89 protein-coding genes and 1 tRNA gene (2 of these 90 running past the window's edge) are annotated in these 115,343 nt (G+C 58.7%); 28 read left to right on the forward strand and 62 right to left on the reverse strand.

The genetic code is table 11. From position 1 onward, the window contains the following. From VGL38_15220 to VGL38_15240, 5 genes are all read left to right on the forward strand, one after another. A protein-coding gene (locus VGL38_15220; GenBank protein HEY3296781.1) for a tetratricopeptide repeat protein crosses the window boundary here: on the forward strand, positions 1 to 2,400 show its 3' portion. The gene continues 450 nt to the left of window position 1, outside the view; only the last 2,400 of its 2,850 coding nucleotides appear in the window; its start codon lies beyond the left edge, outside the window; it ends in the stop codon at positions 2,398 to 2,400. 44 nt (positions 2,401 to 2,444) lie between these two features. After that, entirely contained in the window at positions 2,445 to 3,905 is a 1,461-nt protein-coding gene (locus tag VGL38_15225) for a glutamine synthetase beta-grasp domain-containing protein (protein ID HEY3296782.1), read from the forward strand. 63 nt (positions 3,906 to 3,968) lie between these two features. Next, positions 3,969 to 6,275 (forward strand): OPT family oligopeptide transporter, encoded by a 2,307-nt coding sequence (locus VGL38_15230; GenBank protein HEY3296783.1) that lies wholly within the window; start codon positions 3,969 to 3,971, stop codon positions 6,273 to 6,275. 45 nt (positions 6,276 to 6,320) lie between these two features. After that, positions 6,321 to 6,875 (forward strand): ferritin family protein, encoded by a 555-nt coding sequence (locus tag VGL38_15235; protein ID HEY3296784.1) that lies wholly within the window; start codon positions 6,321 to 6,323, stop codon positions 6,873 to 6,875. A 273-nt stretch (positions 6,876 to 7,148) separates the two neighbouring features. After that, a complete protein-coding gene (locus VGL38_15240; protein HEY3296785.1) occupies positions 7,149 to 7,622 on the forward strand; it encodes a superoxide dismutase family protein in 474 nt (157 codons plus the stop codon). Positions 7,623 to 7,731: 109 nt separating this feature from the next. Here VGL38_15240 and VGL38_15245 read toward each other — a convergent pair whose 3' ends face one another. Both VGL38_15245 and VGL38_15250 read right to left on the reverse strand, forming a co-directional pair. Next, positions 7,732 to 8,331 (reverse strand): hypothetical protein, encoded by a 600-nt coding sequence (locus VGL38_15245; GenBank protein HEY3296786.1) that lies wholly within the window; start codon positions 8,329 to 8,331, stop codon positions 7,732 to 7,734. Between the two features lie 273 nt (positions 8,332 to 8,604). Beyond that, entirely contained in the window at positions 8,605 to 9,513 is a 909-nt protein-coding gene (locus VGL38_15250; GenBank protein HEY3296787.1) for a hypothetical protein, read from the reverse strand. A gap of 289 nt (positions 9,514 to 9,802) precedes the next feature. On the opposite strand from VGL38_15250, the gene VGL38_15255 reads away from it, so the two are divergent. The 7 genes from VGL38_15255 to VGL38_15285 are packed head-to-tail and all read left to right on the forward strand — an operon-like array spanning position 9,803 to position 16,715. Further along, complete coding sequence (locus tag VGL38_15255; protein HEY3296788.1) at positions 9,803 to 10,525, forward strand: TetR family transcriptional regulator; 723 nt, start codon at positions 9,803 to 9,805, stop codon at positions 10,523 to 10,525. Then, the gene (locus tag VGL38_15260; GenBank protein HEY3296789.1) at positions 10,525 to 11,844 is read left to right on the forward strand and encodes a TolC family protein; all 1,320 of its coding nucleotides are present in this window, start codon (positions 10,525 to 10,527) and stop codon (positions 11,842 to 11,844) included. Before VGL38_15255 ends, VGL38_15260 begins: the two co-directional genes overlap by 1 nt. A 44-nt stretch (positions 11,845 to 11,888) precedes the next feature. Then, positions 11,889 to 12,764 carry an efflux RND transporter periplasmic adaptor subunit gene (locus VGL38_15265; protein HEY3296790.1) on the forward strand — a complete coding sequence of 292 codons (876 nt, stop codon included), beginning with the start codon at positions 11,889 to 11,891 and terminating at the stop codon, positions 12,762 to 12,764. Continuing rightward, positions 12,765 to 13,712 (forward strand): ABC transporter ATP-binding protein, encoded by a 948-nt coding sequence (locus tag VGL38_15270; protein ID HEY3296791.1) that lies wholly within the window; start codon positions 12,765 to 12,767, stop codon positions 13,710 to 13,712. Beyond that, the gene (locus VGL38_15275; GenBank protein HEY3296792.1) at positions 13,709 to 14,467 is read left to right on the forward strand and encodes an ATP-binding cassette domain-containing protein; all 759 of its coding nucleotides are present in this window, start codon (positions 13,709 to 13,711) and stop codon (positions 14,465 to 14,467) included. Before VGL38_15270 ends, VGL38_15275 begins: the two co-directional genes overlap by 4 nt. Then, entirely contained in the window at positions 14,464 to 15,570 is a 1,107-nt protein-coding gene (locus tag VGL38_15280) for an ABC transporter permease (GenBank protein ID HEY3296793.1), read from the forward strand. The genes VGL38_15275 and VGL38_15280 overlap by 4 nt, the downstream gene beginning before the upstream one ends. After that, on the forward strand, positions 15,570 to 16,715 hold the full coding sequence (locus VGL38_15285) for an ABC transporter permease (GenBank protein HEY3296794.1): 1,146 nt from the start codon (positions 15,570 to 15,572) through the stop codon (positions 16,713 to 16,715). Before VGL38_15280 ends, VGL38_15285 begins: the two co-directional genes overlap by 1 nt. A gap of 88 nt (positions 16,716 to 16,803) precedes the next feature. Here the strand turns inward: VGL38_15285 and VGL38_15290 are convergent, their stop codons facing one another. Together VGL38_15290 and VGL38_15295 are read right to left on the reverse strand one after the other, a co-directional pair. Next, positions 16,804 to 17,499, reverse strand: coding sequence for a response regulator transcription factor (locus VGL38_15290; protein ID HEY3296795.1), 696 nt, complete (start codon positions 17,497 to 17,499; stop codon positions 16,804 to 16,806). Then, positions 17,471 to 19,231 carry a HAMP domain-containing sensor histidine kinase gene (locus VGL38_15295; GenBank protein ID HEY3296796.1) on the reverse strand — a complete coding sequence of 587 codons (1,761 nt, stop codon included), beginning with the start codon at positions 19,229 to 19,231 and terminating at the stop codon, positions 17,471 to 17,473. Before VGL38_15295 ends, VGL38_15290 begins: the two co-directional genes overlap by 29 nt. A gap of 222 nt (positions 19,232 to 19,453) precedes the next feature. Here VGL38_15295 and VGL38_15300 point away from each other — a divergent pair, with 222 nt between their 5' ends. Together VGL38_15300 and VGL38_15305 are read left to right on the forward strand one after the other, a co-directional pair. After that, positions 19,454 to 20,803: an MFS transporter gene (locus VGL38_15300; GenBank protein ID HEY3296797.1), complete on the forward strand. Its 1,350-nt coding sequence runs from the start codon at positions 19,454 to 19,456 to the stop codon at positions 20,801 to 20,803. After that, complete coding sequence (locus VGL38_15305) at positions 20,800 to 21,702, forward strand: EamA family transporter (protein HEY3296798.1); 903 nt, start codon at positions 20,800 to 20,802, stop codon at positions 21,700 to 21,702. Before VGL38_15300 ends, VGL38_15305 begins: the two co-directional genes overlap by 4 nt. 56 nt (positions 21,703 to 21,758) lie before the next feature. On the opposite strand, the gene VGL38_15310 is transcribed toward VGL38_15305, so the two are convergent. Further along, positions 21,759 to 22,484, reverse strand: coding sequence for a hemerythrin domain-containing protein (locus tag VGL38_15310; protein ID HEY3296799.1), 726 nt, complete (start codon positions 22,482 to 22,484; stop codon positions 21,759 to 21,761). Positions 22,485 to 23,275: 791 nt separating this feature from the next. Here VGL38_15310 and VGL38_15315 point away from each other — a divergent pair. Beyond that, on the forward strand, positions 23,276 to 23,554 hold the full coding sequence (locus VGL38_15315; GenBank protein HEY3296800.1) for an RNA-binding protein: 279 nt from the start codon (positions 23,276 to 23,278) through the stop codon (positions 23,552 to 23,554). Positions 23,555 to 23,647: 93 nt separating this feature from the next. On the opposite strand, the gene VGL38_15320 is transcribed toward VGL38_15315, so the two are convergent. Then, entirely contained in the window at positions 23,648 to 25,009 is a 1,362-nt protein-coding gene (locus VGL38_15320) for an 8-oxoguanine deaminase (GenBank protein HEY3296801.1), read from the reverse strand. 178 nt (positions 25,010 to 25,187) lie between these two features. Here VGL38_15320 and VGL38_15325 point away from each other — a divergent pair. Together VGL38_15325 and VGL38_15330 are read left to right on the forward strand one after the other, a co-directional pair. Then, positions 25,188 to 25,260, forward strand: a tRNA-Phe gene (locus VGL38_15325). 307 nt (positions 25,261 to 25,567) lie between these two features. Continuing rightward, complete coding sequence (locus tag VGL38_15330; protein HEY3296802.1) at positions 25,568 to 27,571, forward strand: T9SS type A sorting domain-containing protein; 2,004 nt, start codon at positions 25,568 to 25,570, stop codon at positions 27,569 to 27,571. A 278-nt stretch (positions 27,572 to 27,849) separates the two neighbouring features. Here the strand turns inward: VGL38_15330 and VGL38_15335 are convergent, their stop codons facing one another. Continuing rightward, positions 27,850 to 29,055 (reverse strand): hypothetical protein, encoded by a 1,206-nt coding sequence (locus VGL38_15335; GenBank protein HEY3296803.1) that lies wholly within the window; start codon positions 29,053 to 29,055, stop codon positions 27,850 to 27,852. A 239-nt stretch (positions 29,056 to 29,294) separates the two neighbouring features. Between VGL38_15335 and VGL38_15340 the strand changes: the two genes are divergently transcribed. From VGL38_15340 to VGL38_15350, 3 genes are all read left to right on the forward strand, one after another. Next, positions 29,295 to 29,738, forward strand: coding sequence for an archease (locus VGL38_15340; GenBank protein ID HEY3296804.1), 444 nt, complete (start codon positions 29,295 to 29,297; stop codon positions 29,736 to 29,738). 12 nt (positions 29,739 to 29,750) lie between these two features. Further along, entirely contained in the window at positions 29,751 to 31,205 is a 1,455-nt protein-coding gene (locus VGL38_15345) for an RtcB family protein (GenBank protein HEY3296805.1), read from the forward strand. Between the two features lie 311 nt (positions 31,206 to 31,516). Next, on the forward strand, positions 31,517 to 31,912 hold the full coding sequence (locus VGL38_15350) for a response regulator (GenBank protein ID HEY3296806.1): 396 nt from the start codon (positions 31,517 to 31,519) through the stop codon (positions 31,910 to 31,912). Between the two features lie 89 nt (positions 31,913 to 32,001). Here the strand turns inward: VGL38_15350 and VGL38_15355 are convergent, their stop codons facing one another. Then, positions 32,002 to 35,040, reverse strand: a complete 3,039-nt coding sequence (locus tag VGL38_15355; protein HEY3296807.1) for a S8 family serine peptidase — start codon at positions 35,038 to 35,040, stop codon at positions 32,002 to 32,004. A gap of 127 nt (positions 35,041 to 35,167) precedes the next feature. On the opposite strand from VGL38_15355, the gene VGL38_15360 reads away from it, so the two are divergent. Then, positions 35,168 to 37,087, forward strand: a complete 1,920-nt coding sequence (locus VGL38_15360; protein HEY3296808.1) for a glycosyltransferase family 39 protein — start codon at positions 35,168 to 35,170, stop codon at positions 37,085 to 37,087. Here the strand turns inward: VGL38_15360 and VGL38_15365 are convergent. From VGL38_15365 to icd, 7 genes are all read right to left on the reverse strand, one after another. Continuing rightward, entirely contained in the window at positions 37,029 to 38,906 is a 1,878-nt protein-coding gene (locus VGL38_15365; protein HEY3296809.1) for a hypothetical protein, read from the reverse strand. The genes VGL38_15360 and VGL38_15365 overlap by 59 nt on opposite strands. A 100-nt stretch (positions 38,907 to 39,006) precedes the next feature. Continuing rightward, positions 39,007 to 41,220, reverse strand: coding sequence for a hypothetical protein (locus tag VGL38_15370; GenBank protein ID HEY3296810.1), 2,214 nt, complete (start codon positions 41,218 to 41,220; stop codon positions 39,007 to 39,009). 70 nt (positions 41,221 to 41,290) lie between these two features. Next, positions 41,291 to 42,376, reverse strand: a complete 1,086-nt coding sequence (locus VGL38_15375) for a PorV/PorQ family protein (GenBank protein ID HEY3296811.1) — start codon at positions 42,374 to 42,376, stop codon at positions 41,291 to 41,293. 36 nt (positions 42,377 to 42,412) lie between these two features. Then, a complete protein-coding gene (locus VGL38_15380; GenBank protein HEY3296812.1) occupies positions 42,413 to 45,370 on the reverse strand; it encodes a hypothetical protein in 2,958 nt (985 codons plus the stop codon). Between the two features lie 62 nt (positions 45,371 to 45,432). Further along, the gene (locus tag VGL38_15385; protein ID HEY3296813.1) at positions 45,433 to 47,472 is read right to left on the reverse strand and encodes a right-handed parallel beta-helix repeat-containing protein; all 2,040 of its coding nucleotides are present in this window, start codon (positions 47,470 to 47,472) and stop codon (positions 45,433 to 45,435) included. Positions 47,473 to 47,535: 63 nt separating this feature from the next. Beyond that, on the reverse strand, positions 47,536 to 51,306 hold the full coding sequence (locus tag VGL38_15390) for an outer membrane beta-barrel protein (protein ID HEY3296814.1): 3,771 nt from the start codon (positions 51,304 to 51,306) through the stop codon (positions 47,536 to 47,538). A gap of 136 nt (positions 51,307 to 51,442) precedes the next feature. Next, positions 51,443 to 52,690, reverse strand: coding sequence for an isocitrate dehydrogenase (NADP(+)) (icd, locus tag VGL38_15395; GenBank protein ID HEY3296815.1), 1,248 nt, complete (start codon positions 52,688 to 52,690; stop codon positions 51,443 to 51,445). A gap of 1,061 nt (positions 52,691 to 53,751) precedes the next feature. On the opposite strand from icd, the gene VGL38_15400 reads away from it, so the two are divergent. The 3 genes from VGL38_15400 to VGL38_15410 all read left to right on the forward strand — a co-directional run bounded on the left by VGL38_15400 (position 53,752) and on the right by VGL38_15410 (position 56,013). After that, a complete protein-coding gene (locus VGL38_15400) occupies positions 53,752 to 54,405 on the forward strand; it encodes a fasciclin domain-containing protein (GenBank protein HEY3296816.1) in 654 nt (217 codons plus the stop codon). Between the two features lie 358 nt (positions 54,406 to 54,763). Further along, positions 54,764 to 55,339, forward strand: coding sequence for a fasciclin domain-containing protein (locus VGL38_15405; GenBank protein HEY3296817.1), 576 nt, complete (start codon positions 54,764 to 54,766; stop codon positions 55,337 to 55,339). Positions 55,340 to 55,443: 104 nt separating this feature from the next. Next, positions 55,444 to 56,013: a fasciclin domain-containing protein gene (locus tag VGL38_15410; GenBank protein ID HEY3296818.1), complete on the forward strand. Its 570-nt coding sequence runs from the start codon at positions 55,444 to 55,446 to the stop codon at positions 56,011 to 56,013. A gap of 521 nt (positions 56,014 to 56,534) precedes the next feature. Here VGL38_15410 and VGL38_15415 read toward each other — a convergent pair. From VGL38_15415 to dapA, 11 genes are all read right to left on the reverse strand, one after another. Further along, a complete protein-coding gene (locus VGL38_15415; GenBank protein ID HEY3296819.1) occupies positions 56,535 to 57,323 on the reverse strand; it encodes an abortive infection family protein in 789 nt (262 codons plus the stop codon). Between the two features lie 119 nt (positions 57,324 to 57,442). After that, complete coding sequence (locus VGL38_15420; protein HEY3296820.1) at positions 57,443 to 58,162, reverse strand: hypothetical protein; 720 nt, start codon at positions 58,160 to 58,162, stop codon at positions 57,443 to 57,445. A gap of 1,087 nt (positions 58,163 to 59,249) precedes the next feature. Beyond that, positions 59,250 to 60,233, reverse strand: a complete 984-nt coding sequence (hpaD, locus tag VGL38_15425) for a 3,4-dihydroxyphenylacetate 2,3-dioxygenase (protein HEY3296821.1) — start codon at positions 60,231 to 60,233, stop codon at positions 59,250 to 59,252. A gap of 91 nt (positions 60,234 to 60,324) precedes the next feature. Next, entirely contained in the window at positions 60,325 to 60,885 is a 561-nt protein-coding gene (locus tag VGL38_15430) for a flavin reductase family protein (protein ID HEY3296822.1), read from the reverse strand. Next, positions 60,882 to 62,396: a 4-hydroxyphenylacetate 3-monooxygenase, oxygenase component gene (hpaB, locus tag VGL38_15435; GenBank protein ID HEY3296823.1), complete on the reverse strand. Its 1,515-nt coding sequence runs from the start codon at positions 62,394 to 62,396 to the stop codon at positions 60,882 to 60,884. Before hpaB ends, VGL38_15430 begins: the two co-directional genes overlap by 4 nt. Before the next feature lie 576 nt (positions 62,397 to 62,972). Further along, positions 62,973 to 63,416, reverse strand: a complete 444-nt coding sequence (locus VGL38_15440) for a hypothetical protein (GenBank protein ID HEY3296824.1) — start codon at positions 63,414 to 63,416, stop codon at positions 62,973 to 62,975. A gap of 35 nt (positions 63,417 to 63,451) precedes the next feature. Continuing rightward, positions 63,452 to 64,948, reverse strand: coding sequence for a 5-carboxymethyl-2-hydroxymuconate semialdehyde dehydrogenase (hpaE, locus tag VGL38_15445; protein ID HEY3296825.1), 1,497 nt, complete (start codon positions 64,946 to 64,948; stop codon positions 63,452 to 63,454). 11 nt (positions 64,949 to 64,959) lie between these two features. Next, complete coding sequence (locus VGL38_15450; protein HEY3296826.1) at positions 64,960 to 65,733, reverse strand: fumarylacetoacetate hydrolase family protein; 774 nt, start codon at positions 65,731 to 65,733, stop codon at positions 64,960 to 64,962. A 50-nt stretch (positions 65,734 to 65,783) separates the two neighbouring features. After that, positions 65,784 to 66,323 carry a T9SS type A sorting domain-containing protein gene (locus VGL38_15455; GenBank protein HEY3296827.1) on the reverse strand — a complete coding sequence of 180 codons (540 nt, stop codon included), beginning with the start codon at positions 66,321 to 66,323 and terminating at the stop codon, positions 65,784 to 65,786. Between the two features lie 11 nt (positions 66,324 to 66,334). Continuing rightward, a complete protein-coding gene (locus VGL38_15460) occupies positions 66,335 to 67,177 on the reverse strand; it encodes a hypothetical protein (GenBank protein HEY3296828.1) in 843 nt (280 codons plus the stop codon). Between the two features lie 50 nt (positions 67,178 to 67,227). Further along, positions 67,228 to 68,136 (reverse strand): 4-hydroxy-tetrahydrodipicolinate synthase, encoded by a 909-nt coding sequence (gene dapA / locus VGL38_15465; protein ID HEY3296829.1) that lies wholly within the window; start codon positions 68,134 to 68,136, stop codon positions 67,228 to 67,230. 298 nt (positions 68,137 to 68,434) lie between these two features. Here dapA and VGL38_15470 point away from each other — a divergent pair, with 298 nt between their 5' ends. Both VGL38_15470 and nrfH read left to right on the forward strand, forming a co-directional pair. Beyond that, positions 68,435 to 69,808, forward strand: coding sequence for an ammonia-forming cytochrome c nitrite reductase subunit c552 (locus tag VGL38_15470; protein HEY3296830.1), 1,374 nt, complete (start codon positions 68,435 to 68,437; stop codon positions 69,806 to 69,808). Positions 69,809 to 69,821: 13 nt separating this feature from the next. Then, the gene (gene nrfH, locus VGL38_15475) at positions 69,822 to 70,262 is read left to right on the forward strand and encodes a cytochrome c nitrite reductase small subunit (protein HEY3296831.1); all 441 of its coding nucleotides are present in this window, start codon (positions 69,822 to 69,824) and stop codon (positions 70,260 to 70,262) included. A gap of 135 nt (positions 70,263 to 70,397) precedes the next feature. Here the strand turns inward: nrfH and VGL38_15480 are convergent, their stop codons facing one another. From VGL38_15480 to nifJ, 25 genes are all read right to left on the reverse strand, one after another. Further along, on the reverse strand, positions 70,398 to 71,288 hold the full coding sequence (locus VGL38_15480; protein ID HEY3296832.1) for a metal ABC transporter permease: 891 nt from the start codon (positions 71,286 to 71,288) through the stop codon (positions 70,398 to 70,400). 3 nt (positions 71,289 to 71,291) lie between these two features. Continuing rightward, positions 71,292 to 72,170 (reverse strand): metal ABC transporter substrate-binding protein, encoded by an 879-nt coding sequence (locus VGL38_15485; GenBank protein ID HEY3296833.1) that lies wholly within the window; start codon positions 72,168 to 72,170, stop codon positions 71,292 to 71,294. A gap of 14 nt (positions 72,171 to 72,184) precedes the next feature. After that, positions 72,185 to 73,246 carry a hypothetical protein gene (locus tag VGL38_15490; GenBank protein HEY3296834.1) on the reverse strand — a complete coding sequence of 354 codons (1,062 nt, stop codon included), beginning with the start codon at positions 73,244 to 73,246 and terminating at the stop codon, positions 72,185 to 72,187. A 96-nt stretch (positions 73,247 to 73,342) separates the two neighbouring features. Next, positions 73,343 to 73,636, reverse strand: coding sequence for a hypothetical protein (locus VGL38_15495; GenBank protein ID HEY3296835.1), 294 nt, complete (start codon positions 73,634 to 73,636; stop codon positions 73,343 to 73,345). Between the two features lie 127 nt (positions 73,637 to 73,763). Then, positions 73,764 to 75,239, reverse strand: coding sequence for an NADH-quinone oxidoreductase subunit N (locus tag VGL38_15500; GenBank protein HEY3296836.1), 1,476 nt, complete (start codon positions 75,237 to 75,239; stop codon positions 73,764 to 73,766). Continuing rightward, on the reverse strand, positions 75,236 to 76,792 hold the full coding sequence (locus tag VGL38_15505) for an NADH-quinone oxidoreductase subunit M (GenBank protein ID HEY3296837.1): 1,557 nt from the start codon (positions 76,790 to 76,792) through the stop codon (positions 75,236 to 75,238). The genes VGL38_15500 and VGL38_15505 overlap by 4 nt, the downstream gene beginning before the upstream one ends. Before the next feature lie 53 nt (positions 76,793 to 76,845). Continuing rightward, positions 76,846 to 79,035 (reverse strand): NADH-quinone oxidoreductase subunit L, encoded by a 2,190-nt coding sequence (nuoL, locus tag VGL38_15510; GenBank protein HEY3296838.1) that lies wholly within the window; start codon positions 79,033 to 79,035, stop codon positions 76,846 to 76,848. 10 nt (positions 79,036 to 79,045) lie between these two features. After that, on the reverse strand, positions 79,046 to 79,351 hold the full coding sequence (gene nuoK, locus VGL38_15515; GenBank protein ID HEY3296839.1) for an NADH-quinone oxidoreductase subunit NuoK: 306 nt from the start codon (positions 79,349 to 79,351) through the stop codon (positions 79,046 to 79,048). Next, positions 79,348 to 79,890, reverse strand: coding sequence for an NADH-quinone oxidoreductase subunit J (locus VGL38_15520; protein HEY3296840.1), 543 nt, complete (start codon positions 79,888 to 79,890; stop codon positions 79,348 to 79,350). The genes nuoK and VGL38_15520 overlap by 4 nt, the downstream gene beginning before the upstream one ends. A gap of 2 nt (positions 79,891 to 79,892) precedes the next feature. Beyond that, on the reverse strand, positions 79,893 to 80,495 hold the full coding sequence (locus VGL38_15525) for a 4Fe-4S binding protein (GenBank protein ID HEY3296841.1): 603 nt from the start codon (positions 80,493 to 80,495) through the stop codon (positions 79,893 to 79,895). Between the two features lie 26 nt (positions 80,496 to 80,521). Continuing rightward, entirely contained in the window at positions 80,522 to 81,556 is a 1,035-nt protein-coding gene (gene nuoH, locus VGL38_15530) for an NADH-quinone oxidoreductase subunit NuoH (protein ID HEY3296842.1), read from the reverse strand. Continuing rightward, positions 81,553 to 82,755, reverse strand: a complete 1,203-nt coding sequence (locus tag VGL38_15535; protein ID HEY3296843.1) for an NADH-quinone oxidoreductase subunit D — start codon at positions 82,753 to 82,755, stop codon at positions 81,553 to 81,555. Before VGL38_15535 ends, nuoH begins: the two co-directional genes overlap by 4 nt. After that, entirely contained in the window at positions 82,752 to 83,246 is a 495-nt protein-coding gene (locus tag VGL38_15540) for an NADH-quinone oxidoreductase subunit C (protein ID HEY3296844.1), read from the reverse strand. Before VGL38_15540 ends, VGL38_15535 begins: the two co-directional genes overlap by 4 nt. Before the next feature lie 11 nt (positions 83,247 to 83,257). Continuing rightward, positions 83,258 to 83,746, reverse strand: coding sequence for an NADH-quinone oxidoreductase subunit B family protein (locus VGL38_15545; GenBank protein HEY3296845.1), 489 nt, complete (start codon positions 83,744 to 83,746; stop codon positions 83,258 to 83,260). A 1-nt stretch (position 83,747) separates the two neighbouring features. Further along, entirely contained in the window at positions 83,748 to 84,191 is a 444-nt protein-coding gene (locus tag VGL38_15550; protein HEY3296846.1) for an NADH-quinone oxidoreductase subunit A, read from the reverse strand. A 282-nt stretch (positions 84,192 to 84,473) separates the two neighbouring features. Beyond that, a complete protein-coding gene (locus VGL38_15555) occupies positions 84,474 to 84,941 on the reverse strand; it encodes a PaaI family thioesterase (protein HEY3296847.1) in 468 nt (155 codons plus the stop codon). A 142-nt stretch (positions 84,942 to 85,083) separates the two neighbouring features. Beyond that, complete coding sequence (gene gltA / locus VGL38_15560; GenBank protein ID HEY3296848.1) at positions 85,084 to 86,511, reverse strand: NADPH-dependent glutamate synthase; 1,428 nt, start codon at positions 86,509 to 86,511, stop codon at positions 85,084 to 85,086. After that, complete coding sequence (locus VGL38_15565) at positions 86,504 to 87,382, reverse strand: sulfide/dihydroorotate dehydrogenase-like FAD/NAD-binding protein (protein HEY3296849.1); 879 nt, start codon at positions 87,380 to 87,382, stop codon at positions 86,504 to 86,506. The genes gltA and VGL38_15565 overlap by 8 nt, the downstream gene beginning before the upstream one ends. Positions 87,383 to 87,557: 175 nt before the next feature. Next, positions 87,558 to 88,157 carry a 2-oxoacid:acceptor oxidoreductase family protein gene (locus VGL38_15570; protein ID HEY3296850.1) on the reverse strand — a complete coding sequence of 200 codons (600 nt, stop codon included), beginning with the start codon at positions 88,155 to 88,157 and terminating at the stop codon, positions 87,558 to 87,560. Further along, a complete protein-coding gene (locus tag VGL38_15575) occupies positions 88,147 to 89,049 on the reverse strand; it encodes a thiamine pyrophosphate-dependent enzyme (protein HEY3296851.1) in 903 nt (300 codons plus the stop codon). The genes VGL38_15570 and VGL38_15575 overlap by 11 nt, the downstream gene beginning before the upstream one ends. Continuing rightward, positions 89,039 to 90,166 (reverse strand): 2-oxoacid:acceptor oxidoreductase subunit alpha, encoded by a 1,128-nt coding sequence (locus VGL38_15580; protein HEY3296852.1) that lies wholly within the window; start codon positions 90,164 to 90,166, stop codon positions 89,039 to 89,041. The genes VGL38_15575 and VGL38_15580 overlap by 11 nt, the downstream gene beginning before the upstream one ends. Next, on the reverse strand, positions 90,163 to 90,438 hold the full coding sequence (locus VGL38_15585) for a 4Fe-4S binding protein (GenBank protein ID HEY3296853.1): 276 nt from the start codon (positions 90,436 to 90,438) through the stop codon (positions 90,163 to 90,165). Before VGL38_15585 ends, VGL38_15580 begins: the two co-directional genes overlap by 4 nt. 530 nt (positions 90,439 to 90,968) lie before the next feature. Beyond that, positions 90,969 to 91,154, reverse strand: a complete 186-nt coding sequence (locus VGL38_15590) for a 4Fe-4S binding protein (protein HEY3296854.1) — start codon at positions 91,152 to 91,154, stop codon at positions 90,969 to 90,971. A 201-nt stretch (positions 91,155 to 91,355) separates the two neighbouring features. Continuing rightward, positions 91,356 to 92,357 carry a dihydroorotate dehydrogenase-like protein gene (locus tag VGL38_15595; protein HEY3296855.1) on the reverse strand — a complete coding sequence of 334 codons (1,002 nt, stop codon included), beginning with the start codon at positions 92,355 to 92,357 and terminating at the stop codon, positions 91,356 to 91,358. Positions 92,358 to 92,359: 2 nt separating this feature from the next. Beyond that, positions 92,360 to 95,947 (reverse strand): pyruvate:ferredoxin (flavodoxin) oxidoreductase, encoded by a 3,588-nt coding sequence (gene nifJ / locus VGL38_15600; protein HEY3296856.1) that lies wholly within the window; start codon positions 95,945 to 95,947, stop codon positions 92,360 to 92,362. Positions 95,948 to 96,900: 953 nt separating this feature from the next. Here nifJ and VGL38_15605 point away from each other — a divergent pair. Continuing rightward, positions 96,901 to 97,824 (forward strand): class I SAM-dependent methyltransferase, encoded by a 924-nt coding sequence (locus VGL38_15605; protein ID HEY3296857.1) that lies wholly within the window; start codon positions 96,901 to 96,903, stop codon positions 97,822 to 97,824. A gap of 275 nt (positions 97,825 to 98,099) precedes the next feature. Continuing rightward, positions 98,100 to 100,748, forward strand: a complete 2,649-nt coding sequence (locus tag VGL38_15610; protein ID HEY3296858.1) for a T9SS type A sorting domain-containing protein — start codon at positions 98,100 to 98,102, stop codon at positions 100,746 to 100,748. A 79-nt stretch (positions 100,749 to 100,827) separates the two neighbouring features. On the opposite strand, the gene VGL38_15615 is transcribed toward VGL38_15610, so the two are convergent. From VGL38_15615 to VGL38_15665, 11 genes are all read right to left on the reverse strand, one after another. Then, positions 100,828 to 102,438, reverse strand: a complete 1,611-nt coding sequence (locus VGL38_15615; protein ID HEY3296859.1) for a methyl-accepting chemotaxis protein — start codon at positions 102,436 to 102,438, stop codon at positions 100,828 to 100,830. A gap of 74 nt (positions 102,439 to 102,512) precedes the next feature. Continuing rightward, positions 102,513 to 103,010 (reverse strand): chemotaxis protein CheW, encoded by a 498-nt coding sequence (locus VGL38_15620; GenBank protein ID HEY3296860.1) that lies wholly within the window; start codon positions 103,008 to 103,010, stop codon positions 102,513 to 102,515. A 30-nt stretch (positions 103,011 to 103,040) separates the two neighbouring features. Next, a complete protein-coding gene (locus VGL38_15625) occupies positions 103,041 to 105,152 on the reverse strand; it encodes a Cache 3/Cache 2 fusion domain-containing protein (protein HEY3296861.1) in 2,112 nt (703 codons plus the stop codon). Between the two features lie 125 nt (positions 105,153 to 105,277). Next, the gene (locus tag VGL38_15630) at positions 105,278 to 105,403 is read right to left on the reverse strand and encodes a hypothetical protein (protein ID HEY3296862.1); all 126 of its coding nucleotides are present in this window, start codon (positions 105,401 to 105,403) and stop codon (positions 105,278 to 105,280) included. A 436-nt stretch (positions 105,404 to 105,839) separates the two neighbouring features. Beyond that, entirely contained in the window at positions 105,840 to 107,456 is a 1,617-nt protein-coding gene (locus VGL38_15635; protein HEY3296863.1) for a methyl-accepting chemotaxis protein, read from the reverse strand. Positions 107,457 to 107,530: 74 nt separating this feature from the next. Further along, complete coding sequence (locus VGL38_15640) at positions 107,531 to 108,028, reverse strand: chemotaxis protein CheW (protein HEY3296864.1); 498 nt, start codon at positions 108,026 to 108,028, stop codon at positions 107,531 to 107,533. A gap of 397 nt (positions 108,029 to 108,425) precedes the next feature. Next, entirely contained in the window at positions 108,426 to 110,033 is a 1,608-nt protein-coding gene (locus VGL38_15645; GenBank protein HEY3296865.1) for a methyl-accepting chemotaxis protein, read from the reverse strand. 87 nt (positions 110,034 to 110,120) lie between these two features. Next, on the reverse strand, positions 110,121 to 110,615 hold the full coding sequence (locus VGL38_15650) for a chemotaxis protein CheW (GenBank protein ID HEY3296866.1): 495 nt from the start codon (positions 110,613 to 110,615) through the stop codon (positions 110,121 to 110,123). Positions 110,616 to 110,874: 259 nt separating this feature from the next. Further along, on the reverse strand, positions 110,875 to 111,624 hold the full coding sequence (locus tag VGL38_15655; GenBank protein ID HEY3296867.1) for a response regulator: 750 nt from the start codon (positions 111,622 to 111,624) through the stop codon (positions 110,875 to 110,877). Between the two features lie 340 nt (positions 111,625 to 111,964). Continuing rightward, on the reverse strand, positions 111,965 to 113,596 hold the full coding sequence (locus tag VGL38_15660; GenBank protein ID HEY3296868.1) for a methyl-accepting chemotaxis protein: 1,632 nt from the start codon (positions 113,594 to 113,596) through the stop codon (positions 111,965 to 111,967). A gap of 443 nt (positions 113,597 to 114,039) precedes the next feature. After that, positions 114,040 to 115,343, reverse strand: the 3' portion of a protein-coding gene (locus tag VGL38_15665) for a methyl-accepting chemotaxis protein (GenBank protein HEY3296869.1). Its footprint extends 322 nt past the window's final position; 1,304 of the gene's 1,626 nt are visible here — the last part of the coding sequence; its start codon lies off the right edge, out of view — the gene reads right to left on this strand; its stop codon occupies positions 114,040 to 114,042.

Raw genomic sequence — 115,343 nt, forward strand, 5'->3', positions numbered from 1 at the left:
AAGACTCTGGCGAAGGATTCGTTGAATCTTCCCGCCCTGACGGCGCGGACCGAACTGCTGCTGCGCTTGCTGCGGTTCGAAGAAGCGACGGCCCTGGCCCAGCGCGCCCGGTCTCTTGCGCAGACCCCAGAGTGGCGCACCCGCACCACTCTGGAAATAGCCAAGGTGCTTTACAAACAGGACCGCTATCAGCCGGCCTTCGATACGCTGAGTTCGTTGCTGAACTCCACCACCCTCGATGACGAGGTGCTGGTGAATACGGGCATTGTGCTGGTGGGCCTCAGCCGCATCAATGAAGCTATCAGCCTGTTCGAAGAAGCGGTGCGCTGGAATTCGCTGAACGAGATGGCCCATTACTACCTTGGCAACGGCTATGCGCGGCTGGATTACAGCCAGCTTGCCAAGGCCAACGGCAACCGGCTGTGTCTGGCTGAAGGTGACCCGGCACGGCAACTCTCATTTGCCCTCGACGCGTTTGGACGCGGCGCGCCGGACAGCGCGCAGGTTATCGCGCGGCGCGTGGCAGAAGAGTTTCCGCGAGTCGTGGAACCGTGGGTGCTGCTGGGCTCGGTGGCGTGGAGCGAAGGCCGCTTCGCCACGGCGGAAAACTATTTTCTCGAAGCGCTGAACCGCCTTCCGGCCTATGGCCGCGCCCACAACGGACTGGCCAAGTCCCTTGAAGGGCTGCGCATGAGCCAGAATGTGCATCGCGCGGATGATTCGACCGCCTTTGCCAAACTGGCCATGCCCAATGTACCGCGCATCGCGGACTTTGTGCTGAACTGGAAAAGTCTCTCGCCCCGGCACCAGAAGCAGGTGGCACTGGCGATTGCCCCGTGGAAGCTCTATATTCCGGTGCTGGTGGAATGCGGCAGCCACTATTACATCAAGCCGCTGCATGAGCGGCTGTCCGATTGTCCCGGCCTGGCATCCATGCGCGATACACGGATCGACTACGATTCGCGGCTGTGGGATGACGTGCGCGGCTGCGGCGGGTTTACCACCGTGACGGGTGTCGAGGATGTGGAACGCAGCATCTTCGCCAACTACAACACGGTGCTGCACGAACTGACACATCAGGTGCATGGCCTGTTTCCGCCGGAAGACGCCGAACGCGTACGCGCCGCGTTTCGCGCGGCACGGGATGCCGAGGATCACGGCAAGAGCGCGTTCATGAGCCGCTACCAGCAGTCCAGCGTGTGGGAATATTTCGCCGAAGGCGCCAACGCCTACTATTCCCCGCGGCGCGACGCGTATGACACGCGGGAGATCGTGCGCGAACGCCTGCTGGCCAAGGATACCACGCTGGTATCGCTCGTCGAGTATTACGTCAAGGGACCGAACATCCGCGAGTGTTACGCCGTCGGTTTCGTCAATGCGGCGGAAAATGCGATTGAAAACCAGCGCATGCCGGAGGCCCTCGCCGCCGCGAGCAAAGCCTACGCGCGCTCCCCGCACAGCGAGAATGTGCTGTCCGAACTGTCGCGCATCTATTCGTATCAGGGAAACGATTCGCTGGCCGTCGCCTACGCCGACAGCCTCGTATCCTTCTTTCCCCGCAAGGGCGATTCCTACGTCGAAAAATCCAGCGCGCTCTTCTTCCGGCACGGCAACGATACGCTTTCGGTGGATATTCTGACACGCGCCCTGACCGTGGTGGATTCGACGGAACGCAATGCCATCCGCCAGGCGCTGGGCAATGCTCTCTTGTACGTGGGACGGTATGCCGAGGCCGCGACGCAGTACCGCGCCATTCTGGCCGAGGTCAGTGATGATCCGAATGCTCTGTGGGGGCTCGGCATTGCGCTGGGCGATGCCGGGGACTTTGCCAAAGCGGACAGCGCCTTCGGTCAGGCTCTCGGGCGGCGCAGCGGTATTATCGAACTGCGGCTGGATTATGCCCGCATGCTGCTGAGAGCCGGGAAGCTGGACGAGGCGGGAAAACAGATCGAAGAGGCGCAGATTCTCAGTCCCGGCGACGCGCAGGTGCTGACGATGAAGGGCTGGTACATGGCGCAGCGCGAAGAGTGGACGCTGGCGCTGGGGATGCTGGATCGCGCCGCGGAAATCGCCCCGGATTTGCGCCTCGCCGCCGTGCTGCGCATTCATGTCTTGCAGAAAATGCCGCCGCCGCGCCGCAAGCCGCCGGTGGTCAAACACTTTACGGCCGGACTGGAAGCGGCACTGATGGCGGAAGCGGAACGCACCGACAAGCCGCAGTGGCTGTTCCTGCCGCGCAAAGCCGGGTACATCGCCGCGCGCATCTGGCCGAAATTCCAACGGGATTTATTGAATCAATATGTGTCGGAAATTGGCGCGCTGCCCGCGCTTTCCGACACCGCCAAGGCCAAAGAGCCGCCCAAGTCGCTGCCCAAAAAGCGGCGCGGTCGGCACCGGTAACCGGCGGACACACCAACCTTGAACTGTGAAACCAGAACCTGAACATGAACACTTCAACAGATTCGCAATTCGTAACCGGCACCAGAACCAACGGTGAGCATGCCGTGACAATCGACCCGCCCGCGCTGCCCGCCAGCAAATTAGCCCGCCTGACCGGCAAGCCCAACGGAACATGGACCGTGGACGATCTCGTCACGCTGGTGCGGGAAGAAGGCATCCGCCTGATCAGTCTGATGCACGTCGGCGGCGACGGCTGGCTGAAAACCCTTGACTTTGCGCCGCGCGACGAATCACACTTGCGCGATATCCTGACCGGCGGTGAGCGCTGCGACGGCTCCAGCATTTTCGGCATGATGGGCATCAACGCCGGCGCGTCCGACATTATTCTGCGCCCGCGCGTCGAAAGCGCGTTTCTTGATCCGTTTGCCGACGAACCCGTGCTGGTGCTGCTGTGCGGGCATTGTGGCCGCGACGGCAAACCGCTGGTGGAATCTCCCGATACCATCGTGCGCCTCGCCGTGGAACGTCTCAAGCGCGAAACGGGCATTGAACTGCAGGCGCTGGGCGAAGTCGAGTATTTCCTCGGCAAACGCCCGAGCGATGAAGACGTCTACGGCTCCGATGACCGCGGCTATCATGCCAGTTCGCCCTTTGTGTTCGGCGAGGATTTGCGCCGCGCCGCTCTTGCTATATTGGCTGAGATGGGAGTTCCCATCAAGTACGGCCACAGCGAAGTGGGCTACATTCCGGCGGGCGAAAAAGAGAACCGCATTTGGGAGCAGCACGAGATCGAAATGCACCTGCAGCCATTGCCGCAGGCGGCGGATGCCGTGGTGCTGACGCAATGGGTGCTGCGCAACCTCGCGCACGCTCAGGGTATGCGTGTGAGTTTCGAGCCGGTGGTCCGGCAGGGACATGCGGGCAACGGTCTGCACTTCCACTGCTCGCCCACCGTGAACGGCCAGAACCTCTCGTTAGGCAAGACCAACGAGCAGATGCCTGCCGCAGCCAAGTGGCTGATCGGCGGCCTGGTGCGCTACGGCGGCGTGCTGATGGCTTTCGGCAACCGCGAAGGCAGTTCCTTCCTGCGGCTGTCGCAGGCGAAGGAAGCCCCGAGTGCGGTGACCTGGGGCCGCTACAACCGCAAAGCTCTGGTCCGCATTCCCATCGTGGCGACCGACGAGCATGGCCGGCAGGTCAGTCCGGAAACGATTGAGTTCCGTCTGTCCGACGGCTCGGCTCATCCCCATCTGCTGCTGGCCGGCATCGCGCAGGTGATGACTGCGGGCAAGAGCATTCCCGACATCGACAAATGGCTGTATGATACCGAAGCCGGGCAGACGCAAGGTGCCGATCACGGCGCCACCATTCCCAAGGGTTTCGACGACGTGGCCGTGGCGCTGCGCAGCGCCCGCGCGGTGTTCGAAGCCGGACAGGTCTTCCCTGCCCATGTTCTGGACCGCACGATTGAAGGCCTGGAGCGGCAGAAGGCGCTCATTCTCTAAACCATATGACGACAGTGTTCCCGCATCCGTGTCTTCCCACCCCCTAAAGGAGCGATCTGATTCATGGCGGTAGTGTCCGAACCTAATAAGAAGATGACAGCCGAGGAACTCGAGCGCGAATGGTTTGAAAACGTGTACCGCGGCGACGACATGCCGCAGCTCACATGGCGCGCGGTCATCATGGGCTCATTCCTCGGGGCGTTTCTCTCGCTCCAAAATTTGTACGTCGGTCTGCTTACGGGCTGGGGACTGGGCGTGGCCATCACCTCGTGCGTGCTCAGTTTTACGATCTGGAAGAGCCTGCGCAAGATCATGCCGCGCATTTTCAAGACGGATATGTCGATCCTCGAGAACAACGCCATGCAATCCACGGCGTCGTCGGCGGGGTATTCGACGGGCGGCACCATTGTTTCGGCCATCAGCGCCTATCTGATGCTGAACGGCCATCATATCGGCTACGGCCTGCTTTCGGCGTGGGTGTTCTTCCTTGCCGTGCTGGGCGTGTGCATGGCGATTCCCATGAAGCGGCAGATGATCAATGTCGAGCGGCTGAAGTTCCCCTCGGGCATCGCCGCCGCGGAGACCTTGAAGAGTCTGCACGGCATGGGGCACGACGGGGGCGAGAGCAAGACGGCGAAGACGCTGTTCATGTGGGGCGGCATCGGCGTGCTGGTGGCGACCATCCGCGATTGGATCGGCCAACTCGGAGCCTTTGCGTCGCTGGCGGGCAACTACTTCCCGTCGCAGTTGAATCTCTTCGGGCAACGGCTGGGAATTTACACGATTCAGTTCGATATGAGCCTTGTGCTGGTGGCCGCGGGCGCGATTACCGGCATCAAGGTCTGCACCAGTTTGCTCATCGGCGCCATTCTCAACTGGGGTATTCTGGCTCCCGCGATGATGGAGAAACACGTCATCACCCATCCGGCGCCGCATATTCTCACCGAACAGAAGCTCCAGTTTCCACTGTCTGTACCTGCCGGAAGCGAACTGAGCATGGTGCTGATTTCGGCGACCAATGGGCTCACCTATGATCACGGCAGCGATACCACCGCGATGCGGTTCGTGTGGCCCGCCGCCGCCACCTACGCCAGCCTGCCGGAACTGGAATCCGCGCTGAATGATCCGATGCTGCCCGATGGTTCGGCGCCCAATCCGTTCCACGGCAAACTCACGTTCACCGAACCTGCGCAGACGTTCCAGAAGGGAATGATCGAGGTTGCCGCTCCCGCGCTGATCTACAATCAGGCCCAGCTCGTGATTCCGGAGTCGCAGAATCCGCAGATCGTTTCCGCCGCACCGCTGCTGAACTTCGCACCGGGCAGTGAGAATGAGCAGATTCCGGGCGGCTACCGTAACATCGTATCGTGGAGTCTGTGGGGCGGAGCCGCTTGCATGGTCACCAGCGGCTTGCTGGCCTTTCTCTTCGAATGGCGTACCGCCTTGCGCGCTTTTTCCGGTCTGAAGTCCATCTTCTCGCGGAAGAAGACCGGCGTGGCGGAAGATCCGATGGAACGCATCGAGGTCCCCGGTTCCTGGTTTGCCGGCGGCATGATTTTCGGGACCATCGGCATCGTCATCCTCGGCGCGCTTTATTTCGAGATCCCCTGGTACATGGGAATCCTTGCGGTGGTGCTCTCGTTCTTCCTTGCGCTCGTCGCGTGCCGCGCCTGCGGTGAGACGGATACCACGCCGGTCGGCGCGATGGGCAAGATCACGCAGTTGACCTTCGGCGCGCTGGCGCCGAAGCGGATGAACACCAACCTCATGACCGCATGCATTACGGCGGGTGTGGCCGATTCCGCGTCGGACCTGCTCACCGATCTGAAAAGCGGCTACGTGCTGGGTGCCAATGCCCGTAAGCAGTTTCTGGCGCAGTTCGCCGGCATCTTCATCGGCACGGCCATCACCGTACCGACCTTCTTCCTCGTCGTTCCCGATGTCAGCATTCTCGGCGGCACCCGCTTCCCTGCGCCGTCCGCTCAGGTGTGGGCGTCGGTCGCGCGGCTGCTCTCCAACGGGTTCGAGTCTTTGCATCCTACGGCGCGGCTGGCGCTGTTTATCGGCGGCGTGATCGGATTGCTGATTCCGATGGCGGAGCGCATGTTCCCCAAGTACAGCAAGTTCATCCCTTCGGCGATGGGTTTGGGTCTGGCCGTGGTGCTTCCCTTCTACAATTCGCTGTCGATGTTTATCGGCGGCCTTCTCGCGTATATCTTCATGAAGATGAAGCCTGCCACGGCAGAGCAGTATACCATCGCCTCGGCTTCGGGCATTATCGCCGGAGAGAGCCTGATGGGCATTTTCATCATGATGCTGCACGCTCTTCGAGACAAACTTCCGGCCTTCCTCGGCAGTTTCCTGCCGTAACCCGGCAGATTACCATCCGCAGACGCGGAGAAAGCAGGTTTAAGTATGGCACAAGAAATAACGACGACCACGCTTGATAATTTGATGGCAGCCTTCAACGGCGAGAGCAACGCTCGCGCCCGCTACATCGAGTTTGCCAAGGCCGCCGACGCCGAAGGGTACACGCAGGTCGCAAGCCTGTTCCGCGCCGCAGCCCGCGCGGAAGAGATTCACGCCAACAACCACGCGGTGGTGATTCGCCGCATGGGCGGCACTCCCGCTGCCGACATCCAGGCCCCCACGGTAAAATCCACTGCCGAGAATCTCAAGGCGGCGATTGCCGGCGAGACCTATGAACGCGACGTAATGTACCCGCAGTTCATCGCGCAGGCGCGCGCGGAGAATGACAAGGCGGCCGTGCGTACGTTCGACTACGCGCTGCATGCCGAAACCGAACATGCCGCGCTCTATGCGGACGCCTTGCAACACCTCGACGCCTGGAAGGGGGGGCCGAAGACCTTCTATGTTTGTCCGGTCTGCGGCAAGACGGTTACCGAGAAGAGCTTCGACAAGTGCGACGTCTGCGGCGCTCTGCAGGAGAAGTTCGAGACCATCAACTGAGTACATCTTTAGCACTCATGTATACTATGAAAAAGCCCGGACACACTCCGGGCCTTTTCATATGCGGCATTCACGAACGGTAGAAACCACACGCTGTGTCAAACCGTGTAACAAACGAAATAGTGAACGAACAAAATATCCGACACCCTTACAACAATTAAGAAAGGGATAGTAATGGTTACTGCAAAGAGGGTTTTTCCGTTTGTTCTGCTGATGCTGATCGCGTTTGCGCTCAGAGGTACCTCTCAGACACCTGACCCGCAAACGCACCCCATGGACATGCAGATGGGCATGATGTCCATCACTAGGGCTGTAGCCGTGCTGAATCCTGCCAGTGGCAGCCAGGTTCATGGAACCGTGACTTTTGAGAAGGTATCGGATGGTATAAAAGTGACGGCGGACGTGCAGGGACTGGCTCCCGGGCAACATGGGATTCATGTTCATCAGTTCGGCGATTGCAGCAGCATGGATGCCACCTCTGCCGGAGACCATTTCAATCCCAGCCACATGTCCCACGGCGCGCCCACGGACAAGAGCCGCCACGAAGGCGACATGGGCAATCTTACGGCGGGATCCGACGGGCATGCGCATTTGGAGTGGACCGATCCCATGATGTCCTTCATGGGGCCGCAGTCCATCATTGGCCATTCAGTCATCATTCATGCCAATGCCGATGACATGAAGACGCAGCCTTCGGGCAACGCCGGTCCGCGCATTGCCTGCGGTGTTATCGGCATCGCGAAGTAAGCATCTGCACCGGCGGATATGAGAAGCGGGACGCACATTGCGTCCCGCTTCCGTTTGCACACCGTCGCTCGTCAGGTCATGCTGCGATTTGACCTGAGTAGTTGCGTCGTCACTTCGTCTCGGGGGTCTTGGCGTCCGCCGGCTTCACCTCGGGCGTGGTCGCAGTCTTTTCCGCTTCCTTGGCCGGGTGAAGCTTGCTCAGAAACTTCTCGGGGTCTTTATTGAACTGGCCGATGCAGCCGTTGCAGCAAAGGCGCACAAGCTGATTGTTGTAGACGTAATCCACGGCCTTCATCTGGCCGCCGTCGAGCTTCTCGCCGCTGACCACGCAGGTGGTCAGGGGATACGATGCCCGCTGGGCGTCGGCGATGCCATTGTCGATCTTCTCGAAATACGCCGCCTTGTCCTTCTCGAACTTGCTGACGCAACCGTTGCAGCAGAACTTCACTTCGCGGCCATCATAGACCTTCACCACCGGATCGCCCATGCCACCCAGCTTCTCGCCGCTGACAATGCACTTGTCCAGCACATAGGGAACCGTCGCGGTCGATGCCTTGGCATCCTTCGCGCCATGCTGGCCTGCTGCCATGCAGGAGCCCTTGCCCGAACAACCGCCCTTGCCCTTGCCGCAGCCTTCCCCGGCGAACGCCGCGGAAATCAAACTCAGGCTGACCACCACCATGAGAGCCATGAGAATGCTCTTCTTCATCGAAGTCCCTTTCCTTGTTCTGCTGTCTGCAGGAAAACTATGTTGATTTCGTGTCAAATCGACGCCATGAGTGCCTCGGGCACTGATTCTCCCCATTGCAAGCCTTATGCCGAACACTAAGTCTCGCATTTGCAATGCAATAGAGTGTAAATCCTACTTGAACATGATAAGGATTTTTCAGCAAAGATGAAAGCTCTTTTCAATGGCCGCACAGCCGGGTACAAAAAGGCCCCCGAGTGACCGGAGGCCTTTTGCGTGCGGTCAAGCTGCGAATTATTGAGCCGCGACAACTCGGTAAGGAATAGCCCAGCTACCGGCATCGTAAGCGCCGTCAGAAGTGTAAAGGGTGGCGCGGCTGAGAAGATCCGGTGCCGTCATATGCACCCCAAGGCGCTGTCCAACATCAAAAGTGGCCCAATAGGTGTTGCTGCTGTCTGTGGCCCGCCCCATCGGTTGCCGGTGCATCCGCGCTTCCCGCCAGACGTGCGGATGCAGGAATGCCGCCACGGTATCGGTAACATTCGGAGTCACACTGACTTCGAGTACTCCGCCTTGCCGGATTTCCGGCAAGCTATCCCGACGGAACCAGGTGTTCAGCGGGTCCGTGATGTCGGCAATCAATGTGGGCACAAATTCGCCCGCGGAGTAGAACTGGACATGCACGGGGCGCACCGTATTGGAATTCGGTGCCGAGGACAGCAGCACTTCCGGCGTGACTTCGTAAATTCTCCAGTTCTCACGCGGGCGGTTGCCGTGGCCGACGCGCCGGGCGTGAGCCTTGCGGGTCAACGTATTCGCCATGGGCTTGCTGATCACGGTGCGCACGCCTCCGGCGGTGTCAATTACCACGCGGATGGTGCCGTTATAAGTAGCCGTGCGGGTAATCGTTGCCAGCGTATCACCTTGAATATCTACCGTGACGTTGGCCCGTGACCGGCGCCCGGTGCGGAACCAGTTGATCGGCGTTACGGCACTGTCCAGTGGACTCGGGCCGCCATCGCCGTCATCACCCGCCCAGGAATTCACCGCTTCCAGATCGGAATCGTCGGTCATCAGAGCGGAGAGCGCCGATTGATCGGTATCATTGGATGACGCCGGGTTAGACTCATCTTTGGAGCATCCTGCCAGCACCAACATCCCCAGTGCCACCCCCACCGCGAGAACCGTCCATGCTTTCTTCATGATCCCGCTCCTCCTTCACTTCCGTTTATTGGACAGATTCGTGATCAATTCAAGTTCCCTCCTTTGACACCGTGTATGGGAGAAGGTTTAATATCCGAGGGCATTGTCCCAATCGTGGAATCCAGCACGCTCCGGCGTGCTGGATTCCGCATACGCACCACGCGGAGCGGGGTGCCTAGTGTTGAACAGCGCCGACAGTGCGAGCAGCCCAAATCATTCTGACCCACTTGACTTTCCCATGTGGCGGTATTATATTGTCGACTGATTTAATCAATCGTTTGACTTTACTATGCCCACACCGAAAGACCACCCACACCCCGACTCAGAGGCATCGGCCTTTGCCTCTCTCCGCGAGGCGGCGAATTCCGTGCCCCCGGAGGATTTACGGCCACCGGACCCGGACAGCCCTCGGGGCCGCATTCTAAGCGCCGCCCGGGACCTGTTTGCCGCCCACGGTTTTGACGGAACCAGTACCCGCGCGGTTTCGGAGGCGGCGGGGGTCAACCTTGCCATGATCCACTACTACTTCGGCAGCAAGGAACAGCTTTATGAACGCGTGCTGGCCGGGGCAATTATCGAACTGAGGCAGGGTACGGTCACCGCCCTCCCGGAGGGAGTATCGCCTGCCGAGGCGCTGATCACCCTCCCCATTCGGATGATGAGCACGCTGCGCGCCGACCCCGTGCGCGCGGCGCTGATCCGCCGGGAAATCGCCACGGGAGGCACCTATGCGATCAAGGCGATTCAGGCGCTGGGCGAGCACGGTCCGCTGCGGCTGGTGGAGATATTTCGCAGCACCTACGGCAATGCCGCGCAGCATGGCCTTGTGCGGGATCTTCCACCGAAGGCCGTACACGAGTGTTTGATGAGCATTGCCTTCAGCGCCCTGCTTTTCGGCCCGGTGCTCTCGGCGGTTGCCGGGCGGGACTTTACCGATGATACGGCATGGGAAGAATGGAAAGAAACCTGGTCCACCCTGCTGCGGCAGGGATTGCTATTGGAGAAGCCGTAATGCACTTCACTTCGCGCAGGATGGGATGGCTCGTCGCCGCGCTGCTGGCCTTTGAAGCCGCCGCCTTTGCACAGGACAGCACGGCCTGGTCCCTGCAGAAATGTCTCGATACCGCCGTGCGCAATTCGCCGCGCCTGCAGGCCAGCCGCAGCGTTGCCACCGGCGCACAGGCCGCCGCAAAGGAATCGGGAGCGGCGCGTCTCCCAAGTCTCGGCGTCAGCGGCGCGTACTCTTACACCAACAAGGTGCAGGAGATCAATGTTCCGCTGAACCTGCCGATTCCCGGCTTTGTGCCGCCGCATATTGCCTTCGGCAACGGCAATGTCTATGATCTGGCGGCAACCGTCCGCGCGCCCATCTTTTCCGGAGGATCGCTGCTCGCCACCGAGCGCGCCAATGCCGCCGCGGCGCAGGCGACCCGCTATGATCTGGCCACGGACAGCCTCGGACTGATTTACAATGTGCGCCGCGCCTATTACAATGCTCTGGGAGCTGAATCCCGTTTGAGTGCCGCGCGCAACAGCACGGCGCGGATTCAGCGGAATCTGCAAACCATTATCGACGCGCAGAAGGTTGGGGCCAACAGTGAAGAAAACCGCATCACGGCGCTCTCCCGCCTGCGGCAGACCGAAGAGCTGGTAATCAGTTCGGAAAATCAGGCGCGCGCCGCACGACTGCTGCTGGGAAGTCTCGTGCTGCAGCCCGGTGTGGAAATCGCTCCCGCCGGAGAACTGGACAGCGCGCTCATCGATACGACCGTATTGTCCGCCCTGCCTTACGAAACCCGCACCGAGGTTTCCTCGGCGAACGCGCGCATTGCCCAGAGCAGCCACCTCGCCCGCGCCGCATCGGGAAGCCTCTTGCCCTCCGTGAGTGGAAACGCGGCGTATCATTACGCCAAGCCCGGCCTCGATGTCACCGCTAACCAGTGGATGGACTACTACACTGTCGGTGTAACCGCGTCGTGGACACTCTGGGATTGGAACGCGCGCGGCTACCGCGTTCAGCAGGCGCGCGCCAATCGCAGCGCGCTGGAATCCCGTAAGCAGGATCTGCTCACATCACTTCAGAACCGCTATCAGACTAATAGTGAAGCCTTGAGGGCGGCGCGCGCCGTGCGGGACAAAGCAGCGGAGCACGCCGATCTGGAGCGGCAGCGGCTGGCGATGGTGGAAGGCCGTTTGAAACTGGGTGCAGCTACCGAAACCGAGTTTCTCGACGCGCAGGATGACTTGACCACCGCGGAAACCGATCTGGCTGCCACCATTGCCGCGCTAAGAATGGCCGAGGCGGATGTCTTGAATGCGGCGGGGTATTGACCATGACACGAACCTTTCACTCACACGGAACAGATATGCAGATCATGACGCGCATCGCTTTCGTACTGCTCGTAGCCGCGCTCGTTGCAGGATGCGGCGGCGGATCGCGAGGCACCAATCCGTCGGGCACGCTGGAAACCACCGAGGTGGATCTGGCGTCGGTACTCTCCGGGCGTGTGCTGCAAGTGCGCCCCCGGCTTGGCGACCATGTCAAGTCCGGTGACACGCTGGTGGTGCTGGATACCGACCTGCTGCACTTGCAGCGCGAGCAAAACTCTACCAACCGCCAGAGCAACGAAGCCCAGCAATTGGTTGGCACGGACGCTCTGCGCCAGGCAAAACGCAATCTTGATCTCGCCGAGAGCACGCTCACACGAATCAAGGCGCTCTTTGCCCAGGGGTCCGCCACTCAACAGCAGGTGGACGAAGCCCAGACCAAACGCGATGTTGCCGCCGATGCCGTATCCTCCGCACAGCATCAGATCGACCTGCTGCGCTCCCAACGCAATGCGCTCGATGATTTGATTGCCCTCAACGACCGGCAGATCAAGGATGGCGTCATCGTCTCGCCCTTGGGCGGCACGGTGATTCTGCGTAATTCCGAACCGGGAGAAATTGCCTCGCCCGGCTCGGTATTGCTGCGCGTGGCGAATCTGGATACTCTCGAATTGCGCGTCTATCTTGCCGAGACAGATCTGGCCAAGGTGAAGATCGGGCAGCAGCTTCCGGTGCTGGTGGACGCGCTGAAAGGGCAAACCTTGAATGGCACCGTGACGTGGATCAGCAGTGAGGCGGAGTTCACTCCCAAGAATGCCCAGACACGGCAGGCGCGGACACAGCTCGTGTATGCGATCAAGCTCAGCGTGCCCAATCCCAGCGGCAATTTGCACATCGGAATGCCCGCCGAGGTCAAGCTGTAAGTGGATACTCCGCGTTTCGACAGCACACAGCCCCGGCTGGTCTTTGAGGACCTCCGCAAGACTTACGGTGACACCGTGGCGCTTGAAGGACTCTCCCTTGACGTGCATTCGGGTGAGATCTTCGGCCTGATCGGTCCCGACGGCGCGGGAAAGACCACAGCCATGCGGATCGCCTGCGGGATTTTGCTCCCCGGCGGAGGCAGCGCGCACATCATGGGGCTGGATGTGGTGAAACAGCCGATGAAGGTCAAAGAGCACATCGGCTACATGCCGCAGCGATTCAGCCTCTATCCCGATTTGACCGTCGCCGAGAACCTCCGTTTCTTCGCCGATCTGTACGGTGTGCCGCGAGCCGAGAGACTTGAACGCGAGCAGCGGCTGATGCAGTTCAGCCGCCTCGAGCCGTTCCGCAAGCGCCGCGCCGCGCAACTTTCCGGCGGCATGAAACAAAAACTCGCGCTCTCCTGCACGCTGATTCACACTCCCGATGTGCTGATTCTCGATGAACCCACCACCGGCGTGGATCCGCTCAGCCGCCAGGAGTTTTGGGGCATCTTGCGGGAACTGGCTTCCACGGGGCAGGCGCTGCTGGTCAGCACTCCCTATATGGATGAAGCCCTGCTCTGCAATCGTGTGGCCCTCATGCATCGCGGACGCGTGCTGGCCCTGGGAACACCGCAAGAGGTTACGGCACGGTTCAACCGCAAACTGCTGGAGATTACCGGACCCGGATTGAACGACGCCCGCCGCATTCTGAATCAGGATGGAATCGCCGGCATTTCCGTCGCGCGTTTTGGAGACAGGCTGCATGTCGTGTATGACACCGTCGGGCAGGAGCAGGCCATCGGGCAGCGAATTGCTCAGGCCAACGTCGAGCACCGCGCGGTGGAGCCGACGATTGAGGACACCTTTGTGGCCCTGATGGACGAGGGAAGGGCGGCCTCATGACGCGAACCCCGCAACCCTCTCCGGAATCACACGCCGATCACGCAGTCTTTGCCCGTGGACTGACACGGCGCTTTGGCAGCTTTGTGGCAGTGGACAACGTGGATCTGGCCGTCAAGCCACAGGAGATTTTCGGCTTCCTCGGCGCCAACGGCGCGGGCAAGACCACCACAATCCGCATGCTCTGTGGCCTCCTCGGACCCAGCGGCGGCGAAGCGTGGGTGGATGGCTTGGCCATTTCCACGCAATCCGATCAGATCAAGCGCCGCATCGGGTACATGAGCCAGAAGTTCTCCCTGTACAACGACCTGACGATCGCGGAAAATCTTGAATTTTACGGCGGCGTGTACGGTCTGAGCGCGTCCGAGATTACCGAGCGCACCAACCAGCTTGCCACACGGCTCGGCCTGATGAGCTATTTGAAAAAACTCCCCTCCGCCCTGCCGCTGGGCTACAAGCAGCGGTTGGCGCTGGGCTGCGCGGTGCTGCACCGGCCCAAGATTCTCTTTTTGGATGAACCCACAGGTGGCGTGGATCCCGCCGCGCGCCGCACCTTCTGGGATCTGATTTATGAACTGGCGGACAGCGGCACCACCATCTTTGTCACCACTCACTATATGGATGAGGCCGAGTACTGCGGGCGGGTTTCCATTATGGACAAGGGCCGGATTGTGGCGCTGGGTTCGCCCGATGAACTCAAGCGGCAGTATGACGCGGCGACCATGCAGGCCGTCTTTCTGAAGGTGGTGACGCCATGAGACGCATCTGGGCCGTCGCCGCCAAAGAGTTTCTGCACATTCTGCGGGATCCCCGCAGCCTGATGCTCGCCATCCTGCAGCCGCTGATCATGATTCTGCTCTACGGTTATGCGATCGACATGGACATTAAGCGGCTGCGGGTGGGCATTCTCGATCTGGATCACACCCAGCAGAGCGCCGATTTCGTGCGCCGCATGACCTCCAGCAATTTCATTCTCGATGCCGGACGCGTGGCCTCGCGCGAGGAGGTCGAAACCGACTTCCGCCGCTCGCGCTTCCACGCGGTGGTTGTCATCCCCTACGGCTATGCCCGTTCTCTGACCTCGGAACAGACCACGCCGGTGCAGGTGCTGGTGGATGGCGCGGACGGCACCACCGCGTCCGCCGCCGGAAATTATCTGAATGCGGTCATTGCGCTGCTTAGCCGCGACATTATGACCGAACAGTTCGGCACATTCAAGCCTCCGGTGGAAGCCCGCACGCGGGTGCTCTACAATCCCGAACTGATCAGCGCGCGCTTTATTGTGCCCGGCCTGGTGGCCGTGGTGATGATTATGGTCTGCGCGCTCTTGACCAGCGTGGCCATCACGCGGGAAAAGGAGTCCGGCACGCTCGAGCAGATTCTCACTACTCCGATCCGCCCGGCGCAGGTCATTATCGGCAAAGTGATTCCCTTCGTGGGCATCGGCGTGCTGGATACCGCAATGGTTCTGGCTGCGGGACGTTTTGTCTTCGGGGTGCCGATGGAAGGCTCGTGGCTGGTGCTAACGGGCTACAGCCTGATCTACCTTGTGATCTCGCTGGGCCTCGGGCTGCTGATTTCGGCCATCACCAAGACGCAGCAGATTGCCATGATGATGGCGCAGCTTCTGACCATTCTGCCTTCGATGATGCTCTCGGGTTTTATCTTTCCCGTCACCAGCATGCCGCGCGCGCTGCAATGGTTCGCCCATATCATTCCGGCAACGTACTATCTGCGCGTCATCCGCGGGGTGATGCTGCAAGGGGAATCGTGGTTCCCCTTCGAGGGCGGGATCATGATCCTGATGGCGGCGATTCTGCTGGGGCTGGCGGCCAAACGATTCCGCGTGAGGCTCGACTGATGAAATTCCTCCAATGGTTCCACGCGGTGCGTTATCTGATCCAGAAGGAATTCCGGCAGGTGTTCCGGGATCCGGCCATGCTGCGGATTATCTTCATCGCGCCGCTGATTCAGCTTTTCATTCTGAGCTACGCCGCCACCACAGATGTCCGGAATATCCGTCTGGCGATTCTCGATCAGGACAACACCAGCCAGAGCCGGCTGCTCGCTCAGTCCTTTTATCAGAACAATATCTTTATTCCGGTCACCCCTGCCGCCAATCCTTCCGAACTGATGGCCGACTTGCAGCAGCGGCGGGCGGATATTGCGGTGTGGATTCCTCTCGATTACGCGAAGAATATTGCCGCCGGGCAGCAGGCCACCATTTCGATTACCATCAATGGCCAGAACTCCAGTGTGGCGGCGCGGGCCCAGGGGTACGCCGAAACGATTGTACGGCAGGAAGCCAACCGGATTTTCGACGACGCCAGTCTGAAGAATCCCGCGATGAAGAACCGCATCCACCGCATCGAAGCCGCTACGCGTTTCTTCTATAATCCGGAACTGGAAAGCCGCTATTACATGATTCCGGCGATTCTGGTCATTCTGATGACATTGATCGCCGGCATGCTGACCGGGATGGCCGTGGTGCGTGAAAAGGAGATCGGCACGCTGGAGCAGCTCATGGTCACGCCGCTCACGCCCAGTCAGCTCATCGCCGGAAAGGTCATCCCCTTCACCCTGCTCACCTATTTCGAGCTGACCTTTGCCACCACCATAGCGGTGCTCTGGTTCGGACTTCCGCTGCTCGGTTCCATTCCGCTGCTGATGCTCTGTGCGCTGGCCTACCTGCTGGTGAGTCTTGCGGTGGGTCTGCTGGCATCCGAGATTTCCAGCACGCAGCAACAGGCCATGTTCACGATGTGGTTCTACATGATCTTCGGCATCATGACCAGCGGCTTCTTCTACCCCATCGAGAATATGCCCGCCGGCATTTATTACCTGACCTTCATCAATCCCCTGCGCTATATCGTCGCCATCAATCGCGGGGTGTTCCTGAAGGGCGCGGGGCTTACGGACGTTTGGCACAATCTCTGGCCGTTGGTGCTGATGGGCACCGTGCTCTTTACGACCGCCGTGTTCCGCTTCCGCAAGCGACTCGAGTGACGCGGCTAATGCCATGCACACAAAATGACACAGGCTCCCCGGTTGGGGAGCCTGTTGTGCCTCGGACCTGCGGTAAAGGAGCGACTCGTTACTCGCAGTTTCGGGAATCGGTCGTCCAGCGGTAGCCTACCTTGTAAACGGTGTGAATCCACACGGGGGCTTCGGGATTGGCTTCGATCTTCCTTCGCAGACTGGCGATGTGGCTGTCCACCGTGCGGTCGGTCACATCCGATTCATCACCCCAGACCTCGTCGAGAAGAGCCATCCGCGAGAGCGCCTGATTGGGATGGGCCGCCAGGGTGTAGAGCAGATCGAATTCCTTCGGCGTCAACGCGACGGCCTGCCCGTCGTGCGTCACCACCCGCGCGCCCGGATCAATCATAAAGCCGCAGGAGTGCAGGATCGAGGGAATCTCCCGCAGACCTGCCCGACGCAGCACGGCTCGCACCCGGGCAAGCAGTTCCATCAGCGAGAAGGGCTTCACCATATAGTCATCGCAGCCGGCGCGGAATCCCTCCAGCCGCTGCGTCTCCTTGCCCTTTGCCGTCAGAATAATCACCGGCACCGGATTGAGATGACGCCGCAGGGCTTTCAGGATATGCATGCCGTCGAGATAGGGCAGCATCAGATCCAGCAGAATCAGATCCGCCACCTCGGCGGTCGCCGCTTCCAGTCCACTGCGCCCATCGGTCTTCCAACTGACGCGGTAGCCTTCCAGTTCGAGGTTCTTCTTGAGGCGGGACCCGAGGTCGGGATCATCCTCGACGATCAGAATGTGCGCCACTCGTGCTCCTGATGTGAATCGCGGTTCCTTCCAGCGGCAAGATCACGGTGAACCGCGCACCGCCCAGTTCGCTGTCGCCTACCGAGACGCTGCCACCGTGCGCCTCGGCAATATCCTTAACGAGCGCCAATCCCAGACCCAGTCCCGAGGCTCCGGTGAGCGCCGGATCCGAGCCGCGTTCAAAGCGGAGGAAGATTCTCGGACGGTCCTGCGGCGGCACGCCGCCATCGCTGTCGTCTACGGTGAGGACCGCCGTTCCGTCGGTGGTGCGTAACGCCACAGCCACGGTCTGCGGCTTGCCCGTACTCTTCTGCAACTGAATCCGCGTGTACCGCAGTGCGTTGTCCAAAAGATTATCCAGCATTGTGACGATCATCTCGCCGTCGAATTGCCCCGGCATTGCCCGCAGAGTGGACGGCACTTGCAGCGCAACACCCGTTGAGTGAAATGTGGATTTCCACGGATTCAGTGCATCGCCGATAATCTGCGAAAGATCGTCCGGCCTGCGTTCCAGCGTCTGTCCGTTTCCGTTCAGACTTATGGCGGCATTTTGCACCGCCCGCTCGATCCGCCCGCACTCATTGCCGATGGCTTGCACCACCTCCCGTTCTTCTTCGGGCGAAACGGCGCGCTTCTCCTGTAGCGTGTCCACCTCCAGTCGCAGCCGTGCCACCGGCGTGCGGATGGAATGCGCCAAATGCGTGAGCGCGGTTTGCCTTGCCAGCCACTGCCTGCGCACCAGTACCAGCATCCACACCAGCAGCAGCGCGAGCCCACCGGCAATCACGTCCACGATAACGAGCATGATGTACGGCTGGCGCTGATAGGCTGCCCACCTTTTCCACTCCGCGGGATCCTCGCGATAGACGGCGGAGAATGAAAGCCACGGCATAGCCGGCCCTGTTAACGCCGGGAATACATATCCCACATCCGCCGATTTGAGGCCCTGCCACCAGACCGTGTCCCCAAGGAAGATCACTCCCAGGCCATCCAGCCACGTCTGCGTGGTATCAATTGGAGAAGGTGACCAAAGCACGAAACTCATGCGGCTGTAGAACACGTCCTGCATTCGCTGGGCTACTGCCTGCCGAATCCACTGCGGATCCACATCGAGTGCGATCACATAGGCAATCAGAGACGGATCCGTTGCCGCCACGCGCAGAAACGGAACGACGCACCCTGAGGAGTCGAATCCGGCAAGGATCATCCGTATAGTATCCCCTTGCACGGGCATGTCTACAAAACGGGCCCGGTTCTCCATACGGTTGGCAATCTTCGGAACGTAATGCGTCGCGCCCACCGGGTACTTCTCGAAAATCTTCCGGCAATCGGTCAAACCATCGGCCAGACCGGCGGGAGCAGGCTCGTTGCCCCACAACACAGTGGCTCTGTTTGCCAGACAGTAGGCATGCCGCACTCCGGGAAGCATTTCGAACCGCCGCAGCAGAGCCAGCATGGAGTCTGAGGCAACTTGCTCTCCAAGCCGTGTCTCGTTCAAAGCGTTCACGTGAGGAGCAAAGACGTCATAGGTGTAGTCCCGCGCCGCCACAGCCACGTCGAAACAGGACTTCCATCGGTCATATTCTCGGCCTGATTCAAACGACGCCTTCAGCCGTTTCACCGCGGTCCATTGGAAAAGGCCGATTCCGGCCACAATCAAGAGCATTACTGCAGCCAGCGCAATGCCGAAGCGACGGCGCGATTTCATCACGGAAAGAAGATTGAGTTTCATAAGGGCTCCAAGAATTAAGCTTGGCCCAATATACGCGAGCGCACCGGCTCTGTTGTGAAGAAGTTGTGAAGAACGTCACACGCTCTCAAGCAACGAATTTCCCCGGACTAAATCAACTGCTGACCATTTGTTCAAATGTAAACCCTTTGCATCTGGCCTTGGGTTTGATATATTGTGGCTTATCTGATTTTTGAACTCTCTATCTGACTCTCTAACAACGCTATGACTCAGCCCGCATCAACCGCTGAAACTCCCACCCCGTCGCCCGCGCCGGAAGAAGAACAGATCTCCGTTAAGGAGAGCTTCCGGCTTCTCTTTAAGGCCTCGCGCGGCTTCTGGCTGGTGAACCTTGTGAACTTCGGCGACGGCATTGCCTACTTCGGCATTCTCAATCTGCTGACGCTGTACATTCATTGGGATATCGGCATGTCCGACCAGGCCACCGGCGTGGCCGTGTCGCTGTTTACCGGTCTCGTGACCCTGTTCATGTTCGGCGGCGGCTTTATTTCCGACCGCCTCGGTGTACGGCGGGCCCTGACGCTGTCGATTGCCGTGGTGCTTATCGGAAGGCTGTTACTCGTGGCCGCGCCCTCTGCGGGCGGTCTGGCCGCGATCACGCTCTGGTTGGGACTGATCTTCATGGGCGTGGCCGAGGGCGTGGTACAACCCGCGCTGTATGCCGGTGTAAAGGAGTTCACTGATCCGCGCACCGCCACCATCGGCTATAGCCTGCTGTATGCCATCATGAACCTCGGCATTGCCGCCGAAGCCTTCGTCTCGCCGTTCATTCGTGCGCGGGGAGACATCGGCGGTGTTTTCTGGGTGATGATCGGGTTTACGGTGCTGATGCTGGTGTGCAACCTGCTCTTCTTTACCAAAAAAGTCGAGCAGCGCGACCGGGTGGTAGAATATGCAGCGCCGACAGGAACAGACACGCGGCACTGGAAAGAGAAACTCAAGGATCTGCCGTTCCTCGATACCCGCTTCATCTTTTTCATTTTCGTGCTGCTGCCGGTACGGACTCTGTTCGCCCACCAATGGCTGACCCTGCCCGACTATGTGATGCGCTGTTTCCCGGCCAACATTGGCGCGCGCTATGAGTGGTTCCAGGGACTGAACCCGGTCATCATCGTCATCTTCGTGCCGCTGATTGCCGCGCTCACCCGCAAGGTGAACATCATCACCATGATGATTATCGGCTCGGCCATTTCCGCAGTCACGACATTCATCCTTGTTCCCGGACCGCATCTCTGGACGTTGATTACCTATGTGGTGATGTTCTCCTTCGGCGAAGCCGTGTGGTCCAGCCGCTTCCTCGAATATGTGGCCAATCTGGCCCCGGCGGGGCGGGTTGGAGCATATATGGGGCTGGCAGGTATTCCGTGGTTTCTGGCTAAGGCCACAACGGGGCTCTATTCCGGTCACATGATCGCCGCCTTCCTGCCGGAGCATGGCTCGATAGACCGGAGCGGCACCATGTGGCTGATCTACGGCTGCATCGCCATGATCTCGCCGATTGGCCTGATCCTCGGCAAGAAGTGGGTGCAGAAGGGTGTGAAACACGGGGCATGAAACGCGAATCGCTGAATGCCCTGTTCGCGTACCTGACCCTGTGCATCGTGTGGGGCACGACCTATCTGGGGATCAAGATCGCCCTTGAGGGCTTCGATCCCTTCTTCATGGTGGGCGTGCGCTTTCTGATTGCCGGCCTCTTGATGTCCCCGGTGTTGCTGCGCAAGCGCGCGCAGTTGCCCGCAGACCGGAAAGAGTGGCTGGCGATCATCGTCTCCGGTATCTGCCTGCTGGTGGGCGGCAACGGTCTTGTGACGCTTTCCGAACGCTACATTGCCTCCGGCGTTACGGCGCTCACCGTGGCCACCAATCCCGCGTGGGCGGTGCTGATCGGCGGCTGGTTCTTCTCCCGCGAGGAACGCTACGGCAAAATTGCCCTCACCGGAATGCTGCTGGCCATGGCAGGAGTCGTGCTGCTGCACCATAACCGCTTGAGCGTCGGCAACCATGATCTTCCCGGTGTGCTGGCCGCCTGCGCCTCACCGATCCTATGGGCCACGGGTTCGCTCATCGCGCGCAATTACATCCGCCGCACCGATGTGCTGACCACCACGGCCTTGCAAATGCTCGCCGCCACCATTCCGGTGTTTCTGATTTCCCTCGCTCTCGGAGAATCGTGGCATGTGACCCTCACCGCGCGCGTGGTATGGGCCATGGTCTTCCTGATTCTCATCGGGTCGGTGCTGGTGTATGCCGCCTATGTCTGGCTGACGCAGCATATGCCGATCTCGCGGATCGTCACTTATACCTACATCAATCCCGTGGTGGCATTGATCCTTGGCAGGATCGTGCTCGGCGAGCCTATCGAAGCCCATGTCATCCCTGCTTCGGCTCTGATTATCGGCGGCCTGCTGCTTATCTACTTTACCCGCTTCCGAAAAGCAGCGAGCCGGTCTTAAAGACCGGCTCTGCACTGGAATATGATTCAGGCGAACCGCAAGGCTCGCCTGTTTGTTTATCCCTTGGGCGTGTATTGCGCCAGATCGTTCAGCCCCAACCGCTTCTCGAGGGCGTCAACTTCATCGAGGACTTTCTCAAATCCATCTTCGCCGAAAAGCTGTGTCTCCTGTTTCTCGAAGGTGTCGCCGAGCTGATGGAGTTCATGCTCGCTCATCGCGTCGCGCAGCGCGGGAAACAGCACCGTATCTTCCCGCGCCTTGTGGGGCCGGTACATGCGATTGAAGGCCTTCAGGCGATAGGCAATTTGGGCGCGATCCGTATCCGTCTTCGGAGTGCCGGCCAGAGCCAGCCGCGTAATATCACCGGTAAGCTGCCGCCCCGCATTATGCTGATCAAGCAGCACCCGCACCAGATCGGGCAGCCCACCGGGCTTGTTCAGGCGCGGAAACACATAAGCTTCCTCGTTGCGTTCATGATAGTCTTCCACGAACCGCCGCACAATTCCCGCCGCCGCTGCCAGCGCGTCCATCGGAAAGGCTTTTCCTGCCGTCAGCCGGTTTTCTGCCTCATCGTAGATCAGCAGCACGCGGCTCAGGAGTCCGTGCTCGCGCATCAGATCTTCGGTCGGTGGCAACTTTTCCTCTTTCTTCTTCGCCGGTTTGGGATCGATGGCTTGCGCCAGCAAAGTAGCCGGTCTGAGGGTAAATGTCGCCGCGGCAATCAGACCTCCCGCGCGCAGAAACTCACGTCGGCTCGAATCGAAGTGCGTAAGTAGATCCATATACACCTCTATATGGCTTAATATTCAACCACGAGATAATTTATGTAATCAAGTTGCACTATACGGAAGATAAGGCACCCTGTCGGCATTTACAAGCGCGAATGACACCAGCTTAAAGACGGCCCGCCGCGAGACCGCTTGGATTCATTCCGGCATAATGACCTGAAGGTCCATAATCAAATAGTGAGGGGATCGAGATCTCAATTTTGAGAGGCATGTAACGCATAGGTTTATAAGACCGTTATCGCTTAGCAAAGGTTGGGCCATATCCCCTCGCGAGAGGCAAAAGAGGCATCGGCAGCAGGAAGGTCGGGACCGTAAGTCGCTCGCAATCTCGCATACCCGTTCCCGCTTGAGCAACTCTCCGTAAGGAATAATAACCCTATCCCACCTGTTCGCACCCTACACTTACTATAGAGCAACTTATTCAAAGAAGTTTCTGGAGATTATAGTCCTAAATAGGGCACTCGCGCCAATGTGCGCAAGATTTTGCACACAGTCAGGAGTATTAAGCATACCTTGCCCCCCTGAATCTCCTGCATGAATAGTGTGAGGATTTGACGGATTATCTCTTGTTTTCGCCGATCCAGTTTCGTACATTCCACGCGAGAGTAAATTGCACAACGGACTTGCCACTCTCGAAAAGAATAGGCGGGCCGGGAGGGCCCCGTCGCTGGCCTATTGTCACTGGAGGATTCGGGTTTTCGATTCCTTTTCGGCTTGGCGATGAAGAAGGTGGTGACAGAACACGGGGATGCCACTCATCCCCAAGGTGGAAAGGAAGCTGGAGGATGCTGAACATCTATGCAGGCAACCTCGCGTACTCCGTGACGGAGGAGGATCTTCGCCAGGCTTTTTCAGCCTATGGCAAGGTGGAACGCGCGTCGGTCATTATGGACCGGCTGACCGGTCGCAGCCGGGGGTTCGGTTTCGTCGAAATGCAGGACGAAATGGAAGCTCGGTCAGCAATTGAAGGGTTGCATGAAATGGATCTCAAGGGTCGGAAGATGCTGATCCGTGAAGCCCGTCCTAAGGGCGAGCAAATGGCTGGTGCGCGTAGAGAACGATAGGCCGCAAGCGAACCGTCGTGAGACCCAAGAAGCCGTGCGATTTCCTCGCACGGCTTCTGTCTATGGCCAACCTTCTTCCCAGCATATTCGCCCTCAGAGCCCCGCTCTCTGCCGCAAGGCCTTCGCCTGCATTACGGCGTCACGCCGGATCTGCTCTTCATCCCCCCGCACGAGTTGCCCGTCTTTTACGACGAATTCTCCGTTCACCATCACGGCCCAGGCGCGATGACTGCCGCCGCAGAACAGCAGCGCCGCAATCGGATCTCCCGCGCCGGCATAGGACAACTGCTCCAGATCGAAGAGCGCAATGTCGGCCGCCTTGCCGGATTGCAGAGTTCCGAAATCCGTTCGGCCTAACAGCCGCGCCGAGTGTTCGGTGGCCAGCGAAATCACCTGATGTGCACTCAGCGCCGACGCGCCGTACATCACGCGGCCCAGCAGCATCGCCTGCCGCAATTCGCCCAGCATGTCCGAGCTGTCATTGGAGGCGCTGCCGTCCACGGCAAGCCCCACGGTCATGCCGCGCGCCAGCATGTCCGGAACGCGCGCCACACCCGATCCCAGGCGCATATTGCTGGACGGACAGTGGGCAATGCCGCAGCCGGTTTTGCTCAGCGTGTCCAACTCCGAGTCGTTAAAATGCACGCCATGTGCGAACCACACATCCTCTCCCACCCAACCCAAATCTTCCATAAGTGCCAGCGGCCGCTTGCCGAATTTCCGCAAACAAAAATCCGTCTCATCCAGCGTCTCCGCCAGATGCGTATGCAGCCGCACCTTGTGCTGCCGCGCCAGCAGCGCGGTTTCGCGCAGCAGCCGCTCCGTGACATTGAATGGCGTACAGGGCGCAAGGTGAATCTGGCACATGGAGCACTCCGCCGGATTATGCCAGCGGCGAATCACCTCTTCACTGTGCCGCAGCACATGGTCATCCTCTTCGATCAGTTCTTCCGGCGGCAGACCGCCCTGTGACTTTCCCATGGTCATCGAGCCCCGCGTCCCGCAGAAGCGAATGCCTAACTCCTGCGCCGCGTCTACATCGATTCCGAGAGGATCATCGGCCATTCCTTGAGGGAAGAGATAGCAGTGATCGGAGGTTGTGGTGCAGCCCGTCAGCAGCAGCTCGCCAATGGCCAGCCGCGCCGCAGCCCGCATGGCCTCCGCATTCACGAACCGCCAGACTCCGTAATGGTATCTGAGCCAGTCGAAGAGCTTGCTGTTTTGAGCGGCAGGCAGGCAGCGGGTCAGAGTCTGAAAGAAGTGGTGGTGCGTGTTCACCAATCCCGGCAGGGCCACCTTGCCCCGGCAGTCGAGCACGCGCGCTCCCTCCGGCTGCGGCAGATCCTTTCCGACCTTCGCCACCCGCTTGCCTTCAATCAAAAGGTCCACACCCGCCTGTTCGGAGCCGTTCTTTTCGAACACCGCCTCGAGATTCTTCAGCAGCCAGCCCGCCATCGTTCGCCTCCCTAAAGTATTTCTGACTGATAATATACAAATTTCCATCAAATGAGGTAGAGTGCCGCCTTCCTCATGCCGCGAACTGGTTAACGGCCCAACCACTGCCCGCCCCCGGCAGTTCTTCGTGAAAATTCACCTTGACTTTTGATCCACAGGTTTTTACATTCAGGTATTCGGCGTCTTAGCTCAGTTGGTAGAGCAACGGACTGAAAATCCGTGTGTCCCCAGTTCAACTCTGGGAGACGCCACCTCCCCCCTGTAAAGCCCACTGATCTTCGGATCGGTGGGCTTTTGCATTACAAACAACATCTTAGCCAGATCGCCCACTTTGCTTCCGCCGTCTGATGCCCAAAATCTAACCAACGGTTAACCCTCCGCTTCCCCGCCCCTTCAACTTCCGGAATCGCGGCTCTTGATCGTCTGCCCTAATTCGGCTCCTCCTTCGGCCTGCTGCAAAGCCATCCTCACCCCGGCAAGGATTTCGTAAATATGTGGGTCTGCCCTTGAACCTCCCACAGAAAGCTCGTATATTTCGAGAAAACGAGGAGGATCATCATGCGCGCTGTTCTCTGTTTCCTCTTGATCATATTGTCCGGAATGTGGTTTGTGGCTTTCGGCCAGCCGGACACTCTATGGACACAGCACCTGCAGATTGGCTATTCCGTGTCTTTGTACCGGGCCGTTGAACTGGCGGAGGGAGGCTTTGCTGTAGCCGGGTCGTGCAGCCGTGACGGTGCCACGCTGGATTGGTTTGTCGCCCGGCTCTCCGAAAACGGCGACGTGACGTGGTCCCGCGCTTTCGGCACAACCGAGCAGAGCGAGCAGGCCAATTCCATTGTGCAGACCGCCGACGGCAACCTGATGCTGATCGGGCAGAGTGCTGCCGTCAGCGCCTCCTCGCGCACACTGGCCCTGATGGGTGTCAGCATTGCCGGAGACAGCCTCTGGACGCGCAGCTATTCCGCCTCTCAGGGATTGCGAAAGGGTATGGATGGCGCGGCCTTGCCCGACGGAAACGTCATGCTCGTCGGCTACAAACTGGGGACGGATCAGGCACACTCCGATATGTGGCTGCTGAAGGTCAGCGCTATCGGGGACACCCTCTGGACGCGGCTCTACGGCGGGAATGACACGGACACCGGAAGCCGCATCCTCGCTCCCGGTACCGGAACCAATGTCTATCTGGCCGGTCAAACCAAGAGCAACGGCTCCGGCGACTACGATTTCTGGCTCCTTCAGACGGACAGTAGCGGTCAACAGATCGCAGATCATCCCTACGGCACGCCCTTCATCGAGAAGTGTTTTGATATTGCACTGGGTAATAGCCATCTATATCTGGCTGGACGCACACAGGACAGCCGCAGCGATGCCTATCTGGTCAAGGTAAGTTCGAACTATGTCGCCGAATGGTCGCGGGCCTACGACAACGGCGGGGATGAAGAGCAGATTTCCGGCGTGGCTGACCGGCCCGGCGGCGGCGCGGTCTGCGTGGGCTGGACCGGCGCAAGCACGACCAGCACTCTGCCATGGCTCTTCCGCGTCAATCGCCACGGCACCCTCGAGCAGTCCTGGACGTTATCGACGGTTCAGTCCGGACAATTCGCCGGCATTTTGCCCATTACACATGGCGGCTATCTGGCTTGGGGTACGATCACAGCCGCAGGAAATAATGAAGGCTATGTCGTCAAGTATGCGCCCACCGGCGAGCTTTGCGGCTTCGTGAATGCGGAGGATACTCAGCAGCCTATCGGCGGCGTACACGTGTCTCTTGCAGACGGTTCGGTGATGGCCGTGACGGATTCGCTGGGCCACTATTCGCTGGATCTGGTTCCCGGCACGCATGACGTCAGCGCATGGGGGCCGTGCATCTCGCGGCGGACTCTGTCCAATGTCATCGTGGGGCAGGATTCGTCTACCAACACGGATTTTGAGGTGGGATCACCGCAGTTCGAATGCCGGCAGACGTCGATTAACATGATTGTCCGCAACCATATTCCGAATCAGGCTCCGCTTGCCGTTTACAATACTGGCGAGGGAGAGTTGGAACTGAACCTGACCGTTGAGATGCAGCAACCCAATAGCAACTGGCTTGCGGTGGAACCACTGCACTCGGTCATACCGTCCGGTGACTCGCTCATTCTGAATGTTCGGGTTTCCGCCGACACAACGGACAACGGGATTTTCGAGTACTACGGCTTTGTTGTGGTGCATACATCCGCTTGCCCCGACAGCATTGCCCGGGTTCCGGTATGGGTTTCGGTCCTCGATGCTCCCGGCACGCCGCGCACGACCGCGCATGCTTTTGCGCTTGAACCGGCTTATCCGAATCCTTTCAATCCTCAGACAACGTTGTCCTATTCGGTACCACGCGACACCCACGTCCGTCTCGCCGTTTATGACGTCACGGGCCGCACCGTAGCCATGTTGTCCGACGGATGGCAATCTGCGGGTACCCATCAGGTTCGTTTCGACGGCACGGGGTTCGCCTCCGGCATATACTTTGTCCGCATGGAAACCTCCGACTTCTCCGCCATGGAGAAACTCATGCTCCTGAAATAGACCTGTGCTGACGTCTAAACCTTCCGGCCTGCATCCCCCAATCCTTGTCATCCTGCATCCGTCTTCGGATGCAGGATCTCTCTTTCCGACAACGCCACCGTCTTCCGTGGGGAGCGGTTACACCGGCCAGTGAGCGGATGCACCGATCCGTGGGCGACTGCAATCCGCTCCTACTTCCGTTTCTATCCTTTCTTCGGCGGACCCCAGCAAAAACAAAAGCGGATCGGGGGTTCCCGATCCGCTTTGTAACATTGCGCGTTGTGCGCTATGCCCATCGCTTACTTGTTGAAGTCGTACTTCAGGGAGACGCGCGCCAGCATGGCGTTGGTCTGGCCGGAGATGAAATACGGTCCGTTCAGGATGAAATTGGGATCAACCTGCACGTCGAAGATCATGCGATTCCAATAGGCGGTGGCGCCGAGGTACGTGAAGGTCTGGCTGAAGCCGGCTTCGGGGCTGACCGCGGGGGCAGCGCCGTTATCCTGCTTCTGGGCAACCCAGTTGCGCTCCGCACCGAGGCGGCCATTCAACCAATCAAAAACCTTGGTCTCGAAACCGATGCGCCAGTAGGGCAGCGCATTGTTGGTGTTCTTCACCGTGGCCGCCGTGCCGCCGTTCGGTTCGGTCTTGTTCTCGAACGTGTTCATATCGATACCGAACTCGAAGATCGCCAGAGCATTTTCCACCGGCGTCCAGTTGTGGCCTACGCCAAGCTTAATGTCGGTCGTCGTGAAGGTGCGCTTGTCGCCATTGGCGCCCTTAGCGGCATCCTTCAACGTGAGGAAACGGACATTGGGAACCAACGCCAGTTTCTCAGCATACATCCACCAGTAGCGGCCGGCAACGTTGATCGCCATCGAGCCGTCGGTCTTGTCTTCGCCGGAGCCGTTGTTGCCCGGCTTCACGCTGCCACTGACCGTCTCAAAGCCGATCGCGGCGTCGAGTTTGTTCTCGAGGAAGCTGCCACCAAGGTTGATGCCGATGGCGGACGCCTTCAGTTCATTGGCCGGGGTCGCGTTGTCCTTGAACGAATGCTGGGAAATGTTCAGGGCCGCGCCAACCTTCATCCCGTTCCAGGGCATGCCCCACGTGAGGCTGAGCTTGCTGGCCGGGGTGTTCGAGGTCGGGTCAGAAATATTCGGAACGGTCGTCAACTGCGTGTAGCCCGGGCTGTTGAAGAACATCGAATTGATGCCAGGCAGCTTGTCCAGGGAGACCTGCAGTACGGATGCGTTGGGGAAACTGTAGTTGAGGTAAGCTTTGTTGAAATCCCAGGTGCCCGTCGCATTGTTGAATTCAGCACCGGCCAGGTTCGGCCAATCCGCGATCAGTTGCGGCCAAATCTGGGGGTTGGACGCGTCCTTGATGATGTAGTTGGTATTCAAGCCGCCCAGACCGACGACGCGGGTGATGGTAGCATTAGCGGCGAACGGAAGCAGTACGCACAGCAGAACGGCTACAAATATCCACTTACTCTTGAGCATGTTCACTTCTCCGATTTTTGTTGGGGGAACTCCGGCCAAGTATAACAAAATACAACCGAATTGTCAATGCTTTCTGTGTATAGGTGGTATAGGCAGGATCTGCCTACTCTTGTTCGCATAAATAGTTGCCTACCCAAATTCCTAACATCCTGAAAGCACAACAATTTCCCTTTTTGCCCGCAAACCCTCTCTAAAACCATCTCAAAACATTGGAGTTATCCACTTATCCACAGGAGACCATGTCTGACGCGCTGGCTACATCTTACCGTATTGAGGACCACTCCGGTGACTTCAAACTTGAGGCTTGGGGTCGAGATTGCCTGGAGGCATTAGCCTCCGCCTCCCAAGGATTGGTCCAACAGATCGTCTCCCTCGACCAAATCGAGGAGCGCGAACAGCTACCCGTTACGGTTCGCGGCGACGATCAAGCCGAACGGCTTATTGCCTTTCTGAATGAACTGCTCTACCTCGTTTACACCCGTCACTGGCTGCCCCGGAGAGTCAAACTGCTGCGCCAATGCAGTCAAAAGGACTGTACTGAACTGGAAGCGGTGCTCACAGGTGAACCGCTGGATGCTGCGCGGCATGAAGTGAAATATGACATCAAGGCGGTCACCTATCACAATTTTCAGATCCGCGAGGAAGGCGGCATTACCACGCTGGAGTTTGTCTGTGATCTATAGCAGGAGGAGTCTATGAAGAGCGGCGCTCTCACTATCGAGCAGATCGGCCCGTTCCGCTACCGCATCCCCCGCTCATCCCGGCCCGACATGAACACCGACGGCATGATGTTTCTGAATGACGCGCTGCTCGCGGCCATGCACGGCGATGAGTCTCCTGCGCAGGTCGCCAATGTCGCGACGTTGCCCGGCATTGTCGGCAACAGTCTGGCCATGCCGGATATGCACTGGGGCTACGGCTTTCCCATCGGAGGTGTCGCGGCTTTCGACGCACAGAACGGCGTCATTTCTCCCGGTGGCGTCGGCTACGACATCAATTGCGGCGTCAGCCTGACACGGACAGCCTTCACTCTGGCCGAAGTCAAGCCGCGGCTCTCCAAGCTGATCGACCGCATGTTTGAGCATATCCCCACGGGCGTGGGCTCCCACGGCGCACTGAAGGTCACCAAACCCGAATTCGAACATGTGCTGACTTCGGGCGCCAGATGGGCGGTTGAACGCGGCATGGCCTCCGAAGAGGACCGCCTGCACATGGAAGAGGAAGGCTGCCTTGATGGCGCCGATCCGCATCAGGTTTCGGAACGCGCACGTGAACGGGGATTCGATCAACTGGGCACGCTTGGCGCGGGAAATCATTTTGTAGAAGTGCAGGTCGTGAAGAAAGTCTTCGATGAAAAGACCGCGGCGGCTTTCGGACTCTTCGAGGGGCAAATCTGCATCATGGTGCACTCCGGCTCGCGCGGTTTCGGCTATCAGATCTGCACCGACTATCTGCCCGTGATGAACAAGGCGGCGGATAAATACGGCATCGCGCTGGTGGATCGGCAACTGGCCTGCGCACCGCTCACCAGTGAAGAAGGGAAGAACTATCTCGCCGCCATGAAATGCGCGGCCAATTTTGCCTGGGTGAACCGCTTGACCATGCACCACCATGCGCGCCATGTGCTCACCGACGTCATGGACACCCGTGAGGAGCGCGGCGCATACCGTCTCGTTTACGATGTCTGCCACAACATCGCCAAGTTCGAAGAGCATAAGGTCGACGGCAAGCCGCGCCGGGTGTGCGTGCATCGCAAGGGAGCGACCCGCAGCCTGCCGCCGAATCATCCGCTGCTGCCTCCCGCCTATCGCCATGTGGGGCAACCCGTGCTGATTCCCGGGGATATGGGCAGAGCCTCGTGGGTGATGGTCGGCGATGAAAATGCTCTGACAGAATCGTTCGGCTCCGCACCGCATGGAGCGGGCCGGTTACTCTCCCGCCATGCAGGCGCAAAACTCATGCGGGGTGAAGAGGTGCGCCAGATGCTCGCCCGCCGGGGAATCATTGTGCAGGCCCGCAGCAAAGCCACCCTTGCCGAAGAGCAGCCCGATGTGTACAAGAATGTCGATGAGGTCGTGAATGTCGCCGCCGGTGTCGGTCTTGCCAAACCTGTGGCAAGGCTCGAACCCCTCGGCGGAATCAAAGGTTAGGGCGACCAATGGCGAGACGGGCACGACATGGCCGGTGAAGCCGAGATCTCGCTCTGCGGATCGTGCCCCTACGACGGATTCCTTTTCGGGTATGATCGTGCCCGCAGACCCCCATCCCCCGGCCCCCGCCTTCGTCGAGGTCTGGGACCTTTCCCCATGAAATGGAGAAAGGGGAGAAAGAGGGACCGCGCGGTCTTCCCGCGCTGTCCCCCCGCCGGTAGGCGGCCCCGGGTCAAGGGGTCACCCCTTGGGCATGGGGTTTGCAGAACTCTGGGGCGACAGATGGCGCACATTTTACAGGATGGAGAGATATGTTGCCGCAAACTCCCAAGTGTCTGGTGGTCGATGACAGCGACAGTATGCTGCGGATGTTGTCGCTCTTTATGGAGCATCTCGGGTTCGAACCGTTGACCGCGCGTGATGGCGATGAGGGCATCAGTGCGGTGCGCGAGCATCATCCGGACCTCGTGGTATCCGACATCCACATGCCGAATCGCAACGGCCTGTTGCTGCTTCAAGACATCAAAGAGCTGAATCCCTCGCTGCCGGTCATTTTGATCACGGGCTATATCCATTTCAAGGCCGACGCCAATGCCGTCGCCACGCAACCCGACGTCTTTATGGAGAAACCGTTTACTCTCGAGCAGATGCGGGATGCGGTAGACAAACTTAAACCTGCCATCGAGCGGGCCTGGAGCGTTCATTAAGCGGTGCCGGCGAGCAGCGCATGAGATACAACAAACCCGGCGGATTCTTCCGCCGGGTTTGTCATTTTCAGTCCCCAAGCGCCGCAGCGTTACTTCAGCAGCAGCACCTTCCGCACGGCAATCGCGTGCCCTTGTGTTTCAAGACGGGCGAAATACACGCCGGTGGTCAGGCGCGTCGCATCAAAGCTCTGCGTGTGCACACCCGCCGGGCAGACGCCGTCGAAAATCACCGCCGCTTCGCGTCCCAGCACGTCATACAGCGCCAGCCGGATTGTCGTCGTGCGCGGCGCACTCCACGAAAAGGTCGTTGTCGGGTTGAAGGGATTCGGATAGTTCTGGTTGAAGACATACTCTTCAGGCAGCGCGTGAGGCGACGGATCTGCCACATTGGTTGCCAAGGTATCCGAGGTGATCAGCAGCGAGCGGCCCGCCGCAATCGGCGCGGCGTGGGTGTCGAAGTTCCACTGGAAGCCGTATTGTACGCCATCGGTGCCGCTGGGTTTCTCCAGACCGATAGTCATGTAGCGGATGCCACGGCTGACCTGATTGTACTGGAAGCGGATCACGCCATCACCCGTCGGGCTGCTCACAAAGTGCGGATCATAGAGGATGGCCTGGAACGTTGCCCGGCCCGTGCTGTCGTAATTCTCGACGTTGAACCACTCCACAATCACCCGGTGGCTGTCAGCCTGGCTGTAGTAAAGGACGCGTCCACCCGGATGCTGCGGCTCCCAGTCGGCCCACCACGGAGCCATGTAGCCGTTGGGCCGAAGCGTGCTCGGGATCGGTTGCGGAGCCCAATCGGAATCGAGATTCGCGGTGTAGGTTCCCGGCACGATAAAGCCGTTGGCGCTGATCGAAATCTGCGAGTAATCCGTGCCGTAAAAACGGAACATGAACGGCAGCGTTTGCGGAATCACGCCGTCACCGCCCGTGTTCACCTGCTGTCCCGGCAAGCCGCCCGCATTCGGATTGATCTCCACCCAATCGAAGGCCGCCGCCGGAGTGTCGAAGTTGTCATAGATGAAGTAGCCGGCGCTGTCCGGACCGGTGGGCTGTGTGCGCGGCGAGAGCAAAAGGTTCAGCGTGATCGCGTGATTCTCCGGAGTAATGACCACGGCCAGAGTGTCGCGGCGGTAGGGAAGTTCTCCGAAGACAAACCGGTACAGGCCGCGGTGCGCTTCAAAACTCGCCACCCCGGAAACATCCGTGGTGAGCATCGTCTCGCTCAGTTTGAGCACAGTAATTCCCGCACCTTCCATCGCCGGATTCAATTGCAGTGTGACTGTGATCGCCGGACCTGTAATCAATGTAACGTTTTGCGTAATCGTGCCGCCCGCGGCATTCACGCTGATCACGGAATCGGACAGGCCTTCCTTCTCGAACCGGACATTGTGCGTGCCGGATTGCAGCCAGAGACTGTAATTGCCCGACGTTCCACTGAATACCGGATTGGTGCCTTCTGCGGAAACGCGCACATCGGCCAGCGGACCGTTGGGCCCGGAGACTGTGCCGCTCAACAGAGTCATTTGCGCCACACCCAGAGTAGCCGCGCCATAGGGACGGATCTTGCCGAAACCCCATACGGTATCAAATCCCGCCGCTCCCGCATCGACAGCGCTGTTCACAATCAACAGATAGGCTGCTTCCGGAGTAATTCCCGGAAACTTGGAATAAATCAGCGCGCACGCTCCGCCGACGTGCGGCGTCGCACCGCTGGTGCCGCTGATGGAACTGCAGCTCCCTTGTGAACGCATCGCCAGAGAAGGAGTAATGGTCGGCGCGGTGATGTCGGGCTTGGACAGCCCTCGCTGTTCGCCGTGATGATATGGATAATCATTATACGGGAAGGAATTCCCGTGTCCCGGAGGGCCGCAGAAGGCCATGCGCGGATCCACGCACAAATCTTCCCGCGACCACGCGCTCGGCCCGAAGGCGCCTGAAGAAAGGCCGCCCGACGAACTGTAGGCGTTGACTCCAATGATCGAACTTAAACCGCCATGAATCGGATGCGAAGGCGTCATGGCAGGCGGCGGACAATCGGAAGGAGCCGCCAATGACAAGGGCACATTCGGCGAGAGCTGATTACCTGTCGAATTCGCGTGAATCAGTCCTGCCGCCAGTTCCATTTCGCACACGATCCGGTGCGCAACGCGGTTCGGGCAATCCAGCGCGCCCGTCGGATAGGCTTGACAATCCGACTGCTTATAGCTGACGCTCGAGGAGATCACCTGTGCGCCTTTCAGAATGGCGTATTGGCTGGCCTCCCAGAAGGCGGCCTGCGAAAGGAACGCGGACAGTTCCATGATCTTTGCACCGGGTGCAACCGATACCGTATCGCAAGGAGTAAAGTTGGCGCTGATTACCGATGCGGTCTTGGTGCCGTGACCGTAGTTCTGGCTGGCGCGCGGATTGTCGCGAATATCGTTATTATCCTGATCGAATCCCCAGCCCCAGAAGTCGTCTACATAACCGTCGCCATCATCATCCACGCCGTTGGAATCGGCTGCCGTAACCGCACCGTCGTGATTGACATCTTCGCCCGGATTGATCCACAGGTGGCCCGCAAAGCCGGGGTGGAACAGATCCAGGCCGGCGTCCTTATGCCCCACAATCACTCCACTGCCGTCCGCCCCGAAATCCGTCCAGAACTGCGGCGCCTGCATGTCCCGTACACCCCACCCCGCGTTGTCCAGCGTGTTTTCATGATCGGGATTCCCGGCAATGTACGTCACTTCCGGAAAGCCGCTGTCGAGGGCGGAAATCAGATCCGCCGTGCCCGTCACACGCACCGCATTCAGGATCCACAGCGGCCGCAACAGAGTCACATGCCCGTTCTTCTTCTCGGTTTCGAGGTAGTCCATCACGCGACTGCCCATTTCCTTGAACCGGGATTGCAAGGTCTGCACGACATATTCCCGGCGGGCATCCATCGGCAAAGAGACCGCCACCGGATAGATATCGTCCATGGTCAGACGGTTATCCAGGAAAAGGACCAGCGGAACTGGCTGTCCGGCCTCGGTAGACGCCACCAACTCATCCAGATTGGGCGCGTGCTCGGCGGCCCATGCGGTCGCGGCCAGCAAGGCGGCGGCGGCAAGGATTAGAAGTTTTGCCAACGATTTCATATATTGAATCCTCCTCAGTGTTGCAAACCTCAGCCAATTTGCTATAGGGAATCCCGAAACGCACGTATCATCCCGCCAAACGTGGGCTGACTGGCGAGGCTGGCCCTACCTCCTGATTGGGATAGCGGTGCTGCTTCGCACGGTCCACATTTTCAACAGCCGCTCCAACCCGACCTTTTGGGCGCCGGCAATCGATCCGGCGTGGTATGATCAGGCGGCCTTGAACATCCTTCAGGGAAACTGGGGGCCGTTTCCGCTGTTTCGCGCCCCGCTCTACCCCGCCCTGCTCGCCGCCACCTACGGCGTTTTCGGCCACGATCTGGTCGCCGCCCGGATGCTCAATGTCCTCTTTCAGGGCATTGCCGTCTGGATCATCTACCGGGTCGGGCGATCCTACTTTTCTGCCCCGGTAGGCGTGGTCGCCGCCGCCCTCTTTGCCGTCAACGGCATGGCGATCTATTTTGCCGCCGAGATGGTTTCCACCAGCGCGGAAGTCCTCGCCGCCGCCGTCATGATGTGGGCCACTCTGCGCCTGACCCGCGACACCAGCCCGGTGACGCTGATTCTATGCGGCCTGGCTTGGGGCCTCAGTGTGATCGTCCGCCCCAATTTCCTGTTTATGTATCCCGTTCCGGCGCTGGTGATCTACCTGCTCTCGAAGCAGGGTCCCGCTGACCGCTGGTGGCCGCAAAAGGGTGACCTGATGCGCCGCCTTCTGCCCGTGGTTATTTGGGGCGTGGCCGCCGTGGTGCCGATCTTGCCTGTCACTGCCGCCAACTGGATAAAGGGCGGTGAACCGGTGTTGGTGGCCACACAGGGCGGCATCAACTTCTGGATCGGCAATAATCCCGAGTCCACCGGTATACTGTCGTTCCTCCCCGGATACGGCAGCACTTGGACCATGGAGGATGCTCAGACCGAAGCGGAAGCCGATGTGGGCCATCCGCTGAAACAGGGCGAATTGTCAAACTACTACTTCGCCAAGGGATGGCACTACCTGCTCTCCGACCCGCTGGGCTCCATTCGGTTTATGATACGGAAAACCTTGCTGTTTTTCAACCATATTAAGATCTCCAACAACAAGCATATCGGATATTTTTCAGCTTTAAGCCCCTGGCTGCCTCCCCTGACCCAAATAGACTTCGCAGTTCTTATCCCCTTGAGCTTACTGGGGCTATGGGCTTTTTGGCGGCGAATGGATGTCAAAATTCTGGGAGCGATGACCGCGCTGTATACAGTCAGCGTGGTCCTGTTCTTCATCACCAGCCGCTTCCGGTTGCCCACTACGCCCTGGCTGAGTGTCCTCGCAGCGGCGGGTGCCGTGTGGACCGTTCAGACTATCTTAAGCCGCCCACGCCTGAAACAGCTTGTGCCCCTATCCATTCTGGTTCCCGGTACGGTGCTGGTATTGATGAACCCCTGGCACATGGAGGATGCCAACGTTGGTTGGGCGCGCTACATGGAAGGCAATGCCTACCTGAAACTGAACAACCTCGACTCCGCCCGTGTCTGCTTTCTTGACGCGCTGAAGGACTCCACCGCGGTGGCGCGCGCGGAGCTGAATCTTGGGGTCATTGCGGGCAAGAAGGGCAATCTCGCGGAGGCGCGTAGTTGGTATGAAGCCTCTCTCGACTTCGATTCCTCCAACGCCGACGCGTGGAATAACATCGGGACCACCCGGGAATCGCTCGGCGATACCAGCGGAGCACTGGAAGCGTATCGTCATGCCCTCACACTCAGGCCTACCGCGCCGGATCCGCGCCACAATCTCGCCGGAACCTACTTCCGTCTCGGAGTCAAGGCGCTCAAGCAGGGCGATGATGCCACGGCAATCCGGCAACTCACCTCCTGCGTGGAACTCGAACCGGCTTCGGTCGCCTATTATGATCTGGCCATTGCCTATGGCCGCAGCGGAGCCACGGAACAGGCGCTGTCCAGTCTGGATCGCGCGCTTTACCTTGATCCGCGCTATGTGCCCGCGATGCAGCTCAAGGAGATGATTGCGAAGGGGACTGCAACATATCCAAAAGCCGGCGGGACTCCTTAAGGTCCGGCGCCAGTTGCAGCGCGATGGTCGCTTCATCCCGCGCCGCGGAAATATCTCCCCTTGCAGCCAGAATCAGCGCCAGATTGTTGTGGCATTGCGCGGATCCGGGAGCTATGGCCACGGCCTCACGCTCCATTTTTAGGGCCGCATCCAGTTGCCTCTCTTGTGTGAACCGCCCCGCTTCGGCTTCGTAGAGGCCCGCCCACAGCGAGTCACCACGGTTCATGACCAGCTCGTAGATGCGCCACGTGGTCTTGTAGAGCGTGCCGGGCCTGAGCAGGGTCATCCGGTACGGCCAGACCGGTTTGGCGTCGGGAAAGGTCTGCACATACAGGGGATCGGTCGCCCCAAGATGCAGCCATACGGTATCGACATGGGCGCCGCGCAGTTCGATCAGCAGTTGCCGCAATTCGGTCGGATTGGCCGCGGTAAAGAATTCATGCTCCGGCCACAGCGGCGCCAGATCCGCGCACTGTGACATTGTCGGACAGATGATGGGCGTTCCCAGCTTCGGTCCTCCGAAGCGGATGCGGTCGGAGATCTCGGCATAGCGCGCCTGCACCAGCGCCGCGGAACTCAGCGTTTGCACGGCGGTGAGGGCCAGTAATACACCGAAGGCCCAGCCACGCGCGCGCCCGGACTGGTACAAATCAATCAGCAGCAACGGCACAGCCGCAAGTAAGATTCGCGGTCCCCAATGGACACCTTCCCAGACCGGCGCGCTGAGAACAGTCAGCAGGATCGTCGCCAGAGCAAGATAGAGCGCCGGGCGGTTCCGGTACGGCGGCACGGCCAGCAATGCAACCCAAGGCAGGCAGGCCAGCAAGGAATTGGCGTACATCAGCACCAGCGGCGGGAGCGTGGCCGACCAGAGCCGGTACTGATACAGCCCAACCCACAGCAGCAACAGTCCCAGAGCAAGGCCGAGCATGGTCTTGCTCTTTTTCTTTTCTGCATACAGCAGCAGGCCCACACCGCAGGCAAAGCCGGCCAGCAGCAATGCAGAGAGCCAGCCGGCGAGGTCCATTCGCACGAGCAACCCATAGAACGCCTCAGGACGCGCCGTAAGCCATCCGGCAAGGCCTTTTTGTCCGGGTCCTATCAGGTTCAGGCCGATCTGCGTCAGCGCCGGCTGTGTGGACGTCAGGGCATGCCACACCATCATCACTGCAATCCCGGCGGCAGCTCCAGCGGCGAGCATCAGCGATTTGGCATAGGATCTCGTGATCAATAACCATGCTCCCAGCACCGCTCCCAGAAGTGCCGTTTCGGGACGCAGCAGAACGGACAGTGCGAACAGAAATCCGGCAGCCGCCGGCGGCAGCCCACCCGCGCCGGATTTCGGCCTTGCCGTCAGCCACACCGCCGGCCAAAGGAGCAACCAGCTCGCCACGTGTTCCCACGGCACCAGGCCGTAAAACGTGAGAGGCAGCAGCAGAAAGGCCCAAGCGAACCCGCGCCGCGCCAGCACCAGCCACAGCGCAATCGCGAACAATGCCGGTGCCAGTCTCGACAGAGTATTTCCGCCGAGCGCGATCAGTTTGAACAGGGCGCGTGTCCAGGGAGAAAATCCGAAGGCAAAGCCGCCCTCTACCCGCGTGGCGAACGGCGCATGCAGCGGTGGAAAGGCTGCAGGGTCGGACAGTTCACTGCGGACACTGCCATCCGGCAAAACATCTGCCCACGGCCCCGTAGCGCTCCGCGCGGCAATGTGTTTGATGCTGTCATCGATGGTCCATGCGCCATTACCCGGTAGAAGCAAGGCGGTGGCCACTAATGCCAGAGCCCAGAGGATTGCCAGCCTGCGCGACAGATTCATATGCATGTGTCCAGAGGAGTGCAAACAGCGAGGGCTGCGGAGAATTTTCCGCAGCCCTCGGACCTCACAACGTATCGATGATTTCGTCCCTGCGTCCGGATCAGGGATTCGGACGGCCGCCGCCGAAGTTGGTACTAAAGACGCGCGGCTGGTTGAAGAACAGGGCTTCATAGGCGATGACCGCGGCCACCTTCGTTCCACCCATTTCCGGCACGTAGTCGTTCTTGATAAAGGAAAGCGGGAAGGTGAACAGACCCGAACGGAACCGCGTCCACAGTTCGATATTGAATCGGCCCTGATCGCGGTTGTAGGTGATCACGCTCTGGTAGCGGATGTAGTTCGTCGCCACCGGCTGATCGTGGCTGGGTTGGATCGGAATGTAGGTGTAATCGACCTGCAGTGAATCCGAATCCTGCCAGGCACCTGCGGTTGCCGGCGTGGAGACCACAATGCGCCACTCGCCGGGAAGACCACTGGGCAGAATCTCGCGGTCCACGGCGATCACTTCGCCTGCTACGCCTCGTGTTGCATTGAACACACGGCTCACATTCAGAATCCGCGTGTGGCCTGCGGCGGGACGCAGATTGGCTCGCGACGGCGTGGAGGAGACTACCATGCAGTCCACATTGAACGCGCTATCTGACGCCAACGACGAGCAGGAATTATAGTTGTAGAGGGACACGGTATATTCCGTGCCGGAAGCGGCGCCGCTGCGGCCAAAGTAGTCCACCTCGGGCAGGCAGTAATAGCGCTGGCTATGGTAGATCATGCGGTGCACAAGGGCGGTATCCACTTCAAGGCCCGGCAGCAGCCGGTCGGTCGTCGTGGCGCCGCCGAAGTCCGCCGCTTGCGACATGTTGGTCGCCTGCTGACCCTTTGCGCACACCGTCGAAAGGTTGTGGTAATCGCGGAAATGGCGATCTGCCCAGTTGGAAGCCGTAGGTACAAGGTCGCCGCACTGAGTCAGACCGAAATCGCGGAAGACGCCGCGGCCTGAAAACAGAACCTGACCGCCAACCTTCATGTATTCCTGCAGCACCTTGACGCGAGATTGAATATCCGTCGGTGCGTTACGGGACAGATTGTCGGAAATGACCCAGACCCATTTGTAGTGACGGATATGGTCAATGGGCACCCGGTTATTGAGCGTGAAGTCCTTGTCAAGATACCAGTCGTACTGGTTCGGAATCGGAGTCGGATTCGCCAGCGGGTTTAGCGCACGCCACTGCTCGGCCAGCGCCAGACCTTCCGGGATCACGGCATTGTAAAAGTCCGTAATCTCCTGATCGTTGCGCATACCGAAATTGGTGGAGTCGATGCCGGCGGTGGGATGAGCAGTCCAATCCACCACCAAAAGCTGACGGTCGAAGTTGCGGCCCTCGACGGCGCTGACGGCGCGGAACGTCGCCCAGCATACCGAATCCGGTGTGGATTCGGTCAAGCCGTCGTCACGCACCTTGAGGTAGAATTTGTAGGACCCGTCCAGTTGGAAGTTCGGGTCAACGGCGAAGGCCGCCGCCGCCGCAAACGTCACCTGAGCCTCGGAACTCCATGGGCTCCATCCCTGGGCATAGCCGACGACATGGTTGCTGTCGTCCCGAATGGCATAGGGGAAGATTTCGCCGGTCGTCTCATTCTGCAGCATGTAGCTGTAGGTGAGCGGGATCACATTCAGCGCACGGCTGTCCGGATCACTTCCCTTCCACAGGAAACCGATGCCCGGATAGGTGGACGTCAGCGTGTCCCCCCAGAACAGGGTGTCGGGAATGTCATAGTGAAGCTGATAGTCCTGCGGTCTGTCCGGCGAAGTGCGGGTAACATCCAGCGCCCACTTGACCGACGGGGCGTAGGGCGGATTGTTGGTGCGGAAGAATGTGCGCACCTTGACGGAGGAGAACGCGCCCTTGTCGTCCACGCAGCGGAGCATGAACACGTGCTCCGTGATGGTCGTGTCGGCGGCGCGGCGCAGATAAACGGTGTCCGCGTTGCTGTACGTTGTCACCCAGGCTGAGGCCGGCAGCGAGTTGATGTACTGCTGCAGGGCCGCATCGCCCGCCCGGTACGCATTCACCGCGGCGGTATCGCCCGCGTCATGGTACTGGAAAGCGTTCACCAGACCGTCAGCATCGTACCCGTACCAGCGCACGACGGGAGCATAGCTGAAGGTCGTGCTGTCCAGCGGGATATTGACGAAATGAACCTCGGGCGCGCGATTTTCCGAAAGGCCGTCACCCAACCGGTTACATCCCCAGAAACTCGTCCCCAGGAAAATAGCCAGGATGACAGCCAGCAAAACTTTCGTTCGATGAAGCATAGTGGTCTCCGGTAGCGAACCGCACGCCAGCGCCGCGGCTCAGCAGATCTGCGGGATCCCTTCAGGAATGTTAAAAGATCGGCTTCTTAAACTTGTATCCGAGGGAGAAGCGGTGGATGTTGTCGAGGAACGTGATGCCGGTAAACGCGTAGTCTACACTCAAACCGATCTTGTCGAACCTGAAGCCGGCCCCAACGGTCGCGCCGTTCTGGAAGAACTTGCCGTCCGGCGAGAACAACGGGTATTCGGCAAACGGATCATAGTTCTTAGCGTCCTGACCGGCAAGAATCCGCTTCTCGTATTCGTCCCAACTGTACCGTTTGATGGCGTTGATCTTCTTGCCAAAGCGCAGGAAGGCCATGTTCTGGTAACCGTATTCCAGACCGATATTGTACACTTCAAGGTTATCGTTCGGGTGCGACCAGGATAAACCGAGCAGCAGCGCATGCGTGCCGACCGAGTCCGTGCCCGTCGTCCACTGGTAATCCTTGGTGTTCAGCAGGTATCCGGCCAAGCCGAACGTGAAGTTCATCGGCATGGGATAGGGCGTGTTCACCATCTTCATGTCCGGGCCGAAATTCGACGTCAGCATGGCGATGCGCACGCTGCGCCAGCCCGTGGCATAATAGGTGCCCACGTCGGCCGACCAGCCGTTGGCCGACTTATCGGCCAGCGTCTCGTTGATATACTTGATCGTGCCACCCACAGAGAACTTGTCGGTGAGCTTCTGACTGTACGTCAAACCGCCGGCGATGTCTCCTGCGGAGAATGTGCGTCCGGTGCCTTGCGGCATCAGAGTCGTGGTCTCGTCCATGTCGCCCGTCGTCAGATAGGTGACCGACACGGCCCACGCGCCATTCCATTTGTTCATGGGATGCGAAATCCCGAGGTATCCGTAGCTGAGTCCCGCGGCATAGTCCACATAGCTGACCATCGCCTCGGGGTCGGCCAGGCGGGCCAAGGCCCCGGGGTTGTGATAGATGGCGCTGGCATCATTGGCGACTGCCACATATGCCTCGCCCATTCCGACCGCGCGGCAACTCGGGCTGATTTTGAGGAACTGCACTCCGGCGGTTCCCACTTTGGCCTGAGCCCACACGGCTTGAGGAATCAGTGGAAGTACGGCCAGCAGGACAAAAAGCGGCCATCGCTTCATGGGAGGGTCCTTCCGTCTATATAAAGCATCTGAAGCTTAGCGAATGATGACAAACTTTCCGGTCTCAATCTTGTGTCCATTCCCCGGCGTTAAGTCTTCCACGGAGAACAGGTAAATGCCGGACACCACCTGTTGCCTGTTGCGGGAGTTGAGGTCCCACCGCTCGGAATTCAGACTCGGCCACGCGGACTTGTCGCCCGTCGTGTTGTGGGGAATGATCTGCACAAGGTCGCCGGCCACGGTGAAAATCCGGATCAGGCACTGGTCGGGCAGGTTCATGAACTCAAGGCGGCGGTCAGCCTGCGGATAGAATCCGGTTGTGCCGTCGTTCATATTCTCCCAGCTCCCTCCACCAGGGCCGCCGTAAGTCTGCGTGTAATCCTGGTAGGCACGGTACGGATTCGGCACCACGCGCACCGGATCGTGGGCACTGCCGGCGGGCGCCAGCAGCACCGCGTTGGCGGTGGGACGGGTCTCCAGCGGACCAAGCCCCGAATGCGGATCGCCAAAGTCCTTAGCCACCACGGAATAGTAACGCGGCCAGAGACGGTTCGCCTTGATATGATATTCGTACGTCGAATCGTTGCCCGCCATGCGGATCGATTCGAAGCCCGTATTGTTGCTCACCGCATGCAGCGTGCCACGCTTGCCCAGAATCGTGCTGTCACCTCGGCCCGCGGCCATCAAAGAATCGTACATCGCTTTGTTGACCGGGATCGTCATCATCGAATCGGTATCGATCGAGAAATAGGCGAAGTCCACCAGATCGAACTCGTCCAGCAAATTGTACTGGTCGTCCTGGTTTACATTGGCCCAGAGGATCTTGTAGCCTTCGAAGTCCTGCACCCGCGAGAAAGGATCACGGTAGTCGACATTTTCCGAGGACTTCTTCGCCCAGCGCAGAATCACTTCGTCGCCCCGCAGCTCGTAGCCGAGGCCGCCGATGTAGTCCTGGTCCGTACGCACCACACCGCCCGCATGACTCGCGGAGTTGTGGGTGCCGGGCAACGCGTAGAGCAACGCCGGAATCGGCGGAGGCGGCGGACCGGTAAAGTCCGGAACACCGTCGCCCTGATCGAGGAAACCATTCCCCGCCATCCAGCCCATATCCCAATCGCCCAGTTTCGGGACACCATGGTAGATCAGATTGTCAGGGATAATCTGGTCTTCGGAAGACCATGAATTATTGGCGTTGGAGACCGAGTCAATCCTGCCGTTGCGCTCCGAACCGTCACAGTCAGGCCCGGTGTAATAGCCGGCGAATTTCGCGTTAGCGCCGGCGTGCAGCGCCGGATCCCCTTCGGTGAAGTACCAGACGGGGATACTGTCATAAGGCTGGCTCGGATCGTTGCAGTTCCTTGGGCGGAAGCCGGCGGGCATTTCGGTATAGATACCGTCGGTGCCGACGTCCTCGCCGTACCAGCCATCGCCCACATCCGGTTTGCCGTCGCCATCAAGATCCCACATCGGCGTATCATGCATCCGGTTGTCGTAGACTTCCAACGCCCAACGCGCGTTCTGGCGCAGATCCGAGAAGTTGAACAGGCTCGAATCGATATTCTGGTTGGACGGCTGCGGATGGCTCGGATCGTGGAAGTTCTCGCCGCCCACGTAGGCGATCGTCATATTGAACTTCTCGCCCGGGTTCAGGCGGTAGATCCGACGGCCGGATTCGTCGGTATAGTCGTAGACGCCCAGCGGACCCCAGGACAGCAGGTAACGAGTATCGTACCCATTGGCAATGTCCGCGGCGTTCGGTGACGGGTCGTCCGTGCACCAGCCCTTGTTAATCGGATTGCTGACGGTGCCGATATTCTGCGGCGCAACCTGGGACATCTTGTCCACCATGATCTGCCAGAAATCGAATTCGCCGTTGCTCAGGATCTGATACTTGTGCTCGTCGCCCATCGGTGTTCCGAACAGGCGTGTCCATCCCATGCCCATACTGTCGCGGCGGCAGTAATCTTCCCAGGACGGGCCGTAGTCCAGCGTCACGTCGCCGTTCGAGATCCACCAGTTGAAGGAGGTCTTGAGGCGCGGGTTCGGACCGCGGATGACGCGGGTGCCGGTCACATTCGGGACAATCAGCGGACCGGACGTCATGGTTGGATCGCGCCCGTCGTTGTCCGCGATCCATGCCACGTTGATCGGAATCGTCACCGTATCGGCGCCGTTCACTTCCTGATAATTTTCCAGGAAGCCGCAAATATCGTCCGTGTGCTGATTGAGCATGTCCTTCCGGCCCACATCGGCGTCCACATACAGACCGACGTAGAGATTCTTCAGGAAGTTCGAGGCGATATTTTCGATCTCAAAATCCACGAGGATGAAGTCTTCGGCAAACGCCTGGCTGAACGCATAGGACTTCTGCGAAATCTTGATGCCCAGCGGACGATGCACACCGTCCACGGGATCGTTGTCCACGAAGCCGGGATCCTTCAGCGTGTCGGCGTAACTGCAGATGAAATCCTGATCCGAAACCGCATTGGCTTCATCGGTCACATACTCGCCGAGGCAGTTGGTGCGGCCGGGACGCGTCGAACGCTCAATGATGCCATTCGCGGCGCCGGGGCCAGGCCAGAATTCGTTGATCGACGGGGAAAACCAACCGTCGGTACCGGTACTGACGCGCTTGGTTTCGAATCCCTGTTCAACGATCAGCGCGCCGACCCACAGACCGGCCTGGAACAGATATTCCTGGCCGCTCCCTGCGGGAAATTCGCACTGGTCGGCCCACTGGTTGGGCGGACAGGGATTCTTGAGGGCGGTGCTCTGACCGGGGCCGTCATTTCCCAGGTAGCCGTGGTTGGTGATGTTCATCTTCATCTTGCCCACGTCATGAACCCGGTTCTGGGCGTTGGGCCGAGCGAACATTGGGCGCACCGGTCCACGGACCCGCGATGCGTCAAATGGTCCGTTCGCAGCCAGAGCACTCAGCGCCAGGCCGCAGACAAATGCCACCGATAAAACCACTCGAACAGATAATCTGTGCATAGATGTCAAACCTCCAGCGGGTAGGCGGCCGGTGCCGCGCCCGGTGTGTTCCAGCTTGAAAATCACTTTGAAGCGAGCCCGCCGGATGATTGCCGGATGGCTCCTGCGCCGACACTGCCGCCGTTCGGGCCGCCGAAGGCGCCCATATCCGTCGGCGAGCCGTCGGGATTCATGCCCGCGTTACGGCAGGGTGAGGAGGCGGACAGGTGGAAGTCCGTCTCGCCGGCAAACTGCGGATCCGCGTTGAGATCCGTCAGATGGGCGATTCGGTCTGCCGGCATGTAATTCCAGTCCGTGGAGTTCTGCCCGCTGATGTACACATGCCCGAAAACGTCGTTGTAGTCGAGAACCGGCGTGGACGATTCCACGACATACAGTCCGTACCGGTCGTTATGGTAGACGATCGTGTTGCGGAGATGCGGATCGCAGTTGTTGGTCATGTCCATGCCGTGATAGCCGTTGTGGGCAAACACGTTATTGGTGAGGACCGGACTGCTGAACGCCTCCAGCGCCAGACCGACCGTCACGTTGGAATGCACGATACAGTTCGTGATTTCCGCCGCCGTTCCCGCATTGCGCAGCCAGATGCCACGGCCGCGGCTGGCGCGGATCACCGTGTTGCGGATCGTCGTCGCAGAACTGTCCGCCTTGATGCCGTACAGACCGCACGCGTTGAACGTGCAATCCGCGACACGCACGGTGTCGGTAAAGTCGGGGGTCTGTGTGGCGATCTGCATGCCGTAGTCGAATCCGTGGTCGAACAGACAGTTCTCGAACACAACACCCGGCTTGTAGACGTCAACAACTTTATAATCCACCATATCCAGACCCCGCACCGTCGAAGGCGTAAACAGGGAGTCCGTATTGAAGAAGCGAATACCGCCCCACAGATCGCCGCCCGTCGCGCCCACCGAAATGCGCGCGCGGGACGTGGAGTTGCCGTCCACGATCAGCTTGCCATGGACTTCGATAGTGTACAGACCCGTGGTTTCGATGTGCGTCCCGGCGGGTATCGTCAGGATCGTGCCCGGATTGATGCGGACGTTGCAGGACATGCGGTAGGTAATGCCCGCATTCAGGGTGCCGGAGACCACGCCGCGCAGCTCGCCGCCCGACTGGACGTAGGGCAGCGTGCCCATGTCGGCGCGGGTATTGTCTACCTGGTCGAGGTCTTCACCCGCCGGGCCGGCATCAATGGCCGGTGAGCAGGATTGCAGCGCCAAATCGCTGCCGTCACGCAGCCACGTGCGGGGGGGATCCGCCTCTGTGCCCGTGTCGCCCATGTAGGTCAGCTTCGGATCCAGATCGATGTTGAAGAACCGGTCGCAACTGTCCAGATTCTGGTTGGTCTGGAATTTTACGCCGTACCGCGAGGAGTCGTATCCCATCAGGAACGAGATCGCGTGGTTGCCGCCGACGCAGTTGTAAGACACATCGGGGCGTCCGGTTTCGCCGACTCCTTCGGGGAGTTGCACCGATGTGTCGGCGCGAACCGCCGAAGCGTCGTTGAACGTCAGCACATTGTAGCGGATTCGCGGAGCGCTGCCCGCGCCCGTCATATAGACAGCATTGTTCTGATTGGCCACCACCACGCAGCGTTCGATAACCGGGCTCGAGTTGTTGATCGCCAGCATGCCGCGGTAGGTCTGCGCCTCGACGTTGGTGGTGTCCGTGTCATAGAACGCGCCCCAACTGAATACGCAGTGCTCAAATCTCGAAGGATCGGTGGGATTGTGCAGTTTGAAGCCGCGCCACTGCCCCATGGCCGGACTGGTGCGGGCCGACGTAAAGATAATCGGCTGGGAGGCCGTACCGACGGCGGTAATCTTTCCCGCCACGTCCACCCACCACAGACTGTCGAACATGATCTCCGTACCGGCTTGGATCTCCACGGTCCGGCCTTCGGGGATCACCCAGTTCTCCGACACAATGTACGGCCTGTCGGCGCGCGCGATGTAGGTCGCGTTTACGTCGAGGGGGATGCCGTCACGAAACTCGGGCGGCGGAGTCACGGGATTCGAGTCGGGCTTGGAACAGCCGATCAATCCCGCGATGATGAGCAGGCTCAAAAGGGAGCCGCGAAGGAGTTTAGATTTCACCATGGCTTTCATGGGCAAGATTCGAAAACGGGACGCGCCGAAACGCGATGAACGTAAACGTGCCGCTTACACCGACAGCTTCACGTGCAGCAGAATCTGCCGCGGTGCGCTGTAGTTGCGCGGATTCATGTCCGAGTCCGATCGGCCGGGCACCCACGTCGGATCCAGCCGATTGATGGATTCACCGGTGGTACCGGTGGCCGGATAGATGGCCCGGACGTTCCCGCGGTTCAGCAGGTTGTAGATTTCGAAGCCTGTGGCGAGCTTGAGCTTCTTGCTCAGGTTCCAGAATTTGTCGAACTTCAAGTCGGTCGAAACCGTCGCCGGCATGCGCGCCGAATTGGTCAGGATCTGATTGGCCGGAACCCCCGTCGTGTAGGTGGACGGCGTGTAGGGGTAGCCCGAGCCGTACGTGAATTCCAGCGTCGCCAGCCAGTTGTTGGGGATCTTCATTCCCAACGGCTTCGGATGATCCTTGTCGCTGATCATCAGCGTCAGGTAGGCCGACACCGTATGGGTCTGGTCCCAGTTCAGCGGGTGCTCGTCATAGTTTTCCGGCACGTTCGTGTTGCGGTTCAGCAAGCCGTCCGCCGCCGCCGACTCCTTGCCGTAGGCATAGGAGAAGTCATAGTTGGTGGTCAGGGCCCACATGCTCGAGAACTTCTTCTCCAAAGAGAATTCGAAGCCGCGGGCACGAGCGTATCCCAGATTGAAATAGCGGTTGAAAACCAGCGGGCCGTCGCGGAACTGGACGGTACCGATCTGGTTGAACACGTCACGGTAGTAACCCGCCACGTCAATCACCCAATCTTCCGCGAACTCCGAGTTCACGCCGACTTCGTAGGACACCGTCTTCTCATATTCGAGATTCGGGTTGCCGACGAGGGTGTTGGGAGACAGGTTGGCCGTCGCGCTCGTATAGAAGTACTGGAACTGCGGAGTCTGATAGTAATGCCCGTAGTTGAAATACAACTTGGACTTGGCGGAAATCGGATGGCTGATACCGAGACGCGGGGCAATCGTGAACCGGCCGCGCTGCGCCAGCAGGGCACCCGGCTGATTCTTATCGAGCTGCTTCTGCGTTTCGTCGATCAGGTCGTTCGGCTGGATGACGAAGTCGCTGCGCAGACCCGCGCGCACGATCATACCCTCGAACTCCATCTTGTCCTGCACATACAGTGCGCCTTCCCACGGACGATGCTTGTAAAAGTCGCGGATTGCGCCGCGGTCCGGATAGGGCGAACCGGCCGGCAGCGGAACGTCCGTATTGGTATACGGCTGGTCCGGACCGGAAATCGAATTCATCGTCAGCGTACGGTATTTGAGTTCGAAACCGGTCTTCATTTCGTGGAACTTGTTGACCTGGCTCGTCAGATCGAATTTAGCCGACCACTCGCTGGACTGGCGCTTCTCCCACAATGCCGTGGCGTCATACTGGCCGGGGTTGAGGAAGAAGTCCGGCAGGGGGTCCTGCGTGCCGTTGCCGTTATAATCGGTATAGCTCTCGCGCGGCAGGTGGCCGGTCTGGCCGGGATACAACTGCTTGCCGTTGTCCCATACATTGTTGGGCGGATCGAAGATCCAGTGGGCGCGCTGGCTGAAATCACTGCCACCGTCATCCAGCGTCACGTTGGTCCACGTGGACTTGCCTTCGATGTAGTGGTAATATCCGGGGATGCCGTTGGTCATCGGCAGGTTCAACCAGTCCTGGCCCGTGTAACGTCCGCCGGCGTCGCGCATGCCGTTGCCCACGTCGCCGTAGGTGTACAGTACGGGATACCGCGGATCCGTGCCGAATTCCATCCGGGCCGGATAGGTAAACAACTCGTATTCGTCGAAGGCGCTGTTGGGGCCGTCATAGATGCCGTCCGTCGTCGGCGTGCCCGATCGCTGGAAGGCGCTGACGTAGGAGCTGGGCAGATCGTACCAATACTCGCCCGAATCCCACACGCCATTGTAGTTGCCGTTCGAGTCGGGAAGATCGATAAACGGCTCGCCCGTGTCAAACCACTGGTCGCCATCGACGAACGGCTCGCCCAACGCTTCCTTGCTGGCGTCGAACAGGTCGCGCGTGTTGATCTTGCCGTCACTATTCTTGTCGTCGAAACCTTCGCCGAAACCGTCGTACTTGCCGTTCTTGTTGGCATCCTGGAAACGTTCGCCGTCCCATTTGCCGTTGTGGTTCCAGTCCTGCTCGGCAAGCTGCGGTTCCGCCGGATCCCAGCGACCGTTCTTGTTCAGATCCACGTAAGGATCCCACGGGTCCTTGACTCCGAGGTTGTTGCGTCCGGTGACCGGATCGGCAACATCGACCCACGGTTCGGCTTCATCATAGACGCCGTTGCCGTTCAGGTCTACCCAGTCTTCGCCGCGGTCCCAGCGGCCGTTGGCATTGACGTCATCGTAACCTTCACCCTGACCGTCATACTTGCCGTTGCGGTTGGCATCCACATAACCGTCGGGGAAACCGTTCTTGTCCTGGTCCACGCCACCCGTCACCCGGCGGCTGTCGTCCTCGGCATCCTTGGAGAGCGTAAACTCGTCCGGGTTCTTGCCGCGCGACCGAATCGTGGTATTGGTGGTGAAGTTGCCGACGCTGATTTCGTAGAGCGTCGTTTTCGAGACATTGTGGGAGAAAGACAGGCTGACGGACTGGCGGGTAGTTTCGTAGAAGGGACGGTTGGCGACATTATACTTGTACTGCCAGCCGTAATTGCCGTCGACCGCCGCTTCGCCGTCCGGATAGATGTCGTAAAGCTGATAGTCGCGCTGGAAGCTGAGGTTCAGCTTGCGCTTCTGATCCATGCGATAGGTGAACTTCCAGAACGTCGAGTAGTCGTTGTCCTGACGTTCGGGAAGTTTGATGCCGACGCCGAGAATGTCCGCGGGGCTGCGGCTGATGCTATAGGGCGTATAGGTGTTGCCCATGCGCGCCGTGCCCGAGGTGAAGAAGCTGAGCTTCTGCTTGCCCAGGAACCTGTCCGCAAAGGGAACCGGACCGGACAGCGAGTAATCGTACTGATCCTGATCGAAGCTGGCATTCCACAGCTTGTTGGACTGGCCGTAGAAGGGCTTGTACGGATCGGCGGTCTTGAACAGCCGGTCCGTGCGGTACTCGAGCACGCCCGAGTAGTCGGTCATCGAGCCTTCCGGCGTCGTGACATTAATCAGGGCGGCCTGGAAACCGCCGTAGCGGGCGTCGCCGCCCGTCAGCACTTCGATTTCCTCGACGTTCAGCGCGGACATATTGACGAGCTGCTTGGAACCGGTGACCAGCGGGTCACGGAAGTCCATGCCGTCTACCTTCACCAGCATGTCGGCGCCACGGCCACCGCGCACATGCATTTCGCCCGCCGGGTCCACCTTAAAGCCCGGCTGCTTCTTCAGCATGCCGGCAATGCTCGGGACGGCGCGGGTCTGCATGTCCTTGGCCGTAATACGCACTTCCTTCGACGAGACGTCAATCTTGACGGCAGGCGGCGTATACGTAATAATCTGTTCCGTCGTCTGAATGGCCTCTTCAGTGAGGGTCGCATTCAAGGTCGTCGTCAAATCGCCGCTGACACCGACATCCCGGAAGGACTGGGGAGCATAGCCGACACTGCTGATACGAACGGTGTAGGACCCCGGCTGCACGCCAAGGATCACATACTGGCCGTCCACACCCACCGCAGCGCCCTGCTTGGTCTCCGTCACCTGCACGGACGCACCGATCACCGGCTCACCGCTGGAATCCACGACCTTGCCGGCGATTTTGCCCGGTCCCGCCAACGCAGGACTCACGGCTAACATCAGGACGCCGGCAAGTAAAAAACCAAAGAATAAAACGCGTTTCATGAAGCAATCCTCGCAGTTGAGGAAGTCTTGTGGCAGTTTCTGCAACAAGGAAAGCAATCTATCGTCTAACAAAGGGAGGGCTTTGTGCACCCGGTAAACACACGACAGACCTTGACAGGACTTCCGCCGGTCTGTTCTATATATGGCGGATAATTTCGTCCGCAAATTCGGACGTCTTCAGTTTCGTCGCGCCGTCCATCTGGCGGTGGAGGTCGTAGGTGACGCGCTTGGCGTCAATCGCTCCGGCGATCCCGCGATGGATGGCCTTGGCCACGTCGCCCCAGCCCAGATAATCGAACATCATCGCGCCGGAGAGAATCACCGAGCCCGGATTGATGACATCCTGGTCCGCATACTTGGGGGCCGTGCCGTGCGTGGCCTCAAAAACCGCGTAAAAATCGGAAATATTGGCGCCGGGAGCCATACCCAGACCGCCCACCTGCGCGGCGCAGGCATCCGACAGGTAGTCGCCATTCAGATTCGGCGTGCACAGCACCTGATATTCATCCGGGCGCAGCAGAACCTGCTGGAAAATGGAGTCGGCAATGCGGTCCTTGAGCAGGATCTTGCCCGCCGGGAGCTTGCCATTGTGCTTCGCCCACAGATCGTCTTCGGTGACGACCTGATCGGCGAATTCGGCGGCCGCGCACTCGTAACCCCACTCGCGGAACGCGCCTTCCGTAAACTTCATGATATTGCCCTTGTGCACCAGCGTCACGCTCGCCAGCTTGTGGTCAATCGCCCAGCGGAGCGCCTTGCGCACGATGCGGTACGTCCCGGTCTTCGAAATCGGCTTGATGCCGATGCCGCTGTCCAGGCGCACGGTCTTTCCCAGCTCTTTGATGACGTCGATGAGCTTCAGAGCTTCAGGAGAGCCGGCGGGCCATTCGATGCCGGCATAGACATCTTCCGTGTTCTCACGGAAGATGATTACATTCAACTTCTCCGGATGCTTGACCGGGGAAGGCACGCCCTGAAACCAGTTCACCGGACGCACACAGGCGTACAGGTCCAGAACCTGACGCAGCGTAACATTCAAAGAGCGGATGCCGCCGCCGATCGGAGTCGTCAGCGGACCTTTGATGGCAACGATGTACTTCTTGATCGCGGTCAGCGTATCTTCGGGCAGCCAGACGCCGTCGCCGTAGGTCTCCACGGCTTTCTCGCCTGCATAAACCTCGAACCATTCTACACGGCGCTTGCCGCCGAACGTCTTTGCAACGGCGGCGTCAAAGACCTTGCGGCTGGCTTTCCAAATGTCGCGACCGGTGCCGTCACCTTCAATAAATGGAATAATCGGATCATCGGGGACGTTAAGACGGTTACCCTCGATAGTAATCGGGTGCCCTTGAGTAGGAGGCACGAGCTTTTGGTAATCAGTCATGGTAGTGAATTGGAGAGCGTTAGGCTTATTTACCGGACCCGGAGCGGGAAACGGCAGGACATGGGAGAATTCTGAGGAGTCTGCGGATGGATAACGGGCGGTAAACAGCCTGAACCGGGCATGACCGGGCGGTCATGGGACCCGATGAGAAGAGGACCACCGACGGCCAGAAAGCACTCGATAGATCGAGTTGGCCGTCCTCAGGCTTGTTATCCAATTCTCGAAGATACTCAACTTTCCACCAAAAGTCAACCCCAATGTCCTTGGAAAAAAAACACCGACCATAGTCGGTGCTTTCAGCGCGCGTCCGAGGAGAAGAGAAGACGCTCAACCAAGAGAGATAGTGCCGGATGCCCCGATAACCGTGGTGACGACTCAAAGGTCGCTGCCCTCTAAATTGGGGATCACTGATGCAAAATAAAAAGAAGAAGGGAAGGCCTCGCGAAAACAAGGGTGCGGTGCGAGTCAACCGTGCCGTGGTGCGATACTAAGAAACCGTGCCTGATGCTGCGCAAAGAAACCGTGCTGGATGAGATGCTGGAAACCGTGCCGTCATCTTGTGCGAACCACAACACCGGGGAACAATCTAAGCAGGATGACGTTCTCCGGAGGCCTTCCTTCTTCTTTTCTATCACGCTCCGCCACCGGCCGATTGGTGCCGCGCAAGGCCGGGCAACGGAGGCTACCCGGAAGTATCCGGGAGGAGGAGTCATTGTCTGACTTAATGTATAGCAACCAGTATGCCAGCACAATATTTTACAAGTAAACAACAGCTTAGTATTATCTGACAAGTTAGAGATAGTGCAAGCCTTGCGTTGATCACGCCAGGTCTGCACAACGCTCTATTTCCACCCTCACTCCTCCGCTACTCCCAGAATCCGTCACGTCGTACGCAGATGCTGAATTACCATAGTGATCCCATGGCCTGCCGGTCTCCAGTTACCCAACAGAGCATTCTCCGGAACCTACGCAGAGATGTATCGTTGAAGGGGTGAAAATGGCGGCTAACTACGCCGCAATCTTTACAAGATGGTCCAATTCAATCGAGGAGAAGTCTTAGAATGAAACACCGCCTGTCGGTTCTCATTACCGTTGTCGCCTTCGCATTTGCCACGGTTGCCTTTGCCCAGACCGCGCCGGATTCGGTCAAGAAGGCAGAGCCCGCTATCAAGCATCACAAGGTTGAGGCGACGGAAAAATCGGGAATGGAGAAACCCGCCAAGCCCGGGAAGATGCAGGAAACCTTGCTGCAGCGCATCAACAGCGCAAAGTCTCTGTCGACCTTTGCTTCCCTGCTCAAAGAGGCCGATCTGGAAAAGACTCTCGAGGGACCCGGTGAGTATACGGTGTTTGCACCCAGCGATGAGGCCTTCAAGGCCTTGCCTGCCGAGACCATGAATTCGCTGAAGCAGGACAAAGCGAAGCTGGCTGATGTGCTGAAGAACCATATCGTGGCCGGCAAGCGGATCTCGCGCATGGAACTGGCAAAGATGAAGGGACAGAAAGTTACCGCCCAGAGCGGTCTGGCCTTGGCCATTGCCCAAACGGGTGGTAAGTGGATGATCGGCAATGCAGCCCTGAGCGGTGTGAACCTCAAGTCGACCAATGGACCGATTCACGAGGTCGATAGCGTCATCACCGCTGGCGAAGCAGCGGCAGCGCCAATGGAAAAGACGGTTCCGGATCACACGGGCGTGAAGGCAGATAAGAAGTAAGATCGATTTAGAAGCACGGCAATCTTGGCAAGGCCCCGGTCATTTCGACCGGGGCCATCATTTTGAACATCGCTTATATTAATCTTATTAATACTTTACGGCAATTAGTTGCACCAACTACCTCCGGAACTGCCATGCTCACGGAAAAGTAAAAAGGTTTGCTTGGTGTTACTCGAACGTGGCACCCGGCCAAGTTGTAACACTATTAGAGCGTCAGTTTAAGCAGGAGATATAAAAGATGAACCGCAGAACAGTTACTACCCTGGTTGTGATCGTGGCGATGCTTATAGGCAGCGGAATGCTTCTCGCGCAAGAGCGTGCGAACCGTAACCGTACTACGACGACAAGGACTGGGAGAATGAGCGAACGCACCATATGGGGCGTCGCGAAGAAGGATAGAGCACTGGGGCTGGACAAGTTTGCCAAGTGGGTGGACAAGGCCGGCATGGAAAACCGGCTGGACAGCAAAAAGGGTGAGTACACCGTATTCGCGCCCAACGACGCGGCGATCAACACTCTTTCCCCCACGGATAGCGCCTTCTTCTGGGCAAAGAATGACACGGCGATGTCCAATGCCGTGAAGTACCATGTGCTCAGCGGCCGCCGACTGATGGCATCCGACCTGATGCAGATGGACGGCCAGATGCTGACGATGGATAACGGCCTGCAGTTGCCCGTGAAGGTGACCAACGGCAAAGTGATGGTCGGCAATGCCAATGTCGTAGATGCCGATCATATGGCCAGCAATGGCGTCATTCACGTGGTGGATGCCGTACTGCTGATCAACAAGATGATGCCGATGACGAGCGGCAGCCCGACCTCGACGCAGCAGCGCGAACAGAACACTCCGATGTCCGCGCCCACTCCGATGGGCACGTATCCGGCTGACACGATGAACAGCATGGACACGATGCGGATGCCGCGCAACCGGTAACGGGTTGTGACGATGTTCCGCAAAGCATACAGAGCACAGCCCCGATCTCCATCCGGTCGGGGCTGTGTTATTACAGACCAGAGATGTTCAAGGAGGAAGTATTCATGAGAGCACGGATGATGGTCCCGCTGGCGATGGCACTGGCATTGCTATGCAGCACGATGATTGTGGCGCAGGATAAGGCCGGCCCGATGACGACCAAGGTGCCGACCAATACCGCACGGGCGAGTATTCTGACCACCGCGAAGAACGACAGCGTCATGGCGCTGTTTGTCAAGCACGTCAACAAAGCCGGCTTGGGCAGTACGCTCGATGCGAAGGGGCCGTACACGGTGTTCGCGCCGACGAACAGCGGCTTCAATGCCCGCACAAAGGAAGATATCGATGCCGAGCATGCGGACACGGCGGTGCTGAACAGCACGATGCGATATCACATTCTCAGCGGCAAGGCGCTGACGACATCGGACCTGATGAACATGAACGGTCAGATGCTGACGATGGACAATGGGATGCAGCTTCCGGTCATGGTGCAGGGACAGGTCATCCGGGTGGGCACGGCCACGCTCAGTGGGAGTGACATCCTGGCGACCAACGGCGTGATCCATGAGGTGGATCACGTGCTGATCCCCGGCAAGGAGATGCCGATGGGTACCCCGGTGCCGATGGGCAAATAGCGCGCTTTTCGAAGCCCTTTTTGAAGCCCTAACCTTTGGTTGGGGCTTTTCTTATGCGGTTATCTTTACACGGAATTTTATTTGGACCAAACGAACCCCTTTACCGTAGGAAAATACTGAAAATCTGAAGGGCTGAACGGCTGAAAAAAGGGCAAAAAAGCCCAAAAAACCGGGTGACAAAGGTGAGAAATTCATTCTTAGAAATTCATGATGCAAAGGGAAGAAGAGCTGCCCGCTTATGGGAGTAAGATAACTCTGGAAGGGAGGGAATACAAGGAAAATTATTCGAATGTTCAAGTACCGGTGCCTGCGGTGGTTGACAAGGAGGATTTGTGGACAAGGTGTGGCGGGAATGGTGTTTTGGAAGGGGTAAGTGGGACGTGCAGAATGGGGAAGGTTGGGGATTTGTGGGGAGGCGGGAGGGGGAAATCCCAAATCCCCCAAAATACAAAAGCGGCCTCATTACGGCGATGAAGGAAGGATAGGACTTACGGGCAAACATCACGGCACGAATCCGGATATCAAATCTTCGCCTCGTAAGTCTCCATGAGAAATGTTACGAGGGTGGCTGCGCTACCGACTACGAGCCGAGCATGACGCACTGAGACTCCGGATCGCTTGGTTCTGCCATGTCCTGTGCCATACAGGTTGCGTAATTCGTCAATACCGATAGCGACTTGACCCAAATTGCTGAGGACGCGGCGGACTGTATCAGCTCCTTTCGCGTTTACGGTGATCGCACTCGGATCAAGATCGAGCATCTTTTGAACACGCCGCAGAAGTTGCGGGAAATCATCTCCGCCCGGTTTTTCACCGCTACCTTCGATGATCACTTTCAGAACGCTCTCTACCAGTTCCTTTGCCGAACCAATTGCCTGCTCCGGGTCAGAATCAACGGCTTCTCTAATTCGCCGCAAATGGTGTGTTACGTCATGCGAATTGCGAATGGCTACCTTCTCGAGTGGTTCAAAGATCAGATCGGGGTCACCGAACAGGTAGCTTGCTTCGCTTGGATAATTCTCCTTGAGCCAGTCGCGCAGCTTGATGAAGTCAAGCATTGCGTCCACGACCTGAGCATCAGCCTTAATGAGCCCTTCCACAACGTCGAAAATACAAGACTTGTAGTCCTCGTCTCCGAAGAACATACTACGGAAGAGCCGTGGATGCTCATAGATGATCTTCTGGCCATGCGTTATATATGCGAGTTCATCCCATTCCGATTGGCTGAACGTGGCGTGGATGCACCGGACAATTGCCAGCACAAGCCTGTCGCGCTCTTTCTTTCCTGATTGCAGTTCGATCGCTTCCATATTGGGTTTGTCGGTTTTTCGGCGTGGCTGGTTAAGCTTTGCGCGTCCACTCGCCTGCTTCGGATCGATTGCAGTCCTTGTGCTCCAAAACGTTCGGGGCGATGATCTCGAAAAGGCCGTCAGATATGCGCATCTGACATAGGGTCAACAGCGGTATCTTCGTGGGCAAGCATCTTCTGTAGGGCGGGAGTCAAAATCAATCCGCCATCTTGCATGCCTTTGATTGTTGCCATCGCAACAATGGCTGCTGTACTCCGATACGCTACAAGCGCATCAGAAGCTATGTCGTCGTGTGGTTTCGAAAAGTAGTGAAGGTACTGCCTGCGAAGTTTCCGAATACGCGTAAATTCGGCCATATCGTCCTTAGTGATAACCTGGCGACTGCGGAGTTTGTTAACGCGTGTATCCTGCGGCCACTTCCCATAATCGATCTTTGCTTGTTTCTCTCCACTTACTGCGCGAATGAGGTCTGGGGTCTCGTTGAAGGGGACCCATTCAAGGAGGAAGATCGCCACCATTTCAGCGACAAAACCACACAGCGCAATCACCGAAAGGTAATTCCCGAGCATGAAGCTCGCCTTCGCATTCCGCATCGGCCAGTAGAATTTCTCAAGCACCACTGGAAGTCCGGGCACGACCGCAAAACGCGGGTTGTCGTCCCCGATCACGGCATACCGTTTCATGATACTGTCGGCATCAGAGCCGACACCGGGTGTGCATAAGAAATCCAAGAGCGTGTCGAACGGAAGTTTTCCGCTCTGCCTGATGTCCTCGGCGCCGCCAAGACCACCAATCTCAAACTGGCCAATCCATCCCGGAATTAGTTTGCCTTCAGCCACAGCATGTCCTTTCAGATTGAAACTACGTGAGGCCTATGGAGCGAGAGCGCGGACTGTCGTCCTGTACTACGACAGGGACGAAGGACCAGCCTCAATAGGTTGTGAGGTTCGTTCAATATACATATAGGGCAAGTCGTTGTCAAGGCTGGGAAGTGATGATGGTGTTACAAATTGATACTCCTTTTTGCAATATATATGTTTTGCGCGGTTATGGCGTGGAAGTGTAGGGAAATTGTACAGAAGGGAAGGAGTGAAGTGGTGGGTCGGCTGTCCGCTTTCGGTGAGATTGCGAAGCTGACAAGCGGCCATACATCGCAGGGAGAATTCACGTGGGCGCGGCAGGGGGGCTGAGGTCCTTCCATCGCTGTGCGATGTCAGGATGACAGGTGGAGTTGCGTGGGGTTGCGCGCGGGGTAAGGACACCCCGCGCGGCGAGGCCGTGTGTGATCGGGCTCTTGTGTTGGCTGTCCGCCTTTGGCGAGATCTCGTTTCGCGGATAAGCGGCCATACACAGTGCGGAGAAATCACGTGGGCGCGGCAGGTGGGCTGAGGTCCTTCCATCGCGGTGCGATGTCAGGATGACAGGCGGGGTTGCGCGGCGACGGTGCGAGAACATTGGCGGGGGACTCTGGAGAGTCCTCACTGCGCTTTGAGAGTTGAGAATTTCGGGCGGGCGAGGGCGCCCGCCTCGGCGGAGAGAAGATGCGCGAGGGGGGACGGTATCTGGCTCAAATACGAAATCGCGGCGGGGGACAAAGAAAACGCCCGCACAGGCGGGCGGTGACGTGATCCTTGCGCGCGATCAGGTCTCATTTGTGTCCACGGTTCGGAATCGTTTGGGTCACGGTTGTCTTCGGACTCTGTGCGGCACTCTCTTTGGTGGTGAACCTGCCGGTTCCGCAATCGCGGACTTCTTTTCTGCTACTCGATCCAGCCATGATGGTTCTTCCTTTCCGATTCATACAAGGGGTTCATGTATGCTGCGGCGCACGTGGGCGCACACACAGGTGCGCCCCTACGATCGGACGGTGGCTCCTTCCCTTTCACCTTCATTCGAAAGGCTGGGATTCGGTATGTGATGCGGAGATCAGGTTACGAATTCCGGTCTATCCTTCAGAGGCGGAGAAGACACAGGGAGAAGCTCGTGGGTGCGGATGTCCTCGACGAAGGATGCTTCATCAAACCAGGACTTGGGGGGGATGTGGCCCCAGAAGGTGGCGCGGCGGGGATCGGACAGGCTCCAGCGGACGGGGGGCATATCCCAATCACTCAGCAGATAATCACTGGTGAAGAGTTCGATGCGGTTGCCGTCGGGATCGCGCACATAGAGAAAGAAGGCATTGGAAATGCCGTGGCGTCCGGGACCGCGCTCGATGGACGACGCATAGCCCATGGACGCGAGCACATCGCAGGCGGTAAGAATGCTGGTGCGGTCATAGACCCAGAAGCCGATGTGATGCAGGCGCGGGCCGACGCCGTTCATGAGCGCGATGTCATGGACATTCTGTTTGCGATGCAGCCACGCGGCCCAGATTTTTTCGGGCTGATCATCGGTGGCGGTGTATTCGGAGCAGTGGAAGTTCAGCCGTTTGGTGTACCAGTCATAGCCCTTCTGCACGTCGGTGACCTGACAGTTGAAATGATCGAGACGCATGACGGACGCGCCGCGATATTTGTGGAAGTGCTGGATCTGCCAGTCGCGGCGGGTGTGCTTGTGGAAGAACTCGATGGGAATGCCGTTGGGATCCTGAATGCGCAGCGCTCTCCCCTGCCCCGGCTCGCCGTCGGGATTGACCCAGACCGTGGGGAGTTCATCTTCTGCGGCGATCTGCTGGAGCGCGTCGAGGTCGGTCTCCTTTTCCACGCGGAAGGCGACATGGGACAGGCCGGGGCTCTCGGCTTTGCGGAGCACGAAGCTGAAGAGGTCCCGCTCTTCCATGCCGCCGAGGAAGAGCGCGTCCTGGGTCTCGCGGGTGACAAGAAAGCCTAACGTCTCCACATAGAAATGCCGCGCGGCTTCCAGATCGGTGACGCGGTACTCGGCATGGGCGGAACGGAGGATGGTGGGCATTTGATCCTAAACTATAAATTATAAATTAAAAATGAAAAAGGAAGAACCGATCCGCATTCCTTTTTGGTTTTTGATTTTTCATTTTGTAAAACTACCACGGATCATAAAAAATGTGGGCAGGGCCTTCGGCAAGGTCATCGCGACCGGGGGCCAGCAGACCGCCGCCTTCAAGCCGGACATAGCGCCCGCGAAAATAGAGCAGCGGGCGGTCGGGGTTCGTGCCCTGAAACAGGCCGACCACGGTGCCGATGACAATCCAATGGTCGCCGCCTTCAAGCAGCTCCGCCGTCTCGCAGCCGATGGCCGCCAGCGCTCCCTCCAGCCGCACCCCGCCCGCCCAGGTGACAAAGCGGATCTCGGGCATGACTTCGGGCCGGCGGTTGGCCCCTGCAAAATGGTTGCTGACGCGCGACTGGTCCTCCCGCAGCACATTCACCGTGAAGGGCACGCCGGGTTTGAGCAGCACGGCCATCTTCGCCTTCTTGGCCACGCAGATGATGATCTGCATGGGGTTCAGGGAGAGCGACGTCACGGCATTGGCGGTCATGCCGTGAATCTCCTCGCCGATCTCGGCGGTAATTACGGTGACTCCCGTGGGCAACAGGCCGACGGTATCCTGATAGCGCCGGGCATCGAGGCCTTGTGGACTCATATGCGGATAGAGGTCTCCAGCAGGGAAACTTCACCTTGCTTGTCGGAAGGAGCTTCGCTCTGCGCTTCGTCCTTGCCGCGCGCGAGAAACTCCCGCACCAGATCCATGTAGGGCCGGCGATCGTGGGCATTGAAGACGGCACTGGACATGCGCACCGGATCGCCGAAGAAATAGTATTCATACAGAACCTGCCGCGTGGCAAAGGCGGACAGGCTGGCGTCCCACGCGAGACGGAAGAGCGGAATGCGTTCCCAGGCATCGGCGCGCGCCGACTGGAAGTAGCGTTTGATATCCACGGCGAGGGGTCCTGTAACGTCGGCCTCGGTCGGCATGGACACCAGACCGCTGGCCCCGAGTTGCTGAATGATCTGAATCAGGCGGCCATAGGTTTTGGGGAAGAAGTTCCGCGCGGCGTCCAGCGGATTCCAGGCGGGACGCATCACGCCGTAGCTATCGAGCGCGGCATCCTCTTCGGCAGCGCGCAGGAAGGCCTTGAGGGATTCGAGGGTCACCCAAATGTCGGACACCTTCTCGTGGATGTGCTGGAACTTCTCGACGCCGATAGCATCCACCATCAGCGAAGCCAGACCCAGCAGGAATTCCGTCTTGGCGATATTCTTGACGACCACCTGATGAGACATGTGCATCACCGAGCCGGTAGCGGCGTAGGCGCGATTGCAGCGGTCCACGTCGCGATAGAGGAACACGCGCTCCCACGGCACGAAGACGTCTTCGAACAGCACCACGGCATCCTGCTCTTCGAAGCGCGCGGCGAGAGGATGATCGTACACGCTGCGGCCATAGTCCACGGTCTCGCGGCAGAGGAACTTGAGTCCCGGCGTGGCGCAGGGGATGGCGAAGCCGAAAGCGTAGGGTGCATCATCGGGGTTGCTGGTAAGCAGCGTGGACGGAAAGACCATGATCTCATCGGCGGAAGGCAGCGTGGCCAGCATGCGCGCGCCGCGGATGATGATGCCGTCGTCGCGTTCTTCCTTTACCCGCGCGCCGAGGAAGGGATCGGCCTGCTGGGCGACTCCCGCACCGCGATTGGCCTGCGGATGAATCAGCGTGTGCGTCAGGCAGAGATCGTTCTCCCGAATGTGATGATGGTAGCGGCGGATATTCTCAGCAAAGCGCGGATCCTGTTCCCCCAGGAAATCTGCACCGCCGGCGTAGGCGGAGATTGCGCGGTTGAGATAGTCCGGCGAGCGCCCCATCATTCCCATGCTGAAGTTCGCCCAGTGCTTCATCATGCGGCTGATGCTCTTCAACTCATCTTTAGTGCGCGGGATCATGAAGGAGCGGCCCACCTTGTCGCCGGTGGCCGGCGACTCGAAGAGCATTTCGGAAGGGTGCTCCCATTGCAGATCGTAGAGCGCCGCGAGGCTGTGCACGCCGTTGGCAAAACCGGGTGCGGTCGTGACGTCCTTCACCCTTTCTCCCCGGTGCCAGATTTCCGCCGGGTTCTCGCGCAGCCTTCGCAGAACGTCCGCGCCATGTCGTGCTGGCATAAATATTCTCCTTCAGTTCGCCGTTAAGCTTATTGCATGTGTATTTGCATTAGCGATATGATATGCAGACATAGTTTGGCAGACGGGCACGGCATGGCCCTTCGGCCACCCCCCTGAATCCCCCCACTGAAGTGGGGGGAACACAGAACCCCTATCCCCTACGGCCGATTCCATGCCTCGATTTGATGGTGTCACAGACCTCTCTCCTTGCCATTGTCGTGCAGGAGAGGGTTAAGGTCTGCCGCAACCTTCCCGTGTTGCTTATTGCCGGGATCATAGCGGGCGGGCGGACCGTTATTCCCTTTTGATTGTGCCGGCAGACCCCCATCCCCCCGGCCCCCTTTCCCCATGAAATAGGGAAAGGGGGAGCGGAAGAGCCGGGCACAATCCTTCTATGTGCCGGGCATGCGAAATCTTAAGACGCATGCCGCGGCGAAGCGTGGGGGCACAGCAACGCGTAGAGTCGTGCGCACTTACCGTGTATGAGTTGACTCATTCCTGCCTCTTTCGACCCCGATGAATCGGGGGGCTACCAAGATGGTAGAGATGAATCGGGGCTGCCAACGGTTATGGGCCCTAGTAATCGAAGGTCACGGTGATGCCGTCGCTCACTTCCAGACCCGTAAGGATCAGATCGGGGAAGGGCAGCCAGCGCGCAAGATCCACGGTGATGTCATTGCCATCCACGGTGACGGGCTGGCCCTTCAAGGCCTCCTGAATAAGGCCGGAGGTCAGATGGGACATCAAATCTATAGGCGTCTCGCCGAGAATGCCCGCGTGATTCAGAGTCAGCTTGAGCCGTGTACCATGGACCTCGAAGCCGGTGAGTTCAAGATCGAAGGCCGGGATCAGGGGAATATCATGTTCGACATGCACCGTGATGCGGTTGAAGTCAAGATGAATGTCCTTGGGTTCGACGCGGGCGGTGCGCCCCATCGGCAACTGCACACCCTTGAGGGGATTGTAGCGTTCCAGCGTGCGCCTGATGAAATCTTCCGACACGCGAATTTCATTCAGCATGGTATTCCCTCGCGATAATGACGTTGAAGCGCTCGTCAGCCGATTTTGGGAATGGGATGATCTGTCAAGGGGACCTGAACAGTCTTGGTCTCCATATAGAATTCTTCGAAGCTCCATCGGCCACCTTCGCGGCCAATGCCGCTGAACTTGCTGCCGCCGAAGGGAGTGCGCAGATCGCGCACGTTATGGGAATTGATCCACACCATGCCGCATTCGAGACTCTGCGCCACGCGGTGAGCGCGCGTCACGTTTCCTGTCCAGATATAGCCTGCAAGGCCGTAGCGCACATCATTGGCCAGGCGGATGGCTTCGGCTTCATCGGCAAAGGGCATAACGACCAGTACCGGGCCGAAGATCTCCTCCTGGGCAATGCGCATGCTGTTGCGCACGTTGGCGATCAGCGTGGGAGCGAAGTAGTTGCCTTTGGCAAGGGATGAAGGATGAAGGATGAAGGATGAAGCCGGGCGGTCTCCGCCGACGAGGATTTCGGCGCCTTCTTCGCGGGCAACGTCCATGTAGCTGCGGACGCGGGACCAGTGCTCGGGGTGAATCAAAGGGCCGATTTCAGTGGTAGGATCATTCGGATCACCAATGCGGATTTGGGCGACGCGTTCAGCGAGCCGTTCCACAAAGCGATCATAGATGCTCTGTTCGAGCAACAGCCGTGAGGCGGCGGTGCAGCGCTCGCCGTTCAGGCTGTAGACCTGCCAGAGGGCAGCGTCGAGGGCCCGGTCCAGATCGGCATCGGCAAAAATGATATTGGGTGATTTGCCGCCGAGTTCCATGCTGTAACGCTTGAGGGTATCGGCGCCGTTCTTGATAATCAGTTGTCCGGTGGTGGTTTCGCCGGTGAAGGAGATAAGCTGTACAGCGGGATGGGCCACCAGCGGCGCGCCGGCGGTTTCGCCGAAGCCGTGCACCAGATTGAAGACTCCGGGCGGCAGATCGGCTTCCAGAATGATCTTGGCCAGCTTGTCGGCAGAGAGCGGCGACCATTCGGCGGGCTTCAACACTACCGTATTTCCCGAGGCCAAGGCCGGCGCGACCTTCCACGTCTCCAACATGAACGGTGTGTTCCACGGGGTGATCAAACCCGCAACGCCGATAGGCCGATGCACCGTGTAGTTGATCCACTCTCCGGTCACACTGTACGCGTCGCCATGAAACAGCGAAAGCTGATCGGCAAAGAAATAAAAATTGTCCGCCGCCCGGGGGATAGCCTGACCGGAAACCTGACTGCGGGGAATGCCGGTATCTTCGATTTCCAGTTCGGCGATTTCGGCGGCGTGTTTGATAATCAGATCACCGATTTGCCGCACCTTGCGGGCTCGCTCGAGCACCGGCATGCGGGACCAGACGCCGCTGTCAAACGCCTTCCGCGCGGCTTTGACGGCGCGGTCCACGTCGGCAGGCTGGCCGCTGGCGCAGCGGCCGATGACCTCATTGGTGAGCGGAGTGAGAACGTCAAAGACTCCGCCGTCTACGGAGTCTTCAAAGCGATTGCCGATGAAGTGCTGGATTCGGTGGCTCATGCGGGATCCAATCAGGATTTAGTGGGAAAGCGGTACGCCGTTTCCGGGCCGCGTGCTATGGGATTTTGCAGCACGCCGATGCCTTCAATCTCCATCCGCATCGTGTCTTCTACGTAAACATGGGAAATCCCCTTCGGGGTTCCCGTCCAAATCTGGTCGCCGGGCTCGAGCGTCATAATCATGGAGGCGTACTCGATCATCTCTTCGAGAGAGTAGATCAGGTCGCGGGTATTGCCCTGCTGCCGCAGTTCCCCATTGACATAGGCGCGCAGTTCGACGTTGTGCGGATCGGGAGCTTCATCGGGAGTCACCATCCACGGCCCGACGGGACCGAAGGTGTCCCAGCCTTTGCCGATGAGCGGCGGTCGGAAGTAGTTCCCGATGTAGTCCCGCACCGTGACATCATTGCCCACAGTATAGCCCGCCACCACATCCAGCGCATGCTCCGCCTTCACATAGCGGCAGCGCCGGCCAATGATGGCCACCAGTTCTGCCTCATAGTGCATAAACTGGCTCCACGGCGGCATCAGTACCGTTCCCATGTGGCCGATGAGAGAGGTTTGGGGCTTGAGAAAGATGGCCGGCAATTCCGGCTCGGCCAGCTTCAATTCCGCCGCATGGTCGCGGAAGTTCAGCGCAATACCAATCACTTTAGACGGCACGCTGGGTGGCAGCCACACCACGCTTTCTTCGTGATAATAACTTCCATCCGTCGCGATGAGCCAGTGATCTTCGCAGTGGCCGTCCAAGATGCGGCCAGCCGCCGCCCAGCGTGCAAGTTTCATGGCAAAAACCAAAATGTTAAAATGCCAAAAAGCCAAAATGTAATGGCGGACTATTTCAACAGGACGGCCCGGCGAATCTCCGTGAAGCCGGGGGCAGACATACGGATCAGATACAGCCCGGACGCATGTTTGTCCGCGTTCCATTGAATGGCATGCTCGCCGACGCTGAAATTCTGATCGGCAAGGGTTTCTACAAGCTGCCCTTCCACGTTGAACACCTTGAGGGTTACGCGCGCCGCGCTGGGGACCTCAAAGCGAATCTCTGTGGCGGGGTTGAAGGGATTGGGATAGTTCTGGCGCAAACTGAAGCTCCTGGGCAGCGACGGCGGCGGATCACCCACGGCTGACGGGGCAGATGCCCGGGTGGTGTACCAGAACCCCGCCGAATCGGCATAGGAAGCGCCGGTGGACACGCTGATAATGGGTTGACCGACGGTGCCCCTGATCTGGTAACTGGCGCCGAGCATGCTGCTGGCGCCATTAGCTACTGCGCTGCTGGGAATGGCATATTGCTGTGCCATGGCCGCCGAGGCGAGCATCAGAGCCAGCAATACCACAAGGGGCAGCCCTTTGTGTGTATGACGAAGCATAGCGGCTCTCCTTAACGGGCTTTTTCGACAGACTTTTGCGGGTGGTGGCTGCGCATGGCGGCAGCGGTTGCCGCTGCAGCGGTGGCCGGATACCATGTGGCGGTTGTACCGGCATACCAGAAGTGGTCAGCGGTATCCTGGCCTTCGAGCATCTGGCCATTCAGGTAGAAGGTGTAGGTTCCGGCCGCCGCAACGGGAACGACCGTTTGCACGGGGAGCGTCACATCCTGATACTGGGTCGGTTCATCGGTGGCAATCAGGTAAGTTGAAATCATGTCGTAGTCGGGGCCTTGGCCCGTGGCGGTCGTGTCATGCGTGACTTGCACCCGGTCTGAGGTCCCCTGCACGTGGTTGATCTGCAGCCACGCGGTGGAATGCACAACCACATACCCTGGGCCGGGGCAGTATAAGGTCAATTGCTCGTCCTCATAATTTGTCCATCCCGTGCTAATGGTCGTTGTGGCGCTGGAACTCACAAACCCCATCACCGGCGCATTCAGGCTGTAGGGAGAAGCCGTCAGCAGCGTACGGGGCGAAAGTTCCGCGCCGCCGGCCACTGCGACGCCAAGGAACAGCGGCTTATCGAAGGCCTTGGTGATGGGCACCACAGATCCGAGTACGACATTGAAAATGCCGTGGCTGACAGCGGTTAACTGGGCTTCGGTCCAGAGGGCGGTGCCGCCGCTCAGGGTGTCATAGAGAGACAGAGTCAAATCGTAGTTGCCGTCGGGAACCACCACGCCGGAGGCATTGGTGAGGACTCCCTGATAGCTGATCTTCTGAGGGACCGCGGCGAATGCGGCGCCCGCCACTACCAAACTGATAACCATCATTACCATCATCGTGCGTTTCATCGAGCATTCTCCCGACCGGAAATCCGGTCACCTTTGGTTAAGATCAAACGTCATACCTTCGAGCCCATACTGTTCGTTGTAGTCAACAAGTGATACGCGGACATGACATCCCGCAGTTTCTTTTCGTTATCGTCACTCATCGGGGCCAGCGGCAGGCGCACTTCGGGGCTGATTTTGCCCATCCAGCCGAGCGCGGTCTTGACGGGCACCGGATTGATTTCGAGGAACACGGCGTCGTTGATCGGCAGCAATTGGAAGTGCAGGGCACGCGCCTCCTCCCATTTGCCGGCCTTAGTCAGATCATACAGCCGCGCCACCTCGGTGGGTAGCACATTGGCCGTAGCACTGACATAGCCCGCGCCGCCGATAGCCAGAATGGGAAAGCATAGCAACTCGATTCCGGAGTAGACCAGAAAATCGCTGCCCATGCGGTAGATCAGGCGGTTGATGTGCTCGAAATCCTTGTTGGATTCCTTGACGCCGATAATATGGGGACAGAGATCCCGCAGCCGCGCCAGGGTGTCCACTTCAAGGTTCACCGCCGTGCGTCCGGGAATATTGTAGAGAATGACGGGCAGCCCGACCTGCGAGGCCACGGCTTTGAAGTATTGAAACAGCCCCTCCTGCGAAGGGCGCGAATAATACGGAGTGATGATCAGCAGGGCATCCGCGCCGAGTTTCTGGGCGTGATGCGAAAACAGCAAAGTCTCTTCAAGATTGTTCGAGCCCGTACCCGGGACAAAGGGCACGCGTCCGGCAATCGCTTCTTTGGCGACGTCAAACACCCGCAGCCGCTCGGGATGCGACAGGGACGAGGGCTCGCCCGTGGTGCCGGTCACGGAGATGCCATGCGAGCCGCTCCGAATCTGCCAGTCAATCAATTGGGCGAGGCCGTCCTCATCCAGCCTTCCATCCCGGAAGGGCGTGACCATGGGGACAATAGAACCCGTGGGTTTCATATTATAAGTGAAACAGTCTCCGTGTCATAGACGCGGGGCGGGGGTGAGGCAATTCATTCACGACAGGACAGAGAGCGGCATATCACACAGCAACAGCGACTGTTAATTGAATGCATCGGCAAAAGAAGATGTTCCGGCTTGAACAATCCACATCTAATTGTATCAACCATTCCTGAGAAGCATCTATTCGGAGTAGCTGTTTTCACTTGCGTTTAATAGTTATTAGCGTTATCTTTCACAACTTTTTAGCCGAACTATGGCTACAGAATCTGCTCTTTAAGTCACCCACGAGATGCTTATGCGCACATCCCTCCGCAATACTGTTGTTCTGATCGGCAGTGTTGTCCTCACGATCATTATCGCCGCTTTGCTGGTCAACATTTTTCAGCACAAGCAGGAAGCCCGGCTGACCTACGTCCACGTGACACAGGTTCAGCCCGGAGATCCCAACTCCGACAACTGGGGGCCGAATTTTCCGCGCGAGTATGACCTGTACAAGCGCACCATGACCACAACCACCTTTACCGAGTACAGCAAGTACGGACGGTATGGAGGCAGTGAGAACTACTCGCGGCTGGACAAGTACCCGAATCTGCGGCGGATGTTTGCGGGGTATCCGTTCTCGGTGCAGTATACCGAGGAGCGCGGCCACATGCATGCGCTGGAGGATATGCTGGCCAGCCAGCGATTAGGAGACAAGAAGCCCGGGCCATGCATCACCTGCAAGAGCCCTCAGGTGCCGCAGTTTATCGAAAAGTACGGCGCGGAGCGGCTGTATCATACTCCGGTGAAGACCTTGGTGGACTCGGCGGGCTTCAAGTTCACCATTGGCTGCGCCGACTGCCACAATGCGGAGACCATGGCGCTGACCGTGCGCCGCCCGGCCTTTATCGAAGCCATGGCCAAGCGGGGAATTGATGTCAAGAATGCCACGCATTCGGAGATGCGGATCTATGTGTGTGCGCAGTGCCACGTGGAGTACTACTGGCCGAAGGAGACGCTGTATTTGACGTTTCCGTGGGCCAAGGGGACCGTGGTAGACAGCATCGAAGCGTATTACGACTCGCTGCATTTTAAGGACTGGATCCATGGCGAGACGGGCGCACCGATGATTAAGATGCAGCATCCTGAGTTCGAGATTTTCACGTCGGGGATTCATTACCGCGCGGGGGTGAGTTGCCCGGATTGCCATATGCCGTATATCCGCGAGGGCGCGACGAAGATCACCGACCATTGGATCCGGACGCCGCTGGCGCATATTCAAACCTCCTGCCAGACGTGCCACCGCGAATCCGAAGAGGAACTGCGCAGTCGGGTGTTCCAGATTCAGGACCGGACCTTCTCCGAGTTGAAGCGGGCGGAGAATGCGATTATCGCCGCGATGGACGGGATTAAAGCGGCAATGGCGATGGGAGCGACGGATGCGGAGTTGGATGTGCCGCGGGCACTGCACCGCCGGGCACAGATGCGTTGGGACTTTGTCAACGCGGAAAACAGCATGGGCTTCCACAGTGGACAGGAGACGGCGCGGGTGCTGGGCGACGCCACCGACTTTGGCCGGCAGGCGGAACTGGCGGCGTTTCGGGTGCTGATCGCGCACGGCGGCAGCGCCGTGCCGCCGCCCCAGCCACAGGGCACGCCGATTCCATCCACCACACCTACCCGACACTGAAAGGGTGGCCCGCATGAAAGCGTCCACCCTTCTGACGGTGCTGCCGCTGGCCGCGCTGGGCATAGTGCTCGGCATCAGCGCCTATACCTTCTATTTTGCGCGGGGCTATTCCTACCTGTCCAACAACCCGGACGCCTGCGTCAACTGCCATGTGATGAAGGACAAGTTCGACGCGTGGCAGGTCTCCCCGCACCGCTTTGCGCTCTGCAATGACTGCCATGTGCCGCACAATCTGATCGGCAAATATGCCACCAAGATGGAACACGGCATCCGGCACTCCTATGTCTTCACCTTCGGCAATCCGCAGGTGATCCGGCTGAAGAAATCGGGCGAGGCGATTGTGGAAGGCAACTGCATCCGCTGCCACGAGACGATGGTCTCGAAAATCTTCCATGGCTTCAAAGGAGACCGCCGCTGCTTCGATTGCCATCGCGGCATGGGGCACGCGTTTTAAGCAGGGGTACCCCCTGCAGCAGGCGTGACGCCTGCACCCGTGTCGCCTTCGGCGCGCTATCGATGACGAAAGGGCAACCCTGTGGGTGCCCTTTCTTTGTAAGCGATATGTGATTCAGCTTATCCGTCATCATGTTTAACCTTTGCGAAGATTCGCAGGGGCTATTTTATGAGCGGGGGTGAATGCAATGGGTTTGCGGGCGAGCTTCCGATAAAGAGCCATGACCGCGCCGTGGATGACAAGCAACGCGGCCATGGTGGTGAGAATCGTTGGGGCGGCAGGAGTGTCGAGCGAGAAGGCGGTGAGCAGGCCGATCACACTGCAGAAGAAGGCAAAGCTCCAGCCGACAGCAAGGCGCACTCCGGTGCGATCTGAGGCCAGGACTCCGGCAACAGCGGGAATGACCAGCAGGCCAAAGACCAGCAGCACCCCGGCAATGCCCACCGACGAGGTAACGACCACGCCGAAGCTGGTGTAGAAGAGCACATCCCATAAGAAGAGATTGCGACCCTGTGCCCGTGCCTGATCGGGGTTGTTGGTGATCTGAAAGAGCGGCTTACGCATGACGAAATGCAGCGCACCGATGATGCCGTAGATAATGGCAGTCTTGATGACCGTGGCTGGGCTGACGGTGAAGATTGTGCCAACGAGAGTCTCTTTCAAATGCTCCGTACCGGAAGGGCTATGCTCGAGGATGAGCAGCACCAAGGCCTGTGCCGTGGCGAAGACGATGCCGATGAAGGCTTCGAGGGGCACGCGATGCTCGAGATGCCTGAGCCAGGCAAAGACCACTGCGCCCACGAGGGTCATGCCCACCGGGAAAAGATAGTTCGCCAGCGGATAGTCATGCAGGTTAAGCAAAATGGCCACGGCCAGTCCCAGCGCGGCCATCTGGGCCAGCGAAAGATCCACGAAAATTACGCCACGTTTGATGATATGAAAACCAAGATAGGAGTGAATGCCCGCCAGCACAAGGCAGGCGGCAAGCGCCCACCACATGAAGGGATAAGTCAGTGCGGTCAGCATGGGTCAACTCACCGTTTTGAGTGCATCGAAGATTTGCTGAAAATGATCGAAGTAAGAAGTCGCATCCACGCCATTACAAGACGGCGGAAGCTTGAGCACTTTGACGGGAGTCTGCCGCGCCAGATAGTTGGCGGCATCCTCGGAGAAATACGGTTCCTGCAAGGCAATCTTGACGTTGTTTTCGCGGATGATATTCAGCAATTCGGCCAAATGGCTGCCGGTGGGCGGAATGCCCGGCACGGGTTCGATGCGGGCCACAATGTTGAAGTCAAAAGCATGTGCAAAGTAGACCCACGACGAGTGATAGGTGATGATATTGCGATTGGGGATGGCAGCGGCGGCCGCTTTCCAAGCGGTTTGGCGCTGCACGAGATCACTTTTGAATTTCTCCAGGTTGGCCGCGTAATCGGTTGCACCGCCCGGATCGGCCGCCGTGAGGACTTCGGCGATATTCTGTGCGATGACGACACCGTTATCCGGGTCCAGCCAGTAGTGCGGATTGCCGTCCGGATGCACGTCGCCCATGGACGCATCCACTTTGCCCACAGGTTTTTCCAGCACGGCAATGCCGCGCGAGCAGTCCATGACACGAACAGCGGAGTTGCGTGCGCCGTCGATAATCTGGTCGGCCCACTGATCGAGGGCCAGTCCGACTTTCAAATATATATCGGCGTGCGAGACCTTCACCATGTAGGTGGGCAACACTTCCACACTATGAGGATCGGCGGTATTGCGAGCAATGGAAAAAGCCTCGATGCGGTCGCCGCCGATGTACGAGGCAATAGATGCCAGGTCCGGCAGGGACGCCGCGACCTTGACTTTGGCCATCGCGGCGTGCCCAACGAGCAGCGACAGCGTGAGCATCAGCAGAATACGTTTCATGAATATCCCTCGCTTTAGAATTGGTGAGCCTTGTGCGGGCCCATGGACCAGACGATTTGCAGTGTGTAGAGATTGGAGGCGGCGCCGCTTGCGGGAAAGATACGGTTCCAGTTCAGGCGAAAGAGCGTAGTCTCTTCCATCGGCAAAAAGCCCGCAAACAGGCCAACCGCTTGCTCCCAGGGCTTGCCCGGCTCGGAACGCTGAAAGCGCTCATAGGTCGCGCCGCCGTCGAAGCGTTTGTGATAGGCATAGTCGGCAAAAAAATAGCCGCCCAGCGGGCGGATATGGCTTTTGCTGAGGGCTCCGGTAACGCTGTCCACGGCGGCCAGTTCGCGATCCTGCGCAAGGAATTCAGCTTGCAGAATCAGCGCATTCAGCGGGGAGAACCAGAGCTTGGCCTTGGCATCGGCGCCGTAGATGGCCGTGTGCGTCTCGTGGAGGACATCGTTAGTGCCCTCCGTGGCCGAGACGCCGACCTCCATGGAGGATGGATCTTTCAGGCTGAAGAAGTTTGCCCAACGCGCCACCCATGCGGGGCGCGCCCCGGATTGACCGGGATGAAAGGTGTTGCCCTGCAGGATGTCGGCGGAAATCGTCGAAGAAAGATCACCGGGCAGCGGCAGTCGATAGGAAACCTGGCCGCCGACGTCATTGTAGGATTCCGGTCCGGGCAAATACTCGGCCAGCACGCGGAAGCGATAGATGAACGGATACGCGTGCGGATGTACCGGGTTCAAGCGTCCAAAGCCGACGCGGTATTTGCCCGCTTTGAAGGCCAAGCCGCTCGGAAGGCCGCGCACGATGTTTAAATAGCCCTCCTCCACGTCAACGCCACCGTTGGCAATGGAGAACACAAAGGTGCCGTGAGCATAGGGATTGAGTGCGGCGTCGGCCACCACTTCGGATTCATCGAAAGAGAACTGCGCACGATTGCGATTGGAGTCGCCGCGGTCATCGGTCATGAAGGTGCGCATCTGACCGATAACGGAGATATCGGGATTGGTCACGCCGGCGAAAGCAAGGGAGCATAAAGCCACCAGCGCCAGAGCGGACACGAAAAAGCGAACGGAGATCATGGAGTAACCTCGGGATGTGCAGCATAGCTATGCGCGCGTACTCGCGCAGCATGAGAGCCGCGTGGAGTCTACAGCAGAAACTGAAGAATCGTGAGGTTACAGGACGGGAGGAGCGCGGGGATCGGACGGGGAAGGGAGCGGGCAGCCTGCTGGCAGGCTGATGAGAAGAGGGGCGCAGATGGCGGCGGGTTGGTCCACCGATAGGTCAAAAACGGCTGTGGTCGCCGCAGCGGAGGATGCCACGGAGCAGAGCGCGCAGCGGTCGGGATCATGGCGCGAGGTGTCCGTGCAATCATGTTGGGCGGCGGCAAATCCAGATCCCGCCAGAAACGCGCACAACATGACCGCCAGCAGCGAATGTAAAAACTTGCGGTTCAGCCTATCGCCCATTAAAGTGCAGATGGATTAGCTAATAAGAAGATTTGGAAACGTCATAATTGCCGAAGAGATTTACCCAAATACAAAGGGCAGCGAGTTACTGCTGCCCTTCTTAAACATGCAAACCGGGAATCGGTTCCTACCAGGTCTTCAGGCCGATCCATTCGGCCAAGGGACCCCACCAGAGACCTAAAATCAGCGTGGGGGCAATGGCGAGAAGAGACAGGGTGGCCAGCAGGCCTTTGAACTTGATGCCGGGATTGGGCAGCAGAGCCGCCGTATCGGGCATGGGCTCATAGAGGAACATGTCGCGGATCACGCGAATATAGTAGTACAGCGAGACGACGGTGTTGGCAATGCCGATCATCGCCAGCGCCCACAGCTTGCCCTTGACCAGCGCGGCAAACAGCAGGAACTTGCCCGTGAAGCCCGCCAGCGGCGGAATGCCGGTCAAGCTGAACAGGAACACGGCCAGCAACAGAGCAGGAACGGCATTGGTGCGGCCAAGGCCACGGAAGTAACTGATGGCGTCGCCGCCGGTGTGGCGCTCGATCAGGTCCACAATCAGGAACGCGCCGAAGTTCATGAACAGATACACCGCAAGGTAGAACATGATCGCCTGCGTCGCCAGCGCGGCTACATCCATTGAAGGATTGGACGCCAGCACCGCAAAGCCCATCAGGATATAACCCGCGTGAGCAATCGACGAATAGGCCAGCAGCCGCTTGAGACTGGTCTGATAGAGCGCGCCAAGATTGCCGAAGGTCATGGTGACGGCGGACGCCACGGTGAACAGCGTGAGGGCATTGACGCCCCAGCTCGTGTTCAGCGACGTGAAGACGCCCATTAAGCGGTACAGCGCGGCAAAGCCTGCGGCCTTGGGAACGACGGAGAAGAAGGCGGTCACCGCCGTCGGCGAGCCTTCATAGACGTCCGGGCACCAGAAGTGCATCGGCACCATGGCGATCTTGTAGCCGATACCGGCCAGCACCAGTACCAAGGCGATCAGCAGCATCGGATCGTTCGCGCCGATCTTGCCGAGATGACCCGCCATGTTCACCAGCGAGGTGGAGCCGGTCATGCCATAGAGGAAGGAGAAGCCGTAAAGCATGAGGCCCGAGGACATCGCGCCGAACATCACATATTTCAGTGAGGCTTCGCCCGAGCGAACATCGTTGCGTTTGTATCCTGCCAGCACATAAGACGGTATGGACACCAGTTCCAGCGCCACAAACAGCGTGACCAGATCGTTGGAACCGGCCAGCAGGAACATGCCCAGCATACTGGAGAGCATCAGCAGGAACGGCTCGCCGTCATTCGGAAAGCTGAAGACCATCAATCCTAACGAGAGTGCGGTTGCGGCGCAGAAGAAGATGCGGAAGAAGACCGTCACGCCGTCCTGCACCACCGAGCCGAAGAGATACTCTCCGACAGATTCGTCGCCGCCCATTGCGAACACGCAGACGACGGCCAGCAGGATCACGCCGCCAATCGCCATCACCTTGCCCCGCCCGCGCTTCACCACAAGGTTGACAATCAGCAGCAGCAGCAGCCCGGCTGAAAAGATCAGTTCGGGCAGCAGCGGGCCGAGGTCGACCTGCAAGCCGGACATCATAGTGCGCTCCCGGCGGTTTGAATGGCCTGAGTAATCGGGTGGCTGCCTGCCTGCATGATCTGCCCGAGATATGTCATGGAAGAATTCATCAGATCGAGAATCGGCTGCGGCCAGATGCCGAAGATCAGCACGATGACCGCCAGCGGAACCAGCGTAATCAGTTCGCGCGTATTGATGTCCGGCAGCGAAATGTATTTCTCATTCACCTGGCCGAAGAAGACGCGCTGCAGCGTCCACAGCAGATAGGCCGCCGTAATCACGATGCCGCCGATGGACACCATGGTGTACAGACGCCAGATCGGGAACGCGCCGATGAAGCACAGGGCTTCGGCAATGAAGCCGGACAGGCCCGGCAGACCCATTGACGCAAAGAAGGCGATCGCGGTCATGCCCATATACTTGGGCATGACGTTGGCCAGACCGCCGAAACCGTTGATCTCGCGGTGGTGGGCACGGTCATAAATGACGCCCACCAGAAGGAAGAGCATGGCCGTAATGGTGCCGTGGGTGAACATCTGCAGCACCGCGCCGTTCATTCCGGCGGGGGTGAAGCTTGCCATGGCCAGCATCACGTAGCCCATGTGGGAAATCGAGCTGTAGGCCACCAGTTTCTTCAGGTCCTTCTGCGCCATGGCGCAGAACGCGCCATAGATGATATTGATCATCCCCATCAGCGCCAGGAACCAGCCGAAGCTGCGGGTAACGTCCGGCAGAATCGGGTACATGATCCGCAACATGCCGTAGGTTCCCATCTTCAGCAGCACGCCGGCCAGAATCACGGAAATGGCGGTCGGCGCTTCCACGTGGGCGTCGGGCAACCAGGTATGGAACGGGAAGACCGGCACCTTGATGGCAAAGCCGATGAACAGCCCGAAGAACAGCAGCACACGCACGGTGTTCACGTTGAGCAGGCCCGAGTGGGTATTCTGCGTCATCATGGTCAGCATGTTGAACGTGTGCAGATGGGTGGTCGGATCGGTCACATTGAAATACAGCACCAGTAACGCGATCAGCATCAGCACCGAGCCGAACAGCGTATAGAGGAAGAACTTGATAGCGGCGTACACGCGCCGCGGTCCTCCCCACACGCCGATCAGGAAATACATCGGCAGCAGCATCACTTCCCAGAACACGTAGAACAGGAAGAAATCCAGCGCGACAAAGGTGCCCATCATGCCGGTCTCCAACAGGAGAAACAGCGCGAAGTAGCCCCTCAGTCCGGTCTTGATGCCCCACGATGCAATCACGCAGATCACACACAGCAGCGCGGTCAGCAGCACCATGGGGAAGGACAGACCGTCCACTCCCACGAAGTAGCTGATGCCGTAGGCCGGGATCCAGGAGGCCTGTTCCGTAAACTGGAACGAGGACGACTGGTTGATACCCACCGCGCCGCGATCAAACTGCGGGAACAGCGACAGGGTGATCACGAGGACGAGCGCGGTAAAAAACACCGCCGTCCAGCGGATCAATTGATGGTTATCTTTCGGCAGGAAGGCGATGATAGCCGCCCCCAGCACGGGAAGAAACGTTATGAGAGTAAGTGGACCCATGGCGTTTGTTCTATGTCAGAAGATTCGATTTTCGTCGCAAAGGATGTTCCGGCCTACTTCCAGCCCTGGAACACATTCAGAATGATAATAAGACCCACCGCTACCAAGGTGTAGAACAGGTAGCGTTGAACCTGCCCGCGCTGGAACGTGCGGGTAAAGCGTCCCCAGAAGCCCACAAAAGACGCGGTGAAATTGACGAGGCCGTCCACGACATGATTGTCGAACCAGCCCTGAATGTCCGAATAGTGCCGCGTCACCCACGCCGAGCCGTTGACCAGACCGTCAATGATTGTCCCGTCGAACCAGGCCAGGAACCGTGACAGCGTCAGCGCTCCCTTCACCGCCGTGGCCTCGTAGATCTCGTCCATCCACCACTTGCGGTACATGCCCTGATAGACCACGCCGAGCCGCCGCTGGAAAATGGCAGGATTGATCTTGCCCCAGTAGTAGCCCATGGTGGCAATCAGGATGCCGAGACCGGCCACGAAGATGGAAATGCCCATGGCGCTGTTGTGGGCGACGTGCTCAGTCTCCTCCGCCCGCAATTGCTCAGTCTCCCGTGCCTTAACTTCTTCCTCGTACGCTTTCAGCTTAGTCTCGTATTCTGCGTGCTTCCGTTCCTGTTCCAACCTCTGGACCTCAGGCGCTTCAGTAAGGAACACGGGGTCTGTGATCAGGGGGGGTGCAGGCGGCGTGAGGGGAAGATCGTAGGCGCGCGCCGGAGTCGGATTAAGGTGGGCAAACCAGCCGCCGGCAGGAGTCGTAGGATTGAAGGCGGGCATGGAATAGAAGGCGAAAAAGCACAGCGTGGCCAGTACCAGCAACGGTGTGGTCATGACGCCGGGGGATTCATGCAGATGATGTTCTTCCTCGTGACCGCCGCGGAATTTGCCGGCGAAGGTCAGATAGACGAGACGGAACATATAGAAGGCCGTAAGGGCCGCCGCAGCAAAACCGAACACCGGCAGAATCCAGTGCTGCGGGTGCTCCATGGCAAAGGCCAGCGTTCCGGCCAGAATGTAATCTTTGGAAAGGAAACCGGAGGTCAGCGGCACACCCGCAAGGGCCACCGTGGCAATCAGGAACGTCCAGAAGGTGATGGGCATGTGCTTGCGCAGGCCGCCCATGTTGCGCATGTCCTGAGGATCCGCGTGATTGTGCGTATGATGCAGCGCCGCGTGCATGGCATGGATGACCGAGCCCGACCCGAGGAACAGGCAGGCTTTGAACATGGCGTGCGTCACCAGATGGAAGAAGCCCGCCGTGTACGCGCCGGTTCCCAGCGCCATAATCATGTAGCCAAGCTGCGAGACCGTTGAATAGGCCAGCACGCGCTTGATGTCGTTTTGCGCCACGGCAATGGTGGCAGCGAAGATAGCGGTAAACCCGCCGACGTAGGCGATGACGACGGAGGCATCGAACGTCAGAATCGAGAACAGACGGGCCACGAGGTATACGCCGGCGGCAACCATGGTGGCGGCGTGGATCAAGGCGGACACCGGCGTCGGGCCTTCCATGGCGTCGGGCAGCCAGACATGCAGCGGGAACTGCGCGGACTTGCCGACCGCACCCATAAAGAGGCAGAGCCCTGCCGCCGTGAGCAGACCGCCGCTGAGCTTACCCGCGGCCACACCCTGCGCGATTTCGGTCAGATTGAAGGTGCCGAGGGCGGTGAAGACGATCAGGATGCCAATGAGCATGCCGGCGTCACCGATGCGGTTGGTGACGAAAGCTTTCTTGGAGGCGTTGGCGGCGCTGTTCTTCTCATACCAGAAGCCGATCAGGAGATAGCTGGAGATGCCGACGAGTTCCCAGAAGGCATAAATGAGGAACAGGTTGTCGGAGAGTACCAAGCCGATCATCGAAAAGGAAAAGAGGGACAGGTAAGCGAAGAAGCGGTGATAGCGCGGGTCGCCCTTCATGTAGGCCGTGCTGAAGAGGTGTACAAGCGAGGACACGAGGGTGACGACCACGAGCATGATGACCGCCATATTGTCGAGGTTCATGCCGACGGTACAATGGAAGTTCCCCCACATGATCCAGTCCATACTCGACTGGGTCGAGTAGGCGGCGTCAAAGTGGGAGATATGATCCACGAGCATGATGAGCGAAGCCGCAAGGCCGCTCCAGATCGCCGTCAGGCTGATCCAGTCTCCGCCGCGCGGCAGCTTTTTGCCGAAGAACATGACGAGGGCAAAGGCGGCCAGCGGGGCGAGCAGAATATAGAGTGCCAGTTCAACCATGAGCGCAGGTCTACCCTTCCAGCAAATTGGCTTTATCCACTTCGGTCGTGGCTTTCAGCCGGTAGAGGTTGAGGAAAATCGCCAGTGCCACGGCCGCTTCCGCCGCCGCGACGATAATCACAAAGATCGCCGCCGACTGCCCTTCAAGATTGTGGGCGGTGAAGCGCGAGAAGGCCACGAAATTCAGGCCCGCCGAGTTGAGGATGAGTTCGATGCCCATCAGCACCGACACGGCGTTTCGGCGCGTCATCATGGCCAGCAGGCCGAGCACAAACAGGATAACGGAAACGGCCAGATAAAGAGGCAGAGAGTTCACTTAGTCCTCCCGTCCGACGGAGTCGAGATCTCGTCTTCGGCGGAGCTGCGGTAAAACCGTGCCAGACGCATGGCCCCGATCAGCGCCGCCAGCAGAAGGAAGCTCGCCAATTCGAAGGGAACCAGATAACGGGTCATGAGAAGTTCGCCGAGGTCGCGGGCGGTGGGCGCGCTGCCCATGTAGGTTGCGCCCCACTGCGTACGCAGGATGACGACGAACAGCCCCACGCCGATCATCAGCACGGGAATCAGCGCGAGGTAGCGCTGATGCGTCAACTGCGGAATATCCAGCGACGTGACTTTAGCGGTGAGAAAGACGCCGAAGATGATCAGGGTGAGAATGCCGCCCACATACACCAGCAATTGCGCGGCGGCCAGAAAGTCGGCCATGAGGAACAGGTACAGGGCGGCGACACCGAAGAAGGTAAAGAGCAGGGCAAACGCGCTGTAGATGATCCGCTTGTGGAAGACCACCACCGCTGCCGAGGCGACGGTCAGCAGCGCGAAGAAACCCAGGGCGATATTGGTCAGTAGTTCCATACTTATTTCTCCGCCGGCGGAGGAGTGTCCGCTTTGGGCGCTTCGGGCGGGGGTGCGGCGGCAGCGGCGGCGGCCTTAGCGGCAGCAGCGGCGGCGGCTTCGGCGGCTTTGGCCTTCTTTTTGGCCGCTTCACGCGCCTCAAGCTGCGCCCGGTATTCCGGGCTCACGTCGGTGAAATCCTTGTGCAGGTCGCGCCGGCTGAAGACCGGCTGCTCCTGCGGTTGTTCCCAGTGCAGCGAACCGGTGTCGCAGGCATCCACGCACAGGCCGCAGTAGATGCACTTGGACATGTCAATCTTGAACTCGACGATATGCATCTTCTTGGGCTTGCCGTCAGGCAACGTGCCCAGGCCTTCGTCGCCCGCCTCACCGCGAATGCCGGTGATGGTGAACAGATTGGCCGGGCAGACGCGCTTGCAGCTCAGGCAGAACCCGCAATCCTTGGCGTCGTTCACCAGCATCGTGCGCGAACGCGGATACATGGGAACCGTTTCCTTGGGGTACTGCACCGTAATCGTCGGCTTAAACACATGCCGGAGTGTGACCATCATTCCTTCGAGAACGGTGGTCACGCCGGACCAAACATCTTGGAAATAGCCGGACATATTGGATGACTCGGGCTTGAAAAAAACTACTTGCTGAGGGCGACCCAGAGGGAAGCCAGCAGGATATTCACAAAGGAAAACGGCAGGAAAACTTTCCAGCAGATGTGCATGAGCTGATCGACACGCAAACGGGGCAGCGTCCACCGCAGCCACATCTGCACGCACACCAGACCGATGCCCTTGCCGGCAAACCAGGCGGCGCCGACAATGCCGTGCCAGAGCGGGCCGGCGGTTGCGGGAGCGTCCAGCCACGGAATCGGCGCGTACCAGCCGCCGAGGAACAGGGCCGTTGCAACCGCCGAGACCACAAACATATTGGCGTATTCGGCGAGGAAGAAGATGGCGAAGCGCATGCCGCTGTATTCCACCATGTAACCGGCGACCAGTTCGGATTCCGCTTCGGGAATATCGAACGGGTTGCGGTTGACTTCCGCAAGGCTCGCCCAGAAATAGATGACGAAGGCGATGAGGCCGAACGGCGCATGGCTGAGAACACCCCAGTGCCAGAAGCCGCCCTGCTGGATCATGACGAGGTCGCGCATGGACATGCTCTGGGCAATCAGAATCGGCACCAGCAGCGAGAGCGCGATGGGAATTTCGTAGCTGACCATCTGCGCGGCGGAGCGCATCGCGCCGTACAGCGCCCACTTATTGTTGGACGACCAGCCCGCCATGAGAATGCCGATTACCGCCAGCGAACTGACGGACACGATGTAGAAGACACCGATATTAATGTCGGCGGCGATAAGGTTCTGCGCCCACGGCAATACGGCAAAGGTGGCAAAGGCCGCGGTGAAGACAATATAGGGAGCAAAACGGAACAGCGGTTTGTCCGCCGCATCGGGGAAGATATCTTCTTTGAGCAGCAGTTTGACGGTATCGGCCATGGTCTGAGACCAGCCGTGCCAGCCGCCGGTTTCCATCGGGCCGAGACGGTCCTGAATATGCGCCGAAATCTTGCGCTCAAGATAAATAGCCAGGAGCGCGAAGACCGCGACGAAGGCGATGACCCCCACGGCAAACGCCGCGGAGATGAGGATGGAAAGCGTCTGAGGATTCATCGGTCCACCTCTCCAAGTACCACGTCCAGTGAGCCGACGAGGGCCACGATGTCCGAAATCAGCAAGCCGGGAGCCACGTGAGGAATCACGGACAACACTACAAAGGAGGGCGCGCGGCACTTCAGGCGGTAGGGCTTGGCCTTGCCATCCGAGACCAGATAGAAGCCCAGTTCACCCTTAGGGCTTTCGGTGCGCACATAGACTTCGCCGACGGGCATCTTGTTCCAGGAGGTGGGAACTTTCGCCCGCACATCATCGCCCGGCATCTTCTCGAGGCGGTCCACAGCCTGTGCCATGATCTTCAGCGACTGCTCCATCTCGCGCACGCGCACCATGTAACGGTCGAAGCAATCGCCGACAATGCCCTGTTCGCCCGTGCCGACGGGGATCTCGAAATCATAGGTTTCATAGCCGCAGTAGGGCTCCACTTTGCGCAGATCCCACTTAACGCCACTGCCGCGCAGATTGGGGCCGGTCGTGCCCGTGGCAATCGCCAACTCCGGCGTAATCACCGCCACCTTGCCCACGCGTTCGACATAAATCTTGTTGAAGGACAGCAGCGTGTTCAGTTCGAGGATCTTGCCTTCCATATACTGGAGGAAATCGCGAACCTTCTTCAGCCAGCCGTCGGGGATGTCATGCGCCAGGCCGCCGATCCAGATGTAATTGTAGAGCAGGCGGCCGCCGGAGAGTTCATCGAACAGGTCGAGAATGTGTTCCCGCTGCTGGAAGAGAAACAGGAACGGCGTCCACGCGCCGATGTCGAGGCCGTAGGTGCCGACCGCCACCATGTGGTTGGCGATGCGGTTCATTTCGGCGACGAGCACGCGGATCACGTTCACCCGCTCAGAGACTTCGATATTAAACAGTTTTTCCGCCGCCACCGCATAGCCCAGCGCGTTGTTCATGCTCGAACAGTAGTCGAGGCGGTCCACATACGGCGTGATCATCGGCCACGTCACGTTTTCGCAGACCTTTTCGAAACAGCGGTGCAGATAACCGAGATGCGGCGTGGCCTTCACCACCAACTCGCCGTCGGTTTCCAGTTCCAGCCGGAGCACGCCGTGCGTGGCGGGATGCTGCGGCCCCATCTGAAGGGTCATGCGCTCGCCGTGGACATCTTCGATGTCGTACAGCGCCGCATTCAGCCGGTCCTGTTCGGGGCCAAGCATAAGATCAAGATCGCGCGTATCGCTCACGATAGAGATTCCGGTAAGATATTGGTGAGAGGAATGCCGTGGAAGGACTCGGGAGCCTTGTAGTCCTTGCGCAGCGGATGGCCGTCCCAGTCATCGGCGCAGAGAATGCGGCGGTGATCGGGATGGTTTTCAAAACGGATGCCGAACATGTCCCAGGCTTCGCGTTCGTGCCATTCGGCGGTCTGCCACACATGGCACACCGTGGGCATCGAAGGATCGTCACGGGTCACGACGCAGCGCAGCGCCACGGTCTGCTTGTTCTTCATCGAATGCAGGTGGTAGACGGTGTGCAGCTCGGGGGCCTTGTCCAGTCCGGACAGGCACATCAGGCATTCGAAGTGCAGCGCATCGTCGTCGCGCAGTTTCAGCGCGACATCCGCCAGCACAGCACGCGGCACGCGGATCACCGGCGACGGCTGGATCTCTTCGAGAACCAGTTCCGCGGCGGGGAATGCCTTGGTCAGATAGGTGAATATTTCTTGAGGGGTCATAATCGTGGGCGTCAGGCCGTCTGCTTGGCGATGGTTTCCGTTTCGATCTTTTCGCGCAGTTTCAGAAACGCGTCAATCAGGGCTTCGGGACGGGGCGGGCAGCCGGGGACGTACACGTCCACCGGAATGACCTGATCCACGCCTTTTACCACATGATAGCCGTGCTCCCAGTAGGGGCCGCCGCTGATGGCGCAGGAACCCATGGCGATCACGTAGCGCGGTTCGGGCATCTGCTCATACAGCCGCTTGATGCGCTCGGCCATCTTGACGGTGACCGTGCCGGCCACAATCATGCAGTCGGCCTGACGCGGCGTGGGCCGCATGAAAATGCCGAAGCGGTCGAGGTCGAAACGCGACGCCGCCGCGGCCATCATTTCGATGGCGCAGCAGGCCAGTCCGAAGGACAGCGGCCACATGGAACTCGTGCGCGACCAGTTGAATACTTTATCGATAGACGTGATGACAACGTTGGGGCCGTAGCGGCCTTCAATCACACCCATATCAACGTTCTCCTTCCAGAACGGACGCCGGAGCCCGGCGTGCCGCAACAACTTTTTGCCCGGTCGAGGAACCGCCGGCGGAGGATCCTTTGGGCCGCACCCAGTCGAGGTCTCCCTTGCCCCATACATACGCCAGGCCCACCGCGAGGATCAGAATGAACACCGCCATATCCACCCACGCGAACAGTCCCATGCGTTTCAGATTGATAGCCCAGGGGAAAAGGAACAAGACTTCCACGTCGAACACGAGGAAGATCAGCGCCACGACGTAGAACCGGGTATTGAATCGGATCCACGGTGTTCCTACGGCTTCCTCACCACACTCATAGGTGGAATTCTTGATGGGATTGGGTTTGTGAGGAGCCACGAGGCGACTGACCGAGAGCGCAAGCACGACAAAGCCCGCTCCGGCCAGAAAGAAGATCAGAATCGCGGTAAACGACATAGGGGGAAAGCCTGAAGGTAAAGCAGTTCAGGAGGCAGATTCAAACGCCGGGAAGCGCTGGAGTCCTGCCGTGTAACAAGCGGAGTTTGAAGAAATTGTCAAAAGCCCTGCATGCGAAACTTTGCACATGGGCTTTTAAATAGCAGAAAATCTGCCGCCACAATATACGCCTTCTGACTAAAAGATGCAATAACCAACTTTGACATCTAATTATGAGCAAATCAATCAGTTATGCAAGGGAAGCCGCATAGAATTAAGAATTAAGCGGCACAATCGCCGATTTCACATGCCACTATCTACAACCTTATCAACGGCGGGAGGCGTTGCCATGAACTTAGCCTGTGCGGCAGCCCGGACACGACCCTCCTGCCAGACCTCTGCGCTGAGGTAAATAATGCGTGGCGTAATTTTCTCAATTCGCCCGCGCACCGTCGCTGTAATGTTCAGCCGGACAGGCTCCCGGTAGCGCACCACCAGTTCCGCGGTCACGGCGTTCATGCGGCGGGCAAACAGACTGTTGACCATCGCGCTGTCCAGCATGGCGGCAATCACACCGCCGTGCACGATCTCCGAATAGCCTTGAAAACGCGGTTCGCAGGCAAAGTCCGCTTCGATATCACCACCTTCGATGATGCGAAACTTCAGCTGCAAACCTTCCGGATTGGCCGAGCCTGCGATCCGGCAGTTGGGATGAATGACATCCCGGACTTCCGCCAGAATCCGGTTGGCGGAAACAATGTCCAGTTCCATAAGATGTGTACCTCGCTTCCGGAAGCCGGCACGGGTCGCGGCCGTCTATTCGCAGGCGGTAAGATGCCCAGCCTCATACATGAGGCATGGGAGATGTCGCCGAACAACAAAAAGGGCACACCGAAGCGTGCCCTTGTGCATACTACGGCTTCGGCAGGCCGCGCATGTATTCGTCCATATATTTGGCGGCGGTTTTCCCTGCCCCCATGGCCAGAATGACTGTGGCCGCCCCGCTGACAATATCCCCTCCGGCATACACGCCCGGACGGGTCGTCGCTCCCGTGGCATCCTCAATCTTGATCGTGCCGCGTTTGGTCACTTCGATGCCCTGCGTACTGCGCGGAATAATCGGGTTTGGGCTGTTGCCGATGGCTACAATCACCGTATCGCAGTCAAACACAAACTCGCTGCCTTCCACCGGCACCGGACTGCGGCGGCCGGACGCATCCGGTTCGCCCAGTTCCATGCGGATGCACTTCAGGCCGATGCACTGGCCTTTGTCATCGCCAACGACTTCCACCGGCGCGGTCAGAAGCTGGAAGTCTACGCCCTCTTCGATGGCGTGATGAATCTCTTCCTTGCGGGCGGGAATTTCATCCATCGAACGGCGGTACGCCAGAGTCACATGATTGCCGGTCACACGCAGCGATACGCGGGCGCTGTCCATGGCGGTGTTGCCGCCGCCGACGACGACGGTGTGCCTGGCCTTGCGGATCGGCGTATCATAATCCGGAAACTTGGAAGCGCCGAGCAGATTGACACGCGTCAAAAACTCGTTGGCGCTGTAGACGCCGACCAGATTCTCGCCGGGAACGCCCATCATGCGCGGCAGGCCCGCGCCGGTGCCGATAAAGATCGAATGGAAGCCCTGCTCGAACAGCTCATCCACGGTCACGGTAATACCCACGACGACATCGTAGATAAACTTCACGCCGAGCTTTTTGATGTACTCGATTTCGGAATTCACTACAATGCGCGGCAGACGAAACTCGGGAATGCCGTACGCCAGCACGCCGGAGGGGCGGTGCAGCGCTTCGAACACCGTCACATCATGGCCCATCTTCGCCAGATCGCCCGCCGCGGTAAGACCTGCGGGGCCGGAGCCGACGATCGCCACTTTGTATCCGGTGGGAGGCGGAAGATCCGGAATGGTGATAGCGTTATTCCTCACTTCCCAGTCGGCGACAAACCGTTCAAGGTTGCCGATGGCGACCGGATCATGCTTATTGCCTTCGATGCACAGGGCCTCGCACTGGTCCCCTTGCGGGCAGACGCGGCCACAGACGGCAGGCAGGGAATTGGTGGCGCGCAGAATCAACGCAGCATCGTTCATGCGCTCTTCGCGGATGGCCTTGATGAAGGCCGGAATATCGATTCCCACCGGGCAACCGGCGACGCACTTGGGCTTCTTGCAGAGCAGGCAGCGTTCGGCCTCGGCCATCGCCAATTCGGCGTCATAGCCAAAGGGCACCTCGGTGAAGTTCTGCACGCGCTCCTTCGGATCCTGCTCCGGCATCTGGGTGCGCGGCAATTTCTGGCGGTCGGCCTGAGTCAAATTCGGATTAGCCATGCTGCACCACTCCTTCCCGCGCAACGTTCGTCAGCCCGATCTTGCATTTGTGATCTTCCATGCGGCGCATCGCTTCGGCTTCCTGGGTACGATAGGCCTGATTGCGCAGGTTCAGTTCGCGGAAGTCCACGCCGTGAGCATCGAACTCCGGTCCGTCCACACAGGCAAAGAATACTTTTCCGTGCACCGTCACGCGGCAGGCGCCGCACATGCCGGTGCCGTCCACCATAATCGGATTGAGGGATGCCATCGTGGGAATGCCCAACTCCTTGGACACCTTGGCCGTCGCGCCCATCATGGGAATCGGACCGGCAATAATCGCCTGATCCACCTTCAGGCCTTCGCCCACCCATGCTTTCAGCGCGTCGGTGACAAAGCCCTTGACGGCGTACGATCCGTCATCGGTCGAGACGCGCGTCTCATGGCAGGCGGCACGAAACTCATCTTCGAGAATCAGCAAATCCTTCGTGCGCGCGCCGATAATGGAATAGACGGTGTTGCCGAGCTTGCGCGCCGCGATGGCGATGGGCAGCACGGGAGCCGCGCCGACGCCGCCGCCGATGATCATCAGGTTGCCCCAGTTCTCCAGATGCGTGGCTTTGCCCAGCGGGCCCACCACGTCGAGAATGCCATCGCCGGCCTTGAAGGCCGCCATTTCCGTCGTTGTCTTGCCGGCTTCCTGCACGATCAGCCGGATCAAGCCCTCTTCCGGTTTCGTCTCCACCACGGTCAGCGGGACACGTTCGCCCTGATCGTGCGTGCGAATAATGACGAACTGCCCGGCGCGGTATTTCCGGGCGATGAGCGGAGCTTCCACCCAGTATTCATGGATCTTCTCCGCCAACACGCGAGTGCTGTGAATGATGTGCATAGAAATCCTAAAGCTGAATCACGCGGATTTTATCGGTACTTGCGAATCATCAGACACGACGGAAAGATGCTCGGCTTGATTGTCGAGGTGCTGGGATCAAATCAAAAAACAAAAATTAGAAACTAAAAATGAAAAATGTGGATCGCAATTTTCAGTTTTTAATTTCTGACTTTTCTTAATAGGTGTCTCTCGCCTTTTCTTCTTCCATGCCGGCGGAGATCGCGTTGCGGGATTCGGGTTGGATCTTCAGAATGGCATCCCATCCGGCGCGGAAGGCTTTCAAATTATTCTCGACGGTGCCGCCGGGAGCATTCTGCTCGATCGTCCGGATCATCATCTCCTGCGGAATCACCTGCGGCATGAGCGCGCAGAAGGTGCCGAGGGCCACAGAACTGGTATAGACCATTTTGCCCACGGTCTCCTTGCAGATGGCCACGATGGGCAGGCGGTAAATCATCTGCGGGCCGGGGCCGATGTTCAGCACAAGGTTGGGATCGATCACGACGATGCTCTCCGGCTTGAGTTGCTTGGAGAACACCTTCCACCCTTCCTGCGCGAGGCAGCAGAAGAAATCAATGGCCGTGAGGCGCGGGAAGATAATCTCGTGGTCGTCGATCAGCACGTCCACACTGGTGGGGCCGCCGCGCACCTGCGCGGTATAGGTCGGAGCCTGAATGGCATGCTTGCGCATCGTATGAGCCGCCAGCGCGACCCACTCGCCTGCGAGGATATTTCCCTGGCCGCCGACACCGGCGAAACGGATTTCAGTTCTCACCTGAGGTAGCTCCTAAGATTTCATCGCGCGTCTTCAGCGTTTCCTGCTCCGCCACTTTGCGCGAAGCCTCGCGCATCTTGTTCATGGCACGCTCCTGCAGATTGTGATAGGCCTCGCAGTACTCGGGCTTCTCTTTATTCTGATACAGGACGCCCACCGAGAATTTGCCCACGCGCTCTTCAGGCGAGAGCTTTTCGAACACCGACAGCGGCACCGCGTCCGCCGCGATCTTCTCGATCAGGTCGGCAGGATCGGGGAACTTGTTGCGCCGGCCCCACTGCGTGTGGCAGTTGGCCATGACTTCGATCACCGAAAATCCCTTGTGCTTCAGACCGTTGCGGATCATCTTCTCGAGGAACACCGCATTGCCCACGTGGGCGCGGGCGACGTACGTCGCGCCCGCCGCGATGCAGAGCTGGGCCAGGTCGAAGGACGGATCGATATTGCCGTAGGGAGCCGTGGCCGCCTTGGAATCGGACGGAGTGGTCGGCGAGAATTGACCGCCGGTCATGCCGTAGATGCCGTTGTTGACGATCACCAGCGTGATGTCGATATTGCGGCGGCAGGAGTGAATCAGATGGTTGCCGCCAATCGCCGCGGCATCGCCGTCACCGGAGATTACGACGACATTCTTCTCGGGAGCGGCCATCTTCACACCGGTGGCGAAGGTCAGGGCGCGACCGTGAGTGGTGTGCAGCGTGTTCATGTCCACGTAGCCCGGCGCACGCGAGGTGCAGCCGATGCCCGAGACCATTGCCGTGGCGTCGCGGTCCCAGCCGCAGGCATCCATGGAACGGATCAGCGACTTCAGAATGATTCCGACGCCGCAGCCCGGACACCAGATATGCGGCATCATCTCCTGGCGCAGCCAGGGATTATAGTCAAACGGCATGGTGAGCCTCCTCAATCGCGGTCAGAACCTGCTGCGGCTCGATGGATACGCCGCCTACCACATTTACTTTGTACATCTTCGTGTCGCGGCGCATGGCGGACTTCTCCACCTGCAGCGACAGCATACCCATATTCATTTCCGGCACCACCACGGCCTTCACGCGGTCGATGATCGTCCGCAGCGTTTCCGTGGGGAACGGCCAGAAGGTGATCAGGCGGAACAGGCCGGCCTTGATGCCCTTGGCGCGGGCGGCATTCACCGCTTCGCGCGCGGCGCGTCCCGGAGAACCGAAGCAGACCACTGCGATATCGCAGTCGTCCATCAGGTACTCGACGTTGCGCTCAAGTTCCGGCTGGGCCTTGACAATCTTGTTGACCAGATGCTCGATGCTCTTCTGCACGATAGCCGGATTGGTCGTGGGAAACCCTTCCTGCGTATGAGAAAGTCCGGTGACGTGAATATGTTTCCCCTGATAGAAGTCATAGAACGGACGCCAACTGTTGGCGCGCGCGCTGTCATACTCGCTGCGCGGCTTGATCGGTCCGCATTCGTCGTCGCGCGGAATCTCGAAGCTCTCGGTGGTGTGCGCCATGATCTCATCGAGCATCACATACACCGGAGTGCGAAACTGCTCGGCAAGGTGAAAAGCGCGCACGGTTTCCAGATAGATTTCCTGCGGATACAGCGGCGTCAGAGCGATCACCGAATGGTCGCCGTGCGTGCCCCAGCGGGCCTGCATGATGTCCGCTTGAGCCGGCGCCGTGGGCAGACCGGTCGAAGGTCCCCCGCGCTGCACGTCGACGATCACACACGGCACTTCCGCCATCATCGCAAAACCGATATTCTCCTGTTTGAGGGACAAACCGGGACCGGACGTCGCGGTGAGGGACTTGGCGCCGGCCAGCGACGCGCCGATTACGGCGCCCATCGCCGCAATCTCGTCTTCCATCTGGATGAAGGCCCCGCCGAGTTGCGGCAGGCGCAACGCCAGATGGGCGGCGATTTCCGAGGACGGGGTAATGGGATATCCGGCAAAAAAGCGGCAGCCCGCGCGCAGCGCGGCTTCCGCGACAATTTCATTTCCGTGCCAGAAGGCGCGGCCATTGTACTTGTTCATGCTGCCTCCGCGGACTTGCCGGGTTTCTTCTTCTCAGGAGCCGTGACGGAAATGGCGAAATCCGGGCATTCCACCTCACATACACCACATCCGTTGCAGGCATCCATCAACACTACCCGCACAATGGAACCTTCCCAGCGATCCGGCGCCTCGATCATCTCGAGTACTTTTTTCGGGCACAGGTCGACGCAAATGCGGCAGCCCTTGCACCAGGTCTCGTTGACCACGAGGCTGTAATCCCCGCTGGTTGAAACCGATTTGACGAGTTTCATCGCGAAATCTCTCACAAAGTCCCAGACAGCTCATCGCCGCCAAGGAGATGTTGATGGGTTTTTCGTTGCAGCAAAAACGGCCAGAGACGGCTCTGGCCATGAACTTAATGACGTGGAGTATGAAGCGGTACTCGCCGCAGCAGAAAGTCCGTCATCGGAAGGGGAATGTTATAGCCTCGAAATCTGCTCAAACCGTTATTCACACACGTCTTAGTCTTGACCTCGTAATCTACAATTTCTTGCCAAGAAATGCAACCACAAAGCTTAGGTGTGCGCAGGCGCGTCTCATTCTGAACCTACAGGTAAACAATGAGATGCTGCAAACCTAAATCGTACAAGGAGGGGAATATTCTGTTCGGTTCAGCGGAAGGAGATTAAACGCAGGAATCGAGGTCAGGGGGCGGTTTTGAACCGGACGCCTCCAGAAAAAGCCAAGCCGCGAGCGCCGAAGAAGGTGGGATTCGGGGCTCGCGGCAAGACGGGGAGGGACTTTTGAGTATAGCGGGAGGCGGGATAGCGGAGAACTTATCCTACTTGTGGATGCAATCCACAGGGCAGACTTCTACGCACTTCGGAGCATCGAAATGTCCAATGCACTCGACACATGTTGCGGCATCAATTACGAAAATGTCGCCACCTTCCGTGATGGACTTGGTCGGACATTCGGGTTCGCAAGCGCCACAGGCGATGCAGGTTTCGTCAATGGTCAGTGCCATACAGGGATACCTCAAGCTTGAGAGACTCAGGAAACGCTGACCGTGCACTCACCCGGACTCCTCAAGCGGAAATCTGAGTGATTGAGGAAGGTTTGGCACCCGGCGGCCAGCCAACTATGTGATCTATACCGCAATATACAAATTAGTTTTGAAAATGTCCACTCCCGCTTTGAAGACCCGGGAGTGGACATTTTCAAGACGTTACCGAACTGCCGGGCGGAAGCTCTGGATGGTCTTCATATAATTGGCGCGCTCGTAGGCCGCCGGTTCCGCACACGACTTCTGGCTCATGGAGCCTTTCATCTGCGCCACCGACAGATATTCATGCTCGCCCATCCACTTTTCCATGCCCTTGAGCATCGTCTGCACATGGCCCAGACCGTGCGCATAGAGAGCCGAACATATCATGGCCACGTCGGCGCCCGCCATCACAACCTTGATGACGTCTTCGGCAGTGTGAATACCGCTGGTCGCCGCCAGGCTGCACTCCACGCGGCCATGCAGAATGGCAATCCACCGCAGCGGAAGCTTCAGCTCCGCCGAGGTGCTGAACTCTACGCGCGGAGTCACTTCCAGCTTTTCCAGATCCAGTTCCGGCTGGTAGAAGCGGTTGAACAGCACCAGGCCCGCTGCTCCCGCCTGATCGAGGCGGCGCGCCATGTTGGCCAGGTTGCTGAAGTACGGGCTGAGCTTCACCGTGACGGGGATCTTGACCTGCGACTTGACGGTCTTCAGGACTTCGATGTAATTGCGTTCCACCACTTCGCCGGGCTGGAAAGGATCCGTCGCCAGATAATAGACGTTCAGTTCCAGCGCGTCCGCGCCGGCTTGCTGCACGCCACGGGCGAACTGAATCCAGCCGCCGGGAGTGACGCCGTTCAGGCTGGCGATCACCGGAACCTTCACCGCGGCCTTGGCCTTGCGGATCAGGTCCAGATAATCATCCGGTCCGACGGCATAATGATCGGCCTTGGGGAAATAGCTGAGGGCTTCCGTGGAACTTTCCGTCCCTTGAGTGGTCAGAAACTCCAGTTCGGCGGCTTCGCCGGCAAGCTGTTCTTCAAACAGTGAATGCATCACGATGGCGGACACGCCCGCGTCTTCGAGCTGGCGGAAACCGTCCAGCTTATGCGTGAAAGGAGACGCTGATGCGACCAGCGGATGCTTGAGCTTCAGACCGAGATAGGTTGTCGAGAGATCCATGATCATTCTCCTTCCTTCTTGCCATGTCCGTTCCTGGCGTAATCCATACCAGCCATCTGCTCATACAGTTTCCAGCGAGCGTCGGTATCCGTCTGGGCCGCTTCCATCAGTTTGGCGGCTTCTTCGGGATTCATCTTGGTCAGCATCTTGAACCGGGTCTCGGTGTACGCCCAGTCCGCGACTTTCATCTTCGGCGGCTTGGAATCGAGAACCAGCGGGTTCTTGCCTTCGTGAGCCAGCACCGGATTGTAGCGGTAGAGCGGCCATGCGCCGCAGTCCACGATGTTCTTCTGATTGTTCAAACCGCGCGCCATGTCGATGCCGTGGGCGATGCAATGACTGTAGGCAATAATCAGGGACGGGCCGTCATAGGCTTCGGCTTCGAGGAATGCTTTCACCGTCTGCAGGTCATTGGAGCCCATCGCGATCTGCGCCACATAGACGTGACCATACGCCATAGCGATCATGCCCAGATCCTTGCGCGGAACCGGCTTGCCGCCAAACGCGAACTTGGCCACGGCGCCCAGCGGTGTCGCCTTGGAGCACTGACCGCCGGTATTGGAATAGACGCCCGTGTCCAGCACAAGCACGTTGACGTTCTTGCCCATCGCCAGCACGTGATCCAGACCGCCGTAACCGATATCATACGCCCAACCGTCGCCGCCGACCACCCACACCGACTTCTTCACCAGCGAGTCCGCGACGCCGAGCAGGTGCTTGGCCTCGACGCTGGTGTTACCGGCCAGCGCCTTGCGGAGCTGCTCGATGCGCTCGCGCTGCTGGGCGATTCCGCCTTCGGTGCTCATGTCCGCGCCCATGATCTGGTCCACCAGACCCGCGCCGATCTTATCCTTCAGACGCACGAGCAGTTCCTGGCCGAACTCGCGCTGCTTGTCCAGCGTCACGCGGAAGCCCAGACCGAACTCGGCGTTGTCTTCGAACAGCGAATTGTTCCACGCGGGGCCGCGGCCATCCAGATTGGAGGCATAGGGCGTCGTGGGCAGGTTGGCTCCGTAAATGGAGGAGCAACCCGTGGCGTTGGCCACCAGCAGACGGTCGCCGAAGAGCTGGGTAAGCAGCTTGACGTACGGCGTCTCGCCGCAGCCGGAGCAGGCGCCGGAGAACTCGAACAGCGGCTCAAGGAATTGCGACCCCTTGACGCTGTTGACCTTCACCGTGCTGCGGTCCACTTCGGGAATCGACAGGAAGAAGTCCCAGTTGGCCTTCTCCTGCGCGCGAATCGGCGGCTGGGGAGCAAGGTTGATGGCTTTGAGCTTGACTTCCTTCTTGTTCTTGGCCGGGCAGGCGTCAATACAGAGACCGCATCCGGTGCAGTCTTCCGGCGCGACCTGCAGACTGTACAGCAGATCGGTGCGGCCGAAATCACTGCCCTTGAACTTGGCGGTAACAAAGCTCGCCGGAGCGCCCACAAGCGCTTCGGGGGCCACCACCTTGGCGCGGATCGAGGCGTGGGGGCAGACGATAACGCACTTGTTGCACTGGATACAGGTCTCGGTGTCCAGCACCGGGATTTCCAGCGCGATATTGCGCTTTTCCCACTTGGCCGTTGCCGTGGGGAACGTGCCATCGACCGGGAACGCCGACACCGGCAGATCGTCGCCATGACCGGAGATGATCTTCGCCAGCGTCTCACGCATGAATTCGGGAGCTTCCGGGGCCACCACCGGCGGGCGAACCCACGTGGCGGTCACTTTGGCCGGCACCTTCACTTCGCTGAGCGCCGCGAGGGTCTGATCCACCGCCGCATAGTTCTGCTTCACGACGTTTTCGCCCTTGCGCATGTAGGTCTTCTTGATTGTGCGCTTGATGGCTTCGATAGCTTCTTCGCGCGGCAGCACGCCGGAGATCGCGAAGAAACACGTCTGCATGATGGTGTTGATGCGCGTGCCCATGCCCGTGGCGCCGGCAACCTTGTAGGCGTCAATCGTGTAGAACTTCAGATGCTTCTGAATGATGTCCTGCTGAACTTCATACGGCAGCGTGTCCCACACTTTTTCCGGACTGGCGGGAGAATTCAGGAGGAAAATGCCGCCGTCCACGATGTCGGACAGCATATCATATTTTTCGAGGAACACCGTCTGGTGGCAGGCCACGAACTTGGCACTGTTGACCAGATAGGTGCTGCGGATCGGACGCGGGCCGAAGCGCAGATGCGACACCGTGATTGCGCCCGACTTCTTCGAATCATACACAAAGTAGCCCTGGGCAAAGAAATCGGTATCATCGCCGATGATCTTGATCGAGTTTTTGTTCGCGCCCACCGTGCCGTCCGCGCCCAAGCCGTAGAACTTGCCACGGAACACGTCGTCGGCTTCCACCGTAAAGGCCGCATCGTACGCGAGGCTCGTATGGGACACGTCATCGTTGATGCCCACCGTGAAGTGGTTTTTCGGAGCGGGCTTCTTCAGCTCGTCGAACACGGCCTTGATCATCGCCGGGGTGAATTCCTTGGACGACAGACCATAACGTCCGCCGATCACCTTCGGGGCAACCTTAAAGCCTTCGGCGGTGCCGGTCGTTTCGGCCAGCGCGGTCAACACGTCCTGATACATCGGCTCGCCAGCGCCACCCGGCTCCTTGGTGCGATCCAGTACGGCAATCGCCTTGACCGACTTCGGCAGCGCGGCCATGAAATGTTTGAGGGAGAACGGACGGAACAGACGCACCTTCAGCACGCCGACCTTTTCGCCGTGCGCCTGCAGGTAGTCCACCGTCTCATGGGCGGGATCGCTGCCCGAGCCCATCAGAATAATCACGCGCTCGGCATCCGGCGCACCCACGTATTCGAACAGCTTGTAGCTGCGGCCAATACGCGACGCAAACTTGTCCATCGCGTCCTGCACGATGTCCGGGCAGGCGTCATAGAAGGGATTGCACGCTTCGCGGGCCTGGAAGAAGACGTCGGGATTCTGGGCCGTGCCGCGCAGCACCGGATGATCCGGCGACAGCGCGCGGCGGCGGTGCGCCTGCACCAGATCGTCGTCGATCATAAAGCGCAAATCGTCGTCCGACAGCCCTTCGATCTTCTGCACTTCGTGCGACGTACGGAAGCCGTCGAAGAAGTGCATGATGGGAACGCGCGCCTTCAAGGTGGCGGCGTGGGCGATCAGCGCCATGTCATGCGCTTCCTGCACACTGGCCGATGACAGCAGCGCCCAGCCCGTCGAACGCACCGCCATCACGTCGCTGTGATCACCGAAGATCGAGAGCGCGTGGGTGGCCACGGTACGGGCGGAAACGTGAAAGGCGGTCGAAGTCAATTCGCCCGCGATCTTGAACATGTTGGGAATCATCAGCAGCAGACCCTGCGACGCGGTAAACGTCGTGGTCAGCGCGCCGCTCTGCAACGCTCCGTGGACGGCGCCCGAAGCTCCGCCTTCGCTCTGCATTTCAATGACGGTCGGAATCGTGCCCCAAATGTTCTTCTTTCCCAGTGCGGACCATTCGTCGGCCCACTCCCCCATATTCGAGGACGGGGTGATCGGGTAAATCGCACAGACTTCACTGACGCGGTGGGCTACACTGGCCGCCGCCTCATTGCCGTCTATGGTCAAAATCTGTTTTGGCATTCTATTCTCCACTCCAAAAGGTGTCTTTCGAGGATCTGAGGTCAGATAGGCAAATATCGAGAAAGCCTCAGAAAATAAATGTACCAACCACGCTTGACAAATGCAACCTAAATGTGAAAATTTTCTTAATCACGATTGCCCCTATCCTATTCGTGATTGCGGCAAATGCACCCATTGCACACACCATCCCGACTTTCAACCTCGCGAATACGCAGATACACAACAGATGTTGCCCCTTGCCGCCACCCCATGTTATGCCCCCATATGCGAACGGGATACTTTGCTCCCGCTGGCACAAACTTTGATCAAAAGTTCCATCTAAATATTTATCAAAATTTGTTTTATGTGACACAAGCAGTGTCCCAATATACTCATTTCGGACAATATTGTCAAGAATGATGCTTTTGGATTATCCAACTATTTTCAATAATAACAGGGTCAGAATATGCTCCTGAGCCGGCATAGAAATAGTCGCTTCTATGCTGCCCCCTCGCACATGGATCAGGTTGACTCCCGAGTCAACCCTTTGCATCTCAGTGGACCTTATGGGTTCCTTGCGCTATCTGCCGACTCGCCCAGATTGGTCACATAACAGCCCGGCACGTTGGAGACGCTCAGAACCGCAGTCCAAAAGGCTCTCCGTCAAAATACTCTTCTTCCATGCACGGCCTCTGATATTATGTGCGGAACATCTATTTACATGTTACACATTATCCAGAATTGGCGCGGGTTTTACGAATAAATTCGTTGAAAATCATTCTTAATGCAACTTAGCGCTTCGGCAGCCTGAGTCGTATCTCTTGCCGGATACAAACCTTAGGAGGCCCACGTCTCTGTTGCGCGTCACGGCCTCCGTCCTGCGGGATATTGATTAAGTCAAATAATTTGGTTATACTGCAAGATCCAAGTCAAATCGCTTCATAATTCTATCCGCATAGAGGACCCGCTGTCGCATGATGGACGAATACACTCTAAAGACCAAACGCTGGCTGGACAACCGCTTTCGCGAAACGGATAAGAACGGCATCTACTTCGCACATCAGCCGATCTATGGCTTCCGCAAAGGCCATTGTGAATTCGCCATGGTATCGCGGTACATGCGGACCTACCACATCATGCGCGCGATCTCGCGGCTGAATGTAAAGTCCCTGCTGGATGTCGGCGCAGCCGAAGGCTACAAAGCCGCAGTGGCGCGGGAGCTTTTTGGAATTCAGGTGACATGCACGGATCTCTCCGAAGAAGCCTGTAACCGCGCCCGCGAGATTTACAACATCGAAGCCGCTCCGGCGGATGTTCACGAGCTTCCCTATGGCGACAACGCCTTCGACGTTTCACTTTGCAGCGAGACGCTCGAACACGTGACGGATTTTCGCAAGGCCATGCAGGAATTGCTGCGAGTCTCTAAGAAGGCCGTGATCGTCACAGTGCCGCACGAGCCCGAAGCGAAAGTCGAAGCGAATATTGCCTCTGCCGCCCCGCATGGGCATATTCATGCCTTTGAACCCAACAGCTTTGACTACCTGAAAGAGGCCGGGCTTACGATCTACAATTGGCGGATCGAGAGTTCCAAGCTGTCCGCGCCTGCGGTGCTGATCGATGCGATGCCGGTCCAATATCAGGAACGGTGGAAGTTTCCCAAGTGGGTGGCATCGGCCTATAACCTCACCGTGCCGATCCTCAGACTTTTTCTGGGCAAACGAACTGCCGCCTGGCTCATCCGCAAAGATGAATCCCTGTGCAAGACCAGCCCGTCATACACCGGTTTGGTGTTGCTGATTCTGAAGGATCCCACGGCGTTCAAGGGCGAATCGGTGCCCGAAATCGATCCGCTACGGATTATCAATTTCGCAGTGCCCTACCACACACTGCGCAAGTAGAACAGGCATTGCGCGTTCGGCCTTATCGCAGCGGGAGCCCCATCGGCTCCCGCTTTTCTTCTGCCTTTTGCCCGAATCGCCGGATAGTAAGGAGAGGACACCACGGCACAAATGCCCAGTCTGCAACATAAACCTATGTAAAACCGCTTTCATGACTTTGTTGTCTTTTATTAAATCGAAATCCTTGTATTGCGAATCATCATGTCCTGACATATATTTATATGGAATGGTGTAGACCTGTCGAGCACTGGAACTTCGTCACTAAGGAGGCAGACATGCGCGGGTTATCGATTGCAGTTGCTTTGATGCTGCTGGCGGCTGGGGCGGCCTTTGGCCAGCCTGCCGCACCCGACCTTCTCTGGACACACAACTTCGGCGGCTCCGGAGAAGACTACGCGGGGTGGATGGAGAATACCCCGGATAACGGCTTTATTCTGGCCGGCGTGAACGGCACCGGAACTCATGGCGGCAGCGACGCCTGGTTAATCAAGACCAACGGCGAAGGCGTTGAGCAGTGGTCCGCCATGTACGGCGGCACAAACTACGATGATTTTCGCGGTGTGGATGTCCTGCCCGATGGCAGTTTCATTGCCTTGGGCACCACCGTTACAGGCTATGATGAAAATTTTTATCTTGTCAAGACCGACGGATCGGGCAACTTGGAATGGAGCCATACTTATGGCGGCACGAGTTCCGACCGCGGCATGTTCGTGCGGCGTTGTCCTGACGGCGGCTTCATTCTGGCGGGCACCACTTACTCCTTTGGAGCAGGCGGCCCCGACGCCTACCTTGTAAAGACGGACAGCCTCGGCGCGGTTCAATGGACTCACACCTATGGCGGACCCGGTGCGGAAGACGCCAGCAGCGTGCGCTGCATGGGCGACGGCTACGTCTTCACCGGTACCACCGACTCCTTCGGAGCAGGCGCCACCGATATCTGGATCGTACGGGTGAACAGTGCAGGTGACGTGGTATGGTCGCATACCTTCGGTGGTGAAGATCGCGATTACCCGGGCGGTTTGCGCGTAACCCACGACGGCGGAGTTATCTTCGCCGGCGTCACCTTCTCCTTTACCGCGGGTTGGGGAGACGGCTATGCCGTCCGCCTCGCCCCCGACGGCACGACACTCTGGACGCGCTCCTATGGCACATCCGCGCCGGAGTCCTGGCGCGAACCGATTGAAATGCCCGACGGTGGCTTCTTCTTCATCGGCTTGCAGAACTACGCCCCCTACAACTTCTGGGTAATGCGCACTGATCCGCAGGGCAATCCCATCTGGTCCCGCAACTTCGGCGGACCGGAGATGGAATGGGCGCTCAGCGGACAACTTACCCGCGACGGCGGGTTTGCCATGTGCGGGCAGACGTACTCGTATGGACAAAACGGCGATGCCTACCTTGTGCGCCTTGCGCCCGATCAGGTGATCCCGGAGCACCACTTTGCACCGGTACTCCCGACAGGCTTGCCCTATGCCGTGATCGTGGACAGCGCAACGCTGGACAATGCGGTACTGTCGGAAGGTGATGAGATCGCCGTCTTTGATGGCGCCCTGTGCGTGGGCGCGGGAACACTGGGCCATTGGCCGTTCAGCATCACGGCCTGGCAAGGTGATCCCGAACACGATCTTTCCGGCTTCGCCGCGGGCCATCCGATGACCTTCCGTGTGTGGCAGCAAGAAACCCATATCGACGCGCCGGCAGCCGCCACTTTCCGCGTCGGCGACGGCAGTTTTGGCTCGGGAGTCTATTCGGAAGTCTTCCTGACCGCCACGGGAGCGCTACGGCAGGTGATTCCCCTGCGCGCACATGCGGCGCGTCTGATTTCGTTGAATGTCTGGCCGACGGAACCCACGGCACAGCATGTGTTCGGTGCTTTAGGAAGCCTTGTGGCGGCCTATCAGGATAACGGCAATGTGTTCATCCCGCCGCGCGTCAACACGATGGGTAATCTGATGTCCACGGCTGCCTACCGCCTGGTTTTGAATACGCCGGACAGCATCGTGGTCACCGGCACTCCGGTCAATGCCCAGCAGGATTATCACCTTCTGGCCGGGCCGTGGAACTGGATCAGCTATCCGTTCCCCGTTGCTGGTGAGACCGAGACGTTGCTGGCTTCGCTGGGCGGCCATCTGGTGATCGTGCAGGACGATGAGGGCCACGCGTGGATCCCTTCGCAAGACATCAACACGCTGACCCGCATGGTTCCCGGCAAAGGCTATATGCTGATTGTCAATGAGAATCTGACCTTCCACTACAGCCAGGGGGCATCCGTCACCTCCATGCCGCAGGAAGATCCGGATCCGGCCCAGCCGCTCTCGGGAGTCACCCCGACCGGCCTGCCCTATCAAGTGGTGCTGCACCTTGGCGATGCGGTGCGTCGGGCCCATCCGCAGACGGTCAGCTTGTATGATGACAATGTTCTGGTGGGCGCGGCTACGGTAACTGTTGACGGTGGCACGCTGATGGTCACAGCCTGGCAAGGTCTACCGGAATACGATCTGCAGGGCTTCACGCCGGGTCATGCGATGACGGTCGTTGTAAAGACCGCGTCCGGCGAACAGGTACCCATTCAGGTCAGTGGAAGCAACCTGAGTTTCGGATCGGGAGCCTATGCCGAACTGAACGTGGACACCGACGGCGCATCTATCGCCCGGGAGTTCATCGTCGGCGAAGGTTATCCCAATCCTTTCAATCCGTCGGTTTCCATTCCCTTCACCATTCAGAATGCGGGCCGGGTTGAAGCTCGGATCATCAACACCCTTGGCCAAACGGTGTATCAAGTGGCCACAGAGTATCCGGCAGGTGAGCAGCATTTTGTCTTTGACTGCAACCGCCTGCCCGCCTCTCCCGTCAGCGGCCTCTATTTCGTCGAACTTCGCTTCAGCGGCCAGAGTCAGATCCGCAAGGTTCTGCTGGTCAAGTAATCGCCGATTCGACGAGACATCAAAGCGGGAGCCATAAGGCTCCCGCTTCGCGTTGCGTCCAATTGCGTCGCTTCTGCTTTTAGAAGCGGTTCATCTCTTCGTCGCTATCCAGCGGAATGGCTCGCTTCGGTTTGACGGACGGGCTCTTCTTCGACAGATTAGCCTTTGGACGCCGCACGGTTTGGAATGATTGTGCCCGTGAATACGCCTGTGCTCCATCTTTTCCGCCGCCATTAACCAGAGCCGTCAACTCATTGACCAGATCGGTCAGGCTTTCGGCCTGGCCCGCCATCTCCTCGGCGGCACTGGCGCTTTCCTCCGCGTTGCCGCTGTTCTGTTGTGTGACCGCATTCATCTGCGTCACCGCGCCGTTGATCTGTTCAATGCCCTTCGACTGCTCCGCACTGGCGGCCGCGATCTCATCCACCAGATTGGCCACCTTGCCCGAGGCCGTCGTCACATCACCCAAGGCCGTCTTCAGCCCGTCCACGATCTGCACTCCACCATTAACCCGGTTCACGTTTTCTTCGATCAGGCTACCGGTATTCTTGGCCGCTTCAGCCGCACGCATCGCAAGATTCCGCACTTCTTCTGCGACGACGGCGAAACCCTTCCCGGCTTCCCCGGCACGAGCCGCTTCCACCGCGGCATTCAGCGCCAACAGGTTGGTCTGGAAGGCGATCTCATCGATGGTCTTGATGATCTTGGACGTCTGGTCACTGGCAGACTTGATGTCCTTCATCGCCGCGTCCATGGTGTCGGTGCCCTTGGCCGCCTTGTCCACCAGGCTCTTCGTCTCGCTCATGAGCTGGGCAACGGTACGGGTGTTGTCCGCATTCTGCTTGGTCATCGAGGACAACTCTTCCAAGCTGCTGCTGGTCTCTTCAATCGAGGCTGCCTGCTCCTGCGATCCTTGGGCTACACCCTGCGCCGAAGACGACACCTGCGTGGCCGCGCTGGCGATATTGCTCGCCCCTTCACCCGCCGCGCCCACGATCTGATTCATCCGCCGCGAGATATTCAAACTGAGGAAGATGCCGAACGCCAAGGCCGCGAGGATGCCGCCGATGGCGAAGGACAACGCCAGCACTTGGGAGCGGCCCGCCTGCACGTCCGCTAACTTGGATGTCTCATCGGCCGACTTGATGTTCAGGTTGACCAGATCCACCAGCTTGCCCATCAGCTCGCCGCCGATCTGACCGAAGTTGCCGAACGCGTGTTTGTTCATGACAGCCATCGTCTGCGAGGCTTCCGACTGAGACCGCGCGTTCATGTAACTCTTGACCTCCGGCACATACGAGGTGTATTCCTGTTTGTAGGCATCCATCAGACGCGTGATGTCCTTCCAGAGCGCTTCCTCGTCGGCGCTGCGGGGCAGGCCTTCGAACTCTTTGCGGGCATCGTCCATCTGCTTCCAATACGTTTCGCCTTGTCCTTCGAACAGACGGCGTTTTTCGTCCGGGTAGGCCGGATTCAAAACGCAGTTGCAGATCAGGCGGATTTTCATCTGACCATCCTGCACCTTGGCCAGCGAGGTGAGTGCGGGAATGCTCTTCGCCCCGAGGGCGTCCAGGCTTTTCTTACCGCCGGCAACGCCGGAGAAGCCCACCCAGCCGACAATGCATAAGACGGCTGCTACCACACAGAAAGAACCAATCAACTTGAACTTCAGAGACTTATTCGCGAACATGACGTCAACTCCAGTTACGCTACTCCTACGAGCGGGTTCATTTGCGTTTGCATTAATCCTTACATGAAGCCAGCTTATTGCTCCGCAATCAAAACGAGGTCCTTGTCACAGAGCACCTTGCTGATTTCGAGCAATATTTTAACACGACCTTTGGCTTTGGCCATGCCGAGGATAAAGTCATTTTGCACCGCCACGCCCACGTTGGGAGCATCCTCGATGTCCTCCCCCCGGATGTCCAGCACTTCCGAGACCTTGTCCACCACTACTCCCATCAGATTGCCCTGAACGTCCACCACGATGATGCACGTTTCCGCCGTCTGCTCCGTGCCTTCCATCCCGAACTTCAACCGCAGGTCGATCACCGGGATCACCTTCCCCCGCAGATTGATCACCCCTTTGACATAGGCCGGCATCCCCGGCACCGCCGTCGTGCTCATGCTCCCGATAATCTCCCGTACCTTCAAAATCTCCAACCCATACTCTTCGTCTGCTAACTCGAAGGTAAGGTACTTGCCTTGACGCTGGTCTGCAGTCGGACCCGCCGTCGTTGATATCCGAGTCTCCGAACTCATCGAGCCTCCTTCAGATTTTTGACATTGATTCTAAAACTTCGACGGTCCGTCTGCACTATCCAGAGGGATCACGAGTTCCGGTTTGAGCAGATCTGCCTTCGCCTGTCGGGCTGCTGCCGTGCGTGCAGGCTGACGTCGATCTGCGCTGGCGACTTCGCGCTTCGCTGACTGTTCGTCCTGACCATTAACCAGCGCCGTCAGTTCATCGACCAGATCGATCAGGCTTTCAACCTGTCCGGACATCTCTTCGGCAGCACTGGCGCTCTCTTCGGCGTTGCCGCTGTTCCGCTGCGTCACCGAATTCATCTGCGTCACTGCCACATTGATCTGTTCAATGCCCTTCGACTGCTCCGCACTGGCGGCCGCGATCTCATCCACCAGATTCGCCACCTTGCCCGAAGAGGTCGTCACATCGCCTAACGCCGTCTTCAGCCCGTCCACGATCTGCACCCCGCCGTTAACCCGGTTCACGTTTTCTTCAATCAGGCTACCGGTATTCTTGGCCGCTTCGGCTGCACGCATGGCAAGATTCCGCACCTCTTCAGCGACGACGGCAAAGCCTTTGCCCGCTTCCCCGGCACGGGCCGCTTCCACCGCCGCATTCAACGCCAGCAGGTTGGTCTGGAAGGCGATCTCGTCGATCGTCTTGATGATCTTGCTGGTCTGATCGGACGCGCTCTTGATGTCCTTCATCGCCGCGTCCATCGTGTCGGTGCCCTTGGCCGCCTTGTCGATCAACGTCTTGGCTTCACTCATCAGGTGAGCAACCGTCTTGGTGTTATCCGCGTTCTGCCTGGTCATCGAGGCCAGTTCTTCGAGGCTGCTGCTGGTCTCTTCAATCGACGCTGCCTGCTCTTGACTGCCCTGCGCCACCTCCTGCGCGGAAGAAGACACCTGAGCAACACCGGAGGTAATCGTGCGAATTCCATCTTCGATGCTGGTAGACGAGCGCTGCAGACCGGCGGTAAGATGGCGCCCGAACATCAAGGCGGCAAAGCCCGCAAGGACGAGAATGATAATACTGCCGATCACCGACCATCTCAAAATACTGTTCATTGCGGATTCGGCGACCTTGACGGAACTCAGGAAGTCGTCTTCCCAAGTGCCGGCACCGATAACCCAGTCCCACGGAGCAAAATAGGCGAGCGCGACAACCTTCGGCTTGGCCTTATTGTCCGACTTGTTCTTCCACGAGTACTGATGGAAGTCCACATCCTTCGGCGCCAGCACTGTGGCCTTCTGAATCAGTTCCTGAATGAACGGGTGTCCATCCTCGTCTTTGGACTCCCAGAGGTTCTCGCCATCGCGCTCCCCTTTGTAGGAGATCAGATAGTGGCCCTTTTGGTCGCCCTTGCCGGCCAGCACATACACATAGCCGGTCTTTCCCACTTGGACACTCTGAATGGCCTTGCGCACGCTTGCCGCCGCTTCCTGCTTTACTCCCGTAAAGAGCATGCCGATGACCTGGCCTTGCGCATCCTTCAGCGGTTCATATGCCGCCTGATACCATGCGTTCACGACAAAGGCACGGCCTCGATAGGTCTGTCCGGATAGGGCCGCCTGAACCACCGCGTTTCGCGTCCCGCCCGGTTCCACGGCAGGAATATACGTGCCAACCGCTCGCGCGCCATTAGCTCCCATTACGTTGGTCGCGACGCGCAGCATATTCCCTTCCTCGTCCATTCTCTGAAAAACTGTACACGTTGAGCCGGTAAGTGAACCTACGAGGTCCACCAGAGGAGTCGCTTTCGACGAATCCCGGTTCTGCCCGAGCCATTGGTTCCCTACATACAACTTCGGCAAAGTAACAGGTGTGACTGCCTTCGAGAATTGGTTCGTCGCTTCCCATGTCACATGTTCATGGGTGTTGCGAATTCCGCCGGACTTTTCCGCAGTTTGCCTTGCAACGGCGAGGCTTGTGTTGACCTGCTGCTGAATCAGATCATTCGCCGCCTCACACATACCGTAAACATCCCGCGCGATCTGCGAGAGATTTCCCTTGCCTGCGTCAATGAGTTGGCTCTCCAACTGGACCTTCGCGCGCTGCTGTTGAATCACTGTCAGCGTCACGATCACCAGCACAGGAAGAATTGCCGCCGATAATGCCACCCCTACGATTTTCGTACGAATACTTAATTTCATGGCTTGTCCTTAAGCAAAGTGCTTCTGGTTTGGGCCGCCATCTCCGGAGCGCTCTGCCGTGGCTTCGAAGATGAATTTACGGCAAAAATAAAACGACGGCATAGTTGATATGCCGTCGTCGGTACTCATAAAGTCGCCGCGAGAACGTTGAAGCGCTGCATCGCACCGTTCAGGATCATCGTCAGGCGTATCTGTGCCCACGTGTCCTTTTCAGCCGCCGCACCCATGCGATGATTCGTCACTTCCGCCACTGTGTTCTCCGCAAGGTAATTTTACTCGAATAGCAGAGGTGTTCGCTTCGCAGCGCGTGGGGTCACGACGAGCAAAACGTCTGTCTGCCGATGAGCCTTTGACTCCACCGTACCTAATTCGATGCGGAAAACACGGATGCTAATCTACCGGGGAGGTGTTAATTACGGTCTTTGGTATTTGCAAATGAAGTGCCGAGACGCTGATAATACACAATTAAGCTTCTAAGCCGTTAGAAATCAGACCTTCATTTTATAAGAATTTTCCGAACCCGTGCCTTGTTTGCTGAGTGCCGCCGCCGGGTTGCGCCTGATTTAAGCCCCTTTTTTCCCTTGTGACGAATCATGTTGTCATAACGAAACCTAAGGGTATGAACACACTCCAAACAGCAGAACCCCGCCATTCGTGGCGGGGTTCTACAGTTTGGGACATTCCGACTTAGAACTTGCCTAATTCTTCCTCGGTATCCAGTGGGATCATCTTTTTGGCTTTGGCCGGGGTTCTTGGCGCAGCGTGGCTCAGCGTCCGGGACTTGGGAGTCCGGCTCGTTGATCCGCCGTATGCACTACGTCTTTCTCCGCCAGTGCCATTCCCGCCATTAACCAGAGCCGTCAACTCGTTGACCAGATCGGTCAGGCTTTCGGCCTGGCCCGCCATCTCCTCGGCAGCACTGGCGCTTTCCTCGGCGTTGCCGCTGTTCTGTTGTGTGACCGCATTCATCTGCGTCACTGCGCCGTTGATCTGTTCAATGCCCTTCGACTGCTCCGCCGATGCCGCCGCGATCTCATCCACCAGATTCGCCACCTTGCCCGAGGCCGTCGTCACATCACCCAAGGCCGTCTTCAGCCCGTCCACGATCTGCACCCCACCGTTGACCCGGTTCACATTCTCTTCAATCAATGATCCGGTATTCTTGGCCGCTTCGGCAGCACGCATGGCCAGATTCCGCACCTCTTCAGCCACCACCGCAAAGCCCTTGCCCGCTTCCCCGGCACGGGCCGCTTCCACCGCCGCGTTCAGCGCCAAGAGATTCGTCTGGAAGGCGATCTCGTCGATCGTCTTGATGATCTTGGACGTCTGATCGGACGCGCTCTTGATATCCTTCATCGCCGCGTCCATCGTGTCGGTGCCCTTGGCCGCCTTGTCCACCAGGCTCTTCGTCTCGCTCATGAGCTGGGCCACCGTGCGGGTGTTGTCCGCATTCTGCTTGGTCATCGAGGCTAATTCTTCCAACGAGGAACTGGTCTCTTCAATCGAGGCTGCCTGCTCCTGGGATCCTTGGGCCACACCCTGCGCCGACGACGACACCTGCGTGGCCGCGCTGGCGATATTGCTCGCCCCTTCGCCCGCCGCGCTCACGATCTGATTCATCCGCCGCGAGATATTCAAACTGAGGAAGATGCCGAACGCCAGGGCCGCCAGGATACCGCCAATCGCGAAGGACAACGCCAGCACCTGGGAGCGGCCGGCATGCACCTCGGCTAAGGTAGCCGTCTCATCCGCTGCCTTGATATTCAGATTTACCAAGTCCGCCAGCTTGCCCATCAGCTCGCCGCCGACCTGGCCGAAGTTGCCAAACACGTGTTTGTTCATCTCGGCCAGTGTTTGCGAAGCTTCCGACTGTGTCCGCGCGCTCATGTAACGCTGGGTTTGCGGCACATAGGAAGTGTATTCCTGTTTGTAGGCGTCCATCAGACGCGTGATGTCCTTCCAGAGCGCTTCCTCGTCGGCGCTGCGGGGCAGAGCGTCGAACTCCTTGCGGGCATCGTCCATCTGCTTCCAATACGTTTCGCCTTGTCCTTCGAACAGACGGCGTTTTTCGTCCGGGTAGGCCGGATTCAAAACGCAGTTGCAGATCAGACGGACTTTCATCTGACCATCCTGCACCTTGGCCAGAGCTGTGAGCGACGGAATACTGTTCGCTCCCAGCTCGTCCAAGCTTTTCTTACCGCCGGCAACGCCGGAGAAGCCCACCCAGCCGACAATGCATAAGACGGTTGCTACCACACAGAAAGAACCAATCAGCTTGAACTTCAAAGATTTGTTTGAAAACATGACCTGAACTCCAGAGTTTCTGCTCTCTCAAGAGCAGCGTTCAATTACATTTTGTGGTGACTGCGACCGATCTGCTACCGCTGGATAATCTGCTCGACGTCGGAATCGCAGAGCACTTTATTAATCTCCAGCAATATTTTGACGCGACCTTTGGCTTTGGCCATGCCGAGGATAAAGTCATTCTGCACGGCCACACCCACGTTGGGAGCATCTTCGATGTCCTCCCCCCGGATGTCCAGCACTTCCGAGACCTTGTCCACCACCACCCCCATCAGATTGCCCTGCACGTCCACCACGATGATGCACGTTTCCGCCGTCTGCTCTGTGCCCTCCATCCCGAACTTCAACCGCAGGTCAATCACCGGGATCACCTTCCCCCGCAGATTGATCACCCCTTTGACATAGGCCGGCATCCCCGGCACCGCCGTCGTGCTCATGCTCCCGATGATCTCCCGTACCTTCAAAATCTCCAACCCATACTCTTCGTCTGCTAACTCGAAGGTAAGGTACTTGCCCGCTCTTTGATCCACACCGGTTTGGGTGGGACCGGCGGCGCCAGTCTGTGCGCTCATGCTGCTCTCCTCTTAGATGAATCACGATACCCGCCGCCGGATTTGCGCCATGCCGGTGTCAGGTTATCATGCATGCCGTAAAATTTCTCACAAATCCCGAAAAAAGAAAAGAATTCGGACCCGCGCAGCCTCACCGCGCGGGACAGACGCACGCCAAAAGTGCGGCATCCTTGTCGCACTTTTGGGCAAATCCGAGGCCCATAATACAAATCGGGCCTCAAGAGTCCGTAATCAAAAGTATTTGCCTTGATGACCCAACTGCAAAGGCGGCAGGCTCTACCCGGCAAAAGGAAGCAAAGTGTGTTGCCAATCTAAAACAGCAAACGGAGAGCAGATATGCTCTCCGTTTGCGTCCAAGGTCGGGAGTTAATTCAGTGCTTGAAGTTGCCGTTCACTCTTAGAACTTCCCGAGTTCCTCATGACTATCCAGCGGAATCGCGTGGCGAGCTGCGGCGGGCGCGCTCTTGGAGAGCTTCGCCGCCGGGCGCTTCAAGGTCGAACTGGCAGGCTTCGACTGATAGCTGGGGCGGGCCGACTTGTCGCGTCCGTTCACCACCATCATCAGCTCACCGACCAGATCGGACAGATTTTCGGCCTGGCCCGCGGCTTCTTCGGACGCGGAGGCGGCCTCTTCGGCGTTGGCCGAGTTCTGCTGCGTCACCGCATTCATCTGCGTCACCGCCACATTGATCTGTTCGATCCCCTTGGACTGTTCATCCGATGCCGCCGCGACTTCATTGGCCAGATTCGTCACCTTGTCCGCCGCCGCCACCGTCTGACCCAGCGTGGTCTTGAGCCCGTCCACAATCTGCACCCCGCCGTTGACCCGGTTCACGTTTTCTTCGATCAGCGATCCGGTGTTCTTGGCCGCTTCGGCAGCACGCATCGCAAGGTTCCGCACTTCTTCTGCGACCACCGCAAAGCCCTTGCCCGCTTCCCCGGCACGGGCCGCTTCCACCGCTGCGTTCAGCGCCAGCAGATTCGTCTGGAAGGCGATCTCGTCGATGGTCTTGACGATCTTGGACGTCTGATCACTGGCGCTCTTGATGTCCTTCATCGCCTGATCCATCGCATTGGCACCCTCGGCGGACTTGCTCATCATGCTCTTGGTTTCGCCGGCCAGCGAGGCTGCCGACTTGGCGTTATCGGCATTCTGTTTGGTCATCGAGGCCAGCTCTTCGAGGCTGCTGCTGCTCTCTTCAATCGCCGCCGCCTGCTCCTGCGACCCTTGGGCCACCCCCTGCGCCGCCGACGAGACCTGCGACGCCGCCGATGCGATCTGCGAGGCCCCCTCCGCCGATTCGGTCACGATCCGGTTCAGCTTGCGGGTTATATTCAAACTGAGGAAAATGCCGAAAGCAAGGGAGATCAGCACACCGCTGATGCCGAACAGGATGGCCATCACCCGGCCACGGCCAGCCGCCGTGTTGGCGACAGCCATGGCGCTGTCCGCGTCCCGACTCGTGATTTCGTTCAAGACATCCAGACCCGCAACCGCATCCCGGGCCGTCTTCAGCATGGAACCTTCGAGCAGGTCATGCATTTCGGCAAGCAATTCCTGCGACTCCTTCGGATTGCGGCTGGCGATATAGGCCCGCGCCTTCATGTCGAGCTGCGCGAATTCCTGCTTCCATGCATCGAACTTCGCCTTGAAATCCTTGAATGCTGCCGTGGCTTCGTCGCCGTGCTTCAGCGATTCATACAGTTTGAAATCCTCTTCTATGCCCTTCCACGCCTTGTCCATCTGCGCGGGATATTCCTGCTGGCGCTCTTTCGAAAGCTGCGGATCCATGATTTGGCGGTAGAGCATGCGAACCTGAGTCATTTCCTTGGAACAGTCAGTGATGGCATTCGAACTGGGCATGAGACGCCCACCGATATCCGACATGTAGAACTGCGTAGTGGAGACACCGGATATTCCCACCCAGGCAACCAGCGACAGAATAGCGGCTACGATACAGAACGACCCGATCAGCTTGAACTTAAGGGACATATTCGCGAACATGATCACAACTCCTATGTAGTGCGCTTCCGCAAAAGCGCGGGTGATTTGCTTTGGACTACCTCTGACGTTGAAGTGCGAGCAACGCGCTCACGCCACCAGGTCGGCAATGGCCGTCTCCGAGAGGACCTTATGGATCTCCAGCAATATTTTGACACGACCTTTGGCTTTGGCCATGCCGAGGATAAAGTCATTCTGCACTGCGACACCAACATTGGGAGCATCCTCGATGTCCTCCCCCCGGATGTCCAGCACTTCCGAGACCTTGTCCACCACCACCCCCATCAGATTGCCCTGAACGTCCACCACGATGATGCACGTTTCCGCCGTCTGCTCTGTGCCCGCCATCCCGAACTTCAACCGCAGGTCGATCACCGGGATCACCTTCCCCCGCAGATTGATCACCCCTTTGACATAGGCCGGCATCCCCGGCACCGCCGTCGTGCTCATGCTCCCGATGATCTCCCGTACCTTCAAAATCTCCAACCCGTACTCTTCCCCCGCCAACTCAAATGTCAAGTACTTGCCAGCTCGAACATCTGCACCAGTCCCTGCTGTGGCGCTGGTTTGTGTCTGCCCGCCCATGTCGTCTCCCTCGCCGGTTAGTAAGACCAAATCCGGAGTTGCTTTTTCACGCAACTCAAGCGTGTTTCCTGTTGTAAACCGCATTGGAGCCGACTGCTACCAAAAAACAAGGCACAGCCTCGGGTCCTTGAGAGATCCCATGACTGTGCCTGAAAACTCGCAGTTCTATTACTGCGCGGATAGGCTCCCCACACAAATGCGGGTATGTACGTTCCAGTTATCGGCCACCCATTAGAAAACTTGAGCGCCGATTAAATGATCATGCAGTCTGACTTTGCAACAATCCCTCGAGCTTCTTGCGCAGGTCCGCTATTTCTTTTGACTTGAAGGAGCGTTTGGTTGCCTCCAGCGTCCGTACAGCCTCTTGCAGCCCCGCTTCGAGGCACACCGTTCGGGGACTCTTGAAATCCTCAGAAGCATCGGCATCCTTGTCGCGCGAGGGCATGGCTTCAATCAGCCGGGAGATGTTCGCAACCGCCCCGAAGATATTGCGCAGCGATGTAGCAATGAATGTCTTCGCCGCCATACTTGCATTCTCGGTGTGCGATGCTTCGATCAATGCCGTCAGATTGTCCATGTTCGTCAGCCAGTGATGCATCGCCCGGCGTGTGTCTATAATGGTGCGATACACGTGATAGCGCCTCACCGCCGATTCGGCCTGAGTAAGCAGTTCCGGAATATTCAACGGCTTGGTCAGATACGCAAACACCGGCAGTCGGAACAGCACCACGGCAGACTCCACCGACGGATGTCCTGTCACAATGATGACCGGCAAACCCTGGTGTCGTGGTGGAATGGAATTCACCAATTCGAAACGCGTGTTCCCCGGCATCTGTATGTCCGCAATCAATAGTTCGTAGTCGTTCTCCGCGAGCATCTGTATCGCCGTCGAACCGTCCGGAGCCGTGTCACAGGCATAGCCTGTATGCCGCAGCAGATCCGCAAGCGATTCGAGAAAGACCTGGTCGTCGTCGGCGATTAAGATTCGCGCGCTTGAAGGCAAGTCCATGCTGTGAACCATGTGGTATAGATTGTTCGTACCGGAGACTCACATCCTGCCGCCACGACGATGTTATTTCGTAGTTATACGGCTTGTTGCGCATACGGCATGCGAGTGTTGAGTGTCCGGGTGCTCACTTAAGAGCAGAAATCGTGCTAAGGGCTCTTCTCATCAAAACATCCATACGTCGCCAATCCAATCAACTCCGTAACCTTATATTCATATTGCGATTCATCCTGCGGTCTTACGAATTGCATGCGCGATTTATGCATTGCAGCTCCAGCCTCCATGCAGATGTTGCCTACTTCTGTAAGGTCTGTCGGCCTGAACCCGGACATCCGTCCTCGTCTCAGAATCGGTCCAACCCCTCGCTCTCCTCGCGGCTGTTCAGGGGGATCACTCGCTCCGGTTTGTGCTCATTCCGTTTCTGAGCCTTTGTGGCGGCCTTCCGCATGGATTGCTTGGGGACCATGGTTTGCGCCGCTCCCCTGCGGATCATGCCGTCGTTGCGCTTTCCACTGCCGTTAACCAGCGCGGTGAGTTCATTGACCAGATCGGTCAGGCTTTCGGCCTGGCCCGCCATCTCCTCGGCGGCACTGGCGCTTTCCTCGGCGTTGCCGCTGTTCTGTTGTGTGACCGCATTCATCTGCGTCACTGCGCCGTTGATCTGTTCGATCCCCTTCGACTGCTCCGCACTGGCCGCCGCGATTTCCTCCACCAGATTGGCCACCTTGCCCGAGGCCGTCGTCACATCACCCAAGGCCGTCTTCAGCCCGTCCACGATCTGCACCCCGCCGTTGACCCGGTTCACGTTTTCTTCGATCAGCGATCCGGTGTTCTTGGCCGCTTCGGCAGCACGCATGGCAAGATTCCGCACTTCTTCAGCGACGACGGCGAAACCCTTCCCTGCTTCCCCGGCACGGGCCGCTTCCACCGCCGCATTCAACGCCAAGAGATTCGTCTGGAAGGCGATCTCGTCGATGGTCTTGATGATTTTGGAGGTCTGATCGGACGCGCTCTTGATGTCCTTCATCGCCGAGTCCATCGTGTCGGTGCCCTTGGCCGCCTTGTCCACCAGGCTCTTTGTCTCGCTCATGAGTTGGGCCACCGTGCGGGTGTTGTCCGCATTCTGCTTGGTCATCGAGGACAACTCTTCCAAGCTGCTGCTGGTCTCTTCAATCGACGCTGCCTGCTCCTGGGATCCTTGGGCCACTCCCTGCGCCGAAGACGACACCTGCGTGGCCGCGCTGGCGATATTGCTCGCCCCTTCACCCGCCGCGCCGGTGATACGGTTCAAACTGCGCGAAATACTCAAACTGAGGAAGATCCCAAAGGCCAGAGCGGAGCACATTCCCAGCAAGGCAAACAGCGTCGACAGAGTGCGCGATGTGGCCGCACTGGCAACGGCTTGCTTTCCCTGCTCCTCGGCGTCCCGCGCACAGACTTGGGTAGTGCTATCCACCTTGTCCATAACAGCATCCGCTGCCGCTCCCAATTCCCCATAGAGCGACGCGTTAACTTGAGCCAAGAGTTGTCTCGCCTCAGCCTGATTCCGTGCGCGCATATAACTTTGTACTTCCGGCACGAAGCGGGAAAAGGCCTGTCGATAGGCATCCAGCGCTTTGTTGTCGTCCTTCCACTCCGCGGCTTCCGCAGCGGTGTGTGGTCCCTTATCGTACATCTTCCACGCCGCGTCCAGTTCACTCCACTTCCGGTTGACGCTGCTCTCCCACTCCTGTTTGCGGTCCGCAGGATAAACCGGATTGACGATCTCGTCGCACAGCATGTCAACTCCAATGAGCATACTGCGAATCTGATCCAAGACGGTTAACTGAGGAATTTGGTTGTCGGCGAACTCACTCGCCGTTCGGCTTTCACTCTGCGCTGTGGAAAAGCCAACCCAACCTACCACCCCGACAATCAGGCCGACAATGCAGAACGATCCGATTAACTTGACTTTCAGAGACATGTTAGCAAACATGTGCATTTCTCCTGCGCGTGTTGTCTCTGCCGAAACCCGATGGTGCGTAAAACTGTGTTTGGAAACCGCGCCCCCGAAATCCGGCAGCGAATTCATGTGTGTTGCGTGAGGACTCGGTGACAAAGCGGCTCGCGCTCCTTCCCCGATGAATCATCCTCGGATTCTCTCATATGTGCATCTTCATCCCGTCCCGGGTGAAGCGTGTCGTTAGCGCTCGCAAATCAAGGGCCGTTATGAGTGGCACTGACCCTATTCTCTGATAATTGTGGATTTAACGATACGGTTACCAAGAACAGGGGTCCCCTTTCGTTTTTCCTTTGCTGGAGTAGGCAAAAGAGTGTCCGATCCCCTCGCGCCGCCAGGGTCTGCAATGCTGCCGGACTGCAACAAAAACGGAGAGCCGCGCAGGCTCTCCGTTTCCATGTTTCGACAGTGTGGGTAGCTTAAAAGGCCGAAATCTCGTCGCGCTCATCCAGGGGAATCTTCCGTTCCGGATTTGTCGCTCCTGTGCGCTTGGGGCGATCAACCGTGCCGCGTTTTGCGGGGCGCTTCAGGGCTGCCGGTCCCGCCGGACGCTCATAGTGAGGCCGACCGCTCTTCTCCCCACCATTGACCAGCACTGTCAGCTCGCTCACCAGATCGGTCAGGCTTTCGGCCTGGCCCGCCATCTCCTCGGCGGCACTGGCGCTTTCCTCGGCGTTGCCGCTGTTCTGTTGCGTCACCGCATTCATCTGCGTCACTGCCACGTTGATCTGTTCAATCCCCTTCGACTGCTCCGCCGATGCCGCTGCGATTTCAGTGACAAGATTGGCGACCTTGCCCGAAGAGGTCGTCACATCGCCCAAGGCTGTCTTCAGCCCGTCCACGATCTGCACCCCGCCGTTGACCCGGTTCACGTTTTCTTCGATCAGGCTACCGGTGTTCTTGGCCGCTTCAGCCGCCCGCATCGCCAGGTTGCGCACTTCTTCGGCCACCACCGCGAAACCCTTGCCTGCTTCTCCGGCACGGGCCGCTTCCACTGCCGCGTTCAAGGCCAAGAGATTCGTTTGGAAGGCGATCTCGTCGATCGTCTTGATGATCTTGGACGTCTGATCGGACGCGCTCTTGATATCCTTCATCGCCGCGTCCATCGTCTGCGTTCCCGCCGCCGCCTTGTCGATCAGCGTCTTGGCTTCACTCATCAGGTTCGCAACCGTCTTGGTATTGTCCGCATTCTGCTTGGTCATCGAGGCCAGCTCCTCCAGTGACGAACTGGTTTCCTCAATCGACGCCGCCTGCTCCTGAGATCCTTGGGCGACGCCCTGCGCCGACGACGACACCTGCGTGGCCGCGCTGGCGATATTGCTCGCCCCTTCGCCCGCCGCGCCGGTGATGCGGTTCAAGCTGCGCGAAATACTCAAACTGAGGACAATTCCGAAGCCCAAGGCAAGGATCACGGCCAGCACTCCAATGACACTCGCCATGACCTTGGAACTGGCTGCGCTCGACTCGGCGTTCTTGATTTCGCCTTGGACGTCCTGTACGCAGCCGTCAATCAATTCCTGCAATTTATCAGCCGACGTCTTGGCAGCCGCAGCCCACTCGGGCCGGGCCACAATGTCATTCATCTGGTCGAGCAGAGCCGCTTGCTCCTTCGAGTCACGCGATTGCTGGTAACGCAGCGCCACGGGATGCAACTCATCCAGATTGCGCCGCCAGTCCTTCATCGCGGTCATGAGATCTTTCCATTCCGCCGCGCTCTTCTCGT

It is taken from the genome of bacterium, from assembly GCA_036504735.1.
Taxonomy (GTDB): Bacteria; Electryoneota; RPQS01; order RPQS01; family RPQS01; genus DASXUQ01.

Coding starts and splice junctions, on each gene's coding strand:
- VGL38_15225 (HEY3296782.1), top strand. CDS start 2,445: ATGAACACTTCAACAGATTCGCAATTCGTAACCGGCACCAGAACCAAC.
- VGL38_15550 (HEY3296846.1), bottom strand. CDS start 84,191: ATGTCGTTTACCGCGATTCTGATCTTCTTTCTGGCCGGAGCGGGCTTT.
- VGL38_15615 (HEY3296859.1), bottom strand. CDS start 102,438: ATGTTCGCGAATAAGTCTCTGAAGTTCAAGTTGATTGGTTCTTTCTGT.
- VGL38_15255 (HEY3296788.1), top strand. CDS start 9,803: ATGCCCACACCGAAAGACCACCCACACCCCGACTCAGAGGCATCGGCC.
- VGL38_15345 (HEY3296805.1), top strand. CDS start 29,751: ATGAAGAGCGGCGCTCTCACTATCGAGCAGATCGGCCCGTTCCGCTAC.
- VGL38_15525 (HEY3296841.1), bottom strand. CDS start 80,495: ATGTCCGGCTATTTCCAAGATGTTTGGTCCGGCGTGACCACCGTTCTC.
- hpaE (HEY3296825.1), bottom strand. CDS start 64,948: ATGAGCCACCGAATCCAGCACTTCATCGGCAATCGCTTTGAAGACTCC.
- VGL38_15280 (HEY3296793.1), top strand. CDS start 14,464: ATGAGACGCATCTGGGCCGTCGCCGCCAAAGAGTTTCTGCACATTCTG.
- VGL38_15460 (HEY3296828.1), bottom strand. CDS start 67,177: ATGAAACGCACGATGATGGTAATGATGGTTATCAGTTTGGTAGTGGCG.
- VGL38_15565 (HEY3296849.1), bottom strand. CDS start 87,382: ATGCACATCATTCACAGCACTCGCGTGTTGGCGGAGAAGATCCATGAA.
- VGL38_15540 (HEY3296844.1), bottom strand. CDS start 83,246: ATGACCCCTCAAGAAATATTCACCTATCTGACCAAGGCATTCCCCGCC.
- VGL38_15250 (HEY3296787.1), bottom strand. CDS start 9,513: ATGAAGAAAGCATGGACGGTTCTCGCGGTGGGGGTGGCACTGGGGATG.
- VGL38_15655 (HEY3296867.1), bottom strand. CDS start 111,624: ATGGACTTGCCTTCAAGCGCGCGAATCTTAATCGCCGACGACGACCAG.
- VGL38_15375 (HEY3296811.1), bottom strand. CDS start 42,376: ATGAAGCGATGGCCGCTTTTTGTCCTGCTGGCCGTACTTCCACTGATT.
- hpaD (HEY3296821.1), bottom strand. CDS start 60,233: ATGCCCACCATCCTCCGTTCCGCCCATGCCGAGTACCGCGTCACCGAT.
- VGL38_15590 (HEY3296854.1), bottom strand. CDS start 91,154: ATGGCACTGACCATTGACGAAACCTGCATCGCCTGTGGCGCTTGCGAA.
- VGL38_15305 (HEY3296798.1), top strand. CDS start 20,800: ATGAAACGCGAATCGCTGAATGCCCTGTTCGCGTACCTGACCCTGTGC.
- VGL38_15470 (HEY3296830.1), top strand. CDS start 68,435: ATGCGCACATCCCTCCGCAATACTGTTGTTCTGATCGGCAGTGTTGTC.
- VGL38_15495 (HEY3296835.1), bottom strand. CDS start 73,636: ATGGGCGATAGGCTGAACCGCAAGTTTTTACATTCGCTGCTGGCGGTC.
- VGL38_15385 (HEY3296813.1), bottom strand. CDS start 47,472: ATGGTGAAATCTAAACTCCTTCGCGGCTCCCTTTTGAGCCTGCTCATC.
- VGL38_15505 (HEY3296837.1), bottom strand. CDS start 76,792: ATGGGTCCACTTACTCTCATAACGTTTCTTCCCGTGCTGGGGGCGGCT.
- VGL38_15500 (HEY3296836.1), bottom strand. CDS start 75,239: ATGATGTCCGGCTTGCAGGTCGACCTCGGCCCGCTGCTGCCCGAACTG.
- icd (HEY3296815.1), bottom strand. CDS start 52,690: ATGACTGATTACCAAAAGCTCGTGCCTCCTACTCAAGGGCACCCGATT.
- nifJ (HEY3296856.1), bottom strand. CDS start 95,947: ATGCCAAAACAGATTTTGACCATAGACGGCAATGAGGCGGCGGCCAGT.
- VGL38_15485 (HEY3296833.1), bottom strand. CDS start 72,170: ATGAAACGTATTCTGCTGATGCTCACGCTGTCGCTGCTCGTTGGGCAC.
- VGL38_15330 (HEY3296802.1), top strand. CDS start 25,568: ATGCGCGCTGTTCTCTGTTTCCTCTTGATCATATTGTCCGGAATGTGG.
- VGL38_15340 (HEY3296804.1), top strand. CDS start 29,295: ATGTCTGACGCGCTGGCTACATCTTACCGTATTGAGGACCACTCCGGT.
- nuoH (HEY3296842.1), bottom strand. CDS start 81,556: ATGAATCCTCAGACGCTTTCCATCCTCATCTCCGCGGCGTTTGCCGTG.
- VGL38_15650 (HEY3296866.1), bottom strand. CDS start 110,615: ATGGGCGGGCAGACACAAACCAGCGCCACAGCAGGGACTGGTGCAGAT.
- VGL38_15640 (HEY3296864.1), bottom strand. CDS start 108,028: ATGAGCGCACAGACTGGCGCCGCCGGTCCCACCCAAACCGGTGTGGAT.
- VGL38_15365 (HEY3296809.1), bottom strand. CDS start 38,906: ATGAATCTGTCGCGCAGGCTGGCAATCCTCTGGGCTCTGGCATTAGTG.
- VGL38_15580 (HEY3296852.1), bottom strand. CDS start 90,166: ATGAACAAGTACAATGGCCGCGCCTTCTGGCACGGAAATGAAATTGTC.
- VGL38_15430 (HEY3296822.1), bottom strand. CDS start 60,885: ATGAGTCCACAAGGCCTCGATGCCCGGCGCTATCAGGATACCGTCGGC.
- VGL38_15265 (HEY3296790.1), top strand. CDS start 11,889: ATGACGCGCATCGCTTTCGTACTGCTCGTAGCCGCGCTCGTTGCAGGA.
- nrfH (HEY3296831.1), top strand. CDS start 69,822: ATGAAAGCGTCCACCCTTCTGACGGTGCTGCCGCTGGCCGCGCTGGGC.
- VGL38_15370 (HEY3296810.1), bottom strand. CDS start 41,220: ATGCTTCATCGAACGAAAGTTTTGCTGGCTGTCATCCTGGCTATTTTC.
- VGL38_15285 (HEY3296794.1), top strand. CDS start 15,570: ATGAAATTCCTCCAATGGTTCCACGCGGTGCGTTATCTGATCCAGAAG.
- VGL38_15405 (HEY3296817.1), top strand. CDS start 54,764: ATGAGCGAACGCACCATATGGGGCGTCGCGAAGAAGGATAGAGCACTG.
- VGL38_15335 (HEY3296803.1), bottom strand. CDS start 29,055: ATGCTCAAGAGTAAGTGGATATTTGTAGCCGTTCTGCTGTGCGTACTG.
- VGL38_15635 (HEY3296863.1), bottom strand. CDS start 107,456: ATGTTTTCAAACAAATCTTTGAAGTTCAAGCTGATTGGTTCTTTCTGT.
- VGL38_15605 (HEY3296857.1), top strand. CDS start 96,901: ATGATGGACGAATACACTCTAAAGACCAAACGCTGGCTGGACAACCGC.
- VGL38_15415 (HEY3296819.1), bottom strand. CDS start 57,323: ATGGAAGCGATCGAACTGCAATCAGGAAAGAAAGAGCGCGACAGGCTT.
- nuoL (HEY3296838.1), bottom strand. CDS start 79,035: ATGGTTGAACTGGCACTCTATATTCTGCTCGCCCCGCTGGCCGCCTTT.
- VGL38_15610 (HEY3296858.1), top strand. CDS start 98,100: ATGCGCGGGTTATCGATTGCAGTTGCTTTGATGCTGCTGGCGGCTGGG.
- VGL38_15230 (HEY3296783.1), top strand. CDS start 3,969: ATGGCGGTAGTGTCCGAACCTAATAAGAAGATGACAGCCGAGGAACTC.
- VGL38_15545 (HEY3296845.1), bottom strand. CDS start 83,746: ATGGGTGTGATTGAAGGCCGCTACGGCCCCAACGTTGTCATCACGTCT.
- VGL38_15660 (HEY3296868.1), bottom strand. CDS start 113,596: ATGTTTGCTAACATGTCTCTGAAAGTCAAGTTAATCGGATCGTTCTGC.
- VGL38_15520 (HEY3296840.1), bottom strand. CDS start 79,890: ATGGAACTACTGACCAATATCGCCCTGGGTTTCTTCGCGCTGCTGACC.
- VGL38_15275 (HEY3296792.1), top strand. CDS start 13,709: ATGACGCGAACCCCGCAACCCTCTCCGGAATCACACGCCGATCACGCA.
- VGL38_15595 (HEY3296855.1), bottom strand. CDS start 92,357: ATGGATCTCTCGACAACCTATCTCGGTCTGAAGCTCAAGCATCCGCTG.
- gltA (HEY3296848.1), bottom strand. CDS start 86,511: ATGGCTAATCCGAATTTGACTCAGGCCGACCGCCAGAAATTGCCGCGC.
- VGL38_15585 (HEY3296853.1), bottom strand. CDS start 90,438: ATGAAACTCGTCAAATCGGTTTCAACCAGCGGGGATTACAGCCTCGTG.
- VGL38_15380 (HEY3296812.1), bottom strand. CDS start 45,370: ATGCACAGATTATCTGTTCGAGTGGTTTTATCGGTGGCATTTGTCTGC.
- VGL38_15235 (HEY3296784.1), top strand. CDS start 6,321: ATGGCACAAGAAATAACGACGACCACGCTTGATAATTTGATGGCAGCC.
- hpaB (HEY3296823.1), bottom strand. CDS start 62,396: ATGCCAGCACGACATGGCGCGGACGTTCTGCGAAGGCTGCGCGAGAAC.
- VGL38_15320 (HEY3296801.1), bottom strand. CDS start 25,009: ATGGCGGGCTGGCTGCTGAAGAATCTCGAGGCGGTGTTCGAAAAGAAC.
- VGL38_15260 (HEY3296789.1), top strand. CDS start 10,525: ATGCACTTCACTTCGCGCAGGATGGGATGGCTCGTCGCCGCGCTGCTG.
- VGL38_15355 (HEY3296807.1), bottom strand. CDS start 35,040: ATGAAATCGTTGGCAAAACTTCTAATCCTTGCCGCCGCCGCCTTGCTG.
- VGL38_15455 (HEY3296827.1), bottom strand. CDS start 66,323: ATGCTTCGTCATACACACAAAGGGCTGCCCCTTGTGGTATTGCTGGCT.
- VGL38_15350 (HEY3296806.1), top strand. CDS start 31,517: ATGTTGCCGCAAACTCCCAAGTGTCTGGTGGTCGATGACAGCGACAGT.
- VGL38_15295 (HEY3296796.1), bottom strand. CDS start 19,231: ATGAAACTCAATCTTCTTTCCGTGATGAAATCGCGCCGTCGCTTCGGC.
- VGL38_15300 (HEY3296797.1), top strand. CDS start 19,454: ATGACTCAGCCCGCATCAACCGCTGAAACTCCCACCCCGTCGCCCGCG.
- VGL38_15310 (HEY3296799.1), bottom strand. CDS start 22,484: ATGGATCTACTTACGCACTTCGATTCGAGCCGACGTGAGTTTCTGCGC.
- VGL38_15620 (HEY3296860.1), bottom strand. CDS start 103,010: ATGAGTTCGGAGACTCGGATATCAACGACGGCGGGTCCGACTGCAGAC.
- VGL38_15555 (HEY3296847.1), bottom strand. CDS start 84,941: ATGGAACTGGACATTGTTTCCGCCAACCGGATTCTGGCGGAAGTCCGG.
- VGL38_15480 (HEY3296832.1), bottom strand. CDS start 71,288: ATGCTGACCGCACTGACTTATCCCTTCATGTGGTGGGCGCTTGCCGCC.
- VGL38_15240 (HEY3296785.1), top strand. CDS start 7,149: ATGGACATGCAGATGGGCATGATGTCCATCACTAGGGCTGTAGCCGTG.
- VGL38_15315 (HEY3296800.1), top strand. CDS start 23,276: ATGCTGAACATCTATGCAGGCAACCTCGCGTACTCCGTGACGGAGGAG.
- VGL38_15410 (HEY3296818.1), top strand. CDS start 55,444: ATGAGAGCACGGATGATGGTCCCGCTGGCGATGGCACTGGCATTGCTA.
- VGL38_15575 (HEY3296851.1), bottom strand. CDS start 89,049: ATGCCGTTTGACTATAATCCCTGGCTGCGCCAGGAGATGATGCCGCAT.
- VGL38_15450 (HEY3296826.1), bottom strand. CDS start 65,733: ATGAAACTTGCACGCTGGGCGGCGGCTGGCCGCATCTTGGACGGCCAC.
- VGL38_15645 (HEY3296865.1), bottom strand. CDS start 110,033: ATGTTCGCGAATATGTCCCTTAAGTTCAAGCTGATCGGGTCGTTCTGT.
- VGL38_15245 (HEY3296786.1), bottom strand. CDS start 8,331: ATGAAGAAGAGCATTCTCATGGCTCTCATGGTGGTGGTCAGCCTGAGT.
- VGL38_15625 (HEY3296861.1), bottom strand. CDS start 105,152: ATGAAATTAAGTATTCGTACGAAAATCGTAGGGGTGGCATTATCGGCG.
- VGL38_15390 (HEY3296814.1), bottom strand. CDS start 51,306: ATGAAACGCGTTTTATTCTTTGGTTTTTTACTTGCCGGCGTCCTGATG.
- VGL38_15490 (HEY3296834.1), bottom strand. CDS start 73,246: ATGATCTCCGTTCGCTTTTTCGTGTCCGCTCTGGCGCTGGTGGCTTTA.
- VGL38_15400 (HEY3296816.1), top strand. CDS start 53,752: ATGAAACACCGCCTGTCGGTTCTCATTACCGTTGTCGCCTTCGCATTT.
- VGL38_15440 (HEY3296824.1), bottom strand. CDS start 63,416: ATGCTGAATGAAATTCGCGTGTCGGAAGATTTCATCAGGCGCACGCTG.
- dapA (HEY3296829.1), bottom strand. CDS start 68,136: ATGAAACCCACGGGTTCTATTGTCCCCATGGTCACGCCCTTCCGGGAT.